Consider the following 112,814-nt stretch of genomic DNA (forward strand, 5'->3'; position numbering starts at 1 on the left):
GCACGGGCATAAACAAAAAGGGTGTCGCCGGTGGTGAGCTTGTTCTTCAGTGCCGGCGACAGCGCCACCTGTACCTGCAGCGCGGGACCTTCTGCAGTGGATGTCTGTGCCGGCTTGCCACCCGCGCGCGCATCAGCCACCGCGATCTGCTCGGCAACGGCCTGGGTGACGGTGGAGCCGGGTTCGAGCAGCGGTTGCAGCTTGCGCCAGGTGGCGGCGGCTTCTGCATAACGATCATGCTGGAAATCGCTGATGCCGAGCAGCCAGAGGCCGCGCTGATTGTCCGGTTCCTGTTTCACTGCGCGTTCGAGCAGCTCCAGCGCGCGGCCGTCGATGCGGTGATCCGGGCGCACCATCGAATCGGTCTCGGCCCAGCCAACCATCGCGGCAGTGCTGTTGGCATCAAGGCGTAATACCTGGTCGTAGGCGTCGCGGGCTTCGCCGGGCTTGCGCATGGCGCTGTAAGTTTGCGCGAGCAGCAGCCAGCCCTGGATGTCATCCGGTTTCTGTTCGAGGTGCGTGCGCAACTCGGCGACGGCCTGGTCGATATTGACGGGTTGCTCGGTCTGCGCGGCGACGCCATTCAATGCGACTGGCGTGCCTATCAGCAGATAGATGCCTACCGCGCCTAGCGGCAACACAAACGCAACGGCCAGCGCCAGCGCGAAGATACCGCGCGGCCGTCCCATGCGCCGCCCCTGGCGGATCAGCGGCAGCAATAGCAGGGCCAGCGCCACAGCAATCATCGCCGCGGCGGCCAGGTAGAAAGCGAGCTTCACCAATCGTCCCCTTCATCATTCGCACCGTTGTTTGCCGATGCGGGCACCGGGTTATTGCGGGTGCGCTTGCGTACAGTCGCTATCACCACGCCGGCACCGGTCAGCAGGATCAGCAGCGGACCGAACCACAGCAGCAAGGTGCTGCGTTCCACCGGTGGGTCGTACAACACGAACTTGGAATAGCGGTCGACCAGATACTGCTTGATCTCCTCGTCGCTCCTGCCTGACTGCATCAGCTGAAACACCTCGTGGCGAAGGTCGCGCGCGAGGTCGGCGTTGGAGTCGGCGAGGTTTTCGTTCTGACAGACCAGGCAGCGCAACTGGCGGGTGAGCTCCTGAAAACGGACCTCCTCCGCGTGGCTCTTGAACGGCAACGGATCGATGGCCTGTGCGAACAGCGAAGTGCTGAGCAGCAGCAACAGAAACGCCGCACGCATGCGATGGAGAACACCACGAGGCTGTGTCATGGCGCCTCCTTCGCCAGCACGGCGATCGCCGGCTTCAGTTCCTTCTCGATCACTTCCGGCGTCAACGGTCCGATGCGCTTGTAGCGGATCACACCCTTGGCATCGACCAGGAAGCTCTCGGGCGCACCGTACACGCCGAAATCGATGGCGGTACGGCCTTCGCGATCGGCAATGATCAGGCTGTAAGGATTGCCGTGGCGCGCCAGCCATGCCTTCGCATCATCTGGCTCGTCCTTGTAGTTGTAGCCAATGAGCGGCACGCCGATGCGCTGAGCTTCGCTCATCAGTATCGGATGCTCCTCGCCACAGGCAATGCACCAGCTGGCAAAGACGTTGATCAGATACGGCTTGCCGAGCATCGATGCTCGGCTGACCGTTTGTGCGGGATCGTCCAGTTTTGGCAGCGCATACGCCGGAGCTGGCTTGTTGATCAGCGGGGAGGGAACCTCGCGCTGATCGTGTTGAGTGTTCCACCAGATGCCAAAACCGAATAACGCGACCAGCAGCAGAAACCCAAAGAAAGGAATCAGGCGGCTCATGCACGCGACTCCTGAGTCACCGCCGCAGCCACCGGCTCCGTGGCAGCGACGCGCTGCGTGCGGAAGCGGCGATCGGCCGCGCTAAAGAAACCACCCAGCATCATCAACAAGCCGCCGGCCCAGATCCAGCGCACAAACGGCTTGTGATAGAGGCGCAGCGCCCAGGCGCCTTCTGGGTCTTTGCGGTCCATCGGCTCACCCAGCGCAACGTACAAGTCGCGCGTGACACCCGGGTCAATGGCTGATTCGGTCTGCACCTGGCCGCGCGTATAGGTGCGTTTCTGTGGATGCATCACGGCGATCTCGCGACCGTTGCGCGATACCGTGACCACGCCCTGATCGCCATGCCAGTTGGGACCTTCGGTGACATGCACCCCGTCAAAGCGGAAGTCGTAACCACCGATGCTCTGCGACTGGCCGGGTGCCATACGCACGTCGCGCTCCACGCTCAGCGCTTCTGTCAGTAGTACGCCGGCAAGGAATACGCCGACGCCAAAGTGCGCTAGCAGCATGCCTGCCATTTCCGCCGGATAGCGGCGGCCAGCGGGCATCTCCCGCCAACGCTTGATCACATAAAGCAAAGTGCCGACACCACACCAGACAGCGGCAGCCGTACCTGCGATGGCCTTCATCTGCCAGCCGGTTACGAAGGCTGCAGCGATGGCGCACGCCACCGCTGCCAGGCCGGCGCGCCACAGCACCTGCTTCAGCAGCGTTGTCTCGCCTTTGCTACCCCAGCGCAGATAGGGGCCGAACGGCAACAGCAACACCACCGGCATCATCAACAGCGTGAACAGAAAACCGAAGTAGGGCGGTCCCACTGAAATCTTGCCGAGGTTCAGCGCATCGCCGATCAGCGGGAACAACGTACCAAGCAGCACCATCGCCGCCGCTACAGTGAGCATCAGGTTGCCGATGAGGATCGCGGTTTCGCGCGAGATCACACGGAAGGGTTTGCCGCCAGCCACCTTCGGCGCGCGCAGCGCATACAGCAACAGGGAGCCGCCAACGACCACGGCAAGGAAGCACAGGATGAACAGGCCACGCCTCGGATCGGACGCGAAAGCATGCACCGACGTGAGTACGCCCGAACGCACCAGGAAGGTACCGAGCAGCGACAGCGAGAACGCGAAGATCGACAGCAAGATGGTCCATGCGCGCAGCGAGCCGCGTTTCTCAGTCACCGCTTGCGCATGAATCAGCGCGGCACCGACCAGCCACGGCATGAAGCTGGCGTTCTCCACCGGGTCCCAGAACCACCAGCCACCCCAGCCCAATTCCGCATAAGCCCACCAGCTGCCCGCAACGATACCGGCAGAAAGAAAGCCCCAGGCAACGTTGGTCCATGGGCGCGCCCAGCGTACCCAGGCCTGCTCCAGCTCGCCGCCGAGCAGCGCGGCAATGGAGAACGCAAAAGCCACCGAGAAGCCCACATAGCCCATGTACAGCACGGGCGGATGGAAGGTCATGCCCGGATCCTGCAGCACCGGATTCAGATCGCCACCATCCGGCGGCATCGGCAGCAGGCGCTCGAACGGATTCGAGGTGAACAAGATGAAAGCGAGAAAGCCCACCGCGACCAGGCCGAGCACGCCCAGCACACGCGAGATGAATACTTCCGGGAGATTACGGCTCAGCGCCGCCAGCGCCACCGTCCACACGTTGAGGATGAAGATCCAAAGCAGCAGCGAACCTTCATGCGCACCCCACACCGCAGCGAGCCGGTAGTACCAAGGCAAGGCGAGGTTGGAATTGTCGGCGACGTAACGCACCGAGAAATCGAAATGCAGAAAGGCCCAGCTCAGTACGCCGAAAGCCAGCGCCACGAACACCGCCTGGCCGGCTGCCGCCGGGCGCGCCACGGCCATCAATGCACGATTGCCACGCCACGCGCCGATCAACGGAAGAACGCCCTGCGCCAACGCCAGCAACAGGGCCAGGATCAGTGCGAGTTGGCCTAGCTCAGGTGTCATTGCGGCTTGTCCTGCATGGCGGCCCCATCGACCTTCTTGCCTTCGTGTGCCTTGGCCATCGCATCCTTCAGCTCCTTCGGCATGTAGGTCTCGTCGTGCTTGGCGAGTACTTCGGTGGCGATGAAGCGTGCGTTGTCCATGTGACCGGTGGCAATCACCGATTGGTTGTCGCGGAATAGGTCCGGAAGGATGCCGGTGTACTCCACCGGCATCGCGCCGCTGGCGTCGATCACTGTGAATGTCACTTTGAGCGAATCACTGCCGCGCTGGATCGAACCCGCCTTGACCATGCCGCCGAGGCGGAAGGTTTTGTAGGTGGTGGCTTCGCCGGACTGCACCTGGCTCGGGGTGAACAGATAGTTCATGTTTTGCTGCAACGCGAACACGGTGAGGCCGATCGCTACGGTAGCGGCCGCGATGACCAGAAGGACGATGGTGAGCCGGCGTTTGCGGGTTGGATTCATGAAGTCACTCAGCAGCGGTTACTTACGGCGCAGGGCTGCGCTGTTGCCGCGCGCTCTGGCGCGCGAGGCGGGCGCGAAGTTCGCGCAGGTTGCGGCGGCGGCGTAGGCCGGGGGCTAGGTAGTCGGCGATCAGTACGATGAAGAACACTGCGTAGGCTGGCCATACATAGGCGCCGTAACCGCCCATGGCGAAGAATGCGCTCATGACTTCGCCTCCTCTTCGGCGATCTGGCGCACCCAGTCCTTGCCGCTTTCCATGGCCAGCAGATCGGTGCGCACGCGACCGAACAGGCTGGCGATGTAATAAAACTTGGTGGCCGCCATCATCGTCAGCAGCGGCCACAGCATGTCGCCGCTCATCTTGGAAGGGCCGAGGATGCGCACGGTGGAACCCTGGTGCAGCGTGTTCCACCAGTTCACCGAGAAATGCACGATCGGCACATTGATGATGCCGATGATGGCGAGGAAGGCCGCCGCGCGCGCACCCTGGCGACGATCCTCGAAGGAGTGGTACAGGCCGATCACACCCAGGTACAGGAACAGCAGCACCAGTTCGGAAGTCAGGCGCGCATCCCAGGTCCACCAGGTGCCCCACATCGGCTTGCCCCACAGCGAGCCGGTGACCAGTGTGATGAAGGTGAAGGCTGCACCGATCGGCGCCGATTCCATCGCCACGACCTCGGCCAGCTTGATGCGCCACACCAGGGCGATGAACGAAGCGACCGCCATCACGCCATAGACGAACAGGCTCATCCACGCGCTGGGCACATGGATGAAAATGATGCGGTAGGCATCGCCTTGCTGATAGTCGGCCGGAGCGAGCACCAGGCCGCCGTACAAGGCCGCCGCGCCGAGCAGCAGCGCCAGCGCCAGCGCCCAGGGCCGCAATGTGCCGGCGAAGCGGTAGAAGATCGGCGGCGAGCCGAGCTTGTGCAACCAGAGCGGGATCCAGTTCGCCATATCGAGTGTTCAGGCATCCAGGGCAATGCGAAGAGCGGCGGCGCAGGCCAGCGGCGCCAGTACCAGAGCCAGAGCCAGAGCCGCGCCCAGCCAGGCGATGGGCGCGAGCCAGGGCAACCCCTGTTGAGCCGCAGCCACCGCGCCAGCGGCAAAGATGACCACTGGGACGCAAAGCGGCAGCAGCATCAAGGCCAAGAGCATACCAGAGCGCCGGGTACCGGCCGTCAGCGCCACCAGGATGGCGCCCAGCAAACTGAGCAGCGGTGTCGCAAGCAGCAAGGCCAGCAGCATCACCGGCATGACGGCCGCTGGCAGGTGCAGCATGCCGGCGAGCAACGGCGCGATGACGATCAGCGGCAGTGCGGTAGTCAGCCAATGCGCGAGGATCTTCATGCCCAGCATCAGCGCCAGCGGCTGCGGGGCCAGCACCAGTTGCTCCAGCGAGCCGTCCTCGATATCGCTGCGGAACATGGCATCCAGCGCCAGCAACATGGCGAGAAGTACGGTGACCAGCACGACACCGCCGGCGATCCGCTGCAGCAAGGCGTCCTCCGGTCCGAGCGCGAACGGGAATAGGGTGACCACGATCAGCGCATACAGCACCGGCATGGCTATATCGCCGCGGCGGCGCCAGGCCAGGGTGAGATCGCGTCGCAGCAGCGCGGCGCAAGCGGGGGCGAGTGGCGCCTGGCTCATGCGTGCATCCGGATGCGTCTTGGCTCGCCGCTCAGGAAGCTCACGGCGCCATGGCTGGTAACCAGCGCGGCACCGCCACGCGTGGCGTGCTGTTCGAGCAGGCGGTTGACCAGTTCGATGCCGGTGCGGTCGAGGTTGGCGTAGGGCTCATCCAGCAACCAGAGCGTGGCAGGCAGCAACAACAGCCGAGCCAGGGCGGCGCGCTTTTTCTGGCCGGCCGAGAGACGGCGGACCGGTTCGTCTTCGTAGCCGGGCAGGCCGACATCGGCCAACACCTGGTTCGCGTTGACGCCATCGCGAGTGCCATACAGGCCACCGGCAATGGCGAGGTTCTCGCGGGCACTGAGATCGGCCTTCAGGCCAAGGTGGTGTCCCAGGAACAAAGTGTCACCGAGGTACGCATCGCGCAGCCAGCGCCCACCGCGCCACAGCAGCTCACCTTCGTCGATATGCAGCAAGCCCGCCAGAACGCGCAGCAGGGTGGTCTTGCCGCTGCCGTTGTCGCCTTCCACCAGCACCACCTCGCCCTCGTGCAGGCGAAAGTCCAACGGACCGAACACAGGTTCGTCCTGGCGATAAAAGGACAAGGCCCGCGCTTCCAACAGAAGCGGGGACTGGGCGGACGGGGCAGTCATCCGGGCGATTGTCCGCAAACGCCAGCGGGCTTGTCTATGCGACGCAGCGCCGCCGCATGCTCTACAGCCGCCGCAGCCGGGCGATGCCGCCGCCGCAACCATGCACATAGGCGTTTTGTTCGAAGTTCCTGGCTACTGTGTCCAGACTCGCAGTATCCGGTCCGATCACGAACAGGCTTGCCTCTGCCCAGCCCCCGCCAATCCCTACGCCAGCACACACCCTTTTAGCGGCGGGGAGATCGCGCAGGGCGATCAGTAATCGGCGCTGAGCCTCGCGGTTAAATGCGAGGCTACGCATCTGCGAACGGGATTTCACGCCGTGACAAAGCCCCAGGGATGCTCTCCAACGATGGTCGCCAACGCCGTTGGCAGTGGTGCATCGATCCGGATCGTGGCCCAGCCGCCTTGCCGCAGGCGCACCCGATAAGCGGTGGCGCGGTAGGCGGCTAGCAGGCTTTCATCCATGCCGCAGGCTGGGTAGCGGGGGCAAGGTCGCTTTTAGGGCGGTTACCGCGGCATCCAGATTGACGCTTTCCGCATCGGTCGAGCCACGCAGCAACTGCTGCAGAAGCTGATCCTGCGCGCGTCCGCGTTCGAACACGTAGGCATACGGCAGGTGGGTGAAGGTGACCATGCGATAGCGCGCCATGAAATGCCCGGGCGCACGTTCCGCCAGCAATGCACCGAGTTCGCGCTTGGCCAGGTAGTGTGGATCGGCCACCGAGTCACGCATCTCGATGTAATTCTCCAGTGCCATTGCGGCGATCGCGTTGGCATTAGGTTGGCGGATGCGTTGGAATTCGGCGAAGACCTCGGCAGTATCTTCCGGCGATTCGGCCAGCAATGCGGCGAGGACGACTGTGTCCTCGAAACCGCAGTTCATGCCCTGGCCGTGGAACGGCACGATGGCGTGTGCGGCGTCGCCGATCAGCAGCGCGCGGCCATCCAGGTGCCAGCGATCCAGATAAAGCGTGGACAGCGTGCCGACCGGGTGGCTGTCGTAGTCCTGCGCAAAATCGGGAATCAGCGGCAGCAGGTCGGGGAAATCTTCGCGGAAGAATGTTTGCGCCGCGGCTGTATCCGGCAGCGTGGCGAAACTGGGGTGCGGCCCCTGGCCGGGCAGGAACAGCGTCACCGTAAAGCTGCCTTCAGTGTTTGGCAGCGCGATACACATATAGCCGCCGCGCGGCCAGATATGCAGTGCATGCGGCTCCAGCGCGAACTGGTCGTGGCCGCCGCTTTCGCCGAGCAGGCTGGCTGGCAGTGCGCCGGCTGGCGGAATTTCCAGTTCTTTGTAGGCATGCCCGAGTGGTTCGATGCGTTCGCCCAAGGGGGCGTAGGTGTGCATCGCTACCCGTAGCGCCGAGCCGGCGCCGTCGGCGCCGATCAACACCCCGGCGTCGATGCTGCGCTCGTTGCCTTGCTCATCCGCAAGCCGGATGCGGCGCGCGTCGAAATCCGCCGCGACCAGCGACTGGCCGAAATGAAAACGCACACCGGCGGTTTCGGCCGCATCCAGCAGCAACATGTTCAACGCGCCGCGCGACACCGACCAAATCACTTCACTGTCGTCGACGCCATAGCGCTGCAAGCCGGAACGGCCGTCGCGCGTGTGCACCATGCGTCCGCGCATCATCACCGCACGTTGCAGCACATCCTCGGCGAGTCCGGCGGTACGCAGCGCCTGCAGGCCGCGTTCGGCCAGGGCGAGGTTGATCGAGCGGCCGCCCATGAAGCCTGCACGGCGTGGATCGGGGCGTTTTTCGTAGACATCGACGGCAAATCCTCTCCGGGCAAGCTGCTTGGCGAGCAGGGTGCCAACCAGGCCGCCGCCGATGAGAGTGATCGATTGCTGCGCCATAAAACTCCACGGGAACGTCGGCCGCCGAGCGACCGGTGAATGGGAAAGTCGGCTACTGCGTGATCCCCAAGCGTAGCGACTTCCCGTGATTCCCGCGATGCTTGCCGCTGGCGCTTTAGAAGCTCATGAAATACCCGCCGTTCACTGGCAGGTTGGCACCGGTGATATAGCCGGCGTCGTCCGAGCTCAGAAAGCGCACGGCACGCGCGATATCGGCTGGCGAGCCGAGGCGGCCCACCGGGATGTCCGCGATGATCTGGGTGCGGATATCTTCCGGCACGGCGGCCACCAGTGCCGTATCGCAATAGCCGGGCGAAACCGTATTGACGGTAATGCCTTTGCGCGCTGTTTCGCGTGCCAGCGCCATGCCGAAGCCATGCACGCCGGCTTTGGCCGCGGAGTAGTTGGTCTGGCCGAACTGACCGGTCTGCCCATTCACCGAGCTGAGATTGACGATGCGGCCGAAGCTGCGCGTGCTCATGCCTTCGACCACGTTGCGGCACATATTGAACACGCCATCCAGATTGACCCGCATCAGCTCATGCCACTGCTGTGGACTCATCTTGCGCAGGCTGGTATCGCGGGTAATGCCGGCGGCGTTGACCAGGATATCGACGCTGCCGTGCCCGGCTTCGACGCGCGTGATCAGATCCGCGCAGCTGTTGTAGTCGCTCACGTCGGCCGGCTCGAAGCAGATGGCGTCGCCGAGATCGGCCAGTTCCGTGCGGAAGGCGTCCAGCCGGTCGGCCCGCGCGGGCAGGTCGGAGGCGATCACCTGGCGGCCGGCCAGGGCCAGCTGCCGGCAGATTTCGGTGCCAAGGCCGCCGATGCCGCCGGTAACGATCGCAACGCGCTTCTTCATAGCTACAGGCTCAATCATGCCGCACGGCAGCACGTGTTGTGCTGCAGCGGGTAGTCCACAGGAAAACCCGGCGATCGAAGGCCGCCGGCCGAAGGCAGGGCGCTGCCTTACTTCTTGGTGCCGCGATTGGCCGGGTTGGCTGGATTGGCCTGGGTGGCGGCATCGACCAGTCCGCGCTGCATGGATTTCCACGCTTCCATGTTGCGCTCGGTCAGTTCGTTGAGCATCGACCACGGCGTCTGGCCGAGCAGGCTGTTGAGCTGGGTGCGGAACTGCTGCTGCTGGTCTAGGAACACCTGCAGGCTGCGCTCCAGATAGGGGCCCATGAAGCCCTGCAGCGAGTCGCCGTAGAACCGGATGATCTGGCTCAGCAACTGCGGCGAGAGCATCGGCTGACCCTTCTCCTCGTGCTCGGAGATGATCTGCAGCAGCACGGAGCGGGTCAGATCCTCGCCGCTCTTGGCGTCGCGGACCTCGAAGGTTTCGCTGTCGAGTACGAGCTGACGGACCTCTTCCAGCGTGATGTAGCTGGAGATTTCCGTGTCGTAGAGCCGACGGTTCGGATACTTCTTGATGGTGCGGATCGTTTGTGCCATGCGGCGGAAACTAGCAGATCGTATTGCGCCGCACCAGTCGCCAGGGGCACTTTTTTGCTGCACCGGAAAGTGCAGCAAAAATTTGAATCGATCTTTTTTATCAATGGCCTACCGCACCGCCTGCGCTGCCGAAGGGTGGTTTGGCGAACCACAGCAGGGGAATCATGGCCAGGAACAGCATCGCGCACAGCCAGAACACGTCGTTCACAGCCAGGGTCAGTGCCTCGCGGGTCAGCAGTTGATCGACTAGCGTCAGGCCCTTGGTGCCGGTCAGGCCGACATGATTCAGACCCTGCAGGAACTGGGTGGTCGCAGGGTGATCCGGGGCCACGCTTTCGGTCAGCACCGCGTGGTGAAATTCGCCACGGTGCTGCCATAGCGTCACGGTCACGGCGGTGGATACGCTCGATCCCATGGTGCGGCAAAAATTGGCGAGCCCCGAAGCGCTGGCGATTTCCTCGCCCGGCAAGCCCGACAGATACACCTGGTTCAACGGAATGAAGAAGCAGGCAATGCCCGCGCCCATGATGAAGCGGGGCAGCACCAGGGTAGAGAACGACGCGGAACTGTCGAAGCTGGCAAACCAGAACGAGGTGCCGGCGAAGATCAGAAAGGCCGCGGTGACCACGGCACGCAGATCCAGCCTATTGATGTTCGCTCCGATCACCGGTGCCATCAGAAAGGCCAGTATGCCGACCGGTGCCGTCGCCAGGCCAGCCCAAGTGGCGGTGTAGCCCAGGGTGGTCTGCAACCACAGCGGGAACACCACGTTGATGCCGAAGAAAGCCATCATGCCTAGCGACAGTGCGGTGACGCCCACGGTGAAGTTGCGCCGCTTGAACAGCGACAGATCCACCACCGGATGCTTGGCGTGCAACTCCCACACGATCAGGACCGTGATGCACACCAGGGCCGTGATGCCCAGCACCGTGATCATCGGCGAGGAGAACCAGTCGTTATCGTTGCCGTTGTCCAGCATGAACTGCAGCGCGCCCACCCCGACGACCAGCAAGACCAGGCCGACGATGTCGATCGGAGTCTGATAGATCTTGGTCTCGCGCTTGTGCAGCAGGGCCCAGGTGATGACCGCCGCGAGCGCTCCCACCGGTACGTTGATATAGAAAATCCATGGCCAGGAGAAATTGTCGGTAAGCCAGCCACCGAGGATTGGGCCGAAGATCGGCGCTACCACCACCGTCATCGCCCATAGCGCGAGCGCGATACCTTGTTTGGTCTTGGGATAGCTGGACAGCAATAAGGTCAGCGACAGAGCCACCATCGGGCCCGAGCCAGCGCCCTGCAGCAGACGGCAGATCACCAGCATCGGCATGCTGTTGGCGAGGCCACACAGCATCGAGAACACAACAAAAAGCCCCACCGAGGCGATGAAAGTTTTGACCTCGCCGAAACGTCGCGCCAGCCAGCCGGTCAGTGGCTGCATGATCGCGCTGGCCAATGCGTAAGAGCTGATGGTCCAGGTGCCTTCGCTGGAGCTGACGCCGAGGCTACCCGCGATATGGGGCACCGCGACGTTCACGATGGTCATGTCCAGCACCTCCATGAAGGTGCTGAACGCGACTGCGATGGTCAGCAGGACCAGGGCGCCGCCTTGTAGCGGCTTGAGTGGTGCGGTGTCGTTGGGCGTGGCGGCCATGATCGACTCGGGCTCAGTTGGCGTCGCGACGGCTCAGGTTGTCACGGATGATCTTGTCGGCTTCCGCGTCCGCCTTGCTCGCCATCTGCTCGTACACATTGGTTTCGGCGGCTGGTTGCTGTGCCACCTGTGCCAGCACGGGACCCTTGTCGTCGGTGATGTCTACTGTGGTTTCGGTGGACAGGCCGATGCGCAGCGGATGCTGATCCAGATCTTTGTTATCGATGGCGATGCGCACGGGTACGCGCTGCACCACTTTGATCCAGTTGCCGGTGGCGTTCTGGGCTGGCAGCAGGGAAAACACGCTGCCGGTGCCGGCACCCAGGCCGATCACCTTGCCGTGGTATTCCACGCCGCTGCCGTACACATCGGCGACGATCTTGGTCGGCTGGCCAATGCGGATGTGGCGCAGTTGGCTTTCCTTGAAGTTGGCGTCGATCCACAGATCGTGCAGTGGCACCACGGTCATCAGCTGCTGGCCGGGCTGCACGCTGTTGCCAAGCTGCACGCTGCGTTGTGCGACGTAGCCCGAGACCGGGGCGAAAATCGCGTTGCGCTGAGCGGCGACCCATGCCGCACGGAAATTGGCGCGTGCTTGTTCCACTGCCGGGTTCTGCGCGACTTCGGTGCCTTCAATCGAGGCATGCGCGGCATTCGCCTGCGCTACTGCGGCATCCAGCGCCGCCTGAGCTTGCTCCACACCATCGCGCAGGTGCTGCACGGTCTCCGGCGCTTCGGCTTGCTCGGCGATCAACGGCAGGCGGCGCTTGAGATCGGCCTGGGCTTTCTTCAGATCGATGCGCCGGGCGGCAACGGCGGCATCGGCACCGGTCGCCGAATCGGTTTGCTGGCGTACTTGGCGTACAGCCTGGGCGAGCGCACTGCTGGCCTGGCGCAGGCGCACATCGGCATCGGTGCTATCCAGCTTCACCAGCACCTGACCTGCGTCGACATGTTGCGTGTCATCCGCAAGGATGGCTACGACGGTGCCCGACACCTGTGCGGAGATGGCGACCTGATTGCCACCTACATAGGCGTTGTCGGTGCTCTCGCGCGTAGAGAACACGAACAGCCACAGCAGGAACCAGCCCACACCGAGCGCGACGAAGATAAGCAGGACGATCAGCAAGGCGCGGCGGCGCTTGCCCGGATCCTTGGCGGCCAAGCCGCTGTCGTTATCGTCCTTGCGCGTGGCGGATTCAGTGGCGCTCATGATCGGCGGCTCCGGAAGAAGAAGGCGAAGAAGTGGAAGAGGCGGGGGCGTCGCTGCTGGTCGTGGCGACGCTATCGGGCATGCGATAGCCGCCGCCGAGCGCCTTGATCAGCGAGAGATCGGTCGACAGCGCTTGTGCTTGCAGCGTGAGCGCGTCATCGCGTTGTTGCAGCAGTTGGCCCTTGGCGCCGAGGCTTTCGCGGATATCGCGTACGCCTTGCCGTGCGCGCGCTTGTGCATTGGTCAGTAGACGTTCGTTGGCAGCGATCTGTACCGCCTGCTCTTTGCTGCGCGCCGCCAGCTGTTGGGCCGTCAGGCTTTGCACGGACACGTCACGGGCGGCGGACAGCACGGTGCTGTTGTATTGAGCGACAGCGGCATCCAGCTGCGCTTTGCTGGCACGGAAATTCGCTTGCAGCAGGCCGCTGTTGAAGATCGGCAGATGCAGGGCCGGGGTCAGCGCGAAAACGCGGCTCGAGGCATTGAACAGCTTGTCCAGATCGATGCTCGAAAGGCCTGCCATGGCCGAGATACTGATATCGGGGAAGAACTGTGCACGCGCCAGATCGGTCTGTTTCAGTGCGGCCTCGATCTGCCAGCGGCTGGCGGCGATATCAGGGCGGCGCGCGATCAGATCGACACCAACGTTGCTCGGCAGGCCGCCGTCGATGGCGGGCAGGGGGCGTGGTTGCAGCGCGGGCATGTCGGCGGGCGCGATACCGAGCAGGCTGGCGAGCGCAGCCTGGCGGATCTTGGCCGAACTCTCCAGTGCGACCAGCATCTCGCGCGCAGCGGCCTGCTGGGCGCGCGCTTTTTGCGCGTCATCCGGCAAGTCGACGCCTTGCCGCACGCGCAGGTCAGTCACGCGTGTGAACTGATTCTGTGTTTCGACTTGTTGGCGCGCCAGGTCGATACGGGCCTGATCGGCCAGCCAACCGAAGTAGGTATCGGCTACCGCGTTCTGGATAGTCAGTGCGGCCGCGCTGCGTTGGGCTTCAGCGGCATGCGCCTGATCGATCGCTGATTCAATGGCCGAGCGCTTCTTGCCCCACCAGTCGAAATCGTAATCCGCCTGGATGCCGAGGTCGGCCTGGTTGTACCAGGTGAAGCCCAGGAAGCGGGTGGGAATCAGGCCGTGCTCGCTCATTCGCTGGCGATTGACCTGCGCACTGCCGTTGACGCTAAGGCCGGCCTGCGCCGCAGCGACGCGAATTGACTGCTGTGCGGAGGCCACGCGTGACATGGCCTGGGCCAGATCGGGCGAGCCCTTCATCGCGCGGGCGATCAAATCGTCGAGCTGCGGATCGTTGTACTGGCGCCACCATTCGGCGTCGGGCCAGCCGGCGCGGGCGGGAGCTTCGAGACCGGCCAGCGGTACGTCGTCACGCAGAGTGGGGTGCTGCAGTTTCGCGGGAATCGCGCAGCCGGCGAGTGCCACGGCCACGGCCGCGACGATGGCTACACGACGCCCGAAAGAACGGCGTTGCGGGGGAAGGGCGGTCATGGACGGGAGTCCGTGGCAGTGAGGTGATCGATATTGGTGGCCACCCGGCGCAGCAGGTGGTCCAGCGTTTTTTTCTCGGCGGCGCTGAGGCTGGCGAAGGCGCCGTGCACGCGCGGGAACAGCGAGGGAAGAAGCTTGCGCGCGAAGCGCTTGCCGGCCGGCGTGATACTTAGTTCGACGCGCCGGCGATCTTCGACGCTGGCGGCGCGCGTGACGAAGCCCAGCTTGACCAGCACGTTGGCGATGCGGGTCATATTGGTGGCGCCCTGCTGCGCGGCGTTGCACAGTTCGCCGGGCGAGGCGCGGCCGTTGGGCGCGCTGTAGATCATCATCAGCGTGCGGAAATCGCTGTCACTCATGCCATAGGGCTTGAGGTTGCGCTCGATTTCCTCGAGTACCGAAGAGCCCGTCATCAGCAGCAGGCGAAGCAGCACCACCTCGCGCACCGGGAGGCCGGGTACGGTTTCGCTGGCGCGTGCGATACCTGCGTCCAGATGCGCGATGGCTTCTTGCAGTCGAGTCATTTCACCAAGAAATAGTTCGCCAGTGAACTATCACAGTAACAGTCGATTTATTGCAGCTGCAAGTGCTTAGTCGAATCGAAAGAGTTTTCGGGCGTTGGCCGTGGTGGCAGTCGCAATGTCCTGTTCACTGGCGCCGCGTAGCTGCGCCACGACTGCCAGCACTTCGGTCAGCCTCGCGGGTTCGTTGCGTTGACCTCGGTGCGCGGCGCCGGGCTGGTCCGGTGCATCGGTTTCCAGCAGCAGATGGTCGATGGGCATGTTGGCGACGATGCGGCGTAGTCGCTGGGCACGCTCGTACGTGACCGGGCCGCCGATGCCGATGCAGAAGCCGAGCTGCCACAGTTGCTCGGCCTGCTGCTCGCTCCCCGAGAAGCTGTGCACGACACCGCGCAGGCCGCCGATGCGACGCAGAATCGAGGTCACTTCATCCATCGCCTTGCGGGCATGCACCACGACAGGCAGGTCGAAGTTGCGCGCGATATGGAGCTGCCGCTGGAAGTAGCTGCGTTGACGCTCGGGATCCAGATCCTCGAGAAAGAAGTCCAGGCCGATCTCCCCGACGGCGACAGCGCGATGCTCATTCAGCCAGCGGACCAGATCGTCCAGGTGTTCCGGCCGGTGCTGTTCCAGATAGATCGGGTGCAGACCGTAGGCCGGATGTGTCTCCGGATGGGCCTGGCATAGCGCGTCGATGACCGGCCAGGAGGCCCGGTGAATGGCCGGGACCACGATATTTTGTATGCCTGCCTTACGTGCGCGCCGCAGCACGGCGGCGCGATCGCCGTCGAATCCGGCGTCGTCGAGGTGGGCGTGGCTATCGGTTAGCTCGATCACAGGATGAGAAGAATCAAAGCGCTAGGATAAGTCGGCTCGATCTAAGCCAGCATTCAGTTGATCGAGGGTTCAATGAATTCACTACGGATCGCTTTGAATGGTGCGGGGTGCGCCAGTGATCCATACAGGAGAGCATTATGAGCAGGTTGGTCATTTCCGCGCTGAATTTGGGTCTCGGCGCCGTGCTTGCGGTCGGCCTGACGGCCTGTAACCGTGACGCGAACGCTGACGGTGGCGTGGGCGGGATGGCTTCGCAGTCGGCGCCGGCCGGTGCCAAGTTCGCCCGCGTGGTCAGTGTGACGCCCGTGCGTGACACGGCTAGTGCGGCGCACCAGGAGTGCCGCGATGAGGTGGTGACGCACCGCGCGCCGGTGAAGGATCAGCATCAGATCGCTGGTACCGCCATCGGTGCCGTAGCCGGCGGTCTCTTGGGTAACCAGATCGGCGGCGGCAAAGGACGCACGCTGGCCACCGTGGCCGGTGCTGTCGGTGGTGGCTATGCCGGTCACGAAATCCAGAAGAACCGCCAGGAGAACAATATGGTCTCCAGCACCCAGCGCCGTTGCACGACGGTGCAGGGCAAGGGGGGCGACAAGGTGGTTGCCTATGACGTGGCGTACGAATACAACGGTGTGACCCGTACGGTGCGCATGGATCATGATCCGGGCGACCGCGTGCAGGTGCAGGAAGGTGTAGTGGCTGTTTCCGACGCGCATTGACCCAATTCGAGGATCACGCCATGAAGATATTGCTTAACAAACGTCTGGCCACCGTCGCTTTGGCCGCCTGCTTCGCGCTGCTGTCGGCCTGCGCTACGCCGCCGCCGCGCAACTATGGCGGCAGCTACGGCGGCGGTTACGACAACGGCGGTTACGGTTCCAGCCGTTGCGGGCAGTGTGGCGTGGTCAACGATGTGCAGGTGATCAACGTCGATAAGAGCGCTTCACCGCTGGGTATGGTCATCGGTGCTGTGGCGGGTGGTCTGCTCGGCAATACCGTAGGTAAGGGCAACGGCCGCACCGCAGCCACTGTGGTAGGTGCCGTGGCCGGTGGTGCCGTGGGTAACGAAGTGGGTAAGCGCAACAGCGGTCCGGATACGGCGTACCAGATCAGCATTCGCCTCGATGACGGTCGCATTGCGACCGTTACTCAGGCGGACGATCCGCAGGTGCGTCGTGGCGATTATGTCGAGGTTCGCGGAAATCGCGTTTATCGTCGTTGACATAATGGACGTCTAGACGTCTATTTGTGAAATAAAAAAAGGCCCTCGAAAGAGGGCCTTTTCTTTTGCTTTTGATGTGTGATCAGTTGACTGCGTAGAACGCGTGCTCGCCGATGGTGCGCACGACACGACTGGTGCTCCAGGAGGGCGAAACCGACGTGGTGGCGAAGTGGTCGGCGCGCGGTACATAGACCAGGCGCTCGTTCGTCGGCAGGCTCCAGTTGACGATGGAGTCGCCGGCCACCTTCCACGCCTTAGTCCAGGCAGTGAGATCGGTGATCTCGAAACTGCTTGCAGTGGTGCCGGTAGCGAACTGGCGCGGTGCTGTGACGACTTCGCACACGTTCTTGCCCCAGGTGCCGCGATCGCGGCGACGTAGAGCAACTTCGGCCACGGCAAATTGGCCGATGGTCGACTCGCTGCGGGCCTCGAGGTACACCGTCGTCGCCAGGCAGGTCTGGTCAGCAACGGGTTGGGGCAGCACGGACGCAAGCCACAACAGCATGGAAAGTTTCATTGTCTGCCTCCAACGTGCTGTACGCGCCAGGTCGTTACTGCTGAACTGAGTGCGCCATTGCGATGGACGGGCGGGCAGGCCGTTCCATCTGGATTGAACACATCGCGACCGAAACTTGTGGCCGAGACGGTTTGCCACGGGATTGTGGCGTTCGAACGGCTGATCCGATGCCGTTCGTTACTGCTGCTTAGGCGTGGCTTGAATCGTCATCGATCCAATGGCCTGCAACGCTGTTCCGCATCTTTGGCGGTTGTTTCTCCGGCGTTTCTGCCGGGTCGCGCCGATCCGGACCCCTCCGGTTCGTCGCGTACTTCGGCACCCACGGGCAAGGGGGTGCCACTGAATTTGATCGGCGGAGCCTAGTGGCGGGTTTTGCTTCTGGCAAGTGCCGGGTGATCAAAGTTCACCCGATGATCGCAATCGCGTGAACGTGTTGTGAGTTTGTATGAACGCTTGTTCATCAAGCAGGCCATCGTTGTTGTAATCGCAATTCGATGTTGTCGTCAGCAATGTGCAAAACATCACGATTCGCCTGTTCTTCCATCGCATCACTGATGATGGCGAGCGCTTCGCAGTGCGCATCGACAGCAACTGCATCGAGAACATGTGCGATTTCTTGCGCGCCATCGCGCAGCACACTGCCAGCGCTCACTGGTTGCGACAATACGACGCAATGCATATGTCGCTTGTGTCCGCCGCGATAGTGCAATCGCGCCACGATTTCCTGGCCGGGATAACAGCCTTTATCGAAAGCCACGCCTTGCAGACGTTCCAGCGAAAGCGCTGGTGGCAGCAATGCATTCAATGCTGACTCGGGTAGCCATGGCCAGCCCGCGCGAATTTGCGACAAGCGCCATGCGTCATCTTCATGCGCGCCGATTACCAGACTGTGCGTATCGCAACCGAACGACAGTACGGGTGTCTCGCTGACGGCGTGCGTCTTCATCGCATCGCCGGTTCCAAGTGTGCGAGGTGGCAAAGCTTGCACGATCACTTTCGAACGAAATACAAAACGACGCAGCGCATCCGCCAACGATGCGGCGTCACCGCCACGCAGTAACAACAGCAGCCGATCTTCTGCCAGTCGCGCCAGATGAAATAGTGCGCGTACGCGACCTTGCGCATCGAGCCAGGCGCTGAATTGCCACTGCCCGTCGGCGAGTGCGGTGACCTGGCTGCTGAATTGGGATTGCGCGAACGCGATAGCGTCCGGGCCTTCAAGCGAGAGTGTTTCGGCGGCGTAATGTCGGGGCATGGAGCGCGGGATGGGGGCGGTCGGGGCGGTCTGCAAGTCGAGCGGGGAGGTGGCTTGGGTCAAACGATGCGGCAGTCGTCAAGGTTGTGCCGTCTTAACGCAAGTATTAACCTTCGGCGGCTTACTAAAACCATGTCCGATACGTCCTCCCAAACCGAATCCAAGCCTGCTTCCGCTCCAGCGGAGCATGTTGGCGTGCCTGCCGACAAGGTGGCCGACAAGGTACCGGCGGAACGACCGGCGCCTGATCCCACCCGCTACGGCGATTGGGAGAAGAACGGGCGCTGTATCGACTTCTGATCCGTCGCGTCGGCGCATGCGTCGGCTCAGGCGGTGACAGGGGACGGTTCGGGCATCAGCGATTCCACACAGGATAGCCGCCATGGCAGACACGCGACGACCGCTCTCTCCGCATCTACAGGTATATAAGTGGCAAGTGCAGATGGTGACCTCCATCCTGCATCGCGCCACCGGCATCGCCCTCGCGGTCGGCACCTTGCTGGTGCTGTGGGGCGTGCTTTCCCTCGCAGGCGGCGAGGCAAGCTTCAGCCAGTTCAAGACCTGCGTCGGCAGCCCGATCGGGCTGGTGCTGCTGTTCGGCTGGAGCTGGGCACTTTTCTATCACCTGTGCAATGGCATCCGTCATCTGATCCAGGATGCCGGCGCCGGTTATGCCATCCCGCAGTTTGTGCGCTCCAGCTGGCTGTCGGTGATCGGCAGCATCGTGTTGACCGTGATCGTCTGGGCCTATGTGCTGACGACGGGAGGTGCGGCATGAGCGCTCACGAGAAGGGGCTGCGCAATCCCCTCAAGCGCGCCCTCGGCCTGGGTTCGGCCCAGTCGGGTGTCGGCCACTGGTGGACCCAGCGCCTGACGGCGGCTGCCCTGGTTGCCCTCGGCCTGTGGTTCGTGATCACCGTGCTGTGCCTGATGCATGCAGATTACGCCACCGCCAGGGCCACCGTGGCCAAGCCGTGGAATGCCATTCTGCTGATCGCCTTCCTGGTCACCGCGTTCTGGCATGCCGTGCTCGGTCTGCAGGTGGTTATCGAGGATTACGTCCACACCCGCTGGAAAGAAGTGGTGTCGATGGCATTGATCAAGTTTCTCGCGGTGCTGGGCGCGCTGGCGAGCGTGCTGGCCGTATTGCGCGTGGCGCTGACCTGATAAACGCGGGAGCGTGAGTTCGATGGAAAGCTACAAGATCCAACAGCATAAGTACGACGTGATCGTGGTCGGCGCCGGTGGCGCGGGCCTGCGCGCTACCTTCGGTCTGGCCGAGAAGGGCCTCAAGGCCGCGTGCATCACCAAGGTGTTCCCGACCCGCTCGCACACCGTGGCGGCGCAGGGCGGTATCTCCGCCGCGCTCGGCAACATGGGCGAGGACGATTGGCGCTTCCACTTCTACGACACCGTCAAGGGTTCCGACTGGCTCGGCGACCAGGACGCGATCGAATACATGTGCCGCGAGGCCATTCCTTCGATCATTGAGCTGGAACACTACGGTGTGCCGTTCTCGCGTACTGAGGAAGGCAAGATCTATCAGCGCCCGTTCGGCGGCATGACCACGCATTACGGCAAGGGCACCGCGCAGCGCACCTGCGCCGCAGCCGACCGCACCGGTCACGCGATCCTACATACCCTGTATCAGCAGGCGCTGGCGCATGACGCCACGTTCTTTATCGAATACTTCGCGATCGACCTGATCTTCGACGCCGAAGGTGTCTGCCGTGGCGTGCTCGCGCTCGACATGAACGAGGGCACCCTGCATTTCTTCCGCGGCCATGCCGTGGTGATGGCCACCGGTGGCTACGGCCGCGCTTATTTCAGCGCCACCTCGGCGCATACCTGCACCGGTGACGGTGGCGGCATGGTGCTGCGCGCGGGCCTCGCGTTGCAGGACATGGAGTTCGTGCAGTTCCATCCAACCGGTATCTACGGCGCCGGCTGCCTGATCACTGAAGGTGTGCGCGGCGAGGGTGGTTACCTGACCAACTCGAACGGCGAGCGCTTCATGGAGCGCTACGCGCCGAACGCGAAGGATCTGGCCTCGCGCGACGTGGTCAGCCGCGCGATGACCATGGAAATCCGCGAAGGCCGTGGCGTCGGCGAACACAAGGACCACATCCACATCAATCTGATGCACCTCGGCGCGGACGTGATCCACGAGCGTTTGCCGGGCATCGCCGAGTCGGCGCGCATCTTTGCCGGTGTGGACGTGACCAAGGAGCCCATCCCGGTCATTCCGACCGTGCACTACAACATGGGCGGTATCCCCACCAACTATCACGGCGAAGTCGTGCAGAAGAAGGGTGATGACGTCGATGCGATCGTGCCGGGCTTGTTCGCTATCGGCGAAGCGGCCTGCGTATCGGTGCACGGCGCGAATCGCCTCGGCTCCAACTCGCTGCTCGATCTGGTGGTGTTCGGTCGCGCGGTTTCGCATCGCTGCGCCGAACTGATCAAACCGGACACGGCGCACAAGGATCTGCCAGCGAACATCCTCGACAAGGCGCTGGCCCGTTTCGATGGTTTGCGTAACGCCAAGGGCAGCAAGCCGACTGCGCAGATCCGCCTCGAAATGCAGCGCATCATGCAGAGCGACGCGGCGGTATTCCGCACCGGCAGCACGCTGAAGGAAGGCTCGGAGAAGATCTCGGCCGCACGCGAATCGTTCAAGGATGTCCACGTCAGTGACCGCTCGATGGTGTGGAACTCCGACCTGATCGAAACGTTGGAGCTGGCCAATCTGCTGGATCAGGCCGTCGCCACCATGCATTCGGCCGAACAGCGCGAGGAGAGCCGCGGCGGTCATGCGCGCGAGGATTTCCCGGACCGCAACGACGCCGAGTGGATGAAGCACACCCTGGTGAAGGTCGACGAAGCCGGCAAGACCAGCTTCGATTTCCGTCCGGTGCACATGTACACCTTGACCGATGAGGTCGAAGTGGTGCCGCCGAAGAAGCGCGTTTACTGAGAACCCGGACCGGAGACACGACTGTGGCAGAGTTTTCGCTACCCAAAAATTCCAAGGTCCAGCCGGGCAAGCACTTTCCGGCCAAGGACGCGAAGAAGCCGCGCACGTTCCGCGTCTATCGCTGGACGCCGGACGACGGCAAGAACCCGCGCATCGACACCTACGAAGTCGATATGGCCGCATGCGGCCCGATGGTTCTGGACGCGCTGCTGAAGATCAAAAACGAAATCGATCCGACGCTCACGCTGCGCCGCTCGTGTCGTGAAGGCATCTGCGGTTCCTGCGCGATGAACATCGACGGCACCAACACGCTGGCCTGCACCAAGGCAATCAGCGACTGCGCGTCGGGCGACGTCAAGATCTACCCGTTGCCGCACATGCCGGTGGTGAAAGATCTGGTGCCGGATCTCACGCATTTCTACGCCCAGTTCGCCTCGATCAAGCCCTGGCTGCGTACGCTGAGTCCGGCTCCGGCCGACAAGGAGCGCCTGCAGTCGCCGGAAGATCGCAAGAAGCTCGATGGCCTGTACGAGTGCATTCTGTGCGCCTGCTGCTCCACCAGCTGCCCGAGCTACTGGTGGAATGGCGACAAGTACCTTGGCCCGGCCATCCTGCTGCAGGCCTACCGCTGGATTGTCGACACGCGCGACGAAGCTACCGGTGAGCGTCTGGACGATCTGGAAGATCCGTTCAAACTGTATCGCTGCCACACCATCATGAACTGCGCGCGCACCTGTCCGAAAGGCCTGAACCCTGCCAAAGCGATCGCGGAGATCAAGAAGCTGATCGTCGAGCGCCGCGCGCTCTGATCGATGGATGGAAGAGGCCGGCATCAAGCCGGCCTCTTGGTTTTCACCCGTCGTAGGGGTGAGGGCGCAGGAAACTCGAGGTTCGGTGGATCACGTGGAAGAAGCCCGCATCAAACGCCTGCGCTGGCGCACCCGTCGCGGCACCCGCGAACTGGACGCTCTGTTCGGCGGCTGGCTGGATGAGCGCTTTGTGGCCGCTGACGAAGCGCAACGCCAGGCTTTTGACGAGCTGCTCGACGTGCAGGACCCCGACCTGTGGGATTGGGTGATGGGTCACGCGCAGCCGCCGCGCGCGGACTGGCAGGCGATCATCGATGACATCCGCACCCGCCATCGGCTTTGAGTACCGGCCCTCCCGCCTGTTCGGCCGATGCCTGGTGGCAATGGCCGGCCTAGCGGGGCTGGCCGTAGTCCTGGCGGGCGTGGGTCTTTGGTTGAAAGCCTTGCTACTCGCTGGCGTTGGTATCGCTCTATTCCGCGTATTGGCGGCGCAGGCGCAACAGCCGGTACGGGCTGCCGGATGGGCGGCCGATGGCAACTGGGGCTTGCGTCTGCACCAGGGGCAGGATGTGGTGGCTGTGCTGCTGTCGTTCCGGGTACTTGGCATGTTCTTGCTGTTGCGGCTGCGGTCGACCGAAGGGCGTGAGGCGGCGTTGCTGCTGGCGCCGGACAATAGCGATGCCGATCTGCGCCGGCGTCTGCGCATGCGTCTGGCCACGGTGAAATCTGAAGAAGCCACGCCTCGTTTCTGAGCCCCAACTTGCCGAACCGCAAGGCTTGGGGCACTCTGCCGCGGCGCCGCGGTCCCAAGACGCGATGTCCGGGCGGCCCGCCCACGAACCCATAAGCGACCCGTCCATGTTCCGACCGCTAGAGCTTTTCGTTGGCCTGCGCTACACGCGCGCCAAGCGACGCAATCAATTCATCTCGTTTATTTCCACCGTTTCCATCGTGTGCATCGCGATCAGTGTGACCGCCTTGATCACGGTGATGTCGGTGATGAACGGCTTCGATAACGAACTGCGTACGCGCATTCTCGGCGCCATTTCGCACGCAACAGTTTCTGGTCTGCCGGGCGAGAGCGTGCAGAACTGGTCGAAGGCGGTGCAGGTCGCGGAAGCTAACCCTCACGTACTGGGCGCGGCACCCTATGTGGAAACGCAGGCCTTTCTACAGGCGCGTCGTCCCAGTGGCGCGCTGGTGCGCGGCATCGAGCCGGCGCAGGAGCCCAAGGTTTCCGACATCGACAAGCATATGGTCGAGGGCAAGCTCACCGACTTGGCGCCGAACGCATGGAACATCGTGCTTGGCCGCGAATTGGCGCTGACCCTGGGCGTGAATGTGGGCGACAAGGTCACGATGGCGGTGCCGGAGTTTCGCGCTACGCCGATGGGTAGCGTGCCGCGCTTGCGTGGCTTCAAGGTGGTCGGGATTTTCGAACTGGGCATGCAGGAGTTCGATTCCAACCTGGCCCTGATCAATATGAGCGACGCCGAGAAGCTCAACGGGCTCGATGGTCCGACCGGTATCCGGCTGCGGCTGGACGACATGTTCAACGCGCGGCCGGTGGCGCAGGAACTGGTCAATCAGCTGGGCCAGGTCTATCGGGTGGAAACCTGGATGGACAGCCACGCCAACTTCTTCTCCGCCATTTCGATGGAGAAGAAGGTCATGGGCATCATTCTTTCCCTGATCATCCTGGTGGCGGTGATCAACTTGATCTCGATGCTGATGATGCTGGTGACCGACAAGCAGGCGGATATCGCCATTCTGCGTACCCTGGGTTCCACCCCGCTCAGCATCATGGGCATGTTCATGGTGCAGGGTTTGTTGGTCGGTTTTGTGGGTATCGGGTTCGGTGTGGGCCTGGGCTCGCTGCTGTCCTGGCGCCTGCCGCAAGTGGTCAAGTGGATCGAGCACGCCTTCGGCGTGACTTTCCTGTCGCCCGACGTCTATTACATCAGTGAGCTGCCCAGCAAACTGCAGGCGGCCGATGTGGGTTGGGTGGCGCTGGTGACTTTCCTGTTCTCGCTGCTGGCGACCCTCTATCCCGCGTGGCGCGCATCGCGCACGCAGCCGGCCCAGGCGCTGCGCTATGAGTAATGTGATGACTGCGGACAACAACATCGTGCTGCGCGCCAGCCATATCGCCAAGACCTATGAAGAGGGCGGCCTGCACACCGATGTGCTGAGCGATGTCAGCTTCATGCTGAAACGCGGCGAGACGCTGGCCATCGTGGGTGCGTCCGGCTCGGGCAAGAGCACGCTCCTGCATATCATTGGCGGGCTGGACACGTTGACCCGCGGCGAAGTGGAAGTGGAAGGGCGAATGCTTTCGCAGCTTTCCGATGCAGAGCGTGGCCGCGTACGCAATCGTTCGCTGGGTTTCATCTATCAGTTTCATCATCTGCTGCCCGAGTTCACCGCATTGGAAAACGTGTGCATGCCGTTGCTGATCCGCGGCACGCCGATTGCAGAAGCGCAGAAGCAGGCGAGTGAGCTGCTGGGCCGTGTAGGTCTGGGCAAACGTCTGGAGCACAAGCCGGCGGAGCTTTCCGGTGGCGAGCGCCAGCGCTGTGCGGTAGCGCGTGCGCTGGTGACGCGCCCGGCCTGTGTGCTGGGTGACGAACCGACAGGCAATCTCGATGAGGGGAATGCCGAGCAGGTCTATCAGCTGATGCTGGAGTTGAATCGCGAGATCGGCACCAGCTTCATCCTGGTGACGCACGATAGCCGTCTGGCGGCCCGCATGGATCGCACGCTGGAGCTGCATAACGGCCTGTTGCAGGAACGGCCGCACCGCTGAGCCGTTGCATCACGACGAGGTCTCCCTTCGTGTTTTGGCCGACAGACTTGCCGGCCTTCACCTACCGATAATTCATCTCCCGCGCCGAAGCCGGCGCGATAGGCTGGCCGCATCCTCAGGGAAGGGATGCGCCGGTGCGAAGTCACCCCATCGTGTTGACCGCCGTGGCGTTGTTGTTTGGTGTGCTTGCCATGCAATGGCTGCCTATCCTGCCGCCACGCTGGATATCGGTAACCGCCGGTTCGATTGCCATCGTCTGTCTGTGGCTACGGCCACGCTTTCGATGGTTGGCGTGGATAGCGCTTGGCGCGGCCTGGGCCAGCTGGTGCGGCAGCACGGCGATGCAGGCGCGACTGCCGCGCGATCTGGAAGGGCGCGATTTCGTAGTGACCGGTGCGATTAGCGATCTGCCGCAGGTGCGCAAAGACGCAACCCGATTTGTGCTGACCGCCGAGCAAGTGTCGCTGGATGGCCGGCGCGTGATGCTTCATGGCCGACTGCGCGTTGCCTGGTACGTTACCCGGGGCAATACCGTGCCAGTGATGGCGTCATGCTCGCGATGGCGCCTTAGCCTGCGCTTGAAACGCCCGCGTGGCCTGGTCAATCCGGGTGGCGGCGACAGTGAACGCACCGCACTGGAACGCGGCATCGTGGCGACGGGCTATGTGCGCGAGGACGCCGCCAATGCCCCGATCGGAGCGCCTGGCCTGTGTATCAATGCCGTCCGCGACGGTATCGCCCGCGATATCGCCAGCCGAGTGAGCGACGTGCACGCCGCCGCCTTGCTCAAGGCGTTCGCTGTGGGCGATACGCGCGATCTCAATCAGCGCGACTGGGAAGTGGCCCGCGCCAATGGCGTCTCGCATCTCATCGCAATTTCAGGATTCCACGTTGGCGTAGCGGCGATAGCGGGTATCTGGTTGCTGCAAGGCGTGTACTGGGTATGGCCAGGATTCGGCTTGCGCATGCCGTGCGCGCAGGCCCAGGCCTTGGCTGCGTTATGGGTGGCCGCGTTGTATAGCGCGCTGGCCGGATTCGGATTGCCGACGGTGCGCACGCTGCTGATGATTGCCGTGGTGGCACTCATGCGTTGCCTGCGGCGACAGGGTGGCGGCGCGCAATCGCTCGCCCTCGCATTGATCGTCATCCTCGCAATGGATCCGCTGGCGGTGCTTTCCGCCGGCTTCTGGCTTTCATTTGTCGGCGTGGCGTTCCTGATGCTCTGCCTCAGTGCGCAAGGTAAAGGGCTCAAGGGTTTTCTGGGCGAGCTCTCAATGGGACAGCTAGTGATGACCTTGTCCTTGCTGCCACTGACACTGTGGTTTTTTGGTGAGGCTTCGCTGGTCGGCGCCTTGTCCAATCTGATCGCGGTGCCCTTCGTCAGCTTTGTGATCGTGCCGCTCGCTTTGTTGGGCATGCTCATGCTCGGTCTGTGTCCGCCTTTGGCTGCGCCGGTGTTCTGGCTGGCTGCCGCTCTTGCGCATGGGCAATGGTGGCTGCTCGAACGGATGGCTGGCTGGCCCGGCGCGCATTGGTACTTGCCGGAGGTGAGGCCATGGGCACTAGTGCTGGCGACACTGGGAGCCTGGTGGCTGTTTCTGCCGCGTGGTGTTCCGCTGCGCGGGCTGGGTGGACTGATGTTTCTTCCGCTGCTGTGGCCGCCTCTTGAACGGCCTTTAAATGGGGGATTCCAGTTGTGGATGCTGGACGTGGGCCAGGGGCTTTCGGTGATCCTGCGGACGCGTCATCACGCGCTGGTGTATGACACCGGCGCGCGCTATCCGTCGGAGTTCGATCTGGGTGAAGCGGCGGTACTTCCTTCGTTGCGTGCGCTGGGCATGGATCGTCTGGATGTGCTGATGGTCAGTCACGCCGACAACGATCATGCCGGTGGTACCCAGGCCGTGGCTGCGGCGTTTCCTGCGGCCGAGCGTCTTGCCGGCGAGCCGGCGCGGATGCCTTTGCCGATGCTTGCTTGCGAGGTCGGGCAGGCCTGGGACTGGGATGGCGTGCGTTTTCGTGTGTTGAGTCCATCTGCGGATCAGCCTAACGGCAAGAGCAACGACCGCTCCTGCGTCTTGTTGGTGGAAGGAACTGGCGGACGTGTATTGCTTACTGGCGATATCGACAGTCAAGTCGAGTCCCGTTTGGCCAAGGAGGTGTCGCAGGGGCCGCCGCTGGTCCTGCAGGTTCCGCACCATGGCAGCCGCCACTCTTCCAGTGTTGCCTTCATTAGCGGACTGAAGCCGCAATGGGCGCTGGTTTCCGCTGGCTGGCGCAACCGTTTCGGCCATCCACATCCGGCCGTGGTGGCGCGTTACACCGGACTCCGCGTGCCCTTGCTGAACACGGCTGATCAAGGTGCGATTCAGATCAATATGCCCTCAGCCGGACCGCCGCTGGTAGCCGCCACCTGGCGCGTTTATCGGGCGCGTTATTGGCGTGAATAAATGCGGCTCCCGCCAGTACGCAGGCCGCTTTGCGCAATTGCCACCGGTGCCGCGGAACCGCTGGGCGGGACTGCTATGATGCGCCCCTGCATGTGATCGCATGGGTGGGTGTAGTCGTGCTGGAAATCCTGATGGCTGGCGGTTGGGCGATGCTGCCCATCCTGATCTGTTCTGCGGTCGCTCTGGCGATCGTGCTCGAGCGTTGCTGGACCCTGCGCCGCAAGTCGGTGCTACCGCCCGGTCTGGGCGACGAAGTGCGCACCTGGGCGCGCTCGGGCCAGCTTGATCCCGCCCATCTCGCCACCCTGGCAAACGGTTCGCCGCTGGGTGAACTGTTGGCTTCGGCGGTGGCGGTGCGCAACCGTCCACGCGAACTGATCAAGGAGCGCATCGAGGACACCGGCCGCCATGTGGTGCACAACATGGAGCGCTACCTCAATACGCTCGGCACCATCGCATTGATCGGCCCGCTGCTCGGCCTGCTGGGTACGGTGATCGGCCTGATCCGCATGTTTCTCGACGTGATGAAGGGCGGCGTAGGCGACCCGATGAAGATGGCGGGTGGTATCGGCGAGGCGCTGATCTGCACCGCCACCGGTCTGGTGGTGGCGATCCCGGCTTATGTGCTGCATCGCTACTTCCGCTCCAGGGTGGCCGGTTACTGCGTGGAGATGGAGAAGCAGGCCACCGCGCTACTGGACGAACTGACTGTCACCGCGCCGGCCACGCCGCGCCCGCGCCGTACGGCTGCTGCCGCCACCACTGAGCAGAGCGCAGGCTGATCCCGCATGCGTATCGGCAACGACCGTCGGCACGACGATTTCGAGATCAACGTAATCTCGCTGATCGACGTGCTGCTTACCCTGCTGATGTTCTTTGTACTCACCACTACCTTCATCCAGCACACGCGGATGCAGGTGACCCTGCCAAAGGCCAGCGCCGACGAGCGTGACATGCAGGCGCCGGCGCTCACCGTGGTGGTGGACCGCGAAGGACACTATTACGTGGGCAGCGATGAAGTGCTGGGGCAGGGCATCGAGCCGCTCAAGCAGGCCATCGCCAACATCGCCGGCGACGATCGCGAGCGCCAGGTGACCATCCGCGCTGACGCCATGACGCCGCATCAGAATGTAGTGACGGCGATGGACGCGCTGGGGCAGCTGGGCTTTACCAAGCTTTCCATCGCGACCACGCCCAGCCAGGCGGACGCCGGCAAGTGAGCAAAAAGAAAGTCAACGTCTGGGACGCCGAAACCTGGCGCATCTATAGGCGCCTGCTCGGTTACAGCGGCCGCTATTGGCCGATCGGCCTGATCGCGGTGGTGGGCATGGCGTTGGAAAGCGGCTGCCTTGCCGCCTTTACCAAGCTGCTGCGACCGCTGATCGACGACCTGTTCGCGAAGAAAGACGCCTATCTGATTTTCTGGATGCCGATCTGGATCATCGGGCTGTTCGTGCTGCGTGGCATCGGCATCTTCCTCAGCGATTACGGCATCGCGTATATCGGCCGTAACGTCGTGCAAACAATGCGGCGCGATGTGTTCAGCTCCTACCTGCGCCTGCCGGCTGCCTTCTTCGGGACCGAGCACTCGGGGCAGCAAGTCTCCCGCATCACCTATACCAGCGAGCAGGTGGCGCAAGCTTCCACCGATGCGGTGAAGGTGGCGGTGACCGAAGGCGTCATGATCATCGGCATGATGTGGGTGATGCTGACGACCAGCGCTTACCTGACCATGGCGTTGTTGATCATGGTGCCGGCGGTGGTGTTGATCGTGACGGTGGTCAGCCGGCGCTATCGGCAAATCAGCAAGCGCATTCAGGGCACCATGGGTTCGGTGACCGGCACGGTCGAGGAATCGGTTGGAGCCCATCGGGAAGTCCGCATTTATGGCGGACAAGAGCATGAGGCGGAGCGCTTCGAAGAAGTCACCGAGCGCTCAAAGCGTCTGAATCTCAAAGTATCCATTACCAGCTCGATGTCGAGCGCGACGATCCAGACCGCCGCGGCGTTTGCACTGGCGCTGTTGGTCTATCTCGGCACGCGGCCGGGCGTGATCGACAGCATTTCGCCCGGTGTTTTCATCACGGTGCTGACCTCGATGGGCGCCATGCTGCCTTCGCTGAAGCGCCTGACCGGTGTGCAGGCGGGCATCCAGCGCGGCGTGGCCGCGTGCGAGGATCTGTTCGCGATCATCGACATGCCGCCGGAAATCGATCATGGCAAGCATGTGCTGGAAAAGACGCGCGGCGACCTCGTCTTCAAGGATGTGCGCCTGACCTATGCGAGCAATGCCTTCGAAGCCCTGCGCGGTGTTGATCTGCATTGCCAGTCGGGCACGGTTACCGCGCTAGTGGGGCGGTCGGGCAGCGGCAAGAGCAGCCTGGTAAGTTTGTTGCCGCGTTTCTATGAGCCGAGCGAAGGTCATATCGACCTTGATGGCCTGGACTACTCCACCTACACGCTGGCGTCTTTGCGCAAGCAGATTGCCTGGGTGGGTCAGAGCGTGGTGTTGTTCGACGGCACCGTGGCCGACAACATCGCCTATGGCGAACTGGCCGACGCCAAGGAGAAGGACATCATCGCGGCGGCCGAGGCTGCCAATGCGATGGAGTTCATCAAGCGTCTGCCCAAGGGAATTCACAGCCAAATCGGCCAGGGTGGCAACATGCTGTCCGGCGGCCAGCGCCAGCGCATCGCCATTGCGCGCGCGATCCTGAAGAATGCGCCGATCCTGGTATTGGACGAAGCCACCAGCGCGCTCGATACCGAATCGGAGCGGCTGATCCAGCAAGCCTTACAGCGTCTGATGCGCGATCGCACCACCCTGGTCATCGCCCATCGCCTGTCCACTATCGAGCATGCCGATCAGATCGCGGTGATGGAGCAGGGGCGTATTGTCGAGCGCGGCACGCATGCGGAACTGCTCGCGCTGGGCGGTCATTACGCGGTGCTGCATCGCATGCAGTTTCACGACAAGGCTACCGACTGAGGTCTCCTATGGCGCTGGCCGACACGCTCCAGGCCGCCTGGTACGGCAAGGGAAAACGGCCGTGGTGGACCTTGCCTCTGGCGGTGCTGTACGGCGGTGTGAGCCGCTTGCGCCGGACCCTGTATCGGCACGGCTGGCTGCGCAGCGAACGTCTGTCGGTGCCAGTCATCGTGATCGGGAATATCAGCGTCGGCGGCACCGGCAAGACCCCGCTTGCCATGGCGCTCGCCGAGGCGCTGCGCCGCCACGGCTATCGCCCGGGAGTGGTCAGTCGCGGCTATGGCGGCACCGAACAGGGACCGCTGTTGCTGGATGAATTGCCCGATCCGGCTCGCGTGGGTGACGAACCTTGTTTGATCCGTGCGTCCGGCACGCCGGTGGCGGTGGGGCGCGACCGTCCAGCGGCGGCACAGTTGCTGATCGATGATGCGGGCTGCGATGTGGTGATGGCCGATGACGGTCTGCAGCACTATCGCCTGCGACGGGATATCGAGATTTGCGTGATCGACGGTGCGCGCCGGTTTGGCAATGGTGCACTGTTGCCGGCGGGGCCATTGCGTGAACCGGTAACGCGCCTGGCGCAGACGGACTTCCGTGTCTGCAATGGCGGTGAAACGCAGCCCGGCGAAGTACTCATGTCACTGCAGGGTGACATGGCAAGGTCCATGGCGGATGACCATCTGCAACCTCTGGACGCCTTCCGCGGGCGGCGCGTGCACGCGGTGGCGGGCATTGGTCACCCGCAGCGCTTCTTCGACAGCTTGCGGGCGCGAGGGCTGGAGGTGGTCGAGCATCCGTTTCCCGATCATCACGCTTATCGGGCGGACGACCTGGCCTTTGGCGACAGCGCGCCAGTGCTGATGACGGAGAAGGATGCGGTGAAATGTCGCCCGCTGGCCTTGCCCCAAGGGTGGGTGGTACCCGTGCGCGCCGTATTGCCCGAAGCGTTCCTTGAGGAAGTCTGCGCACGGGTAGCGAAAGTCCGTGCGGCAATAGGCTGATACAACAACGGCCGGCTTGCGCCGGCCGTTGTGTGGAGAGCGTCGCCAGATGACTGGCGGCTCGCTTACTGGATGCGCGTTACGTTGCCGTCGCCGTCGACCTGCACCATATCGCCTTCGCGAATGGCGCTGGCATCCGGTACGGTGACGTTGCTATAGCTGCCATTGCCCATGCGCAGGCGCAGCGTCCAGCTCTCGCTGCCGCCGCCGGTGCCGATCTTGTTGCCGGCAAAGCCGCCGCCGACCGCACCCGCGACCGTCGCCAGTTTGCGGCCGTTGCCCCTGCCGACCTGGTTGCCCAGCACGCCGCCGGCGACAGCGCCGATGATCGCGCCGGCCGTGCCGTGGTCGCGGCCCTGGGTCATGTTGTGTTCGATCGACTCCACCGTGCCGCACTGGCTGCAGCGCAGAAAGATACCGTCGTTGCGGATCAATACGTTGCCGTTGAGCGTGCCGGCATCCACCACCGGACGGTTCGGTGCTGCTGGTCGGTTGGCGCCGGTCGCGGCCGTTGCCGACAGGCTGACGAAGGCGAGGGCGGCAGACGCGGTCAGGGCGAGAAAACGCTTGGTACTCATGGGTTCTCCAGGTGGATGGGCGAGCCGAGTCTAATCGGCTCGGCTGAACGGCAGGCGAGACATTTCTTTATCATGGGCATCCCGCGGAGCGTCTGTCGACACTCTGCCTGTTTAGCCCCTGGAGTTTCCATGAGCCTGATCCAAGTTCCGGTGTCCTACGGCGAGTTGATCGACAAGATCACGATCCTGGAGATCAAGTCGCGTCAGATCACCGACCCGGCCAAGCTGGCCAATGTGCGCAACGAGCTGGACATGCTCAATGCCACCTGGGCCAACGCCGACGCTTCGAAGACCGATATCGCCGCCGAGCGCGCTCGCCTGCTGGCGGTGAACGAAGCGCTATGGGATATCGAAGATCGCATCCGCCTGAAAGAGAAAGCGCAGGCGTTCGACCAGGAGTTCATTGAGCTGGCCCGCGCGGTGTATTTCCAGAACGACGACCGCGCGGCGGTGAAGCGCGAGATCAACCTCAAACTCGGCTCGCAGCTGGTCGAAGAGAAGTCGTACCAGGATTACAAGAGCAAGTAAGCACACGTGTAGGAGCGCACCCTGTGCGCTATAGGCGCTTGGTTAAGTGCGAATCGCGCACAGGGTGCACTCCTACAGGATGGCCGCGCTCGCTGCTTCAAACCGTTCGATGACCTCGTTGACCTCAATGAGGTCCATCACGCCCGGTTTCTCGATCTTGCTACCCCACGGAATCTCATTGGCCGGCTTGCCCAAATATTTTCGTGAAGCTTGATCGTATTTGTTGACGCACCAGCGCCGGTCGGAATAAGGACCGGAGCGATCCGGATTGCTGGCCGCGTGCAGACCCAGCACCTTGCAGCCGACCGCATTGGCCATGTGCATCGGGCCGGAGTCGGGCGTCAGTAGTAGTGGTGCACGGCTGAGCATGGCCAGCAGACGCTTGAGGGTGTCTTTGCCGGTGAGGTCGAGCGGCGCATGGCGACACACGGCGAGTATCGCGTCAGCCATGCTGCGTTCGTCCTGCGACGGTCCGCCGATCAAGGCGACGCGCCAGCCGCGCTGGGCGGCGTGGTCCATCACGGCGGCATAGCGTTCCGGACGCCAGTTGCGCAGGGTGTGGCTGGAGGTGGGGCTGACCAGCAAGGTCGGCGTGTCGCCTGGCAGCTGTTCGGCCGCCCAGGCATGGGCCTCTTCGGGGATGGGAATATCCCAGCTCACCTGGGTCTGCTTCAGCCCCAGCGGTTCGCAGAAACTGCCGATCGCGTCGAGTACGTGTTCGCCTGTGCGCGCAGGGATGCGTTCGTTGATCACCAGCCCGTGCAGGTCTTTCGCCCGCGCCGGGTCGTAACCGATCCGGCGGCGGGCCTTGATGCCCAGGCTAAGCAGGTTGGAGCGCATGGCCACCTGCATCTGCAGCAGGGCATCGAAGCTTTGCCCGCGTAGCGCGTCCCGCACGGCGCGCATACCCGCCCAGCCGGCAGTCTTGTCGAAGGTGACGAAATCCACGCCGGGCAGGTCGCCGACCAGACGCCGTTCCAGCTTGCCCACGATCCAGGTAAGCCGGGTCTGCGGCCAGGCCCGCTGCAGTGTGCGCACCAGAGGCACGACGTGGGTGACGTCGCCGATGGCGGAGGTGCGCAGCAGGCAGATAGAGGCGGGAGCAGGCATGGGGCTTGGGCTAGAATCGCGGGTCATTGGGCGAAACAGGGTGTTGTGAAGCCGGACATGATGATGCAAGAGCAAGTCCGTGAGGGCACTGCCGGAGCGATTCTGTTCGACGCGGCGGCATCGCCACAAGTCGATGACGACTGGTTCGCACCGGATTACTGGCGCGAACGCGGTGCTTTGCGCACACAGGCGGGCGGGCGCGGTGGTGTTGCCATCGTCGATACGCCGACCGGCGAATGTGTGCTTCGCCACTACCGCCGGGGTGGTCTGGTGGCGAAGTGGATGGGGGATCGTTACCTATGGATAGGCGCGGAACGTAGCCGCGGTTTTGCGGAGTTCCGATTGCTGGCCGACATGATCCGGCAAGGGCTGCCTGTGCCTGGTGTGGTCGCCGCGCGTTATCGCCGGCACGGCCTGTTCTATACCGCCGACCTGATGACTCGCCGCGTTCCCGATGCCTCCACCTTGGCCGAATGTCTCGCCGCCGGGAAGTTTGACGGCGAACTCGCCGAACTGGTCGGTGCCCTGGTGGCGCGTTTCCATCGCGTCGGCATCTGGCACGCGGACCTCAATGCACACAACATTCTGGTGACCGCCACCGAGCTGTATCTGATCGACTTCGATCGCGGCAAGCTGCGGCGGCCGGCCGAAGGCTGGCGGCTGGCCAATCTGCAGCGCCTGCGCCGTTCGCTGATCAAGCTCGGTGCCGCAACGCAGGGCGAGACAGTGTTTGAAGAGCAGCTATGGAAGCCCTTGCTCTATCGCTACGAGCTAAGCTTCGGCACCAGCGATGGCGGCTTGCTGTGAGTGTCATTGCTTGCCCCCGACCTTGAACCGATTGCGAAGCCTATGACTTGGTCCCTGCATTTTCTCGGCGTAGGCGCGGCGCATGCCGTGGAGCTGGGTTCGTCTTCCGCGGTACTGGAGCGCGACGGCAAACCGATGCTGCTGATCGACTGCGGCCCCGATACGCTGGATCGTTATCAGGCCGCCTATGGCGAGCCGCCGCGAGCGCTTTACATCACGCACACGCATATGGATCACGTGGGCGGGCTGGAGCGCTTGTTCTTCCGCTTGTGGTTCGATGAGCACCTGCGCGGACAGACCAAGCTGTTCCTGCAGGCGGGGCTGATGCCCTGGTTGCAGGGCCGGGTGGCCGACTACCCCAATGTGTTGGCCGAGGGCGGCGTCAACTTCTGGGAAGCTTTCCGTTTGCTGCCTTGCAGTCGCGGATTTTGGCTCGACGGCTGCTGGTTCGACGTATTTGCCACTCGTCACCATATGCCAGGCACCTCGTTCGGTATCGCGCTGGCTGGCAGTTTTGCCTATACCGGCGATACCAGGCCGGTGCCCGAAATGCTGGAACGGTATGCGGGCAGCACCGAGGTGATCGCGCACGATTGCGGGCTGGCCGGCAATCCTTCGCATACCGGTATCGACGATATCGAGCGCGAATACCCGGAACACCTGTGCTCGCGTCTGCGGCTGTATCACTACGGCAGCGTGGAGGATGGCGAAGCCCTGGCGGCGCGCGGCTATACCATCGCCGCAGCCGGTGCGCGGATTGCGTTGGCAGCGCCTATGCCGCCCAGGGCCGATGCCGGCTGATCCGTCGCGCCGGCTTGTCTGAATTCCGGCCTGCCGGTATTATTCCGCTTCTTTGCCGGGCCTTGATGACCGGCAAGGCGATTTCACCATCGCGGAGAGGTGTCCGAGTGGTTGAAGGAGCACGCCTGGAAAGTGTGTATACGGCTTATCCCCGTATCGCGGGTTCGAATCCCGCCCTCTCCGCCAGTGAGTGAAATCGCGTAACGGTCTTGACGACCGTTCATGGGCAAGAGCCCAACGTCTATGGTGGCCCCGTCGGTCCCCCCGCGACGATAGTTCGTAAACTCCGCCAGGCCCGGAAGGGAGCAACGGTAGCGAATGATTCGGGTGCCGGGGTGTGGCTGGCGGGGCCGCCGCCTTTCTGGGGTATGCGAATCGCCATCGGTCGTCCTGACTTAGCTGACTTGCCGCAAGCGACTTGGCACAATCGAACTTCGCCCCAAGGTAAACCGGCATGTCCTATCAGGTACTCGCGCGCAAATGGCGCCCCCGCAAGTTCGCCGAACTCGTCGGGCAGGAGCATGTGGTCCGCGCGCTCACCAATGCGCTCGATACCGGGCGCATGCATCACGCTTATCTGTTCACCGGTACGCGCGGCGTGGGCAAGACCACCATCGCGCGCATCTTCGCCAAGTCGCTGAACTGCGAACGCGGCGAGTCGGCTGATCCCTGTGGTGAATGCGCCGTTTGCACCGCCGTCGATGCCGGCCGTTTTGTCGACCTGCTCGAGATCGACGCAGCCAGCAACACCGGCGTGGACGATGTGCGCGAGGTGATCGAGAACGCGCAGTACGCACCGGCGCGCGGCCGCTTCAAGGTGTATCTGGTCGACGAGGTGCACATGCTGTCCAAGCCGGCCTTCAATGCGTTGCTGAAGACGTTGGAAGAGCCGCCGCCGCATGTGAAGTTCCTGCTTGCCACCACCGATCCGCAGAAGCTGCCGGTGACGGTGCTGTCGCGTTGCCTGAAGTTCAATCTCAAGCGTTTGTTGCCGGAGCAGATTTCCGGCCAGATGCGTCACATCCTCGGCGCCGAAAACATCGCGTATGAAGACGCCGCAATCGGCGAGCTCGCGCGTGCAGCCGACGGCTCGCTGCGTGACGGCTTGTCGCTGCTCGACCAGGCCATCGCCTATGGCGGCGGCTCGCTGCAGGTCGATGACGTGCGCGCCATGCTGGGCAGTGTCGCGCGCGGGCAGGTGCTTGGCGTGCTCGAGGCACTTGCAGCGGGCGACGGCGATCAGTTGATGGCCGAGTGCGCGCGCATCGCCTCCTTCTCGCCGGATTTCGGCGGTGTGCTGGACGATCTTGCCAGCGTGTTGCACCGCATCCAGCTGATCCAGTTGGTACCCGGTTATCGCCCGGAAGGCGACGCCGGTGACGAACAAGCGCTGGCTTCGCTGGCAGAGCGTGTCGGCGCGGAAGACGTGCAACTCTATTACCAGATTGCCACCGGTGGACGCCGCGATCTCTCGTTGGCGCCGGATGCGCGTACCGGTTTTGAAATGGCTTTGTTGCGCATGCTGGCTTTCCGGCCCGCGGATGGCGGTGACGGTTCGCGCGCCGAGCGGCCTGCCGCCAGTGCGGCACCGCGTACGCCAGCCGCCGCTCCGACACGCGTCGCGCCACCAGCTCCAGCCGCGGTTGAACGGCCGGCCGCGCGCGCAGCGGAACCCGCACCAGTGCGCACGGAACCGGCTCCCGTCGCCCCCCCCGCAGCGCCGCGCGCCGCGCTAGTGTTGGACGCGAATGGCCTGCCGCACTGGGATTCGATGATTGAACAAGCCGGCCTGCGCGGGCCGCTAGGACAGCTGGCGCAGAACGCCGCCTTGCGCGAGCGCGAGGGGCAAACTCTGGTGCTGGCGCTGCAACCCATCCATATGCATCTCGCTGTCGAACCGATGGTGAGCCAGATGGAAGAGCGCATCAGCCAGGCCATGGGCGAGCGCATCCGCCTCCGTTTCGTCGGCGATCACGCCAGTGGCGTGGAAACACCGGCCGCGCGTGCAGCCACGGCGCGCTCAGTAGCACAGTCCGCGGCGGAACAATCGATCGAGGAAGACCCCTTGGTGCAATCGTTGCGACGCGAATTCGGCGCGCGCGTGCTGCCACAGTCGGTCAAGCCCTTCGAGCCGTAAACCTTACTACCAGACCATTCGGAGTCAGAATCATGAGAGGACAAATCGGCCAGCTGATGCAGCAAGCGCAGCGCATGCAGGACGAAATGAAGCGCGCGCAGGAAGAGATCGCCAAGCTTGAAGTCACCGGCAGTTCGGGTGGCGGCCTGGTGACCGTGGTCATGAGCGGCACGCACGAAGTGCGCCGCGTGCAGATCGACCGCAAGCTGTTCGCCGACGATCCGGAGATGGCTGAGGATCTGGTGGCTGCCGCCATCAACGATGCGGTCAATAAGGTAGCCGAGGTCAGCAAGAACAAGCTCGGTGGCGTCACCTCAGGCATGAACTTGCCGCCCGGTTTCAAGATGCCATTCTGATGTGAAAGTAGGAGCCCACCCTGTGGGCGACCGCTGCGTTATCGGTACGCCAATCGCGCACAGAGTGCGCTCCTACATCCCAAATACGATTCATGAGCAAACTCCTCACCGACTTGATTGAAGCCTTGCGTTGCCTGCCCGGCGTAGGCGGCAAGAGCGCGCAGCGGATGGCCTTCCATCTGCTGGAGCGCGAACGCGAGCGGGGGCTGCGACTTGCCGGCGCGCTAGAGCAAGCCATGCAACGCATCGGCAATTGCACACGCTGCCGCAACTTCAGCGAAGAGCCGGTCTGCTCGATCTGCGCCAGCAGTAGCCGCGACCGCCACGTGCTTTGCGTGGTGGAGTCGCCGACAGAGCTGGCAGTGATCGAGCAGGCCACCGGGTATCGCGGGCAGTATTTTGTGTTGCTCGGTCGCCTGTCGCCGCTGGATGGGCTGGGGCCGGAAGAGCTCGGTCTCGGCTTGCTCACCGAGCGGCTGGGGGAAGGTGAGATCGAAGAGATGATCATTGCCACCAATCCCACCGTGGAAGGCGAGGCGACGGCGCACTATCTCGCGCAGCTGGCGCGTGCCGCCGGTGTCAAACCGACCCGGCTGGCGCACGGTGTGCCGCTGGGCGGGGAGCTTGAGTACGTCGATCGCGGCACGCTGGCGCACGCCTTCGGCAGCCGGCAGAGTTTGTGACCTGAGGGAACCTTGATATGGCCGACACGATTTTTGGAAAGATCATCCGCCGTGAAATTCCCGCCGACATCGTTTACGAAGACGATGATGTGCTGGCTTTCAGCGATCTGAATCCGCAGGCGCCGGTGCACGTGCTGTTCGTGCCCAAGCGTGCCATCGCCAGCCTCGACGAAGCGAAGGCATCCGATGCGGAGCTGCTCGGCAAGTTATTGCTGGCGGCTGCGGCTTATGCCCGACAGCTGGGTCTGGCCGAGCAGGGCTATCGCACGGTGATCAACTGCAACGAGCACGGTGGGCAGACGGTGTTCCATCTGCACGTGCATTTGCTGGCCGGGCGCCGAATGCACTGGCCGCCGGGCTGATCCGGGGGCTTTCACCGATACGAAAACGCCGGCGCGAGGCCGGCGTTTTCTTTGATGCTCTATGTGCTTATCGCGGACGGGGCGGCGGTACCGGACGCGGCACCACGATCACGCGCGGCTGGTACCAGAACGGGTCGCCCCACGGGCCCCAGTACGGACCCCAGCCCGGGCCCCAGAACGGGTCGTAGTAGCCCGGCGGGTAGCGCACGGCGACGCGCTTCGGCCACAGATAGACCACATCGGCTTCCACGCGCGGGTAGGCGTAGTCGTATTCGCCAACCTTCTGCGAGACCGTGCCATGTAGGGTGCCGGTGACGGTCACTTCGCGGCCGCGCGCGAACACTTCCGGATCGTAGAAGCCGGAGCGGCAGGCGACGAAGCGGCCCTGGGTGTCATTGCTGCTGTCTGCCTTCGGACGAGCTTGGTCGTCGAGCGGGCGCGAAAGCATGTAGAAGCAGGTTTCCTGCGGGCCGGGTTCGGTCTTGATGATCTCGCCGCCCCAGCGCACCTTGGCGCCACCAGCGCCGCCTTGCTGCGCCGCGGCCGTGCTGAGGTCGGTGTAAGTGCCTTGCAGCGGCTGGGGTACCGTCGCGCAGGCGGCCAGCGAGGCCGTGACGGCCGCAAGGGCCAGGGTTTTATAGGTGGACATGACCGCTTTCTCCATCGTTAGGCGGATGATCCTATATCCGCAAATCTACTGATTCGGTTCATTTGACCACGTGTCGTGGCCGGAAATCCCGCACTGCCTGCGTAAAGCCGCGAACGGATTCGGGCGGCGGTACGGCGTAGGCATAGCGCAGGTCGAGGTAGCTCCTCATCAATAGGTCGAGCTCCGCGCGCTGGGCGGGCAGGGCCCTCGCCGCGCGCAACAGGTAATGCTGCGGGCCTTCACTGCTCCGTCGTGCAATGCCGGCACGTGCCAGTTTCCGTTCGAGTGTCTGCATGGCTGCCCGCATGGGGTCGGCGTCGTGTCTGCGCCAAAGCGCCCAGGCTAGCCCGAGCGCGGCGAACAACACGCTGCCGATGGTCAGCAGCACACTCAAGGTGGTTGTGTCGGTATCGCGGACGCCGAATGGCGTGAGGAGCCCGCGTTGCCTTAGTGCGTCAAAGCCGATAACGCCTTCACTCCACCAGCGGTTGACGACATCCCAGCGATTGCGAAGGTCCTGCAACCAGTTAAGACCCTGCCATCCCGACTGGCTGGCGGCGACCGCGGCGGCGCCCAGGCTGACGCGTTCGGGGCGCACGGCGGCAGTAGGGTCGACGCGCACCCAGCCGCGTCCGGCCAGCCACACCTCACTCCATGCATGCGCATCGGATTGCCGCACCAGCAGGTACTGGCCTAGCTTGTTCCAGTAGCCGCCCTGGTAACCCGTGACCACCCGCGCCGGAACGCCAGCCGCGCGCATCAGCACGGTGAACGCGGAGGAATAGTGCTCGCAAAAACCTTCATGCGTGGCGAACAGGAAATCGTCCACGGCGTCGCGGCCCAGCGGTGCCGGCGCCAGCGTGTAGTTGAAGCCGCCATCGTGGAATAGCGACAGCGCGGCCTGCACGATGGCGTCGTCGCGATCGCCGTAGCGCTCGCGCCACTGCGCGGCCAGCGCCAGGCTGCGAGGATTGAAGCCGGCCGGCAGTAACAGGCTGCGCCGGCGCGTGGCGTCATCCAGCGCGGGCTGGAAACGATAGTGCAGTGCGGAACGCAGCGAATAGGTCAGAGGATCCTGCACCGGTTTGCCGCCGATCACTTCGCGGTTCGCGCCCAGTCTCGCCTGTGGCGGCGCTTCCAGCGGCACGTCGAGGGCAGGCAGCACTTGCTGGCCGTTGGGTTCGAGAGTGATGCGGTAGCTCTGGCTCTCGGTCGCTTCAAGCGGCGCCGGTGGTTGCCCGGTCGGCATCGTGGTCCAGCGGCGGCCGTCGTAGTGCGTCATTACGTAGGCGCGGAAATAGCGTTGGTCTGGCGCCGGCAAAGTCTGGTCGAAACTCACGCGCATCGCAGGATGATCGTCGGTGAGCAGATCGACGAAGTCGCCTGGCGACATGCGATCGCTGAGGCCGGTGCGCGCCTGCGCTGAAGGCGGCGCGCCCCACAGCGGTGAATCCAGCCGTGGCACCAGCACAAAGCCGAGCAGCGAAAGCGGAACCGCGGCGGCGAGCAGGCTCAGGCCAGGCAGCAGTTCGCGTGGCAGGCTGGTCGCGACACGTGCGGGCTGCAAGGCGCGCAGGGTGGCCAGCGCCGGTACCAGACCAAGCCCCACGATAAAGGTGGCAACCATGCCCTGATCGGATAGCAGCGCCGCCATCAGCGTGAAGCAGGCAAAGCCGACCGCGACCTTGGCGTCGCGTGGTGTTTCGGTTTCCAGCAGCTTGAGTACCAGCAGACCCACTGCCAACGCTGAGCCCGGTTCGCGTCCGAAGATGTTGCCGTAGTGGAAGATCACGGTGGCCGCCAGCAGCGCGACCAGTGGCAACTTCAGGTAAATCGGCGCTCGGCCCGGCTGACGTCGCCGCTGCCACCAGCGCAGACCCAGCACCGCGGCCAGGGCGGCGCTCAGCCATAGCGGTAGATGGGACGCGTGCAAACCCAGCACGACCGCAGTGGTGATGCAGAGTAAGTCGAAGGCGCGGCCGTCGAGAGGTGCTTCGTTGCGTGACGTCCGGCGCAGGCGAATCACGGCAGTCGCGCCAGTGCGCTCATGCAGCGCGCGTAGTGGGCGGGGCCAGAGCCATGACCGATGTCCTCTTCCGGCAACCACAGGCTGCTTGGCCGGCCCTGCGCTTCCGCTTCGCCCAGCCAGCGAGCGAGACGGGCGATGCGCGCCTCGTGGTTGAGGCTCGGCATCTGGCGCCAATCCAGACGCCATTCCTGGCGTGGCTCGGGTTGTTCGAAATCCTTCACCAGCAGACTGTCGTGCCGGGCGCTGGCTTTCCATGCGATACGGCGTTGCGGATCGCCGGCGCGATAGTCGCGCAAGGCAGCCAGGTCTTCGCCGTGATGCAGGCGATGATGCAGCGGATCGTCGGCAGCGAGTTGCGGCGGCGGTCCGCCGGTTTCGGGGCAAGGCCATACCAGCGCGGATTGCTCCGGGTACAACCAGCTCCATGCGCGGAACAGACCCAGAGGCCAGCTGCTCCACAGCTGGATGCGCGGTAGCGCTTGCCAGCCACGTCGCGTGGTTGCCATCGACAGCGGCAGAACAAGCTGGCCACGGGAGGGGATCGCGAAGGCTTGGGTTTGGCCGTCCATATGGACGCGGATGGCCTGACGCACGCGTACGCCGGCATCGAAGTGAAGATGCAGGACAAGCGGTTGACCAGCAATTGCGTGGTCCGCCTGAATGGCTGCCAGGCGCAAGCCATCCAGGCTGCGAAAGGCGACCAGCATGCTCGCCGCGCAGGCGGCGCCGAGCAGGCAGGTCAGCAACAAGGCGGCGTTGTTCGCATAGTTCAGTGCGCCGGCCAGCATCACTAGCAGCAGGACACCAAAAGCCAGGCCCAGCCCGGTAGGCACGATATAGATACGCCGACGATGCAGCTCGATGGGCAGGCTTTCGGGGCGGCGATAGCGGGTCAGTGCCGGCAGGCGTCGCTCGGCCCGGTGTTGCAGACGGCGGATCGTCTCGGCCAGTGGCATGGCCATCAACCCACAGCGACCTCGGCAAGCAACTGGCGCGCGAGTGTGTCGCCGTTAGCGCCGCGTGCGGGGACCAGGCGGTGCGCAGCCAGCGGTACGAACAATGCCTGGATATCTTCCGGCAACACGTGAGTGCGACCGCTGAGCATCGCCCAGGTGCGCGCCGCATTGAGTAAGGCGAGGCCAGCGCGCGGCGACAAGCCCACACGTATCTCTGCATGACGCCGGCTCGCGCTGAGCAGCGCTTGCAGATAATCCAGCAGCGCCGGGCTAGCGGTGATCGTCTGGGACTGCCGATGCAGGGTGGTGAGTCCGGCGCCGTCGAGCTGAGGTACCAGCTGCGCGAGCAGGTCCCGGCGATCACTGCCGGTAAGCAAGGCTCGTTCGGCGGCGGCATCGGGATAGTCCAGCGACAGCCGCAGCATGAAGCGGTCCAGCTGCGAGTCCGGCAGCGGAAAAGTGCCAGCCAGATCCAGCGGATTCTGCGTGGCGACGACGAAGAACGGCTGCGGCAACATATGCGTCTGGCCGTCTACGGTGACCTGGCCCTCTGCCATTGCTTCGAGCAGCGCACTTTGAGTCTTTGGCGTGGCGCGATTGATTTCGTCGGCAAGCAACAAGCCGGTGAAGATCGGACCCGGATGAAAGCGGAACTGTCCAGTCTCGCGCTCATAAACGCTCACACCGATAATGTCCGACGGCAACAGGTCGCTGGTGAACTGCACGCGCTGGAAGTCCAGCGCAAAGCTCGCAGCCAGCGCATGGGCCAGTGTGGTCTTGCCCACGCCGGGCACGTCTTCCAGCAGCAGATGCCCGCCTGCGATCAGGCAAGTAAAAGCCAGTTTGATCTGGCGGGGCTTGCCCAACAGGACCTGGTTGACCTGCGCCATGGCGGCGTCGAGGCGTGAGCGCAGAACATCATCATGAAGCGGAGTGATGGCGGACATGGAATCTGGGCGGCAGGTGGGGGCGGTGCAGGGGGTGAACCGTGCATGACCGCAGTGTAGCCCTCGGCCTCGCGCGCTGGCGAGCCGCGTTTCTCATTGCCTTCGTTTTGTTGCTGCTCGGTCGTCTGGTGATCGCCGCCAGCCTGTCGCCGTTTGGTGACGAGGCGTTCTATTGGCAGGAGAGTCGCCACTTAGCCTGGGGTTACAGCGATCTGCCGCCTCTGACCGCATGGCTGATCCGGTTGGGCGAGAGTGTGGCTGGGCATGGCCTGCTGGGTATGCGCTGGCCGTTCCTGTTGTTGGGGAGTGCTTTGCCCTGGCTGGTGGTCGCGTTCGCGCGGCAGGCGTTCGATGCGCGTGACGGGTGGCAGGCGGGGCTGCTTTGTCTCGCGTTGCCGCTGGCCGGAAGTCTTGGGGTGCTGGCTTTGCCGGATGTCCCGCTGACGGTGGCTAGCATGCTCGCGCTGGTGGCTGTGTTGCGCGCGATGCAGAGTGACCGTCTCGGCGACTGGTTGATGCTCGGTGGCGCTTTGGCGATGTGCTGGCTGACGCACTATCGCGCGGTGATGCCGATGCTGGCTGGCCTGTTGTTATTTGTGCTGACACCACGCGGTCGCCAGCAATGGCGCCGTCGCGGTTTCTGGCTGGCGATGGTAGTAGCGGCGCTCGGTCTGATCCCTCTGCTCATTTCCAATTGGCAGCAGAGCGGCGCCGGGGTGGCATTTCAGGTGGTGGAGCGCAATCCCTGGCGCTTCCATGCTGATGCGCTGGTGCAGCCGCTGGAACAGGCCGTGGCATGCACGCCTTTGCTTTATCTGCTGCTGTTGTGGGCGGCTTATCGCAGTTGGCGAAGGCGTGGCGAAGGGGCTCCCTGGGATGTCATCGCCATCGTCTCGCTGTGCTTCTTCGTCATCTATTTTGTATTGGGCTTGTTCGCCGATGAGTTGCGTTTTCGCGCGCACTGGCCACTGCCGGGATATCTGCCTTTGCTCGGTGTGTTGCCGGTGCTGTTGCGTTCACGGTTGCAGATTCGCTGGGTGCGTTGGTTCACCTGCAGTGCCGTCGCACTGGCGATCGTCGGCCAGCTCAGTGGGTTCGCGTATCTCAGTCTTGCAGCGAGTGAAAGCGGGGCGCAGGTGCTGGCAAGCATGAAGGCGTTTCCGGCCCGCTTCGTTGGATGGCGCGAGAGCGGTGTCGCAGCGGGGGAGCTTCTGCGTGAACATCCTGCGGTATTGGTTGCGGACAATTTTATGCTGGCGGCCGAGATCGATTTTCAGTTGGACGGCGCCGCACCCATCTATGTGCTGGATAGCCCTCTCAACGCCAAGCATGGGCGGGCGCCGCAGTTGGCGATCTGGCATCGCGATGAGGCTTCGTTGCGCGAGGCGCATACGGGCGCGCCGATGTTGCTCGCTGTCGACGAAACGTCGCTGCGCGTGCGTGAGCGTTCCGACTGGCTGGGCACGCTCTGTCAGCGCATCGTCGAACCGCAGCCGCTACGACGGCTGGATTTGTTCGGTGGTCGCAAGCGCATCGCCTTTTATGCGGGCCGCGTTCCTGCACTGGGTGGTGTGCAGCCGCCGATAGCAGGAGCGGGTTGTTCGATCTGGCGTTTGGCGTCAGCGGCCTACGCTCAATAACGCGAGCTCAGGGCAATGCCACGCCGGCCTCGCGCAGCAGGCGGGCGAGGGCGATTAGCGGCAGGCCGATCAGTGCGCTGGGATCTTCGTTGTCGATGCGCTCGAACAGGCTGATGCCCAGGCCTTCGCACTTGAAGCTGCCGGCGCAGTCCAGCGGTTGCTCGCGCTCAACATAACGGGCGATCTCGTCATCACTCAGCGAGCGGAAACGCACGCGGGTGTGATCGACATAGGTATGACGTTTGCCGCTGCGCGTATCGAGCAGGCATAGCGCGGTATGGAAATGCACGGCGCGACCGGAGCTGGCGGCTAGTTGGGCTCGGGCGCGTTCGTCAGTACCGGGCTTGTCCAGCATGGTGCCGTCCAGTTCGGCGACCTGGTCGGAGCCGATCACCAAAGCGTTGTCCAGGCCGTCCGCGGCGGCTTCGGCCTTGGCCACGGCGAGCCGCAGGGCGCGATCCTGCGGTGCTTCGGCCGGCAGCGCGGTTTCATCCGTGCCCGGGGCACGCTGTTCGAATTCGGGATAGAGGCGTCGCAGCAGTTCGGCGCGATAGCGGGAAGTGGAGCCCAGGATCAGGCGGGGCAGGGTCATGCCTCTGGCCCCCGCTGGATGTGCTCGCGCATGGCATCGTCGAGGGCGTGCTGGGCCTGGTCGAGTGCTTCCAGCAGCGGTGCCAGGCGGCCACGCGTCTCGATCATGGTCGAGACGGCGCCGTCGAGTTGATCCTGGCTGGCGCGCGGCGCCTCGTCACGGATCCAGATGCGTTGCTGCAGTAGCGAGCGCAGGCCGGCCTCGATCGCGTGCCGGGCCTCCTGTTCGCTGGCTGCCGGCAGGTCGGGATTGAGTGACATCACGGCATGTGCTTGCTGCAGGCCGGCCCGGCAGGTTTTCAGGTCGCCTTCCAGGCGATCGGCCAGTTCCAGCAGTTGGTGCAGGCTGTGCGAGCGGCGGTCATTGCGCCGCCGATACCATAGGGTCACGGCGACGGCGGCGACCAGTACGAGAAACAGCGCAACCGAGCCAAGCGTCAGATAGGCATTCACGTGAGCGGTTCGGCTCGAGGGCGGCGGAGCCGGCAGTCTGCCGCATGAGTGCCGTTCAGGCAAAATGCGCTGGAGCGCGAAAAGTTAAGCGCGGTGTTTAGTCCGGTATAAACAATATGTTGACTTCAAACGCCAGCAAACCTAAGATTTCGCGATTATGTCCGTGACACTGCCAGAGTCCGTGGACGCTTGGCGCATGGTCTCGGCGCGGCGTTCGTTCCAGGGGTCGTTGCCCATTGCCGCCATGCAGCGTCTGGGTGGGGTCCTTGCGGATACCACGGGCGAGGCCCGATTCGAGCTGGATTTCGGTCGTGACGAATTCGGTACGGCGTACCTCGACGTTCGCGTCCAGGCTCCGCTCACGCTGATTTGCCAACGTTCGCTGGAGCCGTTTGTGCTTCCGGTAACGTTGGACAGTCGTCTGGGCCTGATCCGGGACGAGCGCGAGGAGTCAGCCCTGCCGCCCGGTAGCGAACCGCTGCTGGTCGCCGAGGACGGCAAGCTGAGCCTGGCGGACGTCATCGAAGACGAATTGTTGTTGGTGCTGCCGCTGGTCCCGGTCAACCCGGACAGCGCGCTGCCCGACGAAGTAGTAGCCCCGCCGCCGGAAGCCACTTCCGGCGAGGGTCGTTCCGATAACCCGTTCGCGATTCTGCGCGAACTTAAGAAATAACTGCCGATTTTCATAATCGCTTAGCTGGAGAGTCACCATGGCCGTTGCCAAGAGCCGCAAAACCCCGTCCACCCGCGGCATGCGTCGTTCGCACGATGCGCTGAAGACCGTGCAGCTGGCCACCGATCCGACCAGCGGCGAGGTGCATCTGCGCCACCACGTCACCAAGGACGGCTACTACCGTGGCAAGAAAGTCATCGAGACCAGCACCTCGGTGGTCGAAGAGGATTGATCGTTCCCGCAAGGGATACGGTTCCGCATGGCGGCGCGGCGACGCGCCGCTTTGCGTTTAGGCGCTCACGAACGTAACTTTGCTGTCTTGGTGCGGGCGGTCATCCCTGATGTGGATGAGGTGCCGTGTGCGCCGATTCGCTGATGGATAGCCCATGGCCCCGATCTACGCCCGCATCACTGGTACCGGCAGCGCACTGCCGGAGCGCGTCCTGACCAACGCCGACCTGGAGCAGTTCGTCGACACCAGTGACGAATGGATCCAGAGCCGCACCGGCATTCGTCAGCGTCACGTTGCCGTCGAAGGCCAGACGACTGGTGATTTCGCTTTCCTCGCCGCCCAGCGCGCGCTGGAAGCCGCGGGCGTGAAGGCGTCCGAGCTGGATCTGATCGTGCTGGGCACGACCACGCCCGACATCATTTTTCCCTCCACTGCGTGCCTGGTGCAGCATCGCCTGGGTGCCAACGGTTGCGCGGCTTTTGACGTCAACGCGGCCTGTTCCGGTTTTGTCTACGCCTTGGGCATCGCCGATAAGTTCATCCGCAGCGGGCAGTCCAAGAAAGTGCTGGTGATCGGTGCTGAGACGCTCACGCGCATGGTTGACTGGAGCGAGCGCGAAACCTGCGTGCTGTTCGGTGACGGCGCCGGTGCGGTGGTGCTTGAGGCTTCCAGCGAGCCGGGCATTTATGCCACTTGCCTGCATGCCGACGGTGGCTACAAAGAACTGCTGTGGAATCCGGTGGGCGTCTCCGTGGGCTTCAGGGACGAGCCGAACCACGGCGTGCGCATTAACATGAGCGGCCGTGAAGTATTCAAGGTGGCGGTGAAGACGCTGGACGCCCTGGTCGAAGAGACCTTGAAGGCAGCCGGCATGGAAGCGTCCCAGCTGGATTGGCTGATTCCGCATCAGGCCAACCTGCGCATTATCGAAGCCACCGCCAAGCGTCTGAACATGCCGATGGAGCAGGTGATCGTTACCGTCGACAAGCACGCCAACACCTCGGCCGGCTCGGTTCCGCTGGCGCTGGATTACGCCGTGCGTTCCGGTAAGGTGCAGCGCGGCCAGAACCTGCTGCTGGAAGCTTTCGGCGGCGGCTTTACCTGGGCTTCGGCGCTGCTGCGCTATTAAGTCGGCGCGCTTGCCGGTCAGCGGCCGGGAGCAGAGAAGTTAAAGAAAAGCCGGTGCCGTGGGCGTCGGCTTTTTTGTTGGGCGTCCTGCGCGAACTTTCACCGTTTAGCCCTTTGCTCGCCCCTCGAATCAGGCCATCCTGCTGCGTACGGCCGGCGTTGCTGGCACCATTCCGCTTTTCGTCGACGGAAATCTTTCTTTCATGAGCCAGAACGCATCGCTCGCTTTTGTCTTTCCCGGCCAGGGCTCCCAGTCTGTGGGCATGCTGGCGGAACTGGCCGCAGAGCACGCGGAAGTGAAGGCCGCCTTCGACGAGGCGTCGCAGGGCGCCAGGGTGGATCTGTGGGCGCTTAGCCAGCAGGGGCCGGAAGACCAACTCAACCGCACCGAGAACACGCAGCCAGCACTGCTGGCCGCGAGTGTGGCGGTGTGGCGGGTATGGCAAAAACTGGGCGGTGCGCAGCCGGCGCAGTTGTCCGGACACAGCCTGGGTGAGTACAGCGCGCTGGTGTGTGCTGGCGCCTTGTCGCTGCATGACGCTGCTGCACTGGTCGCCGAGCGCGGTCGCCTGATGCAGGCGGCGGTGCCGCCGGGCGTCGGGGCGATGGCGGCGATCCTGGGGGGTGACGATGCGCAGATCGCTGCGGTGTGTGAAGAAGTGGCGCAAGGGCAGGTGGTATCGCCGGCCAATTTCAATTCGCCGGGCCAGCTGGTGATTGCCGGCAACAGTGAAGCGGTGGATCGCGCGCTCGCGAAACTCGCCGAGCTCGGTATGAAGAAGGCGATCAAGCTGGCGGTCTCGGTGCCGTCGCATTGCGCGCTGATGCGTGGCGCCGCCGATAAGCTCGGCGAGCGCATGGCTGCACTGCAATGGCAGCAGCCATCGATCCCGGTGGTGCAGAACGCCGAGGCGCGCAGTTACGACAATCTCGACGACATCCGCGCGGCGCTGCAGCGTCAGCTTTATCTGCCGGTGCGCTGGACCGAATGCGTGCAGGCACTGGTCGCCGGTGGCGCCACGCGTGTGGCCGAATGTGGTCCGGGCAAGGTGCTGGCTGGTTTGATCAAGCGCATCGACAAGAGCGTCGACGCTCGCGCCATGGGTGCGCCGGCCGACCTTGACGCCACCCGCACTGAATGGACGTAAGCATCGCCCGCGCGATGCATGACTTTTTCCGTTGAGCCTCACTCAGGAAGCGATACAGATGAGCAAGACACTGCAAGGCGAAATCGCCCTCGTCACCGGCGCCAGCCGCGGCATCGGCGCGGCCATCGCCAACGAACTGGCGGCACTGGGTGCCACCGTGATCGGCACTGCCACCAGCGAGAGTGGCGCAGCAGCGATCGGTGAGCGCCTGGCGCCTCATGGCGGTCACGGCCGCGTACTCAATGTGGTGGATGGCGCTGCCGTCGACGCGTTGATCGGTGCGATCGGCAAGGAGTTTGGACCGGTCTCGATCCTCGTCAATAACGCCGGCATCACCCGCGATCAATTGTTGATGCGTATGCGCGACGAGGATTGGCAGGCCATTCTCGATACCAATCTCACCTCGGTGTATCGCACCTCCAAGGCGGTGATGCGCGGCATGATGAAGGCACGCAAAGGGCGCATTATTTCGATCGCGTCGGTGATCGGCCTCACCGGCAATCCGGGACAGTCCAATTACGCCGCGGCCAAGGCTGGCATCATCGCTTTCTCCAAGTCGCTGGCGCGCGAAATCGGCAGCCGCAACATCACCGTGAATGTGGTGGCGCCCGGCTTTATCGATACCGATATGACGCGCGCGCTGCCGGAGGAATCGAAGCAGGCTCTGCTCGGGCAGATCGCTCTAGGGCGTTTGGGCGAGGCGGACGATATCGCCAAGGCAGTGGCCTTCCTGGCGTCACCATCGGCGGCGTACATCACCGGCGAAACACTGCACGTCAACGGCGGCATGTACATGCCGTAATGATCGAAGGCCGGCCTGCATGGCCGGCCTTTTTTGTGAAGTGTTTCGTCACGTCTCGACGTCATCCTCCAGCGCTAAGATCGGCCTAAGTAGGGCCACGGAAACTGGATGGCATGAATGCTTTGGGACGTCTGCGAGCTAGCCTGGATGCCAACCCGTGGTTGGCGATGTTTTTGCTGCTGCCCTTCCTGGGTATCTTGCCGCCGGTGCCGATTGACGAAACACGCTATCTCAGCATCGCCTGGGAAATGCGCCAGTCCGGCGAGCTGATCACGCTGCACCTCAACGGCTTCCCGTATTTCGACAAGCCACCGCTGTTGTTCTGGCTGCTCAATCTCGACTGGAGCCTGTTTGGCGTATCGCTGTGGGGCGCGCGCGTATTGCCGGTGTTGTTCGCCGCCGGCTGCATTGCCGTGGTGCAAAAGCTTGAACGCGGGCTCGACCGCGATGCCGCGGGACAGGCGCCCTGGCTGATGCTGGGCTTTCTGTATTTTCAGCTGTTCGCCGGCGTGGTGATGTTCGACGTGCTGTTGTGTTTCTGTGTATTGCTGGCGTTTCTTGCCGTTATGCAATGGATGCGCGACGGATCACGCCATGCCCTGTGGCTGATGTTCCTCGGCAGTGCGCTGGGGATGCTGGCGAAGGGGCCTGTGGTGCTGTTGCATCTGCTGCCGCCGATCGTGCTGGCGCGCTGGTGGGTGCTGTCGGAAGCGTCGCGTCCTTCGTGGGGACGCATTGGCGTGGCGGTGTTGTTCGTGGTGCTGGGCGGTGTGCCGGTGCTGTTGTGGGCGCTGGCAGCCGTGAAGCATCTGGGTCTTGCGGACGCGAAGGAGTTACTGGTCACGCAGACGGCGGGGCGCGTGGTCGAGAGTTTCGCGCACAACCGCGCGTTATGGTGGTATCTGCAATGGCTGATTCCATTGCTGCTGCCGTGGCCGCTGGTATTGCGCTGGAGTCGTTTGAGGACGGCGCACGCAGTGACGATGTCCTCCATGGCCGCGCGTTTCGGCTTGTGCGCTACGCTGCCGGCCTTCATCGGTTTCAGTCTGGTGAGCGGCAAGCAGCTGCACTATCTGATTCCGCTGTTCCCCGGCTTGTGTTTGTGGCTGGGTGCCTTGTTGCGACACGATCCACGCTTGCTGGCTTCGCGACGGATGTTGGCATTTTCCGTGCTGGTGGCGGCGCTCTTGCTATGGGCATATCTGCGCCCTGGCGATATGACTCCAATGCCGGTTTCGCCCGGTGTAGTGAAAGCGTTGTTTACGCTGACCGCCACGCTGGTCGTGCTATCGATCCTGCTGTTGCTGCGGCCGAACGAGTTGATGCCGGAGCGACGGGTGGCCTGGGCGATGTTGTTTCTGACCATCGCACTGTTGCCGCTGATCCGTACTCAGGCGCTGGGTGTGATGGATCTGCGCGGACTCGCGCAGACGGTAGCGCAGATGCGCCAGGAGGGTGTGCCGTTGGTGCGTGCCGGCAATGAGCCGGGGCTGATTACGTTCCTGGCGCGTCTGCCCGAACCCTTGTCCACCACCGACGATCCACCGCAATGGGCGCGGCAGCATCCCGATGGCTTTTTGCTGGTGTGGTCGTCGCATGCGCTGCCGGCTGGAACGCAGCATTTGACCCGGGTGGCCAACGGCTGGGTCGGCCTGCGGCCCGCTTCAGCCTGGTCCGCCGCGCCGAGTGGGCAGGCCACTTCCCCGGCCGAGACGGCGGTCCGCTGACCGGTTTCGTCGGGACTGTCGCCAGCGGCCCTTTTTTAGGCGACAATTACCCTTTCGCGCCGGTCCCCAGGGCCTGCGCCTTACCAACGTTGGCGGACCATGGCGGGCTCTGAGCTTAGCCACTACAATCCGCCAGCTATTTTGTCCTTGGGAGGTATTGGCAACATGAGCACCATCGAAGAGCGCGTCAAGAAAATCGTCGTCGAGCAGCTGGGCGTGAAGGAAGATGAAGTCCAGGCGGGCTCGTCGTTCGTGGACGATCTGGGCGCGGATTCGCTGGACACCGTTGAACTGGTGATGGCTCTCGAGGAAGAGTTCGAGTGCGAGATTCCGGACGAAGAGGCCGAGAAGATCACCACGGTTCAGCAGGCCATCGATTACATCAAGGCCCACGAAGCCAAGTAATGATCAATTCGTGGCGGCCGGCGCGTTCGGCGCAGCCCACCCGCCCACGATGCGATACCGAAAGCTGCGCCACATTGGCGCAGTTTTCGTTTCTGCATTTTGCAACGTCCGATCCCGTATGGTGCGATGGATGCACGCCATACGGGCAAGACGACGTCTCCGCACTCGTCAGGTGCGGGACGGCTGCCTCCGCGGCAGATACACGGAACCATGAAGGAAGATCAGCATGAGCAAACGACGTGTGGTTGTCACCGGACTCGGCATCATCTCGCCGGTTGGCAACGATATCGCTACGGCTTGGGACAACATCCTCAAGGGCGTCAGCGGCATCGGTCAGGTTACCCATTTCGATGCCACGACCTATGCCACTCGCATCGCCGGTCAGGTGCGCGGTTTTGAGCCGTCGGACTGGATTGCCCCGAAAGAGATCAAGAAGATGGATCCGTTCATCCACTACGGCATCGCTGCGGGCACTCAGGCCCTCAAGGATTCCGGACTGGACGTGACCGAAGCCAACGCGCCGCGCATCGGCGTGGCAGTCGCTGCCGGCATCGGTGGCCTGCATACCATCGAGCACACCTCGATCGAGTTGCACGATAAGGGCCCGCGTCGCGTGTCGCCGTTCTTCGTGCCCAGCTCGATCATCAACATGGTCTCGGGCCACCTGTCGATCATGTACGGCCTGAAGGGTCCGAACATCGCCTGCGTCACCGCATGCACCACCGGTACGCACAACATCGGCCTCGCCGCGCGCATGATCCAGTACGGCGATGCCGACGTGATGGTCGCCGGTGGCGCCGAGTTCGCTACCACCGGCACGGCGATGGCGGGCTTCTGCTCGGCCAAAGCCATGTCGACCCGCAACGACGAGCCGACCAAGGCCAGCCGTCCGTGGGACAAGGACCGCGATGGCTTCGTGCTTTCCGATGGTGCTGGCGTGCTGGTGCTGGAAGAGTACGAACACGCCAAGGCGCGCGGCGCGAAGATCTACGCCGAACTGATTGGCTTCGGCATGAGCGGCGACGCTTATCACATCACTGCACCCAGCGAAGGTGGCGAAGGTGCCGCGCGTTGCATGGAAAGTGCGCTCAAGGATGGCGGCATCAATCCGTCCGAAGTGCAGTACGTCAATGCACACGGCACCTCGACGCCGCTGGGTGACCTGGGTGAAGTAATGGCGGCCAAGAAGGTGTTTGGCGATCACGCCTACAAACTGGCGATGAGTTCGACCAAATCCATCACCGGCCATCTGCTCGGTGCGGCCGGTGGCGTGGAGGCGATTTTCTCCATCCTCGCACTGCGCGATCAGGTGCTGCCGCCGACCATCAACCTGGACGAGCCGAGCGAAGGCTGCGATCTCGACTTCGTGCCGCACACGGCGCGCGATGCCAAGCTCGATGTGGTGATCTCCAACTCCTTCGGCTTTGGCGGCACCAACGGCACGCTGGCATTCCGTCGCGTCTGAGCGACGGGTGGCCAGTCTTCGTCGTACTTTGCACGGCCGGCGCGATCTGCTCGCGCCGGCCGCTGCATTTCCAGAGCGCTATCCCTGTCTGTTGCAAAGCGTAGTGCGCGGTACGCCGCAGGCGCGCTTCGACATCCTGTTTGCGTTTCCACAGGACAGCCTGACGCTGCATGCGGATGGCTGTCTGGTTGATGGGCAAGGCCAGGAGCGCCCTGGCAAATTTCTCGATGCGCTGGACCACGCCTGGCAGGCCGAGCGCCTGCCGCGCGAGACCGATGACGGCTTGCCGTTCCATGGTGGTTGGGTGCTGTTGCTCGCGTACGAGCTGGCCGGCGAAATTGAACCACGTCTGCATTTGCGCGATCCGCACGAATTGCCCGTTGCTCTCGCATTGCGCTGCCCGGTGGCGGCGATCGTGGATCATACGAACGAAAGCACGGTGCTGATCGCCGAGCCGGGCCACGAAGCACTGCTCGACCAGCTGGAAGTCGATCTCATCGCCGCAGAACCCGTCATCCCTGCCTTGCCTGCGGCAGTGCAGATAGGCGAGGACGACCCGCAACGCTTCCTCGATGGCGTGGCACGCATTCACGAGCATCTGCAGGCCGGCGATATCTTTCAGGTCAATTTGTCGCGCGCCTGGCGTGCGCGCTATGCGCAATCGCCGTCGCCGGCCTCGCTTTACGCTTCGCTGCGAGAGGCGAATCCGGCGCCGTTCGCTGGCTTGTTGCAGCAGCCAGCTTGGGCGGTAGTGAGTTCCTCGCCGGAGCGGCTGGTGGAGGTGCGCGATGGTGTGGCACAGACCCGGCCGATCGCCGGCACGCGCCCGCGTACGCCGTCGGACGACGAACTGGCCCGCATCCGCGAGCTGCGCACGCATCCCAAGGAGCGCGCTGAGCATGTGATGCTGATTGATCTGGAGCGCAACGATCTTGGCCGCGTCTGCGTGCCGGGTACGGTGCAAGTGGACGAGCTGATGGTGGTGGAGAGCTACGCTCACGTGCACCACATCGTTTCCAACGTGCGCGGCCGGCTGCGTGCGGGAGTGACGCCGGGGCAGGTGATCGCCGCGACCTTCCCGGGAGGCACCATCACCGGCTGCCCCAAGGTGCGTTGCATGGAGATCATCGCTGCGCTGGAGGACGCCCCGCGTGGCGCCTACACTGGCGCTCTGGGTTATCTCGATCGCAATGGCGACCTCGATTTGAACATCCTGATTCGCACCTTCACCCTTGCTGGTCAGGACGTGAGCCTGCGCGCTGGTGCGGGCATCGTGGCGGATTCGGTGGCGGAGAAGGAGTTGGACGAGACGCGCGCCAAGGCCCGTGGGCTGTTGCGCGCGCTTGGGGTGGCTGGTTGATGTCCGCACCGCAGGTGCGCATGCTGGTCAACGGCCAGGCAAGCGATGTATTGCCCGCGCTGGATCGCGGCCTTGCCTATGGCGATGGCCTGTTTGAAACCATTCGCTTCGTGGACGGAGTAGCGCCGTTATGGCCGCGGCACATGCAGCGGCTGAGCGACAGCTGTGTACGATTGCTACTGCCGGTTCCCGATGTGGAATCTCTATTGGCGGAAGCCTTGCAGGTCGCACAGGGGTGGGCGCAGGCAGTAGTGCGCATCACTGTCACGCGCGGTCTTGGCGAGCGCGGTTATGCGCTTCCGGTCGTCGTGCAACCTCATCGCGTTGTTGCCGGTTTCGTTGCCCCCGCATGGGCTGCAAATATCTACGCGCAGGGCGTGCGCCTGCGCGTTTGTAACATCCGGCTGGCCGAGCAACCCCGACTGGCGGGCATGAAACACCTCAATCGCCTGGAGCAGGTGTTGGCCCGGGCTGAGTGGAGCGACCCGGCCGTGGCCGACGGTCTGCTTTGCGATACGTCGGGCAGGGTGGTATCGACGACGATGGCCAACCTGTTCGCCGTGATCGATGGCGGCCTGGTCACCCCTTCGCTGGAACGCTGCGGTGTGGCCGGCGTTGCGCGCGCCGAGGTGTTGGCCACGCACGCGGTGCGGGTACGGGATATTGCTCTGGATGAGCTGCGTCACGCCAGCGAACTCTTCCTCAGTTCAAGCGTTCGCGGCATCCTGCCAGTTCAGGCCGTGGCCGATACCGTGTATGTTTCCGGGCCGGTCACCCGTGCCATGCAACGGCATTGGCGCGCCCTGGGTTTTCCGATGGAGCAGGCATGAGTCGACGCACGATGCATGGTCGCGCCTTGTGGCGTGGCGTGGTTCTCCTGGTGTTGCTGGCGATTGCCGGCGCATTGGCCTATGCGTGGCGGGACTACGCTCGTTTTAGTCAGTCCCCGCTCAACGTGGCTGCGTCGGGACAAAGTATCGACGTCGGGCGCGGCAGCAGCTTGAAGGACATCGTGGCGCAGTTGCGGCAGCAAGGCATCAGCACTGCGCAGCCCTTGTATTGGCGCCTGCTGGCCGAACAACTGCGCGTGGCCGGTCGGCTGCATGCAGGCGAATACGCGCTTAGTGCCGGCATGACGCCGCGCGACCTGCTTGCCGATATGGCGGCCGGCAAAGTGCTGCAGCGCAATTTCACTATCGTCGATGGCTGGACTTTCCGCGATCTGCGTCAGGCGCTGGCGAAAGCGGAAAAGCTACGCCAGGACGGCGCGGAACTGGACGATGTTGCGGTCATGCAGAAGATCGGGGCGGAAGGCGAGGTGCCGGAAGGCCGCTTCCTTCCGGAGACCTACGCCTATGTGAAGGGCGACAGCGATCTGGACATTCTCAAGCGCGCTCACACTGCCATGGGCAAGATGCTGGACGCTCTCTGGCCGCAGCGTGATCCGAAGCTGCCGCTGGCGACGCCCTATGACGCGCTGATCCTCGCTTCCATTGTGGAGAAGGAAACCGGTCGCGCCGACGAGCGGCCGCGCATTGCCGGTGTGTTCGTGCGGCGCCTCCAGACGCACATGCTGCTGCAGACCGATCCCACCGTGATCTACGGCATGGGCGAGAGCTACGCGGGCAATATCCACAAAAGCGATCTCACTACCGATACGCCTTACAACACCTATACCCGTTCCGGTCTGCCGCCGACGCCGATCGCCCTGCCGGGCAAGCCGGCGATCGAGGCGGCGCTGCATCCGGCCTCAGGCAGCGAGCTTTACTTCGTTGCGCGTGGCGATGGCAGCCATGTGTTCTCCAGCACGCTGGACGAACACAACCACAACGTTGCCTGCTATCAGTTGAAGCGGTGCCCATGAGCAACAAGCGCGGAAAATTCATCAGCTTGGAAGGCGGCGAAGGCGCCGGCAAGAGCACCTTGCTCGCCGGCCTGCGCGAGCACATCGTTGCGCACGGCATGGATCTGGTGCTGACCCGCGAGCCGGGCGGTACGGAGCTGGGCGAGGCCGTGCGCGCTATCGTGCTGGATCCCGCGCGCCACGGCATGGTGGCTGAGGCCGAGTTGCTGCTGATGTTCGCCTCGCGTGCGCAACTGGTGCGCGAAGTGATCGAGCCCGCGTTGGCGGCGGGGCGCTGGGTGTTGTGTGATCGCTTTACCGATGCGAGCTATGCGTATCAGGGTGGTGGCCGCGGGCAGCCGGTCGAGCGTATTGCCGAATTGGAGCGCTGGGCCACCGATGGGCTTTCGCCGGATCTCACTCTGTTGCTGGATTTGCCGGTAGCGACCGGACGTGCCCGCGCTGCTGGCCGCGGCGAGGCTGACCGCATCGAAGTGGAGGCGGATGCCTTCTTCGAGCGAGTGCGCGAAGCGTATCGCGCGCGCGCCGCCGCGGATCCGGTGCGCTTCCGGGTGATCGATGCTAGCCGAACGCCGACAGAGGTACTGCAGGCAGCCACTGCCGCGTTGGCACCTATGTTTGAGGTGGCGGCATGACGGCAATGCCGTGGCATGCCGAGCATTGGGCGCGCCTGCAAGCGCGGCGCCAGCGCGATGCAATGCCTCATGCACTCTTGCTTTGCGGTCCGGCCGGATTGGGCAAGCGCGATTTCATGCATCGTTTCGTGCGTGGCCTGCTATGCGCGCAGCCAGTGGATGGCGACGCTTGCGGCCATTGCCGCAGCTGCCAGCTGCTCCACGCGGGAACTCACCCCGATGTGGTCGCGTTGAGTTACGGCTTGCGCAAGGACGGTGTCCAGCGCAGTGAGCTCGTGGTGGACCAGATCCGCGGTCTGTCGGCGCGACTGGCCATGTCCAGCCAGTTCGGCGGCTGGCAGATAGCCAGCATCGATCCGGCGGATGCGATGAATGCGGCTGCCGCCAATGCGCTGCTGAAAACCCTGGAAGAGCCTTCGCCGAATACCTTGCTGCTGCTGGTCGCGGACGCGCCGTGGCGTCTGCCGCAGACCATCCGCAGTCGCTGCCAGCGCATCGAGTTCCAGTTGCCACCGCGCGAACAGGCCCTGGCCTGGCTGCAAGCCGGGGGTGTGAAGGATGCCGCTACAGCGCTCGATGCTGCGGGTGGCAATCCCGGCATGGCCAAGGCTTGGTCGGAAGAGGGGGCGCTCGCCCGCCGCCAGGAAGTGCGCGAGGATCTCGCGGCGCTGGCCGCCGGCCGCGGCGAAGCGATGGAAGTCGTGCGTCGCTGGCTGGACAACGAGCCAGGACAGCGCTTGTGGTTTGCCGCTCAAGCGGCGGCAGACGAGGCCAAGGCACAGGCCGGCACGGGGAGCGGTCCGCTTTCCAGCACGCTCGACGCCGAGGCGCTCGGTGATTGGTATATCGCCGCCAATCGGGCGCGCGATGCCTTGCGTGGCCCATTGCGCGGTGATCTGTTGTTGTTGGAGCTGCTCGCGCGCTGGCGCTGAGGCTGCGACTCAGTTGTTCGACTTTTAACAGCGATGCCCTGGGTGATCATTGGGAGTGTGGAGTGGGACCGCATCGTCTCGACGCGAACATCGGACAGCCGTTGATCCCGCTCCGCCGCCAGGCATGGGGGGGAGGCCGGCGGGCGACCTCCGGATTTGTCGCTGTCTCGCCATACCAGGCGGGGAGTACCTCCGCATGTCGTTGAGGCTGGACGCGCAGACGCGCCTGCTGGTGATAGCGCCCCATCCGGATGATGAGTCGATCGCCACCGGTGAGCTGATCCAGCACGTCCGTGCTGCGGGCGGTGCTGCGAACATCCTGTTGCTCACCGATGGCGACAACAACCCCTGGCCGCAGCGCTGGCTCGAGCGGCGCCTGCGCATCGGCGCGGCTGAACGCGAACGCTGGGGGCTGCGTCGGCGTGGCGAAGTGGAGCTGGCTCTGCGCCAGCTCGGCTTGCCGCAGGAGGCGATGCATGCCCTGGGTTTGCCGGACATGGGCGTCACCCGTACGCTGCGAAGCGATCTGCCGGGGATGTTGCGGCACTGGACGGCACGGCTGGATGCATTCCGTCCCAATCTCATCGTGTTTCCCGCGCTGGCCGACCGCCACCCGGATCACAGCGCCGCTCATGTGCTGACGCGACTGGCCGTGGCGCAATGGGAGGGCGGCAGCTCGCGGCTGCTGAGCTATCTCGTTCATGGTCATGCCGAGGATCAGGGCGCACTGGTCCAGCTGGAGACCTCGGCGGATATCCATGGGAACAAGTTGGATGCTTTGCGCCAGCATCACAGCCAGATGGCGCTCAGCGGTGCGCGCATGCACCGCTTGGCAGACCGGCCAGAGCACTACCGCGAGATGGGGATTGCGAGGCAAAGCCTGCCCTGGCAGCCTTCGTCAGTCCTGTGGCCCTGGCTCAAATTGACCGTCGCCGATCGAGGGGGAGTGCATAGTTGGTCCTTGGGTGACGCCCCATTGGAGCGGGACAGGGCGGGGCAGTACGTGCTCCGCTTGCCGGCGCCGGAAGGTCCGCGTTTTGCGAAATTGCACATGGATCTGCCGTCGCCCTGGATTTTTGACCGCTGGGGATGGTGCGAGCTATAGGCGGGCCGGTATGTGAGGCAGCTCCCACGCATCGCCTTTTTCGCTTTACGCCCGGCGCCGCCGCTCGTTACGATGCCGCGCATCGGGCCGTTTCCGCCCACGGCCCGCAGGAGCAGGCATGAATCCGGCCATTGCCGCCCGTCAGGGCATTATTTCGCTGAAGATCAAGGACACGGCCGCGCTCTATAACGCGTACATGCCGTTCCTGAAGCATGGCGGCCTGTTTGCGCCTACGGCGCAGAGTTATTCGCTGGGCGACGAAGTGGTATTGCTGGTGAACCTGGCCGATGAGGGCGAGCGCCTGTCGGTGGCGGGTAAGGTGGTCTGGGTCACGCCAGTGGGCGCCCAAGGCAACCGCACGGCGGGAATCGGGGTGCAATTCAATGACTCCTCCGATGGTGAGGTCGCAAGGGCCCGCATCGAGAACATCCTGGCCGGCATGACCGGCTCGGAGCGTGCCACGCACACCATGTAACGCGTTGTGTTGACGCGACCTTGTCGTGCCTTGCGCGACAAGGTCCATTCCCGTGGCTGCAATTTCGATGCCGGGACGCTGCGAAATAGCAGCCAAGGCTTGTTGTTGTTAAGCGCACTGATACAATGTCCCGATTCCCGAATTCGATCGTGGAAAGTCGGACGCTCGTGGCTTCATCGCGTGCGATCGTGGCTGGATAGCCCATGGCCCTTGTGGGCCTGCCGATCCCAGTTGCCGGACCGTTTACCCCGACGGTCACTGATGCGCCTCGATGGCGCGGAGGTACGTTACATCGTGCTTGCCGAATACTGGCCCATTCTGCTGTTTATCGGCGTCGCCACAGGTTTAGGTCTGGTCCTGCTGGCCATCGGCCTGCTCGCCGGTCCCAGCCGGCCCGATTCCGAGAAGCTCGCGCCCTATGAGTGCGGCTTTGAGGCTTTCGAGGATGCGCGCATGCGCTTCGACGTGCGCTATTACCTGCTGGCGATCCTCTTCATTATTTTCGACCTGGAAATTGCCTTCCTGTTTCCGTGGGCCGTGGTGTTCGACAAGATCGGCATCATCGCGCTCATCGAGATGGCGCTGTTCCTGCTGCTCCTGGTCGTCGGTTTTGCTTACGTGTGGAAGAAGGGAGCGCTGGAATGGGAGTGATCTCCTCTCTTGATCGGGTGATGCATAACCCGCAGCCGTTGAACCTGGTGGACGACATCCTGCGTCCCGCCGGCGACAACCCTGTCATCCAGCGCGGCTTCGCCACCACCAGCGTCGATGCGCTGATGAATTGGGCGCGTACCGGTTCGATGTGGCCGATGACCTTCGGTCTGGCCTGTTGCGCTGTCGAGATGATGCATGCCGGCGCCGCGCGCCTGGATCTGGATCGCTATGGCGTGATCTTCCGCCCGAGTCCGCGCCAGTCCGACGTGATGATCGTGGCCGGCACCCTGGTCAACAAAATGGCCCCGGCGCTGCGCAAGGTCTACGACCAGATGCCCGACCCGAAGTGGGTCATCTCCATGGGTAGCTGCGCCAACGGCGGCGGCTATTACCACTACTCCTATTCCGTGGTGCGCGGCTGCGATCGCATCGTGCCGGTGGACATCTACGTGCCGGGCTGCCCGCCCACGGCCGAAGCACTGATCCACGGCATTCTGCAGTTGCAGAAGAAGATCCGCCGCACCAGCACCATCGCGCGGTCCTGAGGCCCAGCCATGAGCGAAACGCAAATGAACTCGCTGGCCGAGCGCCTATCCGCGCGATTCGGCGACACGCTGAAAATCTCCACTGTCCGCAACGAAGTCACCGCCGAAGTGGCCGCTGCCGATCTGATCGCAGTAGCCAAGGCACTGCGTGACGAATCGGTTTTCAGCTTCGGCGAAATGGTCGATCTCTGCGGCATCGATTACCTTGGCTATGGCCAGACCGAGTGGGATACCGAGACTGTCTCCGGCACCGGCTTTTCGCGCGGTGTGGAAGGCGAGGCGATGGGCCGCTTCAAATGGGCCGACCGTCCGCGCGACGTCAATCAGCCGCGTCGTTTCGCGGCGGTGATCCATCTGCTGTCGATCGAGAACAATCATCGCCTGCGCCTGCGGGTCTTCTGCGAAGACGACTCGCTGCCGGTGGTGCCGTCGGTGACCGGTGTGTGGGCGGGTTCCAACTGGTTCGAGCGCGAGGCGTTCGACCTGTACGGCATTATTTTCGAAGGCCATCCGGACCTGCGCCGCATCCTGACCGACTACGGTTTCGTCGGCCATCCGTTCCGCAAAGACTTCCCGCTGATCGGCAACGTCGAAGTGCGCTACGACCCAGAGCAGAAACGCGTCGTCTACGAACCCGTGTCGATCGAGCCGCGCGTGCTGGTGCCGCGCGTGATCCGTGACGACGCCGACCTGGTGCAGGCCAAGGCCGAAGCCGCCGATAACTGGCGGGAGAATTGAGCATGCAGGAAATCCGCAATTACACGATGAACTTCGGGCCGCAGCATCCGGCCGCGCACGGTGTGCTGCGCCTGGTGCTGGAGATGGACGGCGAGACCATTGTCCGTGCCGATCCGCACGTCGGTCTGCTCCATCGCGGCACCGAGAAGCTGGCCGAGTCGAAGCCATTCAACCAATCCATCGGTTACATGGATCGTCTCGACTATGTGTCGATGATGTGCAACGAGCACGCTTATGTGAAAGCCATCGAAACCCTCATGGGTATCGAAGCGCCGGAGCGTGCGCAGTACATCCGCACCATGTTCGACGAGATCACCCGCATCCTGAATCACCTGATGTGGATTGGCTCGAACGCGCTCGATCTGGGTGCGATGGCGGTGTTCCTGTACGCCTTCCGCGAACGCGAAGAATTGATGGACGTCTACGAGGCGGTGTCGGGCGCGCGCATGCACGCGACGTACTACCGTCCGGGCGGCGTGTATCGCGATCTGCCGGGCAAGATGTCGCAGTACCGCGAGTCGCCGTGGCACAAGGGCAATGACCTCAAGCGCCTCAACAGCTGGCGCGAAGGTTCCATGCTCGACTACCTCGAGGCCTTCACCGCCGACTTCCCGTCGAAGGTGGACGAGTACGAGGAACTGCTCACCAACAACCGTATCTGGAAGCAGCGCACCGTCGGCATCGGCGTGATCTCGCCGGAGCTGGCGCAGCAGTGGGGTATGACCGGCGCGATGATCCGCGGCTCGGGTGTGGCCTGGGATCTGCGCAAGAAGCAGCCGTACGCCAAGTACGCCGAGATGGATTTCGACATCCCGGTGGGCGTCAACGGCGACTGCTACGACCGCTATCTGGTGCGCGTGGAAGAGATGCGCCAGTCCAACCGCATCATCCAGCAATGCGTGAAGTGGCTGAAAGCCAACCCGGGTCCGGTGATGGTGGAGAACTTCAAGGTCGCGCCGCCCAGGCGCGAGGCCATGAAGGAGGACATGGAAGCCCTCATCCATCACTTCAAACTGTTTACCGAAGGCTACGGCGTGCCGGCCGGCGAGACTTATGCTGCGGTCGAGGCGCCCAAGGGCGAGTTCGGCTGCTACCTCGTCTCCGACGGTGCCAACAAGCCGTTCCGCGTGCATCTGCGCGCGCCGGGCTTTGCCCATCTGTCGTCGATCGATCCCATCGTGAGTGGCCACATGCTGGCCGACGTGGTGGCGATGATCGGCACCTATGACCTCGTGTTCGGCGAAGTCGATCGCTGAGCCCGGAGGATAAGAACTCATGAAAGCCACCGGAAATTACGAGCAGGTCAAGAACGTCGACCCGCTTGCCGTACTCACCGAGCACACCCGCCATCACATCGATGAGTGGGTGGCCAAGTTTCCGCCGGATCGCAAGCGCTCGGCGCTGATCCAGGCGTTGTTCGCGGCGCAGGAGCAGAACCAGGGCTTCCTTACCGACGAGCTGATTACTGCCGTCTCGAAGTATCTCGACCTGCCGGCCGTGTGGGCCTATGAGGTCGCCAGCTTCTACTCGATGCTGGAGACCAAGCCGGTCGGCCGCAACAACGTGGCGATCTGCACCAATATCTCGTGCTGGCTCAACGGCGCCGAGGATCTGGTAAAGCATTGCGAGAAGAAGCTCGGCGTCAAGCTCGGCGAAAGTACGCCGGATGGCCGCGTCTATCTCAAGCGCGAAGAAGAATGCATCGCCGCCTGCGCCTGCGCGCCGGCGATGACCGTCAATGGTCACTACCACGAGCGTCTGTCGATCGAAAAGATCGACGAGATCCTCGACGGTCTCAAGTAAGGGCAGGGCGTCATGGCATACGGTCCGGCACCCCAGGAACATCAGGTCGTCTACACCACGCTGCATTTCGACAAGCCGTGGGCGATGGACAGCTACACCCAGGTCGGTGGCTATGAAGCGTGGAAGAAGATCCTCGCCGAGAAGCCCGATCCGAACACGCTGATCGAAGAAATCAAGAAGAGCAACCTGCGCGGCCGCGGCGGCGCAGGTTTCCCGACTGGCCTGAAGTGGTCCTTCATGCCGAAGGGCACCATGCAGAAGTACATCCTCTGCAACTCCGACGAGTCGGAGCCGGGTACCTGCAAGGATCGCGACATCCTGCGCTTCAACCCGCATTCGGTGATCGAGGGTATGGCCATCGCGTGCTACTGCACGGGTTCCACAGCGGCCTACAACTACCTGCGAGGCGAATTCCATCACGAGCCTTTCGAGCACTTCGAAGAGGCGCTGAAGGAAGCTTACGCGGCCGGCCTGCTGGGCAAGAACATCCAGGGCACCGGTATCGACGTCGATATCTACGGTGCGCTCGGCGCCGGTGCCTACATCTGCGGTGAAGAAACCGCGCTGATGGAGTCGCTGGAAGGCAAGAAGGGCCAGCCGCGCTTCAAGCCGCCGTTCCCGGCCAACTTCGGCCTGTACGGTAAGCCGTCGACCATCAACAACACCGAAACCTACGCCTCGGTGCCGGCCATTCTGCGCAAGGGCGCGGATTGGTTCCTGGCGCAGAGCAAGACCAAGAACGGTGGCCCGAAGATTTTCTCGGTCTCCGGTTGCGTGCAGAAGGGCGGCAATTTCGAAGTGCCGCTCGGCACCACCTTTGACGAACTGCTGGAAATGGCCGGTGGCCTGCGTCCGGGTCGCACCCTGAAGGGCGCGGTTCCGGGTGGCGTATCCATGCCGGTGCTGCGCGCCGAGCAGCTGAAGGGCCTGCCTTTCGATTACGACACCTTGCGCGATCTCAAGACGGGTCTCGGCTCCGGCGCCATCGTGGTGCTGGACGACACCGTCTGCACGGTGCGCTTCACCCGCCGCATCTCGCAGTTCTTCCATAAAGAATCCTGCGGACAGTGCACGCCGTGCCGCGAAGGCACCGGCTGGATGCACCGCGTGCTGGACCGCATCGTGGAAGGCAAGGGCACGATGGACGACCTGCATCGCCTGAAGGCCATCGCCGGCCAGATCGAAGGCCACACCATCTGCGCGTTCGGCGAAGCCGCCGCGTGGCCGGTGCAGGGCTTCCTGCGCCAGTTCTGGGATGAATTCGAGTACTACATCGTCAACGGTCGCTCCATCGTCGACGACAAGCTGGGAGCCGCTGCATGAGTGCGCAGCCCGTCAACACCACCGCCCCCGATCTGCTGAACATCGAGATCGACGGCAAGCCGACGCAGATCCGCAAGGGCGCGATGATCATCGAAGCCGCCGATGCGATCGGCGTGTCGATTCCGCGCTTCTGCTATCACCGCAAGCTTCCCATCGCCGCCAACTGCCGCATGTGCCTGGTGGAAGTGGAAATGGGCGGCAAGCCGATGCCCAAGCCGCAGCCAGCTTGCGCCACGCCGGTCGCCGAAGGCATGAAGGTGCAGACCCGCACGGGCACCGCGTTGAAGTATCAGCGCGACGTGATGGAGTTCCTGCTGATCAACCATCCACTCGACTGCCCGATCTGCGATCAGGGCGGCGAGTGCGAGTTGCAGGACGTGGCCTTGGGCTACGGCCGCAGCGTGTCGCGCTACACCGAGCGCAAACGCACCATCGCTGATGAAAATCTCGGCCCGCTGGTCGCTACCGAAATGACCCGCTGCATCCAGTGCACGCGCTGCGTGCGCTTCACCAGCGAGATCGCCGGTACCTACGAGCTGGGTGGCATGAGCCGTGGCGACAACCTGCAGATCGGCACCTACATCGGCAAGACGATCGAGACGGAACTGTCGGGCAACATCATCGACGTTTGTCCGGTCGGTGCGCTCACCAACAAGCCGTTCCAGTTCCAGGCGCGCGCCTGGGAACTGATCGCCAAGCCGTCCATCGGCTATCACGACGCGCTGGGCTCCAATCTGTGGCTGCATACGCGCCGCGGTGAAGTGCTGCGCGCCGTTCCGCGCGACAACGAATCGATCAACGAGTGCTGGCTGTCCGACCGTGACCGCTACAGCCATCAGGGCTTGTATGCCGCAGATCGTGTCAGCGCGCCGCAGGTCAAGCGCAATGGCCAGTGGCAGACGACCACTTGGGAAGACGCTCTTGCCGTCGCCGGCGAAGCGCTGACCAAGGCCCCGGGTAGCGAACTGGGTGTGCTGGTGCATCCGGCCACGTCGAATGAAGAGGGCGACCTGCTGGTGCGCCTGGCCCGCGGCCTGGGTAGCGCGCATGTTGATCATCGCGTGCGCCAGCTCGACTTCGCCGACAACGCGTCCGCGCAAGCCTTTGGCCTGCCGGTGGCCGAGCTGGACCAGGTGAAGGCCGCGCTGCTGGTCGGCTCCGACCTGCGTCACGAGCTGCCGCTGCTGAACCACCGCGTGCATCAGGCGGTGAAGAAGGGCGCCAAGGTTTACGCCGTCAATCCGGCGAGCTTCAACTTCAACTACAAGCTGGCGGGCGAAGAGATCGTCGCGCCGCATGCCATGGTCGATGCGCTGCTGGCGCTGGCCAAGGCGGCGGTCGAAGCCGGTGCCATTGCACCTGCTGCGCTGGCTGCCGCGATCAACAGTGCGAATGCCGATGCCGGTGACCGCGACGCCATCGCCGCGCTCAAGGCGGGCAAAGCAGCGGTGATCATGGGCGAGGCGGCAGTCACGCATCCGCAGGCTTCCTGGCTGCGTGCTGTGGCCCGGTTCATCGCTGAAGCGACGGGTGCTGGTTACAACGAGCTGCCGGTCGGCGCAAATGCGCTGGGCTTGGCTCGCGTCGGCGTGCTGCCGGGCAACGGTGGCCTCGATGCGCAGGCCATGCTGGCTCAGCCGCGCAAGGCCTATGTGTTGTATGGCGTGGAATTGCCGCACGACGTCGCCGATGGTGCCGCTGCCATCAATGCGCTTCATGCCGCTGAGCGCGTAGTGGCGTTCACTGCCTACGCCAGCTCTGCGCTGCGTGAGGTGGCCGATGTGATCCTGCCGATCGCACTGCTGCCGGAAATCGACGGAACCCTGGTCAACGTCGATGGCCTCGCGCAGAGCGTGGCTGCTGGCGCCAAGGCGCCGGGTGATGCACGTCCGGGCTGGAAGGTGCTGCGTGCCCTGGGTGGCGCGCTGAAGCTGGCTGGTTTCGAGTTCGACGATCTGGCTGGTTTGCGCGAAGGCATCGTCGACCGCGCTTCCACGTCGCGCGGAGGTTTGGCTGAGCGTGTCGCGGTTGCCGGTCTCAGCCGCTTGGCTACCTGGCCGATCTATCGCACCGACGCGGTGCTGCGTCGCGCTTCGGCACTCAGCGCACATCCGTTGAACCGTGCGCCAGCCGTGCGCCTCAACACTGCCGAAGCGCAGCGTCAGGGCCTGGCCGATGGCGCCTCGGTGCGCGTCGGCAATATCTCGCTGCCGCTGGTGGTCGATGCTTCGGTGCCGGATGGCGCCGTGTGGATCGAGGCTGCGCACGATCTCACCGCCACGCTGCCGCCTTACGGCGCGGCCATCACTCTGAGCAAGGCGTAAGCACATGGGCGAACAGATCTGGACTCAGATTGTCCTGCCGGTCCTCTACATCGTAGCCATTGTGCTGCCGCTGATCATTGCAGTGGCGATGTTTGTGTACTGGGAGCGCAAAGTCATCGGCTGGATGCACGTGCGCCTGGGGCCGAACAAAATCGGTCCTTTGGGCTTGCTGCAAGCCTTCGCCGACGTGGTCAAGTTGCTGCTCAAGGAAGTGATCCTTCCGACCAACGCGAACAAGTTCCTGTACTACCTTGCGCCGTTGCTCGCACTGATTCCCGCGTTGGCTGCCTGGGCGGTCCTTCCGTTCAGCGAGAAAATGGTGCTGTCGAACGCCAATGCTGGCGTGCTGTATCTGTTGGCGATGACCTCGCTCGGCGTCTACGGCATCATCCTCGCCGGCTGGGCTTCCAACTCGCGTTACGCTTTGCTGGGTGCCATGCGCTCGGCGGCGCAGGTGATCTCGTACGAGTTGGCAATGGGCTTGTGCCTGGTTTGCGTGCTGGTGCTGGCGGGTTCGTTGAACCTTACCGACATCGTGCATGCCCAGGTGGGCCATAAGGGCATCTTCGACTGGTTCATGTGGCCGCTACTGCCGGTGTTCGTGATCTATTTCATCTCCGGCGTGGCCGAAACCAACCGAGCACCATTCGACGTGGCGGAAGGCGAGTCGGAGATTGTGGCCGGCTTCCACGTGGAGTACTCCGGTTCGGCGTTCGCGATCTTCTTCTTGGCCGAATACGCCAACATGATCCTGATCAGCTTCCTGGCCTCGGTGCTGTTCATGGGTGGCTGGATGAGTCCGCTACAGGGTGTGATCACCGCCGATGTGTCGCCATGGATTAACTGGATCTGGACCGGCGGTTTCATCTGGCTGTTCATCAAGGCCTTCATCTTTGCCTTCATGTTCCTTTGGTTCCGCGCCAGCTTCCCGCGCTATCGCTATGACCAGATCATGCGTCTCGGCTGGAAGGTATTTATCCCCATCACCATCGTCTGGGTCCTCGTCGCCGGCTGCATGAAGTATTTCGGCTGGGTCAGCATCGGCACGGGAGGCTGAAGAAAATCATGTCCGGTATTAGCAACTATTTCAAAAGCCTGCTGCTCATCGAGCTGTTCAAAGGCATGGGCCTGACCATGCGTTACATGTTCAGCCCGAAGTACACGATGCGCTACCCGATGGAGCACATCCCCAAGTCCAACCGCTTCCGCGGCCTGCATGCCCTGCGCCGTTACGCCAACGGCGAAGAGCGTTGCATCGCGTGCAAGCTGTGCGAGGCGGTGTGCCCGGCGCTGGCGATCACCATCGATTCGGCTCCGCGCGAGAGTGACGGCCAGCGCCGCACCACGCGGTATGACATTGATCTGTTCAAGTGCATCTTCTGCGGCTTCTGCGAAGAAAGCTGCCCGGTCGATTCGATCGTGGAGACGCACGTGCACGAATACCACTTCGAAAAGCGTGGCGAAAACGTGGTGACCAAGACGCAGCTGCTCGCCATCGGCGACCGCTTCGAGCATGAGATCGCCGCCGCTCGCTCGCAAGACGCCGCGTATCGCTGAGGCAGGGACATCATGATCGATCCTCAAATGTTCCAACTCGTCTGCTTCTACGCCTTCGCGGCAGTCACCGTGGGTGCCGCGCTGGGTGTGATCACCTTGCGCAATACGGTGCACGCCGTGCTGTCGCTGGTGCTTACCTTCTTCAGCACAGCCTGCATTTGGCTGCTGGCGGAGGCCGAGTTTCTCGCTATTGCCCTGATCGTGGTCTACGTCGGCGCCGTGATGGTGCTGTTCCTGTTCGTGGTGATGATGCTCGACATCAAGCAAGAGCATGTCCGCGAAGGGTTCATCCGGTATCTGCCGGTGGGCATCATCGTCGCCCTGGTCATGCTGGGTGAAATGCTTGCGCTGATTGGCGTGCGCGCCATGCACATGGCGGTGATGGGGCCCAATCCAGCCACAGTGGCTGGCGTGTCCAATACCGAATGGCTGGGCCATGCGCTCTACACGCAGTTCCTGCTGCCGTTCGAAATTGCCGCACTGATCCTGACCGTAGGCGTGGTGGCGGCGGTTGCACTGACCCTGCGCCATCGCAAGGGCCCGCGTCACCAGACCGCGGCACAGCAGGTCAGCATCAAGCCTGCCGATCGCATCCGTATCGTGAAAATGGCGGCCGAGCGTCCGGCCCCGAACCAGGAGACCACGCCGTGATCACGCTTTCGCACTTCATCGTGCTCGGCGCGGTGCTGTTCTGCATCGCGGTGGCCAGCCTGTTCATCAACCGCAAGAACGTCATCGTGCTGCTGATGTCGATCGAGCTGATGCTGCTGGCAGTGAACATCAACTTCGTGGCCTTCTCGCGTTTCCTCGGCGACGTGGCGGGGCAGGTGTTCGTGTTCTTCATTCTCACAGTGGCTGCGGCGGAAACCGCTATCGGCCTGGCGATCCTGGTGTTGCTGTTCCGCAATCGCAGCACGATCAATATCGCCGAAATTGACAGCATGAAGGGCTGAGCCGATGGAACTGTCTACCTCCATACTGCTGACCATCGCGCTGGCACCGCTCGTCGGCTGCCTGCTGGCCGGCTTCCTGGGCAAGGTCATCGGCCGCGCCGGCTCGCACACCGCAACCATCCTGGGCGTGGCGATCTCCTGCGGCCTGTCGATGTATGTGCTGTATCTGCTGTGCACCGGCGCGGCTCAGATCTACAACCACAACATCTACACCTGGTTCGAGATCGGCAAGTACACGGCCAGCGTCGGTTTCCTGATCGACAAGCTCACCGCCATGATGATGGTGGTGGTGACCTTCGTGTCGCTGCTGGTGCATATCTACACCATCGGCTACATGCACGAGGATGCGGGCTACCAGCGCTTCTTCAGCTACATCTCGCTGTTCACCTTCTCGATGTTGATGCTCGTGATGAGCAACAACTTCATGCAGCTGTTCTTCGGCTGGGAAGCCGTGGGCCTGGTGTCGTACCTGCTGATTGGCTTCTGGTACAAGCGCCCGACCGCGATCTTCGCCAACCTCAAGGCCTTTCTGGTCAATCGCGTGGGTGACTTCGGCTTTCTGCTGGGTATTGCGGCGGTGCTGTATTTCCTGGGTACGCTGGACTACGCCACGGCCTTCGGCAGTGCGGACAGCCTGGTTGGCAAGACCCTGCAGATCACCCAGAACACGCATTGGGATGCCGCTACGGTGATCTGCGTATTGCTGTTCATTGGCGCGATGGGCAAGTCGGCGCAGGTGCCGCTGCATGTGTGGCTGCCTGATTCGATGGAAGGCCCCACCCCGATCTCCGCGCTGATTCATGCAGCCACTATGGTGACCGCGGGCATCTTCATGGTCGCCCGCATGTCGCCGATCTTCGAGCTGTCGGAGTCCGCGCTCAGCTTCGTGATGATCATCGGTGCCACCGGCGCGCTGTTCACCGGCCTGATCGGCATCGTGCAGAACGACATCAAGCGCGTGGTGGCGTATTCAACGCTGTCGCAGCTCGGTTACATGACGGTGGCGCTGGGCGTGTCGGCTTACGCCGGTGCGGTGTTCCATCTGATGACCCACGCCTTCTTCAAGGCGCTGCTGTTCCTGGGCGCGGGCTCGGTGATCATCGCCATGCACCATGAGCAGGACATGCGCTACATGGGCGGCCTGCGCAAGTACATGCCGATTACCTGGATCACCATGTGGATCGGCTCGCTGGCCCTGTGCGGTGTGCCGTTTTTCGCGGGCTTCTACTCGAAGGACGCGATCATCGAAGCGGTGGGCGAGTCGCATCGCTGGGGTGCCGATTACGCTTATTTCTGCGTGCTGGCGGGTGCTTTCGTGACGGCGCTGTATACCTTCCGTCAGATGTACCTGACCTTCCATGGCAAGGAGCGCTTCACGGTGGTCCATGACGACCATGGCCACGGTCATCATGTGGAGCACAAGGACGATCACGGTCATCACGAAGCCGGCATCATGCACGAGACTCCGAAGGAGTCGCCGTGGGTGGTGACCCTGCCGCTGGTGCTGCTGGCGATTCCGTCGTTGGTGATCGGTTTCTTTGCAATCAAGCCACTGCTGTTCGGCGGCTGGTTCGGCGGTGCCATCCAGGTGCACGAAGCCAACGATGTATTGGGCGAGTTGAGCCACGAGTTCCATGGTGCGATGGCGATGGCGCTGCACGGCTTCACGCAGCTGCCGTTCTGGCTGGTGCTGGCGGCTTTCGTGATCACAACCTACATCTATCTGTTTAACCCAAGCGTGGCCGACCGCATCAAGAACGCGCTCAAGCCGATCTACAACGTTCTCAACCACAAGTACTGGTTCGACGCGGTGTACTACATCGTGTTCGCACGCGGCAGCATCGCGCTGGGTCGTGCCTTGTGGAAGGGTGGTGACGCTGCGGTGATCGATGGTGTGCTGGTGGACGGCTCGGCCTCGCTGGTCCAGCGCGTCGCGCGCGGGTTCCGCGCGCTGCAGTCCGGCTACCTCTATCACTACGCCTTCGCAATGATTCTCGGCCTGATCCTGCTGCTCGGCGGGTACTGGCTGGTCGGGCAATAAGGGAACCCAGATCCATGTTCAATCACTTGCTCAGCCTGCTGATCTGGCTACCCATCGTCGGCGCCATTCCGGTGCTGTTGGCCGGCTCCGGCCGACCGAACACTGCGCGGTGGATCTCGCTGCTGGTCGCCGTACTTACCTTCGTGCTCAGCCTCTACCTGCTGTCGCAATACAACGCGGCTGATAGCACCAAGCAACTGGCCGAGGATCATCTGTGGATCGCCTCGCTCGGTGTGCACTACAGCCTCGCGGTGGACGGTATCTCGATCGCGCTGATCCTGCTGACCACCTTTGTCGGCATCCTGGTGATCGTCGGCGCCTGGGAAGTCATCCAGAACAAGCCGCATCAGTACATGGCCGCCATGCTGGTGCTCGAGGGCCTGATGATTGGCGTGTTCTGCGCCACCGACGCCTTGCTGTTCTACGTGTTCTTCGAGGCCATGCTGATCCCGATGTTCATCCTCATCGGTATCTGGGGTGGTCCGCGCCGCGTGTATGCGACGCTGAAGTTTTTCATCTACACCTTCCTCGGCTCCATCTTCATGCTGGTGGGCCTGATCTACCTGTATCTGAAGGCGGGTACGTTCGATCTGCAGACGCTGGCCGCGCTGCCGCTGGACATGAAGGAGCAGACCTGGCTGTTCTTCGCGTTCCTCGCCGCTTTCGCGGTGAAGGTGCCGATGGTGCCGGTGCACACCTGGTTGCCGGATGCTCACGTGGAGGCGCCGACTGGTGGTTCGGTGGTGCTGGCCGCGGTGATGCTGAAGATCGGTGGCTACGGTTTCCTGCGCTTCTCGCTGCCGATTGTGCCGGATGCTTCCGAGGCCTATGCCTGGGTGGTGATCGGCCTGAGCCTGATCGCGGTGGTCTATATCGGCTATATCGCCCTGGTGCAGGACGATATGAAGAAGCTGGTGGCGTACTCGTCTGTGGCCCACATGGGCTTCGTCACCCTGGGCATCTTCATCGCCTTCATGCTGGTGCGTGGCGCCGGCAATCTGGATGCGGCCAAGCTCGGCATGCAGGGCGCGATGGTGCAGATGATTTCGCACGGCTTCGTGTCGGGCGCGATGTTCTCCTGCATCGGTGTGCTGTATGACCGCCTGCATACGCGTCAGATCAAGGATTACGGCGGCGTCATCAACGTGATGCCTTGGTTCGGCTTCTTCTACGTGCTGTTCGCCATGGCCAACAGCGGCCTGCCGGGCACCAGCGGTTTCGTGGGCGAGTTCCAGGTGGTGCTGGCCAGTTTCCAGGCCAACCCGTGGATCGCGCTGTTCGCGGCGTTCACCCTGATCATTGGCGCGGCCTACACGCTGTACATGGTCAAGCGTGTGCTGTGGGGCGACATCACCAACCCGCACGTGGCCGAGATGAAGGACATCAACGGCCGTGAACTGTTCGTGCTCGGCGCCTTTGCCGCCGCCGTGCTGGCCCTGGGCATCTGGCCGCAGCCGCTGATCCATTTGATGGACAGTTCGGTGACGCAGCTCGTGCAGCAGCTTGGCAACCACAAGATCTGAGAATGACCATGCCGAATATCAATGACATTCTGATCATGCTGCCAGAGTTGTACCTGGTAGTGGCGGCGTGCCTTCTGCTGTTGCTGGATGCTTTCATGAAGCCGGAGCAGCGCGGTGTGCTGCATTGGCTCTCAGTGGCGGTGCTGCTGGTCGGTATTTATCTGGTGGTGGCGGGGCAGCCGCCGCAACCGGTAGTGGCTTTCGGTGGCATGTTCGTGCGCGATGGTGTGGCGGAGATTCTTAAGGTCTTCGCGCTGCTCTGCACGGCACTGGTCTTCATCTACGCGCGCCCGTACCTGATCGATCGCAAGCTTTTCATCGGTGAGTTCTACACGCTGACGATCTTTGCGGTGATCGGCATCATGTTGCTGGTGTCTGCCGGCAGCCTGGTTACCGTGTATTTGGGTCTTGAGTTGCTGACGCTGTCTTCGTACGCGTTGGTTGCCCTGAATCGCGATTCGCCGCTGTCGTCGGAAGCAGCGATCAAGTACTTCGTGCTGGGTGCGCTGGCCTCGGGCATGCTGCTGTACGGCATGTCGATGGTCTACGGCGCCACCGCTACGCTGGATCTGGCCAGTCTGCATACGGCAGCGGCCCATACCGGCATGCCGAACCTGCTGCTGTTCGGCCTGATCTTCATGATCGTGGGTATCGGTTTCAAGCTCGGCGCGGCGCCGTTCCACATGTGGATTCCGGACGTGTACCAGGGCTCGCCGACGGCGGTGACCATCTTCATCGGTTCCGCACCGAAGCTGGCTGCGTTCGGCATGGCTTACCGCCTGCTGGAGTCGGGTCTGGGTGACCTGTCGCAGCATTGGCAGCAGATGCTGGCGGTGCTGGCGGTGCTGTCGCTGGCGATCGGTAACTTGGTTGCCATCGTGCAGACCAACCTGAAGCGCCTGCTGGCGTATTCGACCATCTCGCACATGGGCTACCTGCTGCTCGGCCTGGTCAATGCCGGTCCGGAGGGTTACGCCTCGGCGCTGTTCTATGCGATCAGTTATGCGCTGATGGGCACCGCCGCCTTCGGCGTGATCCTGGCGCTGGCTCGTGCCGGCTTCGAGTGCGAAGAGATCGACGATCTCAAGGGCCTCAACCAGCGTTCGCCGTGGATGGCGTTTCTGATGATGCTGGTGATGTTCTCGCTGGCTGGTGTGCCGCCGCTGTTCGGCTTCTTCGCCAAGCTGCTGGTGCTCCAGGCCGCCATCCATGCCGGCATGTTGTGGCTGGCCATCGTGGGTGCGGTATTCGCCATCATCGGCCTGTACTACTACCTGCGCGTGGTCAAGGTGATGTACTTCGACCAGCCGAACGAGGGCGCCGAGCTGAAGATGCAGCAGGATCCATCGGTGCGTGTAGTGCTGTCCCTCAATGCGCTGAGTCTGCTGGTGCTGGGTTTTGCGTGGGGCCCGCTGCTGGGCTGGTGCCGCAGCGTGTTCCCGGGCTGATCCGTGTGGCGGTTTTTTACCGCCACCACAGGATTTGTCATCACTTCTTCAAAAATAGTCTTAGAAATTTCACGATAACGCTTGCAAGAAATCGGCCATATCGTTAAACTTTTCAAACTCTGATGCGGGGTGGAGCAGTCTGGCAGCTCGTCGGGCTCATAACCCGAAGGTCGCAGGTTCGAATCCTGCCCCCGCTACCAGATCTTTCTTAGAACAAGAAAGCCTCCTCGTGAGGCTTTTTTGTTGGGCGCAAGGATGCGTCGCACGATCGTCACACAACGCTTGATACTGGTTGCTGTGGCGCTCTGCCGGGAAGAGCCTGGAGGGGTCGGGACATCGGCGAGGACGCTCTCGGAAGAGAGCATGGAATGGGCCGCTTGAGCCCATTTTTTGTTTCTGGCGACGGTAGACGGACTTATGGATACACAGGCACTGGCACAACGCTTCACTGAGGTTCTGGCTGATCTAGGCCTGGAATGCATCGGCGTGGAGTTCTCCCCATCGCAAGGGCAGAGTACCCTGCGTGTTTACCTGGACGTGGATGGTCGCGAGGTGACCCTCGACGATTGCGAGGCGGCCAGTCGCGAACTGTCGGCCATGCTCGACGTGGAAGATCCGATTCCAGGGCATTACCTGCTTGAGGTTTCCTCCCCAGGAGTGGATCGCCCCTTGTTCACGGCGGCCCAGTTCGCCAAGGTCAGCGGCCAGGAAGTGAAGGTGCTGCTGAAGGCGCCGATCGAAGGTCGTCGTCGTTTGCGCGGCAAAGTGGTTGCGGTGGAAGGCGAGCGTATCTCGCTGGAGGCCGAGGGGAAGATGTTTGAGTTTGAACACGATGCGGTGGAAAGCGCGCGTGTAGTGCCGGATTGGGCAGCGCTCGGTTATGTGCCGCAGCCCAAGCCGGGCAAGAAGCCGGTCAAGAAGGCCACGAAATAATTTATCTGAGCGATCGGGCGCCGGACGGCGTCTACGGAGTTGCTGCAATGAGCAAAGAACTACTGCTAGTCGTCGACGCGGTTGCCAACGAGAAGGGTGTGCCGCGCGAAGTGATCTTCCTGGCGATGGAGGCCGCGCTGGCCTCGGCGGCGAAGAAGCGCTATCCGGACGAAGATCCGGATATCCGCGTCTCCATCGACCGTCATAGCGGCGAATACGAAACCTTCCGTCGCTGGGAAGTGATTGCCGACGACGGCGAGATGGAATCCCCGTTCCGCCAGCTGCGCCTGATGGATGCGCTGGATGAGCGCGATGACTCGCAAGTGGGCGAGTACATCGAGCAGCAGATCGAAAACGCCGAGTTCGGCCGTATCGCTGCCCAGGCTGCCAAGCAGGTCATCGTGCAGCGCGTGCGCGAAGCCGAGCGCCAGCAGGTGGTGGACGCGTTCAAGGATCGCGTGGGCGAGCTGATTACCGGCATCGTCAAGCGCGTTGAGCGCGGCAACGTCTACCTGGATCTGGGCAGCAACGCCGAGGCCTTCATTCCTCGTGACAAGACCATCCCGCGCGAGTCGGCCCGCGTCGGCGACCGTGTACGTGGTTACCTGTTTGAGGTGCGCTCCGAAGTCCGTGGTCCGCAGCTGTTTGTGTCGCGCGCGGCGCCGGAATTCATGATCGAGCTGTTCAAGCTCGAGGTGCCGGAAGTCGGCCAGGGTCTGGTCGAAATCAAGGGCTGCGCCCGCGATCCGGGCGACCGAGCCAAGATCGCTGTGGTGGCCCACGACAGCCGCACCGATCCTATCGGTGCTTGCATCGGCATGCGTGGTTCGCGCGTGCAGGCAGTGTCGAACGAGCTCAACGGCGAGCGCGTGGACATCATCCTGTGGCATGAGAACCAGGCCCAGTATGTGATCAATGCGATGGCGCCGGCGGAAGTGCAGTCCATCATCATGGACGAAGAGAAGCACTCCATGGACATCGCTGTGGCGGAGGACAAACTGTCCCAGGCCATCGGCCGCGGCGGTCAGAACGTGCGCCTCGCCAGCAAGCTCACTGGCTGGCAGCTCAACGTGATGACGCAGGACCAGGTCACCGCCAAGAGCGAGGCCGAGCAGGAAACCGCGCGTCAGCTGTTCATGGACAAGCTCGAAGTGGATCAGGAGATCGCCAACATCCTGGTGCAGGAAGGCTTCTCCAGCGTCGAAGAAATCGCCTACGTGCCCAGCGCCGAGCTGTTGGCTGTCGAGGGCTTCGACGAGGACATCGTCGAAGAACTGCGCGCCCGTGCCCGCGACGCGCTGCTCACCGAGGCTTTGGCCGTGGAAGAGGGTATCGACGAGCATCAGCCGTCGGAAGAGCTGCTCGAGCTGCCGGGTATGGACGAGTCCACTGCCTATGCGCTCGCCTCGCGCGGCGTGGTGACGGTGGACGATCTGGCCGACCAGGCCATCGACGATGTGATCGATATTGAAGGCATGGATGAAGATCGTGCCAAGGCACTGATCATGGCCGCACGTGCGCCGATGATCGCGCGACTGGAGAAGGGTGGCTAACCGCGGGCGGTAGCGCCCTGGATGGGCGCGCCGAGGAGGACCTTGCGGGGTCTTCCACCAGGGATGGAGGTAGCTGTGCAGGTTCAACCGCACAGACGATAAGCGCGGGAACGGCGGAGAAAGAACACGATGTCGGACGTAACGATCAAACAACTCGCCAAGGTACTTGGCATGCCGGTGGACAAGCTCCTCGGGCAGCTGGCCGAGGCTGGCATGAAATTCTCCGATCCGGAGCAGGTCATCAGCAGCACCGAAAAGGTGAAGCTGCTCGGCTTTCTGCGCCGTACCCATGGCAAAAGCGAAGAAACGGCCGAGGCTGATGACAGCGCGCCACGCCAGATCACGCTCAAGCGCCGCAAGGTCAGCGAGCTGAAAGTGGCCACGCCGGGTGCGCGTGGCGCAACCGGCGCAAAGACAGTGAACGTGGAAGTGCGCGCCAAGCGCACCTACGTGAAGCGCAGCGTCATTGCCGAAGAAGCCGGCTCGGATGTCGAGCGCGAAGACGCCGTGCGCAAGCTGCAGGAATCCCAGCAGCAGCGCGAGCATGAAGAAAACGAGCGCCTCGAGACCGAGCGCCGCCGCCAGGACGAGGCGCAGCAACGCGTCGAGGCCGAGCAGCGCAAGCAGGCGGAGGCTGAGCAGCGTCGCCTGCAGGCTGAGGCCGATGCAGCGGCCCGGGCCGAAGCGGAAGCTACAGTGGTTGAGCCCACACAGGAAGCGTCGGCGGTGGTTAAAAATGTTGCCGAAGTTGAAGTGGTCGCGCCACGCGAAAAGGCCGCACCAGTTCAGCAGACTGTCCAGAAAATCGATCCTAAAGCGCTCGGCATGATCCTGCCGCGCATTCACGAGCCGCGCCGCCGCGAAAAGCTGGTAGTAGCTCCGCCCGCTGCAGCGCCGGCACCTGCACCGGCACCGGCCGCCCCAGCGCCAGCCGCTGCTGCTACAGCGGCCCCTGCTGCGTCGGCAGATGCGAACCGCAACAAGCCGCCGCGCTTTGGCGGCCGCGATCGTGACGAAGGCCCGGGTGGCAAGCGTTTCGCCGCAGGCGAACTGCACTTGTCCGACGCCGATCGCGCACGTCGCTCCAACAAGCGCGGCAAGCCCGGCAGGGGCGGTCAGCGTGACGCTGTGCGTGGTGGCTCGAGTGCCTCCGCCGGCGGTGCGCATGGCTTCTCCCGTCCGACCGCGCCGGTCGTGCGTGAAGTCATGGTGGGTGACGCCAACGTGGTTGCCGAATTGGCCCAGAAAATGGCGGTCAAGGGCTCAGAGGTGGTCAAGGCGCTCTTCAAGATGGGCGTGATGGCCACCATTAACCAGACCATCGACCATGACACTGCGGTGCTGGTGGTTGAGGAGCTGGGCCATACGGCCGTTGCTGTCAGCAATGACAACGCCGAGGCTGCGCTCGCCGCACATACACAGAACGCTGAGCTGGAAGGCGAGAAGAAGCCGCGTCCGCCAGTGGTCACCATCATGGGCCACGTCGACCACGGCAAGACCTCGCTACTGGACTACATCCGTCGCACCAAGGTCGCCTCGGGCGAAGCGGGTGGCATCACCCAGCACATCGGTGCCTATCATGTGGAAACGCCGAAGGGCGTGATTACCTTCCTCGACACCCCGGGCCATGCTGCGTTTACCTCGATGCGTGCCCGTGGTGCGCAATCGACCGACATCGTAGTGCTGGTAGTCGCCGCTGACGACGGTGTGATGCCGCAGACGGCGGAAGCCGTGCAGCATGCACGCGCCGCCAAGGTGCCGCTGATTGTGGCGGTTAACAAAATGGACAAGTCGGACGCCAATCCGGACCACGTCAAGCAGGGCCTAGGCGTTCTTGAAGTTATTCCGGAAGAGTGGGGTGGCGACACGCCGTTCGTACCGGTATCGGCCAAGACCGGCATGGGCATCGACGACTTACTCGAAGCCATTTCGGTGCAGGCCGAAGTGATGGAGCTGACGGCGGTCGAAGACGGCCCCGCTTCCGGCGTGGTGATCGAATCCAGCCTGGATCGCGGTCGCGGCCCGGTGGCTACGGTGCTGGTGCAGCAGGGCACGCTCAAGCGCGGCGACTTTGTCGTTTGCGGCATCGAGTACGGCCGTATGCGTGCACTGGTCGACGAAAACGGCAAGACCGTACAGGAAGCTGGCCCGTCGATTCCGGTGCAGGTACTTGGTTTGTCGGGCGTGCCGGAATCGGGTGACGACTTCGTGGTGGTTGCCGACGAGCGACTGGCTCGCGAAGTGGCTGCCGAGCGTCAGCTTAAGCGTCGCGAAACGCGCATGGTCAGCAAGGCCAACCGCCTTGAGGACATCATGGCTCTGATGAGTCAGGGGGCTGAGCAGCAAACGCTCAACATTCTGGTCAAGGCCGACGTGCAAGGTTCGGTGCAGGCTTTGCGCGAGTCGCTGAGCCAGATCGGCAACGAGAACGTGAAGGTCAATGTGATCGCGGCCGGCGTCGGCGGCATCACTGAGTCCGATGCGACCCTCGCTGCGGCGTCCAAGGCGTTGGTCATCGGCTTCAACGTGCGTGCTGACGCTTCGGCCCGCAAGGTGATCGATACCGCCGGCCTCGACGTGCGCTACTTCTCGATCATCTATGACGTGATCGACCAGGTGAAGCAGGCGGCCTCCGGTCTTCTCGGCAAGGAAGTGCGCGAAGAGATCATCGGCGTGGCCCAGGTGCGCGAAGTGTTCCGCAGCTCCAAGTTTGGCGCGGTCGCCGGCTGCATGGTGGTGGAAGGCACGGTCAAGCGCAGCAAGCCGATCCGAGTGCTGCGCGACAACACGGTGGTCTTCCAGGGCGAACTGGAATCGCTGCGCCGCTTCAAGGATCTGGTCGACGAAGTGCGCAACGGCATGGAATGCGGTATCGCCGTGAAGCAGTACAACGACGTCAAGGTCGGCGATCAGATCGAATGCTTCGAGCGCATCGAGGTGGCTCGCACGCTGTAACACCGGGATGAGGGATGAGTAGCGAGGGCGCGAAAATCCCGCATCCACGATCATGGAAAGCCCGGACGGCAAGCTGGTCCGGGCTTTTCCGCTTGTTGTAGTCCGCGATGCAGGCGCCCTCGCTGCTCGCCCTTTGGCCCGATGGGTCGAGGAGTTCCCCATGCCCTCACGCGATTTCAAACGTACCGACCGCGTCGGCGCCGAGCTGCGCCGCGAGATCGGCCTGCTGGTCCATGCTGCCGTGCGCGACCATGGTCTGCCGTCCGTCAGCGTGTCGGACGTGGAAGTTACCCGCGATCTGGATTGGGCCTCGGTGTGGGTCACGGCCTTGCTGCCTGACCAATCCGTCATGGCGGTGAAAGCGCTGAATGAACTGGCTGGCGAATTCCGCCGCTCGCTGTCGCGCAGCATGCGCCTTCGCCGCGTGCCGGAGCTGCGCTTCAAGTACGACGACTCGGTGGACAAGGGCGAGCGCATCGACACCTTGCTGCGAGAGCAGGCGCGCGATCTTGCGCCTCGCGAGGAAAGCGACGAGAACTGATGGGCCGTATCCGCTTCCGCGACCTGCACGGCATCCTGTTGCTGGACAAGCCGTTGGGTCTCAGTTCCAACCAGGCTTTGCAGGCGGCTCGCCGCCTGCTTCGGGCCGAAAAGGGCGGCCATACCGGTGCCCTCGATCCGCTCGCTACCGGCTTGCTGCCGCTCTGCTTCGGTGAGGCGACCAAGATCGCTGGCAACCTGCTCGGCTCGCGCAAGGCTTATGTCGCCGAATGCCGACTGGGTGCGACCACCACCACCGCCGATCTCGAGGGTGAGGTGTTGCATGAGCGTCCGGTGCCACCATTGGATGACGCAACCATTGAGGCTGCGCTGGCCAGACTGCGCGGGCGCATCGTTCAGGTGCCGCCGGTGTATTCCGCACTCAAGCAGGATGGCGAGCCGCTCTATGTGAAGGCCCGCCGCGGCGAGTCGGTACAGGTGCCGCCGCGTGAGGTCGAGGTTTATCGGCTGGACATGCTTTCGCGTACGCCGGACAGCCTGCGCCTTCATGTGGAGTGCGGTTCCGGCACTTACGTGCGGAGCCTAGCGGTCGACCTGGGCGAGAGCCTTGACTGCGGAGCGCACCTGACGTCACTGCGCCGCCTGTGGGTCGAACCCTTCCGCGAGCCGGTCATGGTCACCCTGGAGCAGCTGCAGCAGGCTGCGGAGCAGGGCGATCCGGCCATGGATGCCCTGGTGCTGCCCTTGGCGGCCGGTCTGGCCGACTGGTCGGCCCTGCATCTGGACGACGCCCAGAGTCTCGGTGTCTCACAGGGACGCCAGATTCAGCTTCCCGGGGTAGTGGCGGGGCGATATGCCGCCTTTGCCCTCGACGGTCGTCCGCTGGCCCTGTGCGAAATCGATGGCGAGGGGAAGTTGCGCATCCAGCGTGGCTTCAATCTGCCTTCCGCCGTGCCTGACACGCCAAAGATGGGCTAACGGCGTGATTGTCATGGTCTTGTTGTAGTGCGCTCCGGCTCGCTACAATACACCGCTTGTTTCAGAGCTTTCATTCATCCAGACGAAGCTTGCGCAACGTCATCGCCCGGTGACGTTGCGCAAGCTTCGCTCCCGTTTTTAAGGAAGAGATACTCATGTCCCTCACTGCAGAACAGACCGGCAAGATCATTGCTGATTTCGGCCGCGTGCCGAACGACACCGGTTCGCCGGAAGTCCAGGTGGCCTTGCTGTCGGCCCGCATCGAGCACCTGACCGACCATTTCAAGACCCACAAGCAGGATCACCATTCCCGCCGCGGCCTGCTCAAGCTGGTCAATCAGCGCAAGAGCCTGCTGGGTTATCTGAAGAAGAATGACCAGGCCCGTTATCAGGCCCTGATCGAACGCCTCGGCCTACGCCGTTAAGGGTTGCTTTTGCGTTCTTCATTGAACGCAAACGTCAAAAAGCGGCCAATTACGGCCGCACTTCCAAATTCAGGAAAAGACAGTGGCGAAAGTAACCAAGTCATTCCAGTACGGTAATTACGAAGTCACACTGGAGACGGGCGAAATCGCCCGGCAGGCATCCGGTGCGGTCATGGTCAGCATGGGTGGCACCGTGGTGCTGGTCACCGCTGTGGCAGCCGCCAAGCCGCGCGAGGGGCAGGACTTCTTCCCGCTCACCGTCGACTACGTGGAAAAGTTCTACTCCGCCGGCCGTATCCCGGGCGGCTTCTTCAAGCGCGAAGGCCGTCCGACCGAGAAGGAGACGCTGACTTCGCGTCTGATCGATCGTCCGGTGCGCCCGCTGTTCCCGGAAGAGTTTAAGAACGAAGTGCAGGTCATCGCCCAGGTGATTTCGCTCAACCCCGAGGTTGACGGCGACATCCCGGCGCTGCTCGGCGCTTCCGCTGCCTTGAGCCTGGCTGGTATCCCGTTCAAGGGTCCGGTCGGCGCTGCCCGCGTTGGCTACGCCAACGGCAAGTACCTGCTCAACCCGAGCGTCACCGAGCTGAAGACCTCCGAGCTGGATCTGGTCGTCGCCGGTACCTCCAATGCGGTGTTGATGGTCGAGTCCGAAGCCAAGCTGCTCAGCGAAGAAGTGATGCTGGGCGCCGTGGTGTTCGGTCACCAGCAGATGCAGTCGGCCATCCGCGCAATTGCCGAGCTGGCCACCGAAGCCGCCAAGCCGTCGTGGGACTGGCAGCCGCCGTCGCGTGACGAGGTGCTGGTCGCCGCCGTCAAGGGCGCCGTCGGCAACAAGCTGGAAGAGGCGTTCCAGGTCCGCGACAAGCTGCAGCGCCGCGACGCGATCGCTGCGATCAAGTCGGACGTGCTGGAGTCGCTCAAGTCGCAGGCTGAAGAGAAGGCCTGGCCGACGGCCGAGCTGGCGAAGGAATTTGCCGAACTCGAATACCGCACCATGCGCGACAGCGTGCTGAAGACCAAGATCCGTATCGACGGCCGCAAGCTGGACGACGTGCGCGCGATCTCTGTGCGTGTCGGCGTGTTGCCGCGTACCCATGGCTCGGCCTTGTTCACCCGCGGCGAGACGCAGGCGCTGGTCGTGGCCACGCTGGGCACTACGCGTGATGCGCAGATCATCGACGCGCCGGAAGGCGAATCGAAGGATCCGTTCCTGTTCCACTACAACTTCCCGCCCTTCTCGGTGGGCGAAGCCGGTCGCTTCGGTGCGCCGAAGCGTCGCGAGATCGGTCACGGCCGTCTCGCCAAACGCGGCGTGCAGGCCGTCAAGCCGAGCATCGAAGAATTTCCGTATGTGCTGCGCGTGGTCTCCGAGATCACCGAGTCGAACGGCTCCTCGTCGATGGCTTCGGTCTGCGGTTCCTCGCTGGCCATGATGGACGCCGGTGTACCGCTCAAGTCGCCGGTGGCCGGTATTGCCATGGGCCTGGTGAAGGAAGGCGACGACTTCGTCGTGCTGTCCGACATCCTGGGCGACGAAGATCACCTCGGCGACATGGACTTCAAGGTGGCCGGTAGCGCCGACGGTATCTCCGCGCTGCAGATGGACATCAAGATCGACGGCATCACCGAAGAGATCATGAAGGTGGCGCTGGAGCAGGCCAAGCGTGGTCGTCTGCACATCCTGGGCGAGATGGCCAAGGTCATCAGCACGCCGCGTTCGGAGATGAGCGAGTACGCCCCGCGACTGCTCACCATCAAGATCCATCCGGACAAGATCCGCGAAGTCATCGGTAAGGGCGGCGCCACCATCCGCTCGATCACCGAAGAGACTGGCACCACCATCGACATCAGCGACGACGGCACTGTGGTCATCGCTTCGGTGAATCGCGAGGCGGCCAATGCGGCCAAGGCGCGCATCGAGCAGATCGTCTCCGACGTCGAGCCGGGCCGCATCTACGAGGGCAAGGTCGCCAAGCTGATGGACTTCGGTGCGTTCGTCACCATCATGCCGGGCAAGGACGGCCTGGTTCACGTCTCGCAGATCTCCAGCGAGCGCGTGGAGAAGGTCTCCGACAAGCTGAAGGAAGGCGATATCGTCAAGGTCAAGGTGCTCGAAGTGGACAAGCAGGGCCGTATCCGCCTGTCCATGAAGGCCGTGACCGAGGACGAGGGCGCCAGCGTCTGATCGCTTGCACAAGGTCTTGTTTCAAGCAAAAGCCCGGCTTGCGCCGGGCTTTTGCGTTTGTGCGTGTGCGGGACTCATCCACGCATGCTTTTGCTAGGATGTCCGAGCGCAAGACGAGGATGCAGGCATGAGCGACCACGGCACTGATTTCATGAAGCAATACCAGGCATGGGCACAGCAATCCTGGGACGGCTGGATGCAATCGCTGCAGGGAGGTGCGCCGAATTCATTCAGACCCGTGGCCTCCTCGCCGGCCGACGACTTGCTGTCACGCGCCTTGGGCGGTTTGAAGGGTTATGCCGATTGGCTGCAGGCGGCCGCCACCAGTGGCATCGTCGGACAGGCGCAAGAGGATTGGCAGCAATCGCTGCGTAATCTGTTCACTGGCGGTAGCCAGCCATTCGCGCAGGCCTTCGCTGGCATCGATAACGCAGCAGCGCAGGGTTTCACACAACAGTGGCAAGCCTGGCTGCAAGCCATGCAGCCGCATGGTTTTGGTGATCTGCCAGGCTTCGGTGAAATGCCTGCGTTTGGCTATACGCGAGAGCGGCAAATGCAGCAGCAGGCGCTTGCTGAGGCGATGCGCGCATACACGGAAACCTCTGCGCACTATCAAACGCTGATCCTGCGTGCCAATGCGCAAGGGTTCGAGCAGTTGCAGGCAAAACTCGCGCAACACATGGAGCCGGGCCGGCAGGTCGAATCGCTCAAGGCGCTTTACGATCTGTGGGTGGATGCCGCCGAAGAGGCATATGCGGAGATCGCGCTCTCCGATGAATTCCGCGAAGCCTATGGCGCGATGGTCAACGCGCAGATGCAGGTGCGTCAATTGCAGCAACAGCAGCTAGAAGCGCTTTGCCGCGAATTGGGCATGCCCACTCGTAGCGAGGTCTCCGCCTTGGGCAAGCGCCTGCAAGAATTACGGCGCGAGATGCGCGCCAATGCCACTGCGCCGATTGTCGCGAACGATGAAGTCACCACTTTGCGTGCCGAAGTGGCGGCGCTCAAGCGTAAGCTGGCTGACCGTTCCGCTGCCGCGACCGTAGCGGTAAAGAAAACAGCCTCCGCGCCGCTGGATGTGGATGCGGCCCGCGTCCGCAAGTCCGCCTCAGCCCGTCGCGCCACCACCGGACCCGCGGCACGTAGCACCACGCGCAAGCGCAAGTAAGGACTCTCATGTTTACGCCTCTACGCATCGATCCGGCCAAGGTCCTCGGCGAAATCACTGCTTTCCAGCGCAAACTCGCCGCTGGTATGGAAAGCCTGCGCGGCCTGCATGAGCCGGACTACGCCAATACGCCGCGCGAAGTCGTCTATCGCGAAGACAAACTCACCATCTGGCATTTCAAGGGTACGGGCAAGCCGACCTCCAAGACGCCACTGCTGATCGTCTATGCACTGGTCAATACGGTGTGGATGACCGACCTGCAGGCCGATCGCTCGCTGGTGCGCAATCTGCTGGAGCAGGGCGAGGATGTGTATCTGATCGACTGGGGTTATCCGGATGGCGCCGACCGCTGGCTGACGCTGGACGATTATCTCAACGGCTATCTCGATCGCTGCGTTGATGTGGTGCGCGAGCGCCATAGTCTGGAAGCCATCAATCTGCTTGGCATCTGCCAGGGCGGCGCGTTCTCGCTGTGCTACACGGCGATGCATCCGGAAAAGGTAAAGAACCTGATCACCATGGTGACACCGGTGGATTTCCACACGCCGGACAACATGCTCTCGCACTGGGTGCAGGGTCTGGACGTGGATCTGTTCGTCGACACGCTGGGCAACATTCCAGCTGAGCTGATGAACTGGGTTTACCTCACACTCAAACCGGTACGGCTCAATCAGCAGAAATACATAAGCTTGGTCGACATCTTCGACAACCGGAAGGAGCTGGAGAATTTTCTGCGCATGGAGCGCTGGATTTTCGATTCACCGGATCAGGCGGGTGAAGCGTTCCGTGAATTCATCAAAGACTTCTACCAGGGCAACAAGCTGGTGAAGGGCACGCTCACCATCGGCGGTAAGCCGGTGGATCTGGGCATGGTGACCCAGCCGGTGCTGAACATTTTTGCCGAGCAGGATCATCTGGTGCCGCCGGACGCCTCGCGGGTGCTGGGCAAGCACGTCGGTACTACCGATTACACCCAGCTGGCTTTCAAGGGCGGGCATATCGGCATCTATGTATCCGGCCGCGCCCAGCGCGAAGTGCCGCCGGCCATCCATCAGTGGTTGCGGTCGCGCGATTGACATTCATCAGCGGAGTCTGCATGAGCAACGAGAAACGACTGTGCCGTTCCAGCAGCCAGCGCATGCTGGCCGGGGTATGTGGTGGTATCGCCGAGCATTACGGCTGGGACCCCACCATCGTGCGCGTGGCGTGGATCATCCTGACCCTGCTTGGCGGCTCCGGTATCTTGCTCTATATCATCCTGTGGCTGGTGATGCCGGAAGCGACCTGAAAGCATCTTCGTCCGGCGATACGCTGCATCCAGCCGCCTGCGGACATTGCACTCCGCAGGCCTTTGTTTTTTGTACGAGTGAATGACCCGCATGACCATGGACTACGACCGTTACGACCGCATCCGCGCGGTGCAATGGCAGGGTGATCACCTGCGCCTGCTTGATCAGCGCCTGTTGCCGCGCGAGGAGCGCTGGATCGATTGCCGTGACGCCGGGCAAGTGACCCAGGCCATCCGTGATCTGGCCGTGCGCGGCGCGCCCGCGATCGGTATCGCGGCTGCATGGGGCGTGGTGCTGGCGGCAAAGCAGGGTGCTTCGCTGGAGCAGGCGCTGGCCCAGTTGCGCGCCGCGCGACCGACCGCGGTGAATCTGATGTGGGCGCTGGATCGCATGAAAGTGCGTATCGCTGCCGGCGCCGATGCGGCGGCACTGGAGCGCGAAGCGCAGGCGATCCAGGACGAGGATCTGGCCGCCAACCGACACATGGGCGAACTGGGCGCCGGTTTGATCGCACCGCACTCGGGCGTGCTGACCCACTGCAATACGGGCTCCCTCGCTACGGCCGGTTTTGGTACCGCCTTGGGCGTGATCCGCGCCGGTGTCAGCGCCGGCCGCATCGATCAGGTCTACGCGGGCGAAACGCGCCCGTGGCAGCAGGGCGCCCGCCTCACCATGTGGGAGCTGGTACGCGATGGCATTCCGGCCAAGCTGATCGCCGACTCCGCAGCTTCTCATTTGATGCGCTCGGGCACCGTGCAATGGGTGATCGTGGGGGCGGACCGCATCGCCGCGAATGGCGATACCGCCAACAAGATCGGCACCTATCAGCTCGCCATCGCCGCCCGCCATCACGGCGTGAAGTTCATGGTGGTGGCGCCGTCGTCCACGGTCGACATGGCGACGGCATCGGGCGAGGATATCGAGATCGAGTTGCGCGATCCCACCGAGCTGCTGGCCGTCGCCGGACAGCGCACAGTGGTGGAAGGGGCTGAAGCCTGGAATCCGGTGTTCGACGTGACGCCGGCGGAATTGATTGACGCCATTGTCACCGAACGCGGCGTGATCGAGCATCCAACCAGCCTAGCTATGCAGGCGCTGTTCGGGTCATGAAGCTGCAGCGCGAGGCTGGCCTGTTCTTTGTAGGCGGCGTCATCGGCCTGGTGGTCGATGCCGGCGTTGTACAGGCGCTGGTTGGTCTGGCTGGCTGGAACCCTTATCTGGCGCGCATCGTTTCGTTCCTCTTGGCGGCAACGGCTACGTGGTGGTGGAACCGGCAGTACACCTTTGCGCACCGCCAGAGCGGTCGCTCGCTGCTCGTGGAATGGTTGCACTGGATGGGGTTGATGACCGCGGGCGCGCTGATCAATTACGCCGCCTACGCCTTGATGTTGATGGTCTTTCCGCAGTTGCGGCCCTGGCCGGCGATCGCCGTGGCGGTGGGCTCGCTGGTGGCTGCGCTGGTCAATTTTTCGACAGCGCGCGGGGTGCTTTTCAAAGGCTCCAAAAGCACCGTTTAAGCCTTTGATTTTACTGAAATAAATACTGTCGTTTTGACGTCGTTCGTGTTACACTCCGGGCGTTGTCTGCGGGTCGTTTGCGCACGCGACTAAAGCGCGTGTGTTGCGACCTTTTTTCTTCACCAGGGAAGCCGATTGATGGCAGAACTCGCCAAAGAAGTCATCCGCGTCAATATCGAAGACGAGATGCGTCAGAGCTACCTCGATTACGCCATGAGCGTGATCGTAGGCCGCGCCCTCCCGGATGTTCGCGATGGCCTGAAGCCAGTACATCGTCGCGTGTTGTTCGCGATGAACGAACTGAGCAACTCCTGGAATAAGCCGTATAAGAAATCGGCCCGTGTGGTCGGTGACGTCATCGGTAAATACCATCCGCATGGTGACGCGTCGGTCTACGACGCCATCGTCCGCATGGCCCAGCCGTTCTCGCTGCGTTATATGTTGGTCGATGGCCAGGGTAACTTCGGTTCGGTCGACGGCGACAACGCCGCGGCCATGCGTTACACCGAGGTGCGCATGGCGCGCCTTACCCAAGAGCTGCTGGCTGATATCGACAAGGAAACTGTCGACTTCGGGCCGAACTACGACGAAAGCGAGCACGAACCGCTGGTGCTGCCGACGCGCGTGCCGAACCTGTTGATCAATGGTTCTGCCGGTATCGCCGTGGGTATGGCGACCAACGTACCGCCGCACAATCTCACCGAAGTGGTCTCGGCGACGATCGGGCTGATCGACGATCCGTCGCTGTCGATCGACGACCTGATGCAGTTCATCCCGGGTCCGGACTTCCCAACGGCAGGCATCATCAACGGTTCCTCCGGCATCATCGAGGCTTACCGCACTGGCCGTGGCCGCATCCTCGTGCGCGCCCGGGCCGAGATTGAAACCGAGTCGAACGGCCGCGAGACGATCATCGTCCACGAGCTGCCGTATCAGGTGAACAAGGCGCGGTTGATCGAGAAGATCGCCGAGCTGGTAAAGGAAAAGAAGCTCGAAGGCATCAGCGAACTGCGTGATGAGTCCGACAAGGACGGCATGCGCGTGGTGATCGAGATCCGTCGCGATTCGATGGGCGATGTGGTGCTGAACAACCTGTTCCAGCAGACGCAGTTGCAGGTCACTTTCGGCATCAACATGGTTGCGCTGCTAGATGGCCAGCCGCGGCTGTTGAACCTCAAGGAAATCCTTGAGGCATTCATTCGACATCGTCGTGAAGTCGTCACGCGCCGCACCATCTTCGAACTGCGCAAGGCTCGCGCCCGCGCGCATATCCTGGAAGGTCTCACCGTCGCGCTGGCCAATATCGAGGAGATGATCGAGCTGATCCGCACGTCGGCGTCGCCGCAGGAAGCGCGCGAGCGCATGCTGGCGCGCAAATGGCAGCCGGGCATGGTTTCCAACTTGCTCGCTGCCGCCGGCGCCGAAGCGTCGCGTCCGGAAGATATGGATCCGCGCGATGGCTTGAAGGGCGATGGCTATCAGCTCTCGGACGTCCAAGCGCAGGAAATCCTGGCGATGCGCCTGCACCGCCTGACCGGCCTGGAGCAGGAAAAGCTTTCCGACGAATATCGTCAGATCCTGGAGGTCATTCGCGGCCTGATCGAAATTCTCGAAGATCCGGAGCGTCTGCTTTCGGTGATCCGTGGCGAGCTGGAAGCCATCAAGGAAGAGTTCGGCGATGCACGCCGCACCGAAATCCAGCATTCGCAGGAAGACCTCAACGTTCTCGACCTGATCGCGCCGGAAGATGTCGTAGTCACGCTGTCGCATACCGGCTACGTGAAGCGTCAGCCGGCCAGCACTTACCGTGCGCAGCGTCGCGGCGGCAAGGGCCGTTCGGCTTCTGCCTTGAAGGACGAGGATTTCGTCGAGCAGCTGTGGGTGGTCAATACCCACGACACGCTGCTCACCTTCACCAGCACCGGTCGCGTCTATTGGCTCAAGGTCTATCAGATGCCGGAGTCGGGTCCGAATGCGCGCGGCAAGCCGATGATCAACCTGCTGCCGCTCGGCCAGGGCGAGAAGGTGCAGGCTGTGCTGCCAGTACGCGAGTACACCGACGATCGTTTCGTGTTCTTCGCCACCAAGCATGGCACCGTGAAGAAGACGCCGCTCACCGAGTTCGCGTTCCAGCTGCAGAAGGGCAAGATCGCGATCAACCTCGATGAAGGCGATGCGCTGATTGGCGTCGAACTCACCGATGGCAACAGCGACGTGCTGCTGTTCGCCTCCAACGGCAAGACGGTGCGTTTCGACGAAGGCGAAGTACGTTCCATGGGCCGTACGGCCACGGGCGTTCGCGGCATGAAGCTGGGTGACAAGGCGGAAGTGGTGTCGCTGATCGTCGCCGCCGAAGGTGACATTCTCACCGCCACCGAGCGTGGCTACGGCAAGCGCACCGTGCTGGACGAGTTCCCGAAGAAGGGCCGCGGCACCCAGGGCGTGATCGGCATCCAGTGCTCGGAACGCAATGGTCCGCTGGTCTCGGCTGTGCAGGTCACCGAGGCGCATGAGCTGATGCTGATCTCCAACCAAGGCACGCTGGTACGTACCCGTGTGGCGGAGGTTTCGCAGCTGAGTCGCAACACGCAGGGCGTAACGTTGATCCGCCTGCCGGCCGACGAATCGCTGGTCAGCGTGGTGCGCCTGGACGCGGATGAAGAAAACGGCGAAGAAGGTGAAGCAACGGAGGCCTTGCCGCCGGAAAGCTCAGCTCCAGCCGAGGCTAGCGACAACGAGGCCTGATCCGCTTCAGCTACGACAAAGAAACCCGGCTTCGGCCGGGTTTCTTTTTGGGAACGACGTTAGTTGTACCGCGCCGTTACTACGGACGCTGTGGGGCTCGCATAACCGGCGAAGTAATCCAGCAAGTCCAGCGACATCCGCGCACGCGACGCTCTCAATTCTTGTGTGTCGACGTGAGGGGGCACTTCATTGGCAGAGTACGATGTTTGCGCAAAGCTTCGGGCAGCCGAAGCGGGTGTGTAGATCAGGCCATGAAACTGGATGACGCCGGACGAGGCGGCCGCGTTGGCGGGCAGCAAAACCATTAGCGTGAGCAATGCGAAGAATGTCAGTGTGGTGTAGTGCGATTTCATAAGTAACCCCTTGGTGATGAATTCGCCGGGGTTCAGATGTACGCGCTTGAATAAGACTATTCAATTAGACATTTCTTACCCGATGTCAATCAGGGTTTCGCGGAAAACTCGACCACATTCAGCGGTGCGGGCAATGTCGCTCGCCGCGCACGGTTGTCCTCGTCGGACGAGGCTTGCCACGGCTCGCTTTTGCCGAAGCTATCGATAGATGGATACGCGCCGAGCACATGAAACTGTTCAAACGCGTAAGGAATGCCTTCTGCGTTCAATGGCGAGTTCGCATCAGCCACATGCATGTGCAAATGCGGTCCGGTCGATTCCCCGGTGTAACCCAGCTGTCCGATGACCTGACCGCGGCGAACATGGTCTCCCACTTTCACTCGTACGCTGCCGGGCTTGAGATGCTCGTAGAACACGTGGTGCCCATCACCCAGATCGATAGCAACGTAATTGCCGCTGGCCTGTTCCAGCGGCACCTTGTTGCGGGCATTGGCCAGGACCGAAGAGTTCTCCCGCATATCGTCACGAGCAGAGGCGATCACGCCGTCCGTCACGGCGAGTATGTCCGCGCCGTAGCCCAGCCAATCCTTTGCTTTGTCAGCGTCGCCGTGGACGTAGCTTCCCTGGCGATCGACCTTGATCCAGTCGATAGCGAAGCGACCGGGAACGTGAACCGCGCCATCGACCGCGTAGAGCACGCGGCGATGCCCTCGCGGCCAAGAGGCATCGTAGATCGCTGCCCACATGCCGTCGCGGAACGGAGGACCCAACAGCAGCGGTCGTGCTGGTTGGTGTACGACCACCGTGGCACCTTCGATGCTTGCATGGCGAAGCTGCGCACCATCACCGGCATCGAAGTCGACGATATGCGCGAGAGTGTCTGCGTCCTTTGAGGCGAACGGCAGCGACAGATAGATCACCGCCTGGCTGCCGGGCGGAAGCTGTTGCTGGTCCTTGGTCACCTGGTCAGGCCGGCCGATGGCGTCCCGCAAGGCCTCGCCTTGCAAGTCACCCAACGTGGCGCCGGTAGTGCGGTCGATAATCCGCAATCGCTTCAAGGTCAGCACTTCCCGCGCAAAGCTGCGCAGGTGCAACTCATAAATCAGTTGCTGCTTACCATTGATGTTGGTCGGTTCGGGATGCCAGGGCACCTGCAAATCGAACGATTGCAGTACCGGTTCGCGTTGTTGAGCGATGGCCGGTGCCAAAAGGCAGAGCAGTAGTGCGCAGGCCAGATACCGGACAGCTTTCGGCAGATGAAGCATGGTTCCATCTCCCATGCGCGAGGCCGCATGTTCTGCCGCTTACCCTGGTTTGGTTGTACCCATGCCACCAGTGCTGAAGGTCAGGCGGCGTCGGCCTGGCGTCTCGCCATGCCGGGCGGCATACCGATATAGCGTTTGAACGCGCGGTTGAAAGCCGCTTCGGATTGGTAGCCCAGCTGACTGGCCAGGTCGGCAATGGTGGTCTGGCTTTCTTTCAGCCGGGTCAGCGCCATATGCATGCGCCAACGCCCGATGTAATGCATCGCTGGTGTGCCAACCAAGTCGGTGAAGCGCGCCGCAAAAGCCGAGCGCGACATCGCGACTTCGGAAGCGAGCGTGGCCAGCGTCCAGGCGCGTGCAGGATCGCGATGGATAAGCTGCAAGGCGCGGCCGACCTGCCTGTCCTGCAAGGCACCGAGCCATCCGCTTTGTGCGGCGGGATCATGCTCGATCCAGGCACGGATCGCCTGGATCACCAGGATATCCGCAAGCCGCGTGATCACCGTTTCACCGCCCGGGCGCAAGGTTTTCGCCTCGGCCGCCATGAAGCGCAAGGTGTCCCTGATCCAGTCCGACTGCGGCGAAGGGCGGGGCTGGATGCGGATGACCTTGGGCAACAGCTGGATCAGTTGATGAGCTGCCGGATGGTCGAACCGCACTGCGCCACAGATCAGGTGGGTACTGGTGCCGCCACCGCCCTGGCGAAGCACTTCATAGCGCTCGCTGATCATCTCGCGCGGCAAATCGAACAGCGGCGCGGCGGTCGCGCCAGGTGAGCTGACCAGACGATGCCCTTCGCCACGCGAGACCAGCGCCAGATCACCGGGCTGCAATAACTGAGGCGCTTCGCCCTCAACCTCCAGCCAGCACTGGCCGGTGGTGATGACGTGGAACATCAGGCATTGCGGCATCGGCGGCAGATCGAGCCCCCACGGCGCGGTGAACTCGGAACGGCAATAGAAGGTGCCGCTCATGCGAAGAAAATGCAGTGCCTCGCCCAATGGGTCGATGGGCGTCCAGACGTCCGGGCTATTCATGGCAGGCATATCCTCCCAACTGGCGTCGCGAGAACGTTGATTGTGGACGAACGGACAAAAAACGGCGACTCGCCATCATGGTGGTCTCCGCACCCTCCACACAGACTGGCAATCGTGCAAAGGCAGCCGCTTTTGCCGTCATCCACTTTGCGAGGAGAGCCACATGATTACCGTAATGGGAGCCACCGGACATACCGGTACCCGACTGGTCGAGCGACTGCTGCAGGCAGGCCAGTCCGTCCGCGCCCTCGGGCGCTCAAAACAGCGGTTGGAGGCACTGACCCAGGCCGGCGCGGAGATGCTTGCCGGTGAGCCTGACGATGCGGGCTTTCTGGCGGAAGCGTTCAATGGTGCCACTGCGGTCTACACCTTGCTCGCCTATGACATGCAGACACCCGACTATCACGCCATGCAGAACGCGCAGGGCGGGGCGATCGTGCAGGCGTTGCGCAAGGCCGCTGTCAGCCATGTCGTTTTCCACAGCAGCGTCGGTGCCGATCTGCCCTCCGGCAATGGCCCCATCGCAAGCCTGCATACGCATGAAGCGCGGCTGCGCGAGATGGGAAACATCAACGCTCTGATCCTGCGCAGCGGTGCCTTGTTCGAGAACTTCAATGCAGCGCCAGAAACGATCAGGCAGCTTGGTATGTATGGCGACGCCATGGCCCCCGATGCGGCGATTCCGATGATTGCCACCCGCGACATCGCTGACGTCGCGGCCAAAGCCTTGGTGGCGCGGGACTGGAATGGCGTTGTCGTGCGCGAATTGCTCGGCCCGCGCGACCTCAGTTATGCGGAAGCAACACGTTTGATCGGCGAACGCATGGGCATGCCGGATCTCGCCTACGTGCAATTACCTTACGAGGAGATGATCGGTGTCCTGTGTCAGGCAGGCTTCTCCGAAAATCTCGCGCATCTATATGTAGAACTGGCGCAGGCGATCAATGAAGGCCGCATCCGTTCACTGGAAGGTCGTAGCGCCGCCAACATCACGCCGACGGGTTTCGAAACATTTGCCGACGAACTGGTCTCAACTACAGCAGCCGCGTCATGAATACGCTGTTGGGATCGTCGATGTAATCCGCAAATGGCCCACATGCCTCGAAACCGAAACTGGCGTAGAGGCGATGGGCCGGAGCGAACGCCTCCATAGCGCCGGTTTCCAGGCTCAGGCGGCGATAGAAGCGTCGCCCGGCTTCGTCCAGCAAATGCTTCAACAACAGGCTGGCGACACCTTTGCGTAGATGGCTGGTTGCCGTGCGCATCGATTTGAGTTCACCGTGCGTGGCATCGAGTTGCTTGAGCGCACCGCAACCCAGGAGCTCTTGGTGTTGCCATACCGACCAGAAGCTGATGCCTGGCTTGCGCAAGGTATCGAGATCGAGCGCGTGAATGCTTTCCGGTGGCGAATGCAGATGCATGCTCTGCAGGTGTTCCTGCAGCAAGCGGATGACCGCGGGGTGATCCAGTTCGCCTTCGCGTATCTCCACTGCATCGTGCATGTCGATCAGCTCCCGATCGCGGCAAGCATGGCTTCGGCACTGGAGACGCGGAATTCGCCGGGCGCCTCTATGTGCAATTGCTCGACCACGCCATCCACGACATACAACGCGAAGCGCCGCGAACGCAGGCCCATGCCATAAGCCGTGCCGTCGAGTTCCAGGCCAAGCGCGCGGGTAAAACTGCCATTGCCATCGGCGAGCATCACCATGCCCGAAGGCACCTGCTGGCTTTGCGCCCAGGCCTGCATGACGTAGGCGTCATTCACGGCCAGGCACATCACCTCGATGCCGCGTTCGCGGAAATCCTGAAAGTGCTGCACATAGCCGGGCAGATGTTTGTTGGAACAGGTGGGCGTGAACGCGCCGGGCACGGCAAACAGCACGGTCTTGCGTCCCGCGAACAGTTCGGCGGTGTGGCGTGGATGGGTTCCACCATCAACGACGGTCTTGATCTCGACGTCGGGGAGGGGCTGGCCGATCTGGATCGTCATGGCGGGGACTCTTAAGGGAAGGTAAGCGCACTGATGCTAGCGCCTGCGCCGCCTGTCTGTCGTCTTGAATCGCCACGGGCCGCACCTATCTAGCACTCAGGCGGTGATGGCACCGCACCCTATTGAGACGAGGAGCTATTCCATGAACCTGAGTCGCAATTTTTCCTGGAGCAGTAACCACCTGGGCGACATCCGCGAGGCCTTTGATCGCCTGTTGAATCCCGATGAAATCGGCCCGGCCAGCGCGGCAAGCCACTGGGCGCCACGCGTGGACATCAAGGAAGACGACAAGCGTTTTGTCATTCTCGCGGACATCCCCGGCGTCGACCCGGCCGATATCGAAGTGAGCATGGACAAGGGCGTGCTGATCATTAAGGGCGAGCGCAAGCAGGAAAGCGAGGAGCAAGGTCCGCGCCTTACCCGCCAGGAACGCAATTACGGCGCATTCTTCCGTCGCTTCGCGCTGCCGGATAGCGCGGATGCCGAAGGCATCACCGCCAACGGCAAGCATGGCGTGCTGGAAGTGGTGATACCCAAGCGCGCGGAGACCGCGCCGCGCCGCATTACCATCAACACGACGCACTGAGCTTCGGCTTTTTGTTGCGATGCGGCCTGCTGCGGACGATGATCCGCAGCGGGCCGCTCGCGTTGATTGGGTCAGTAGCCGGGGAGAGGCTGTGGAATTCAAAGACTATTACGACATCCTGGGCGTAAAGCCCGAGGCCAGCGAAGCCGAGATCAAGACGGCTTATCGCAAGCTGGCCCGCAAATACCATCCGGATAAGAACAAGGACGCGGGCGCCGAAGAGAAGTTCAAGGCCGTCAACGAGGCCAACGAAGTCCTGCGCGATGCCGAGAAGCGCCGCGCCTACGATCAGGTGCGCGCCGGCGGCTACCGCGGCGGCGAACAGTTCCGGCCGCCGCCGGGCTGGGGGCAAGGCCAGGGACAGGGTTTCGATTTCGGCGACGCCGGCAACGGCGAATTCAGTGATTTCTTCGAAAGTCTGTTCGGCGGCCGCCCCGCCGGCGGTCCACGCGGTGCGCCGCGCGCCCAGCGCGGCGGCGATGTGCAGGCGCAGGTGCAGATCGATCTGCAGACCGCCTTCGACGGTGGTCGCACGCGGCTGGCCCTGCACGATGGCAACGGCAACGAGCGGGTGCTGGAAGTGAAGATTCCGGCTGGCATCCAGCCGGGGCAGGTGATCCGCCTGTCCGGCCAGGGGCACCCCGGCCGTAACGGTGGGCCTAATGGCGATCTGCTGCTGGAAGTCGGCATCCGCGACGATGCCCGTTTCCGCCTGGACGGCCGCAATGTGGTTCACGTCCTGCCGGTCGCGCCGTGGGAAGCGGCGCTGGGTGCCTCGGTACCGGTGCCGACCCTCGCCGGCACGGTGGATCTGCGCATTCCGGCCGGTTCGCAATCCGGGCGCAAGCTGCGCCTGAAAGGGCGGGGCATGCCTGGCGCGCATCCTGGCGATCAGCTGGTGGAGCTCTCCATCCGCGCGCCAGCTGCTGAGGGCGATGCGCAGCGCGAAGCCTACGAGGCGTTGCAGAAGGCGTTTGCTGGCTACAACCCGCGCCACTGAATCGGCAGCGGCATGAAACGAAAACGGCGCACGAGGGCGCCGTTTTCGTAATCGCGCTGTCCTACGCCGCTCAGGCCGGCAACAGGCCCTTGAGCGTCTCGACCAGCTCTTCTTCCTTGATCGGCTTGGTCACATAGGCCTTGGCGCCCTGGCGCAGGCCCCAGACCTTGTCGGTCTCCTGGTCCTTGGTGGTCACCAGGATCACCGGGATATGAGCGGTCGCCGGATCCTTGCTGATGGTGCGGGTAGCCTGGAAACCGTTGAGGTTGGGCATGACCACGTCCATCAGGATCAGATCGGGCAGCTCTCGCTTGGCGACTTCGACACCGGCGGCACCGTCTTCAGCTGTCAGGGTCTCATGCCCGAGCTTTTCGACGATGCGCTTGATGCCCAGCAACTGCGACGGCGAATCGTCGACGATCAGGATGCGTGCCATAAGGTGGGGGTCCCCTTGTTGTTTCTATGGATTCTATGCCGCGACAGCGGCGCTTCCAAGTCGGTTCACATTTAGTGGGAGGTATCCAGCCGCACCACCGTGCGGCCGAACGAGTCGCCGGCCAGCATGCGTCCGAAAACGTCTGGCAACTGGTCTAGGCTGACTTCGCGGGTGGCGATGCGCTCGAGATGCCGGGGCTTCCAGTCCCCGCCCAAGTGCTCCCATACGCGATCCCGGATGTCGCGGGCGGTACCGGCCGAGGCAATGCCCAGCAGGCTGGCGCCGCGGATGATGAAGGGCATCACCGTGCTTTCGAAGCCGATGCCGCCGGCATTGCCGCAGATGGCCACGTTACCGTACGGCTCGATCAGCGGGAGCAGGCCAGCCAGCATCGGCCCGCCGACGTTGTCCAGGGCGCCGCCAAAGCGCGCCGAATCCATCGGCTTGCCGCTGAAGGCGAGTTGGTGACGGTCGATGCATTGCACCGCGCCCAGGTCGCGCAGGAAATCAAAGTGCGCCGCCTTGCCGCTGATCGCATGCACCTCGTAACCGGCACGGCTGAAGATGTCGATCGCCAGCATGCCCACGCCACCGCTGGCGCCGCTGACGGCGATCGGACCGAGCGCAGGTGTCTGCCGGTTGTCCTGCATGCGCAGCAGCGCCAGTGCGGCGGTGAAGCCGGCGGTGCCGATGATCATGCTCTCGCGTAGGCTCAGGTCCTTCGGCAACGGGATGGTCCACTGCGCGAGCAGGCGGATGTATTGGCCGTAGCCGCCATCGCGCGTTTCGGACAGGCCACTGCCGGTGCACAGCACCTTGTCGCCTTCCTTGAACGCTGGGTCGGTTGAAGCGACCACCACGCCAGCAGCATCGATACCGCCATTGAGCGGATAGTGGCGAAGGATCTTGCCTTTGCCGGTGCCGGCCAGCGCGTCTTTGTAGTTGACCGACGAGTAGGCGACCTTCACCAGCACCTCGCCTGCGCTCAGCGCCTGTGTGTTCATGGTCTCGATGCCGCCGCGGTAGCCGGCGTCGTCGTTATGAATGCGAAAGGCGCGGAAGTCGGTAGGGATCGTGTCGATGGCATCGGTCATGGCTGTTCCCGGTACGGCGGAAAGTAAAGTCGCTCAGGCTTCGACGCTGCTGCGATCGATCCACTTCGGCGTGTACTCGCCCTGGTAGTGCTCCATCCAGTGGAACAGCTTTTCCATGCTGTCGCCGAACCATACGCCATCGCGTTGCTCGGGACGCACGAAGCGCTCGTCCACCATGTGATCCATCATGCCGCGCAGTTGCCGGTAGTAGCCGCGCACGTCGAGAAACGCGCAAGGATATTGGTGCAGGCCTAGCTGTGCCCAGGTCAGCATTTCGAACATCTCGTCCATGGTGCCGAAGCCGCCGGGCAGGGCGACAAAGGCATCGGAGAGTTCATACATGCGTGTCTTGCGCTGGTGCATGGTCTCGACCACATGCATCTCGGTGAGATTCGGATGCGCTACTTCGCGCTCGACCAATTGGCGCGGAATGACGCCGATCACCTTGCCGCCACCCGCGAGCACCGCATCGGCAACTGTGCCCATCAATCCGACCTTGCCGCCGCCATAGATCAGCGTAATGCCACGCTTGGCCATTTCCGTGCCGAAGGCGCGTGCCTGTTCGACGTATTCGGGATGGCCGCCGGGGCTGGAGCCGCAGTAGACGCAAAGTGCGGTGGGAATAGGCATGGCTTCACTCGTTGCTGAAACAAAACGGCCCGCCCATGTCGCCACGAGCGGGCCGTCGATGGCCTGATCCTGAGATCAGTTGCCCTTGTGAATCGCGCGCTTGTCGACCGACAGGGCGGCTTCGTGCACGGCTTCCGACAGGGTCGGATGCGCGTGGACGATGCGCGCCAGATCTTCGGCGGAGCCCTTGAACTCCATCGTCACCACGGCTTCGGCGATCAGCTCGGACACGCCCGGGCCAACCATGTGCGCACCGAGCAGGCGATCGGTTTCGGCGTGGGCGATGATCTTCACCTGGCCGATGGCCTCGTTCATCGCTACGGCACGGCCGATGGCGGCGAACGGGAAGGTGCCGACCTTGTACGGGATACCGGCGTCCTTCAGCTCCTTCTCGGTCTTGCCGGCCCAGGCGATTTCCGGCTCGGTGTAGATCACCCACGGCACGGTGTCGAGATTGATATGTCCCGCCTTGCCGGCGATCCACTCGGCCACGGCCACGCCTTCCTCGGAACCCTTGTGCGCGAGCATCGGGCCGCGCACGGCGTCACCGATCGCCCACACACCGTCGACGCCGGTGTGGTTGTGCGCGTCGACCACAATGCGGCCGCGCTCGTCCAGCTTCACGCCGGTGTCGTCAGCCAGCAGGCCAGCGGTGTAGGCGCGGCGGCCCACGGCGACCAGCAGCTTGTCGACCACCAGCTCGTGCGCACCGTCCTTGTCTTCATAGGTGAGCGCGACTTCGTTCTTCTTGACCTCGGCCTTGGTCAGCTTGGCGCCGAGCTTGATAGCCAGGCCCTGCTTGGCGAATTCCTTGGCGGCGATCTTGGCCACGTCGGCGTCGGCCACCGAAAGGAAATCCGGCAGCGCTTCGAGAATGGTGACGTCCGAACCCAGGCGCTTCCAGACGCTGCCCAGCTCGAGACCGATCACACCGGCACCAATCACGCCCAGGCGCTTCGGCACTTCAGTGAAGTCGAGCGCTCCAGCGTTGTCGACGATCATCTTGCCGTCGAACTTGGCGAACGGCAGCTCGATCGGCACCGAGCCGGAAGCGAGGATCACGTTGGTGGCGCTGATGGTCTGCTTGCTGCCGTCAGCGGCGGTGATCTCGACGTTGTTGCCTTTCAGCAGCTTGCCGGTGCCGTAATACGGTGTGATCTTGTTGGCCTTGAACAGCTGACCGATACCGCCGGTGAACTGCTTGACGATCTTGTCCTTGCGGCCGATGAAGGTGGCCACGTCGATCTTCGGGTTATCGGCAGTGATGCCATGCACTGCGAAGTTGTGCGTCAGGTTGTGGAACTGCTTGGAGGAATCCAGCAGCGCCTTGGACGGAATGCAGCCCACATTGAGGCAGGTGCCGCCGAGCGCCTGCTTGCCGTCCTTGCCGGTGAAGGCGTCCACGCAGGCAGTCTTCAGGCCCAGCTGTGCGGCGCGGATCGCGGCCACATAACCGGCAGGGCCGGCGCCGATGACGATGACGTCGAATTTGTCGCTCATGGTTTTTCCTTGCTGCGTGACTCGCTTGGGAAGCGCGTCACATGTAAAGCGGGGGAGGTATGCGGCGAGTGTTGATGAAATCTCAACACTCGCCGCCAGAGCTTTCGTTACCTATTTGGTATTGAGTGGGGCGCTCAAATACCGAGCAGCATGCGCTGCGGATTCTCGAGCTGATTCTTGATATCCACCAGGAACAGCACCGCGTCCTTGCCGTCGATGATGCGATGGTCGTAGCTCAGAGCGATGTACATCATCGGGGCGGCGATGACCTGGCCGTTCTCGACGATGGCGCGCTCCTTGATGGCGTGCATGCCGAGAATCGCGCTCTGCGGCGGGTTCACGATCGGGGTCGACAGCAGCGAGCCGAAGGTGCCGCCGTTGGTGATGGTGAAGGTGCCGCCCTGCAGGTCGTCCAGGCCCAGCTTGCCGTCGCGCGCCTTCTTGGCGTAGTCGAGGATGCCCTTCTCGACATCGGCGAAACTCTTGTCCTGCACGTCGCGCAGCACCGGCGTCACCAGACCCTTATCAGTCGACACGGCGATCGAGATGTCCTGGTAGCCGTGATAGACGATGTCGTTACCGTCGACCGAGGCATTGACCACCGGATGGCGCTTCAGCGCCTCGGCGGCCGCCTTGACGAAGAAGCTCATGAAGCCGAGCTTCACGCCGTTCGACTTCTCGAACTGCTCGCCCAGCGTCTTGCGCATCTTCACCACCTCGGCCAGGTTCACTTCGTTGAACGAGGTGAGCATGGCGATGGAGTTCTTCGACTGCATCAGGCGCTCGGCGATGCGGGCGCGGATGCGGGTCATCGGCACGCGCTCTTCCGGACGCGAACCCGGCGTCGGCTTGACGGCAGGTGCGGCAGCGGCCGGAGCGGCGGCGCCACCCTTGCCGTAGTTGACCAGGTCTTCCTTGGTCACGCGGCCATCGCGGCCGGTGCCGGCGACTTTGGACGGGTCGATGTTCTGCTCGGTGGCCACACGCAGGCCGGCGGGCGACAGATCTTCGCTGCCCTTGGTGGCAGCGGCGGGAGCCGGGGCTGCAGCAGCGGGAGCGGCGGCCGGAGCAGCCGCGGCCGGAGCCGGAGCGGCGGCAACAGCGCCTTCCTCGATCACCGCAATCACCTGCTGGCTGGTCACGGTGTCGCCGGTCTGGAACTTCAGTTCCTTGATCACGCCGTCAACCGGTGCCGGCACTTCCAGCACCACCTTGTCGGTTTCGAGGTCGACCAGGTTCTCGTCGCGCTTCACCGCATCGCCGGCTTTCTTGTGCCAGGTTGCGATGGTGGCGTCGGAGACAGACTCGGGCAGGACGGGGACTTTGACTTCGATAGACATAGATTTTCCTTCGATCTCTTATTCTGCCGCGTGGTCGGTGCCGATCGGCGCGACCAGCGCCTGTTCGACGAGCGCCGCCTGTTCGGCGACGTGGGTATTGAGGTGCCCTGCAGCCGGTGCCGGCGAGCGTGCGCGCCCCGCGTAGGAGAGGCTTTGCTTGCTGTTGATGCAGGCCTGCAGGTGATGACGGATCTGGAACCAGGCGCCCTGGTTCATCGGTTCTTCCTGGCACCAGATCACTTCCTTGACGGAAGGGAACTTCTCCAGTTCGGCCGTGACTTCCGGACGCGGGAACGGATACAGCTGCTCGACGCGCACGATGGCGACATCGGTCAGGCCACGCTTCTCGGCGGCCTCCAGCAGGTCGTAGTAAACCTTGCCCGAACACAACACCACGCGCTTGACCTTCTTGGCCGCCAGTTCGCGATGCTCCGGGATCACCAACTGGAAGCTGCCGGTGGCGAGCTCGTCCAGCGTGGAGGTGGCCAGCTTGTGGCGCAGCAGCGACTTCGGCGTCATCACGATCAGCGGCTTGCGCGTCGGGCGCACCATCTGGCGGCGGATCATGTGGAAAGCCTGGGCCGGCGTGGTCGGCACGCAGACCTGCATGTTGTCCAGCGCGCACAGCTGCAGGAAGCGCTCGAGGCGGGCGGAGGAATGCTCCGGCCCCTGGCCTTCATAACCGTGCGGCAGGAACAGCGCGAGACCGCACAGGCGGTTCCACTTCGCTTCGCCCGAGCTGATGAACTGGTCGATCACCACCTGCGCGCCGTTGGCGAAGTCGCCGAACTGGCCTTCCCAGATATGCAGGGTGTACGGGTCGGTGGTGGAGTGGCCGTACTCGAATGCCATCACCGCTTCTTCGCTGAGCAGCGAGTCGATAACTTCGACGTCGGCATTGGCGCGCACGTTGGCGAGCGGCATGTAGGTGCGGCCGTCCTTCTGGTCATGCAGTACGGCATGACGATGGAAGAACGTGCCGCGGCCGCAGTCCTGGCCGACCAGACGCAGGTTGTAGTCCTGATCGATGAGCGTGGCGTAGGCCAGGTTTTCGGCGAAGCCCCAGTCACCCGGCAGCTCGCCCGCCGCCATCTTGCGGCGGTCGTCATAGATCTTGGCCACGCGCGACTGCAGCGTGATGTCCTTGGGCACATCGAGCAACTGGTTGGCCAGCTCCACCAGCCGTGCCTTCGGCACGCCGGTGTCGGTCTGGGTGGACAACTTGCCGCCGATGAACTGGTTCCAGTCAACCTCGATGTCCTTGACCAGCGCACTGGTCAGCTCGGTCATCGGATTGCCGGCCTCGAGACGCTGGCGATAGTCGTCGACCATCTTCTGGCCGTCGCCGTCGGCGATCACGCCTTCCTTCACCAGCTGCTGCGCGTACAGGTCGCGGGTGGTGGGACGGGCGCGGATGATCTGATACATCACCGGCTGGGTCGCGGCCGGCTCGTCGGCTTCGTTATGGCCGTGGCGGCGATAGCAGACCAGGTCGATCACCACGTCCTTGCGGAACTGCTTGCGGAAGTCATAAGCCAGGCGGGTGGCCTGGATCACCGCTTCCGGATCATCGCCATTTACATGGAACACCGGCGCATTGACCATCTTGGCCAGGTCGGTGCAGTACAGCGTGGAGCGGGCGTCCTGCGGATTGGACGTGGTGAAGCCCACCTGGTTGTTCACCACGATGTGCAGGCTGCCGCCGGTCTTGAAACCGCGCGCCTGCGACATGTTGAACAGCTCCATGTTCACGCCCTGGCCGGCCAGCGCGGCATCGCCGTGCACAATCACAGCCATCGACTGCTGGCGCTCGGTGTCGCGGCGGCGGATTTGTCGCGCATGCACCGAGCCGGCGACCACCGGGTTGACGATTTCCAGATGCGACGGGTTGAAGGCCAGCGCGACGTGGGTGCCGCCGTTCGGCGTCTTGACGTCGGCGGAGAAGCCCATGTGGTACTTCACGTCGCCCGAGTGCGCCGGATCGTCCGGATGCTCGAACTTGCCTTCGAATTCGTTGAACAGCGTTTTCGGCGGCTTGCCCAGGATGTTGACCAGCACATTGAGGCGGCCACGGTGGGCCATGCCGATCACCACTTCCTTGATGCCGTTGTCGCCAGCGAAGCGAACCACGTCATCGACCATCGGGATCAGGCTGTCGCCGCCTTCCAGCGAGAAGCGCTTCTGGCCGACGTACTTGGTGTGCAGGTAGCGCTCCAGGCCCTCGGCGGAGGTCAGCTCGGCAAGCACGCGCTGCTTGCCGGCCTTGTCCAGCCCGGCGCTGCCGTTGGCTTTTTCGAGGCGCGAGTACAGCCAGTTGCGCTGCTCATGGTTGCTGATGTGCATGAACTCGACGCCAAGGGTGTTGGTGTACACCTTCTTGAGTCGGGCCAGCAGCTCGCGCAGCTTCAGGCGCTGGCCACCGCCGGCGTAGTTGCCGCAGTCGAACTCGGTATCGAGGTCGGACTCGCTCAGGCCATGGAAGGCCAGGCCGAGGTCCGGCGCCGGCAGCTTCTCACTCAGGCCCAGCGGATCAAGGTCTGCGGCCAGGTGGCCGCGCGAACGGTAGGCGGTAAGGATGCGCAGCACCGCGGCCTGCTTGCGGGCGTGGGCATCGTCCACGGGAGCACCAGCGGCGGGGCCGCGCTGCTTCTGGGCGGCCTCAATACGCGCAATGGCCGCAGAGTGGGGAACGTCCCCCGACTCGCGGCCCTTGAAGGTCTCGAAGTACTTGCTCCATTCGGTGGGAACCGACGAAGTGTCGGCCAACCAGGATTCATACAGTTGCTCGACGTAATCGGCATTGCCGCCGGCGAGTTGGGACGAATCAAAGAACTCGCGAATCAGATTTGTGCTCACGTCACCACCGGTGAGGGAAGGTAGGCCTGCAGCTATCTACCAGGGCAGTGTCGACCCAGGCGGATAGCGGGGAAAAATCCCGTTAATTATAGCCCCGGGGTGCTGCGACGCGGCAACCCAGGAAACGCGATTGAAGTGGGGTTGATGCGCAATATTTCGAGAGTCGGGGTACCGACCATCGTCGTAGAGGCTTCATTCGCAGGGTTTGTCCGGGGATTTCGCAGCGGCTCACCGGTGTGCGCCGACCGATCCGGCGTTCAGCCGCCTCTTAGATATCGAGCGGCTGCAAGGCGGTCGCACGCTCGGCGCGCTCCCATACCTCATTGAAATGCTGTTGCAGCGGTGCCTGCCCGGCGCGGTCATGGGCGGATGCGCGCCCCTGAGGCCGTCCCGCGTCCGGCTGAAACAGATAGCCGCCGCTATCCGTAAGCAGGTAGGCCGATCCATAAGCCAGGTCGAGTTCTTCCAGCGGGGTGCGGACCAGTACCCCGCTGGGCAGCCGCTGCGCCAGCGCCACCAGCCGATGGCTGTCGCGCAGCGCGGCGGCTGGGTCGTGCAGCAGTACGCGGATTTCCGCACCGCGGCCGGAGGTGGCGATGCGCCGCAACTGGTCCAGCTCGGCGGCAGAGCTATACATGTCAGAAGGCAGAGTTGGCTGGTAGATCATCAGCCGGTACCTGGCCTCGCGCAGCAGGGCGAGGCGGGTATCGGCCTGCTCGCTACGATTGCTGGCGGGCAAGCTTTCCGTCACGGGTTGGGCAGGGCGCTCGGCAGCGGCGAGCGCCAGGGTCATGTGCCGATGCGGAATGCCCGCATCGTCGAACACCTCGCCGTGCGCCACAAAGCCTTCGCGCTCATAGAAACCGATGGCGGTCACCTGCGCATCGAGCGAAACCTCGGTCCAGCCCAGCGCGCGGGCGCGACCGACCAGTTCGCGCAACAGCGCGACGCCCACGCCAGTGCCGCGCCAGGGTTGCCGCACCGCCATGCGTCCGATCTTGTGCAGCGGGGTCAGCCGGCCGCAGCCGATCGGCTGGCCTGAGGCATCGCGGGCCAGTACGTGGGAGGAAGGCTCGTCCAGCTCATCCCATTCCAGCGCTTCAGGGACGCGTTGCTCGTGCACAAAGACTTCCAGCCGGATCTCGCGCAAAGCCTCGCGGTCCCGCTCACGGGTCCAGTCGGCGCGTTCCAGGTGGAAGTCCTGCAGGTTCATCGGCGGCGGGCCTTCTGCGGCAGCCAGTGACCGTCGTTGACCAGCGACAGCAGCAAGGCCAGTTCAGTGGCGGCGGGAAGCTTGGCGAAACTGACGACGCGCTGCTCGCACAACTGCTCAGCCAGCGCGGCAGGCGCGGGATAGGCATGGCCGCTGACAAACAGCGTGGCGCCCGCCTTGGTCTTGGCCCAAGCCAGTCGCGCCCAGGGATGGCGCAGCAGTTGGGCGCCGCCGTCAAGCAGCTTGCGCAGGGCGGCCTCGGTCATCGGCTTTTCGGGATGCGCGGGTACCTGCGCATTGCGGTAGCGGGTGATGAAGCGGCCGAACCAGTCAGTGAGCAGGGCGTCGTCCAGGGCGGCGGCGAACGGCAGCGCCTGCTTGAGACGGGCCACGGCGGCGCGATCGATCTCGCCAGCGGACTTGGCCGGCTTGAGATCGGCATCGTCATAGCGCAACTCATCCGGCAGGCGTTCGGCCAGGTAATCGGCCAGGTCGCCGGTCAGCTCGGCGCGCGAGGGTGCGCGCATGCCCACCGAGAAGGTCATGCAGGGACCACCGAAGGCGGTGCCGTCATGTGGCACGCCGGGCGGCAGGTACAGCATGTCGCCGGGTTCCAGCAGCCATTCGTGGGTGGGCTCGAAGTGCTTGAGCTGCTTCAGCTCCACGTCGTCACGGAAATCCTTCGGCGCGGCCGGATCGTCGCTGATCCCCCAGTGCCGCTGGCCCAGGCCCTGCAGCAGGAACACGTCGTACTGGTCCACATGGGCGCCGACGCCACCACCGGGTTCGGCGTAGGAAATCATGATGTCGTCCACGCGCCAGCTGGGCAGGAAGCGGAAGGCTTCGAGCAGGGCGGCCACGTCGGCATCCCACTTGTCCACGTCCTGCACCAGCAAGGTCCAGTTGCTGTCGGGGGTTTTGGTGAAGTCGTCCTCGCTCAGCGGGCCGGTCTTCACCTGCCAGCGGTCTCGCTTCTCGTCATGGACGATCAGGCGCGACAGGGCCGCTTCCTCGCAGGCCAGGCCAGCCAGGTCGTTTGGCTCGATCGGGGGGATGAAGCCCGGGAAGGCGTTACGGATCAGCAACGGGCGTTTCTGCCAGTAGTCGCTGAGGAACTGTGCCGGGCTCATGCCCAGGGGCTGCCGGGCCGAGCCGCGGACTTCGATGGGGAGGGGGCGAGTTTTGGTCATCCGGCCATTGTAAGCGCAGCCGCCGCCTGGGGCGGTTCGGGGCCATATCGCAAGCCCGGCGAAGGGTGGGCGCTTAACCTGGAAATAATGGATCGGACATGTGCATATGGCGATACATCCTTTCATAAGCATGGAGCGATAAACGTATCTTTGGGCGTATAGGCGGATAGACGTCCAAAGGAAGCATCGGTGAACGCAGTCGTTTCCCCCGCGCCGGCCCCCGTGCCGCTGCCGGAAGATAAGGCCCGGCAACTGGACCGGCTGCTCGACGGGCTGGCGCCCCATCAGTTGTACTGGGTCGCGGCGCACAGCGCGGCGTTGGCCGCGCGCCTGCCGCTGGCTACCGCGCCGAAAGCCGAGACCGCTGCCAGTGAGCGGGTCACCGTGCTCTACGGCAGCCAGACCGGCAATGCCCGACGCATCGCCGAACAGCTGGGCAAGCGCCTCGAAGCCGCCGGCCTGGCCGTGCGCCTGGTGCGCGCCGACGCCTACCCACAGCGCGAGCTGGCGCAGGAGCGCTACCTGGCGGTGGTGATCAGTACGCAGGGCGAGGGTGAGCCGCCGGACGACGCGCGCGGCCTGGTCGAATTCATCGCCGGACGGCGCGCGCCGCGCCTGCCGTCATTGCAGTTCACCGTGCTCGGCCTGGGCGATTCCAGTTACCCGCAGTTCTGCGCCATCGGCCGCCAACTCGACGAGCGCCTGGCGGAACTGGGCGGCACCCGCCTCGTCGCGCTGGGCGAGGCCGACGTGGACATCGATGCGGTCGCTGCGCCGTGGACAAATAAAGTGCTGGAGCGTGCGGGCGAGGTGGTGGCAAAGGCGCCATCCCCAGCTGTGCGCGTGCCCAACCTGCAGGCGGTGCCCAGCCGCATCCTCCATTCGCGCGAGCAGCCCTTCGAAGCCACGGTACTGGCCAACCAGCGCATCGTGTCGCGCGACAGCGAGCGGGAAGTGCGACATCTGGAGCTGTCGCTCGAAGGCTCCGGTTTGGATTACGCGCCGGGCGACGCACTGGGCGTTTGGCCGCAGAACCCGTCCGCCCTGGTGCGGCAATGGCTGGAGGTGCTGCGACTGGATGGCGACACGGAAGTAAGCCACGAGGGACGCAGCCTGCCTTTAACACGCTGGCTGGGCAGTGAGCGCGAGCTGACCCGCCCGACCCGTAGCTTCGTCGCCGCCCACGCCGCGACCAGCGGCAGCGACGATCTGACTCACGTGCTGCAACCGGAGCGCGCAGCGGAGTTCGCCCGTCTGCTCGCCGAGTACCAACCGATCGACTTGCTGCGCCGTTATCGCGGCGCGTGGACGGCCGATGCACTGGTGGCGGCGCTGCGTCCGCTTACACCACGTCTGTATTCCATCGCGTCGAGTACCAAGGTGGTAGGCGAGGAAGTGCATCTCACGGTTGCCACGGTGGACTACCGCGCGCACGGCGAGCCGCACTGGGGTGCCGCTTCTTCTTTCCTGGCCGCCAGCGATGAAGACACTCGCGTTCCCGTCTTTATCGAACCGAACGAGCGCTTCCGGCTGCCCGCGGATCCTTCGCGCGACATCATCATGATCGGCCCCGGCACCGGCGTGGCGCCGTTTCGCGCCTTCGTCCAGGAGCGTCGCGAGATCGCGGCGAGCGGGCGCAACTGGCTGCTCTTCGGCAATCGCCATTTCAATCTGGATTTTCTCTACCAGCTCGAGTGGCAGGACGCGATCAAACAGGGCGCCTTGCATCGACTGGATCTGGCCTTCTCCCGCGACGAGGCCGACAAGGTCTACGTGCAACACCGTCTGCGCGAACACGGTCGCGAGCTCTATGCATGGCTCAAGGATGGCGCACATCTCTACGTTTGCGGCGACGCCACCCACATGGCCAAGGACGTGCATGCCGCGCTGATCGACGTTGCCGTCACCCACGGCGGCCAATCCCCGGAAGACGCCAAAGCCTGGCTCGCCGACCTTCTGCAACAAGGGCGTTACGCCCGAGACGTGTACTGATATGAGCAGCCCGCTTTCCGATTTCGAACGCATCAAGGCCGACAGCCGCTTTCTGCGCGGCACGATTGCCGAAGGCCTGCGTGACCCGGTTACTGGTGCGATCAGCGACGACGACGGCAAGCTGCTCAAGTTTCACGGCAGCTATCAGCAGGACGACCGCGACCTGCGCGACGAGCGGCGCCGCCAGAAACTGGAGCCGGCTTACTCCTTCATGCTGCGCGCACGTCTGCCCGGCGGTGTGGTGACACCTGCGCAATGGCTGGTATTCGATCGCCTGGCGCGTGAGTACGCCAACGGCACGCTGCGCATCACCACGCGGCAGACCTTCCAGTGGCACGGCATCATCAAGCGCAAGCTCAAGCCGACTATCGCCGCCATCCACGAGGCCTTGGCCAGCACCATCGCCGCCTGCGGAGACGTGGTGCGCAACGTGGTTAGCACGCCGAACCCGGTGGAGACCGGCGCCCATGCGGCTGCCTTCGCATGGGCGGCCAGGCTTTCCGACGGGCTGGCGCCGACCACGCGTGCTTACCACGAGATCTGGCTGGACGGCGAAGCCCTGGTCGGTGAGCCTGAGCACGAGCCGCTGTACGGCGCTACGTATCTGCCGCGCAAATTCAAGATCGGCCTGGCCATTCCGCCACTCAACGATGTAGATGTATTCGCGCAGGATCTCGGTCTGATCGCGATCATCGAGCATGGTGAGTTGCTCGGTTTCAATGTCGCCGTGGGCGGCGGCATGGGTGCGACGCATGGCGATCCCACGACGTATCCGCGCCTGGCTACAGTGATCGGTTTCGTGCCGCCGGAGCGCCTGTTCGCCACGGCAGAGGCTATCGTTGCCGTGCAGCGCGACTGGGGCAATCGCAGCGAGCGCAAGCATGCGCGCCTGAAGTACACGCTCGACCATCGCGGCGTGGATGCTTTCAAGGCTGAGCTGGAAACGCGACTTGGTTTCGCGCTGGAAGCCGAGCGCCCGTACCGCTTCGACCATAACGGCGATCGCTACGGCTGGACCGAGGGCCATGACGGTCGCTGGCACCTGACCTTGCAGATCGAGTCCGGTCGGTTGGCCGATGTCGGCGAGCGCCGCTGGCTGACCGGTTTGCGCGAGCTGGCCACGGTACATCAGGGCGACTTCCGCCTTACCTGCAACCAGAACGTGATCGTGGCTAACGTGCGCGACGAAGAACGCGCGCGCATCGACGAGATCGTGCGCACACATGGCCTCGATGGTTACCGCCAGCACAGCGGCATCCGTCGCCACGCCGTGGCTTGCGTCGCCTTGCCGACCTGTGGCCTTGCGATGGCCGAGGCCGAGCGCTATCTGCCGCATTTGCTGGATAAGGTAGAGGCGCTGCTCGGCGAGTACGGTTTGTCCGATGCACCGATCCTGCTGCGCATCTCCGGTTGCCCGAACGGCTGCTCGCGCCCCTATCTCGGCGAGATCGCCTTGGTCGGTCGCGGACCGGGCCGCTACGACCTGCGCCTGGCCGCGGACTTTATCGGCCAGCGGCTCAATCAGGTTTATCGGGAAAACGTGGACGAGGACACCATCCTAGCCACGCTCGATCAGCTGTTCGCCCGTTACGCCAGCGAGCGCGGGCAGGGCGAGCACTTCGGCGATTTCCTGTTGCGTACCGGTGTCGTCGCACCCGTTGCGTCGCGGCGCATTCCGGCCGAGGTGACCGTATGAGCGACGTCACGCTGGAGGAAGCGAAGCATGAGCCGAAGGCGCTGGCCGCGTTGAACGCTTGGCTAGGTGAGCAAAGCACGGAGCAGCGTGTGGCCTGGGTGCTGGAACACACGCCGGGCAATCACATGTTGTCTTCCAGCTTCGGTGCGCAGTCCGCCGTATCGCTACATCTGGTGACGCAGCAGCGTCCAGATATACCGGTGGTGCTGATTGATACCGGCTATCTGTTTTCGGAGACCTATCAGTTCATCGACGAATTGGCCACGCGGCTGTCGCTCAATCTCAAGGTCTACCGCGCTTCCCTGAGCCGGGCATGGATGGAATCACGTCACGGACGACTGTGGGAGCAGGGCGTAGACGGCCTCGATCGCTACAACCAGTTGCGCAAGGTCGAGCCGATGCAGCGCGCGCTGACCGAGCTCGGCGTCGGCAGCTGGTTCGCCGGCCTGCGCCGCCAGCAATCGCGCAGCCGCGAAAGCATCGGTTTCATCGAGCGCCGCGGCGAGCGCTGGAAATGCCACCCCATCGCGGACTGGACCGATCGCGACGTGGGCCAGTACCTGCAACGGCATGGCCTGCCGTACCACCCGCTATGGGAGCAGGGCTACATCTCCATCGGCGATACCCATACCACCCGTCGCTGGGAGCCCGGCATGGATGCCGAGGACACCCGTTTCTTCGGTCTCAAACGCGAGTGCGGACTGCACAGCCTCGCGTAAGCCGCCCTTGTCGCTATCACCCCGATCACAAAGAAACCATCATGAGCCAGAGTGCACTCGCCCCGATCCAACCTGCGTTTGAAGAAGACGTATTGATCCCGCCTCACGGCGGCACGCTCAAAGACCTCTACCTGCCGCAAACCGAAGCCGACGCGCTGAAGCAGCGCAGCGCGAACCTGCCGGCACTCGATCTCAACACCCGCCAGCTATGCGATCTGGAGCTGTTGCTCAACGGCGCGTTTTCACCGTTGGAGGGTTTTCTTGGCGAGGCCGATTACCGTCGCGTCGTCGACGAACTACGGCTGTCCGATGGCACGCTATGGCCCATCCCGATCACGCTTGATGTGAGCGAGGAGTTCGCCGCGTCGTTGTCGGCCGGCAGTGAAATCGCTCTGCGCGACGTACAGGGTGTGCCGTTGGCGGTGTTGGAAGTGCAGGACATCTACCGTCCCGATCTTGCCCATGAGGCGCAGCAGGTCTTCGGCACGCTCGACCACACGCATCCCGGCGTGGCCGAGTTGCTGGAGCGCACGCGGCCGGTCTATCTCGGTGGCCGCCTGCGCGGCATCCAGCCGCCGGTGCATTACG

Annotated in this window: 115 protein-coding genes, 2 tRNA genes and 1 other RNA gene (2 of these 118 cut by a window edge); 76 read left to right on the forward strand and 42 right to left on the reverse strand. The window is 63.3% G+C overall.

The features are described 5' to 3' along the window. The 19 genes from BM338_RS13140 to BM338_RS13225 all read right to left on the reverse strand — a co-directional run. On the reverse strand, window positions 1-779 hold the 5' portion of the coding sequence (locus BM338_RS13140; RefSeq protein WP_090452513.1) for a tetratricopeptide repeat protein. Its footprint begins 256 nt before the window's first position; only the first 779 of its 1,035 coding nucleotides appear in the window; its start codon is at window positions 777-779; its stop codon lies off the left edge, out of view. Continuing rightward, a complete protein-coding gene (locus BM338_RS13145) occupies window positions 776-1,246 on the reverse strand; it encodes a cytochrome c-type biogenesis protein (RefSeq protein ID WP_255367302.1) in 471 nt (156 codons plus the stop codon). The genes BM338_RS13140 and BM338_RS13145 overlap by 4 nt, the downstream gene beginning before the upstream one ends. Then, window positions 1,243-1,785, reverse strand: coding sequence for a DsbE family thiol:disulfide interchange protein (locus tag BM338_RS13150; protein ID WP_090451382.1), 543 nt, complete (start codon window positions 1,783-1,785; stop codon window positions 1,243-1,245). Before BM338_RS13150 ends, BM338_RS13145 begins: the two co-directional genes overlap by 4 nt. Beyond that, window positions 1,782-3,758 (reverse strand): heme lyase CcmF/NrfE family subunit, encoded by a 1,977-nt coding sequence (locus BM338_RS13155; protein ID WP_090451383.1) that lies wholly within the window; start codon window positions 3,756-3,758, stop codon window positions 1,782-1,784. Before BM338_RS13155 ends, BM338_RS13150 begins: the two co-directional genes overlap by 4 nt. Then, entirely contained in the window at window positions 3,755-4,222 is a 468-nt protein-coding gene (gene ccmE / locus BM338_RS13160) for a cytochrome c maturation protein CcmE (protein ID WP_090451384.1), read from the reverse strand. Before ccmE ends, BM338_RS13155 begins: the two co-directional genes overlap by 4 nt. Before the next feature lie 22 nt (window positions 4,223-4,244). Then, window positions 4,245-4,427, reverse strand: coding sequence for a heme exporter protein CcmD (ccmD, locus tag BM338_RS13165; RefSeq protein WP_090451385.1), 183 nt, complete (start codon window positions 4,425-4,427; stop codon window positions 4,245-4,247). Further along, entirely contained in the window at window positions 4,424-5,182 is a 759-nt protein-coding gene (locus BM338_RS13170; RefSeq protein WP_090451386.1) for a heme ABC transporter permease, read from the reverse strand. The genes ccmD and BM338_RS13170 overlap by 4 nt, the downstream gene beginning before the upstream one ends. A gap of 9 nt (window positions 5,183-5,191) precedes the next feature. Further along, a complete protein-coding gene (ccmB, locus tag BM338_RS13175; protein ID WP_090451387.1) occupies window positions 5,192-5,878 on the reverse strand; it encodes a heme exporter protein CcmB in 687 nt (228 codons plus the stop codon). After that, complete coding sequence (gene ccmA, locus BM338_RS13180) at window positions 5,875-6,513, reverse strand: cytochrome c biogenesis heme-transporting ATPase CcmA (RefSeq protein ID WP_090451388.1); 639 nt, start codon at window positions 6,511-6,513, stop codon at window positions 5,875-5,877. The genes ccmB and ccmA overlap by 4 nt, the downstream gene beginning before the upstream one ends. 61 nt (window positions 6,514-6,574) lie before the next feature. Then, a complete protein-coding gene (locus BM338_RS21805; protein ID WP_255367338.1) occupies window positions 6,575-6,811 on the reverse strand; it encodes a DUF3293 domain-containing protein in 237 nt (78 codons plus the stop codon). 14 nt (window positions 6,812-6,825) lie between these two features. Beyond that, the gene (locus BM338_RS21810; RefSeq protein ID WP_255367303.1) at window positions 6,826-6,978 is read right to left on the reverse strand and encodes a hypothetical protein; all 153 of its coding nucleotides are present in this window, start codon (window positions 6,976-6,978) and stop codon (window positions 6,826-6,828) included. Continuing rightward, complete coding sequence (locus BM338_RS13190; protein ID WP_090451389.1) at window positions 6,971-8,374, reverse strand: FAD-dependent oxidoreductase; 1,404 nt, start codon at window positions 8,372-8,374, stop codon at window positions 6,971-6,973. Before BM338_RS13190 ends, BM338_RS21810 begins: the two co-directional genes overlap by 8 nt. Before the next feature lie 115 nt (window positions 8,375-8,489). After that, on the reverse strand, window positions 8,490-9,236 hold the full coding sequence (phbB, locus tag BM338_RS13195; protein WP_177229342.1) for an acetoacetyl-CoA reductase: 747 nt from the start codon (window positions 9,234-9,236) through the stop codon (window positions 8,490-8,492). Between the two features lie 107 nt (window positions 9,237-9,343). After that, a complete protein-coding gene (gene phaR, locus BM338_RS13200) occupies window positions 9,344-9,832 on the reverse strand; it encodes a polyhydroxyalkanoate synthesis repressor PhaR (protein ID WP_090451390.1) in 489 nt (162 codons plus the stop codon). A 100-nt stretch (window positions 9,833-9,932) separates the two neighbouring features. Continuing rightward, on the reverse strand, window positions 9,933-11,486 hold the full coding sequence (locus tag BM338_RS13205) for a DHA2 family efflux MFS transporter permease subunit (protein WP_090451391.1): 1,554 nt from the start codon (window positions 11,484-11,486) through the stop codon (window positions 9,933-9,935). A gap of 13 nt (window positions 11,487-11,499) precedes the next feature. After that, window positions 11,500-12,699: an HlyD/EmrA/EmrK family protein gene (locus BM338_RS13210; RefSeq protein WP_090451392.1), complete on the reverse strand. Its 1,200-nt coding sequence runs from the start codon at window positions 12,697-12,699 to the stop codon at window positions 11,500-11,502. Further along, window positions 12,686-14,203: an efflux transporter outer membrane subunit gene (locus tag BM338_RS13215; RefSeq protein ID WP_090451393.1), complete on the reverse strand. Its 1,518-nt coding sequence runs from the start codon at window positions 14,201-14,203 to the stop codon at window positions 12,686-12,688. Before BM338_RS13215 ends, BM338_RS13210 begins: the two co-directional genes overlap by 14 nt. After that, on the reverse strand, window positions 14,200-14,727 hold the full coding sequence (locus BM338_RS13220) for a MarR family winged helix-turn-helix transcriptional regulator (protein ID WP_090451394.1): 528 nt from the start codon (window positions 14,725-14,727) through the stop codon (window positions 14,200-14,202). Before BM338_RS13220 ends, BM338_RS13215 begins: the two co-directional genes overlap by 4 nt. Window positions 14,728-14,793: 66 nt before the next feature. Beyond that, a complete protein-coding gene (locus tag BM338_RS13225) occupies window positions 14,794-15,561 on the reverse strand; it encodes a TatD family hydrolase (RefSeq protein WP_090451395.1) in 768 nt (255 codons plus the stop codon). Between the two features lie 137 nt (window positions 15,562-15,698). On the opposite strand from BM338_RS13225, the gene BM338_RS13230 reads away from it, so the two are divergent. Continuing rightward, window positions 15,699-16,280 carry a glycine zipper 2TM domain-containing protein gene (locus BM338_RS13230; protein ID WP_090451396.1) on the forward strand — a complete coding sequence of 194 codons (582 nt, stop codon included), beginning with the start codon at window positions 15,699-15,701 and terminating at the stop codon, window positions 16,278-16,280. 20 nt (window positions 16,281-16,300) lie between these two features. Next, window positions 16,301-16,783 carry an outer membrane lipoprotein gene (locus BM338_RS13235; protein WP_090451397.1) on the forward strand — a complete coding sequence of 161 codons (483 nt, stop codon included), beginning with the start codon at window positions 16,301-16,303 and terminating at the stop codon, window positions 16,781-16,783. Between the two features lie 82 nt (window positions 16,784-16,865). On the opposite strand, the gene BM338_RS13240 is transcribed toward BM338_RS13235, so the two are convergent. Beyond that, entirely contained in the window at window positions 16,866-17,300 is a 435-nt protein-coding gene (locus BM338_RS13240) for a cell wall hydrolase (protein ID WP_177229343.1), read from the reverse strand. Between the two features lie 460 nt (window positions 17,301-17,760). Further along, a complete protein-coding gene (locus BM338_RS13245; protein ID WP_090451399.1) occupies window positions 17,761-18,555 on the reverse strand; it encodes a CAF17-like 4Fe-4S cluster assembly/insertion protein YgfZ in 795 nt (264 codons plus the stop codon). A gap of 195 nt (window positions 18,556-18,750) precedes the next feature. On the opposite strand from BM338_RS13245, the gene BM338_RS21815 reads away from it, so the two are divergent. The 14 genes from BM338_RS21815 to lpxK all read left to right on the forward strand — a co-directional run bounded on the left by BM338_RS21815 (window position 18,751) and on the right by lpxK (window position 31,587). After that, on the forward strand, window positions 18,751-18,855 hold the full coding sequence (locus tag BM338_RS21815; protein ID WP_255367304.1) for a DUF1674 domain-containing protein: 105 nt from the start codon (window positions 18,751-18,753) through the stop codon (window positions 18,853-18,855). An 82-nt stretch (window positions 18,856-18,937) separates the two neighbouring features. After that, window positions 18,938-19,333, forward strand: coding sequence for a succinate dehydrogenase, cytochrome b556 subunit (gene sdhC, locus BM338_RS13255; RefSeq protein WP_090451401.1), 396 nt, complete (start codon window positions 18,938-18,940; stop codon window positions 19,331-19,333). Then, a complete protein-coding gene (gene sdhD / locus BM338_RS13260) occupies window positions 19,330-19,722 on the forward strand; it encodes a succinate dehydrogenase, hydrophobic membrane anchor protein (protein ID WP_090451402.1) in 393 nt (130 codons plus the stop codon). The genes sdhC and sdhD overlap by 4 nt, the downstream gene beginning before the upstream one ends. A gap of 22 nt (window positions 19,723-19,744) precedes the next feature. Then, complete coding sequence (gene sdhA, locus BM338_RS13265; RefSeq protein WP_090451403.1) at window positions 19,745-21,532, forward strand: succinate dehydrogenase flavoprotein subunit; 1,788 nt, start codon at window positions 19,745-19,747, stop codon at window positions 21,530-21,532. Window positions 21,533-21,555: 23 nt separating this feature from the next. Continuing rightward, window positions 21,556-22,341: a succinate dehydrogenase iron-sulfur subunit gene (locus tag BM338_RS13270; protein ID WP_090451404.1), complete on the forward strand. Its 786-nt coding sequence runs from the start codon at window positions 21,556-21,558 to the stop codon at window positions 22,339-22,341. Between the two features lie 94 nt (window positions 22,342-22,435). After that, the gene (locus tag BM338_RS13275) at window positions 22,436-22,684 is read left to right on the forward strand and encodes an FAD assembly factor SdhE (RefSeq protein ID WP_090452518.1); all 249 of its coding nucleotides are present in this window, start codon (window positions 22,436-22,438) and stop codon (window positions 22,682-22,684) included. Next, window positions 22,656-23,093, forward strand: a complete 438-nt coding sequence (locus BM338_RS13280) for a protein YgfX (RefSeq protein WP_090451405.1) — start codon at window positions 22,656-22,658, stop codon at window positions 23,091-23,093. Before BM338_RS13275 ends, BM338_RS13280 begins: the two co-directional genes overlap by 29 nt. Window positions 23,094-23,199: 106 nt before the next feature. Continuing rightward, complete coding sequence (locus tag BM338_RS13285) at window positions 23,200-24,444, forward strand: lipoprotein-releasing ABC transporter permease subunit (protein ID WP_090451406.1); 1,245 nt, start codon at window positions 23,200-23,202, stop codon at window positions 24,442-24,444. Then, window positions 24,437-25,147, forward strand: coding sequence for a lipoprotein-releasing ABC transporter ATP-binding protein LolD (gene lolD, locus BM338_RS13290; RefSeq protein ID WP_255367305.1), 711 nt, complete (start codon window positions 24,437-24,439; stop codon window positions 25,145-25,147). Before BM338_RS13285 ends, lolD begins: the two co-directional genes overlap by 8 nt. A 191-nt stretch (window positions 25,148-25,338) precedes the next feature. After that, window positions 25,339-27,597 (forward strand): DNA internalization-related competence protein ComEC/Rec2, encoded by a 2,259-nt coding sequence (locus BM338_RS13295; RefSeq protein WP_090452520.1) that lies wholly within the window; start codon window positions 25,339-25,341, stop codon window positions 27,595-27,597. A 131-nt stretch (window positions 27,598-27,728) separates the two neighbouring features. After that, on the forward strand, window positions 27,729-28,379 hold the full coding sequence (locus tag BM338_RS13300) for a MotA/TolQ/ExbB proton channel family protein (RefSeq protein ID WP_090451408.1): 651 nt from the start codon (window positions 27,729-27,731) through the stop codon (window positions 28,377-28,379). A gap of 6 nt (window positions 28,380-28,385) precedes the next feature. Continuing rightward, window positions 28,386-28,817, forward strand: coding sequence for an ExbD/TolR family protein (locus BM338_RS13305; RefSeq protein ID WP_090451409.1), 432 nt, complete (start codon window positions 28,386-28,388; stop codon window positions 28,815-28,817). Beyond that, window positions 28,814-30,586 carry a lipid A export permease/ATP-binding protein MsbA gene (gene msbA, locus BM338_RS13310; RefSeq protein ID WP_090451410.1) on the forward strand — a complete coding sequence of 591 codons (1,773 nt, stop codon included), beginning with the start codon at window positions 28,814-28,816 and terminating at the stop codon, window positions 30,584-30,586. The genes BM338_RS13305 and msbA overlap by 4 nt, the downstream gene beginning before the upstream one ends. Window positions 30,587-30,594: 8 nt before the next feature. Next, a complete protein-coding gene (gene lpxK / locus BM338_RS13315; RefSeq protein WP_090451411.1) occupies window positions 30,595-31,587 on the forward strand; it encodes a tetraacyldisaccharide 4'-kinase in 993 nt (330 codons plus the stop codon). Between the two features lie 65 nt (window positions 31,588-31,652). Here the strand turns inward: lpxK and BM338_RS21870 are convergent, their stop codons facing one another. Next, window positions 31,653-32,165, reverse strand: coding sequence for a glycine zipper 2TM domain-containing protein (locus tag BM338_RS21870; RefSeq protein ID WP_090451412.1), 513 nt, complete (start codon window positions 32,163-32,165; stop codon window positions 31,653-31,655). 129 nt (window positions 32,166-32,294) lie between these two features. Here BM338_RS21870 and BM338_RS13325 point away from each other — a divergent pair, with 129 nt between their 5' ends. Next, window positions 32,295-32,693 carry a DUF6165 family protein gene (locus tag BM338_RS13325; protein ID WP_090451413.1) on the forward strand — a complete coding sequence of 133 codons (399 nt, stop codon included), beginning with the start codon at window positions 32,295-32,297 and terminating at the stop codon, window positions 32,691-32,693. Window positions 32,694-32,765: 72 nt separating this feature from the next. On the opposite strand, the gene BM338_RS13330 is transcribed toward BM338_RS13325, so the two are convergent. Then, window positions 32,766-33,803, reverse strand: a complete 1,038-nt coding sequence (locus BM338_RS13330) for a glycosyltransferase family 9 protein (RefSeq protein ID WP_090451414.1) — start codon at window positions 33,801-33,803, stop codon at window positions 32,766-32,768. 57 nt (window positions 33,804-33,860) lie between these two features. Between BM338_RS13330 and BM338_RS13335 the strand changes: the two genes are divergently transcribed. The 8 genes from BM338_RS13335 to BM338_RS13370 all read left to right on the forward strand — a co-directional run bounded on the left by BM338_RS13335 (window position 33,861) and on the right by BM338_RS13370 (window position 38,949). Then, window positions 33,861-34,610, forward strand: a complete 750-nt coding sequence (locus BM338_RS13335; protein ID WP_090451415.1) for a 3-deoxy-D-manno-octulosonic acid kinase — start codon at window positions 33,861-33,863, stop codon at window positions 34,608-34,610. 42 nt (window positions 34,611-34,652) lie between these two features. Further along, window positions 34,653-35,411: an MBL fold metallo-hydrolase gene (locus BM338_RS13340; protein WP_090451416.1), complete on the forward strand. Its 759-nt coding sequence runs from the start codon at window positions 34,653-34,655 to the stop codon at window positions 35,409-35,411. Window positions 35,412-35,504: 93 nt separating this feature from the next. Beyond that, window positions 35,505-35,597 (forward strand) — tRNA-Ser (locus tag BM338_RS13345). Between the two features lie 67 nt (window positions 35,598-35,664). After that, window positions 35,665-35,761, forward strand: an RNA gene (gene ffs / locus BM338_RS13350) — signal recognition particle sRNA small type. Between the two features lie 104 nt (window positions 35,762-35,865). Continuing rightward, the gene (dnaX, locus tag BM338_RS13355) at window positions 35,866-37,548 is read left to right on the forward strand and encodes a DNA polymerase III subunit gamma/tau (RefSeq protein WP_090451418.1); all 1,683 of its coding nucleotides are present in this window, start codon (window positions 35,866-35,868) and stop codon (window positions 37,546-37,548) included. A gap of 32 nt (window positions 37,549-37,580) precedes the next feature. Then, window positions 37,581-37,904, forward strand: coding sequence for a YbaB/EbfC family nucleoid-associated protein (locus BM338_RS13360; RefSeq protein ID WP_090451420.1), 324 nt, complete (start codon window positions 37,581-37,583; stop codon window positions 37,902-37,904). A gap of 92 nt (window positions 37,905-37,996) precedes the next feature. Continuing rightward, complete coding sequence (gene recR, locus BM338_RS13365; protein ID WP_090451422.1) at window positions 37,997-38,587, forward strand: recombination mediator RecR; 591 nt, start codon at window positions 37,997-37,999, stop codon at window positions 38,585-38,587. A 17-nt stretch (window positions 38,588-38,604) separates the two neighbouring features. Then, window positions 38,605-38,949, forward strand: coding sequence for a histidine triad nucleotide-binding protein (locus BM338_RS13370; protein WP_090451425.1), 345 nt, complete (start codon window positions 38,605-38,607; stop codon window positions 38,947-38,949). Between the two features lie 67 nt (window positions 38,950-39,016). Here the strand turns inward: BM338_RS13370 and BM338_RS13375 are convergent, their stop codons facing one another. Genes BM338_RS13375 through BM338_RS13390 form a run of 4 tightly spaced genes read right to left on the reverse strand, consistent with a single transcriptional unit; the run spans window position 39,017 to window position 43,530 of the window. Beyond that, window positions 39,017-39,598 carry a Slp family lipoprotein gene (locus BM338_RS13375; protein ID WP_090451427.1) on the reverse strand — a complete coding sequence of 194 codons (582 nt, stop codon included), beginning with the start codon at window positions 39,596-39,598 and terminating at the stop codon, window positions 39,017-39,019. Between the two features lie 58 nt (window positions 39,599-39,656). Further along, window positions 39,657-41,624 carry a transglutaminase TgpA family protein gene (locus BM338_RS13380; RefSeq protein WP_090451429.1) on the reverse strand — a complete coding sequence of 656 codons (1,968 nt, stop codon included), beginning with the start codon at window positions 41,622-41,624 and terminating at the stop codon, window positions 39,657-39,659. Next, complete coding sequence (locus BM338_RS13385) at window positions 41,621-42,577, reverse strand: DUF58 domain-containing protein (RefSeq protein WP_090452523.1); 957 nt, start codon at window positions 42,575-42,577, stop codon at window positions 41,621-41,623. Before BM338_RS13385 ends, BM338_RS13380 begins: the two co-directional genes overlap by 4 nt. 11 nt (window positions 42,578-42,588) lie before the next feature. Then, the gene (locus BM338_RS13390; RefSeq protein WP_090451431.1) at window positions 42,589-43,530 is read right to left on the reverse strand and encodes an AAA family ATPase; all 942 of its coding nucleotides are present in this window, start codon (window positions 43,528-43,530) and stop codon (window positions 42,589-42,591) included. Window positions 43,531-43,571: 41 nt separating this feature from the next. On the opposite strand from BM338_RS13390, the gene BM338_RS13395 reads away from it, so the two are divergent. Then, on the forward strand, window positions 43,572-45,170 hold the full coding sequence (locus BM338_RS13395) for an ArnT family glycosyltransferase (protein WP_090451433.1): 1,599 nt from the start codon (window positions 43,572-43,574) through the stop codon (window positions 45,168-45,170). A 7-nt stretch (window positions 45,171-45,177) separates the two neighbouring features. Here the strand turns inward: BM338_RS13395 and BM338_RS13400 are convergent, their stop codons facing one another. Beyond that, the gene (locus BM338_RS13400; RefSeq protein ID WP_090451435.1) at window positions 45,178-45,762 is read right to left on the reverse strand and encodes a Maf family protein; all 585 of its coding nucleotides are present in this window, start codon (window positions 45,760-45,762) and stop codon (window positions 45,178-45,180) included. Further along, on the reverse strand, window positions 45,759-46,214 hold the full coding sequence (locus tag BM338_RS13405; RefSeq protein ID WP_090451437.1) for a hypothetical protein: 456 nt from the start codon (window positions 46,212-46,214) through the stop codon (window positions 45,759-45,761). Before BM338_RS13405 ends, BM338_RS13400 begins: the two co-directional genes overlap by 4 nt. Before the next feature lie 157 nt (window positions 46,215-46,371). On the opposite strand from BM338_RS13405, the gene BM338_RS13410 reads away from it, so the two are divergent. The 43 genes from BM338_RS13410 to gyrA all read left to right on the forward strand — a co-directional run bounded on the left by BM338_RS13410 (window position 46,372) and on the right by gyrA (window position 91,326). Further along, window positions 46,372-46,887, forward strand: a complete 516-nt coding sequence (locus BM338_RS13410; RefSeq protein WP_255367306.1) for a YceD family protein — start codon at window positions 46,372-46,374, stop codon at window positions 46,885-46,887. Window positions 46,888-46,924: 37 nt separating this feature from the next. Then, complete coding sequence (rpmF, locus tag BM338_RS13415) at window positions 46,925-47,119, forward strand: 50S ribosomal protein L32 (RefSeq protein ID WP_090451442.1); 195 nt, start codon at window positions 46,925-46,927, stop codon at window positions 47,117-47,119. A gap of 154 nt (window positions 47,120-47,273) precedes the next feature. Next, complete coding sequence (locus tag BM338_RS13420; RefSeq protein ID WP_090451444.1) at window positions 47,274-48,248, forward strand: beta-ketoacyl-ACP synthase III; 975 nt, start codon at window positions 47,274-47,276, stop codon at window positions 48,246-48,248. 202 nt (window positions 48,249-48,450) lie between these two features. Next, window positions 48,451-49,395 carry an ACP S-malonyltransferase gene (fabD, locus tag BM338_RS13425; RefSeq protein ID WP_090451446.1) on the forward strand — a complete coding sequence of 315 codons (945 nt, stop codon included), beginning with the start codon at window positions 48,451-48,453 and terminating at the stop codon, window positions 49,393-49,395. 58 nt (window positions 49,396-49,453) lie between these two features. Then, entirely contained in the window at window positions 49,454-50,197 is a 744-nt protein-coding gene (fabG, locus tag BM338_RS13430) for a 3-oxoacyl-ACP reductase FabG (protein WP_090451448.1), read from the forward strand. A 113-nt stretch (window positions 50,198-50,310) separates the two neighbouring features. Beyond that, window positions 50,311-51,924: an ArnT family glycosyltransferase gene (locus tag BM338_RS13435; protein WP_090451451.1), complete on the forward strand. Its 1,614-nt coding sequence runs from the start codon at window positions 50,311-50,313 to the stop codon at window positions 51,922-51,924. 165 nt (window positions 51,925-52,089) lie between these two features. After that, window positions 52,090-52,329, forward strand: a complete 240-nt coding sequence (gene acpP, locus BM338_RS13440) for an acyl carrier protein (protein WP_090451453.1) — start codon at window positions 52,090-52,092, stop codon at window positions 52,327-52,329. Between the two features lie 226 nt (window positions 52,330-52,555). Further along, window positions 52,556-53,794, forward strand: a complete 1,239-nt coding sequence (gene fabF / locus BM338_RS13445; RefSeq protein ID WP_090451456.1) for a beta-ketoacyl-ACP synthase II — start codon at window positions 52,556-52,558, stop codon at window positions 53,792-53,794. A gap of 7 nt (window positions 53,795-53,801) precedes the next feature. After that, window positions 53,802-55,154, forward strand: coding sequence for an aminodeoxychorismate synthase component I (locus tag BM338_RS13450; protein WP_090451458.1), 1,353 nt, complete (start codon window positions 53,802-53,804; stop codon window positions 55,152-55,154). After that, on the forward strand, window positions 55,154-55,984 hold the full coding sequence (pabC, locus tag BM338_RS13455; RefSeq protein ID WP_255367307.1) for an aminodeoxychorismate lyase: 831 nt from the start codon (window positions 55,154-55,156) through the stop codon (window positions 55,982-55,984). The genes BM338_RS13450 and pabC overlap by 1 nt, the downstream gene beginning before the upstream one ends. After that, a complete protein-coding gene (mltG, locus tag BM338_RS13460; RefSeq protein ID WP_090451460.1) occupies window positions 55,981-57,018 on the forward strand; it encodes an endolytic transglycosylase MltG in 1,038 nt (345 codons plus the stop codon). Before pabC ends, mltG begins: the two co-directional genes overlap by 4 nt. Beyond that, window positions 57,015-57,653 (forward strand): dTMP kinase, encoded by a 639-nt coding sequence (gene tmk, locus BM338_RS13465; protein ID WP_090451462.1) that lies wholly within the window; start codon window positions 57,015-57,017, stop codon window positions 57,651-57,653. The genes mltG and tmk overlap by 4 nt, the downstream gene beginning before the upstream one ends. Further along, window positions 57,650-58,585, forward strand: coding sequence for a DNA polymerase III subunit delta' (gene holB, locus BM338_RS13470; RefSeq protein ID WP_090451464.1), 936 nt, complete (start codon window positions 57,650-57,652; stop codon window positions 58,583-58,585). The genes tmk and holB overlap by 4 nt, the downstream gene beginning before the upstream one ends. Window positions 58,586-58,781: 196 nt before the next feature. Further along, window positions 58,782-59,690: a PIG-L deacetylase family protein gene (locus BM338_RS13475; RefSeq protein WP_177229344.1), complete on the forward strand. Its 909-nt coding sequence runs from the start codon at window positions 58,782-58,784 to the stop codon at window positions 59,688-59,690. A 118-nt stretch (window positions 59,691-59,808) separates the two neighbouring features. Then, on the forward strand, window positions 59,809-60,165 hold the full coding sequence (locus BM338_RS13480) for a PilZ domain-containing protein (RefSeq protein ID WP_090451466.1): 357 nt from the start codon (window positions 59,809-59,811) through the stop codon (window positions 60,163-60,165). A gap of 294 nt (window positions 60,166-60,459) precedes the next feature. Then, complete coding sequence (locus BM338_RS13485; RefSeq protein ID WP_090452529.1) at window positions 60,460-60,816, forward strand: NADH-quinone oxidoreductase subunit A; 357 nt, start codon at window positions 60,460-60,462, stop codon at window positions 60,814-60,816. Next, window positions 60,807-61,364: a NuoB/complex I 20 kDa subunit family protein gene (locus BM338_RS13490; protein WP_090451468.1), complete on the forward strand. Its 558-nt coding sequence runs from the start codon at window positions 60,807-60,809 to the stop codon at window positions 61,362-61,364. The genes BM338_RS13485 and BM338_RS13490 overlap by 10 nt, the downstream gene beginning before the upstream one ends. Before the next feature lie 9 nt (window positions 61,365-61,373). Then, entirely contained in the window at window positions 61,374-62,102 is a 729-nt protein-coding gene (locus BM338_RS13495) for an NADH-quinone oxidoreductase subunit C (protein ID WP_090451470.1), read from the forward strand. A gap of 2 nt (window positions 62,103-62,104) precedes the next feature. Next, the gene (locus tag BM338_RS13500) at window positions 62,105-63,358 is read left to right on the forward strand and encodes an NADH-quinone oxidoreductase subunit D (RefSeq protein WP_090451472.1); all 1,254 of its coding nucleotides are present in this window, start codon (window positions 62,105-62,107) and stop codon (window positions 63,356-63,358) included. A gap of 19 nt (window positions 63,359-63,377) precedes the next feature. Continuing rightward, window positions 63,378-63,905 carry an NADH-quinone oxidoreductase subunit NuoE gene (gene nuoE / locus BM338_RS13505; protein WP_090451474.1) on the forward strand — a complete coding sequence of 176 codons (528 nt, stop codon included), beginning with the start codon at window positions 63,378-63,380 and terminating at the stop codon, window positions 63,903-63,905. Window positions 63,906-63,917: 12 nt separating this feature from the next. Next, window positions 63,918-65,228: an NADH-quinone oxidoreductase subunit NuoF gene (nuoF, locus tag BM338_RS13510; protein ID WP_090451476.1), complete on the forward strand. Its 1,311-nt coding sequence runs from the start codon at window positions 63,918-63,920 to the stop codon at window positions 65,226-65,228. Further along, window positions 65,225-67,552 carry an NADH-quinone oxidoreductase subunit NuoG gene (nuoG, locus tag BM338_RS13515; protein WP_090451478.1) on the forward strand — a complete coding sequence of 776 codons (2,328 nt, stop codon included), beginning with the start codon at window positions 65,225-65,227 and terminating at the stop codon, window positions 67,550-67,552. The genes nuoF and nuoG overlap by 4 nt, the downstream gene beginning before the upstream one ends. 4 nt (window positions 67,553-67,556) lie before the next feature. Continuing rightward, on the forward strand, window positions 67,557-68,609 hold the full coding sequence (gene nuoH / locus BM338_RS13520) for an NADH-quinone oxidoreductase subunit NuoH (protein ID WP_090451480.1): 1,053 nt from the start codon (window positions 67,557-67,559) through the stop codon (window positions 68,607-68,609). Between the two features lie 8 nt (window positions 68,610-68,617). Continuing rightward, window positions 68,618-69,109, forward strand: a complete 492-nt coding sequence (gene nuoI / locus BM338_RS13525; RefSeq protein WP_090451482.1) for an NADH-quinone oxidoreductase subunit NuoI — start codon at window positions 68,618-68,620, stop codon at window positions 69,107-69,109. A 12-nt stretch (window positions 69,110-69,121) separates the two neighbouring features. Beyond that, complete coding sequence (locus BM338_RS13530) at window positions 69,122-69,760, forward strand: NADH-quinone oxidoreductase subunit J (protein WP_177229345.1); 639 nt, start codon at window positions 69,122-69,124, stop codon at window positions 69,758-69,760. Further along, a complete protein-coding gene (gene nuoK / locus BM338_RS13535) occupies window positions 69,757-70,062 on the forward strand; it encodes an NADH-quinone oxidoreductase subunit NuoK (protein ID WP_026634431.1) in 306 nt (101 codons plus the stop codon). The genes BM338_RS13530 and nuoK overlap by 4 nt, the downstream gene beginning before the upstream one ends. A 4-nt stretch (window positions 70,063-70,066) precedes the next feature. After that, window positions 70,067-72,103, forward strand: a complete 2,037-nt coding sequence (nuoL, locus tag BM338_RS13540) for an NADH-quinone oxidoreductase subunit L (protein ID WP_090451484.1) — start codon at window positions 70,067-70,069, stop codon at window positions 72,101-72,103. A 14-nt stretch (window positions 72,104-72,117) separates the two neighbouring features. Further along, the gene (locus BM338_RS13545; RefSeq protein ID WP_090451486.1) at window positions 72,118-73,626 is read left to right on the forward strand and encodes an NADH-quinone oxidoreductase subunit M; all 1,509 of its coding nucleotides are present in this window, start codon (window positions 72,118-72,120) and stop codon (window positions 73,624-73,626) included. Between the two features lie 8 nt (window positions 73,627-73,634). Beyond that, window positions 73,635-75,074, forward strand: coding sequence for an NADH-quinone oxidoreductase subunit NuoN (gene nuoN / locus BM338_RS13550; RefSeq protein ID WP_090452534.1), 1,440 nt, complete (start codon window positions 73,635-73,637; stop codon window positions 75,072-75,074). A gap of 123 nt (window positions 75,075-75,197) precedes the next feature. Beyond that, window positions 75,198-75,274, forward strand: a tRNA-Met gene (locus tag BM338_RS13555). 217 nt (window positions 75,275-75,491) lie between these two features. Next, window positions 75,492-76,007 carry a ribosome maturation factor RimP gene (gene rimP, locus BM338_RS13560; protein ID WP_090451490.1) on the forward strand — a complete coding sequence of 172 codons (516 nt, stop codon included), beginning with the start codon at window positions 75,492-75,494 and terminating at the stop codon, window positions 76,005-76,007. A 47-nt stretch (window positions 76,008-76,054) separates the two neighbouring features. After that, complete coding sequence (gene nusA, locus BM338_RS13565) at window positions 76,055-77,560, forward strand: transcription termination factor NusA (RefSeq protein ID WP_090451492.1); 1,506 nt, start codon at window positions 76,055-76,057, stop codon at window positions 77,558-77,560. A gap of 129 nt (window positions 77,561-77,689) precedes the next feature. After that, window positions 77,690-80,515, forward strand: a complete 2,826-nt coding sequence (gene infB, locus BM338_RS13570) for a translation initiation factor IF-2 (protein WP_090451494.1) — start codon at window positions 77,690-77,692, stop codon at window positions 80,513-80,515. Between the two features lie 160 nt (window positions 80,516-80,675). Beyond that, on the forward strand, window positions 80,676-81,056 hold the full coding sequence (gene rbfA / locus BM338_RS13575) for a 30S ribosome-binding factor RbfA (RefSeq protein ID WP_090451496.1): 381 nt from the start codon (window positions 80,676-80,678) through the stop codon (window positions 81,054-81,056). Continuing rightward, the gene (gene truB, locus BM338_RS13580; RefSeq protein WP_090451498.1) at window positions 81,056-81,994 is read left to right on the forward strand and encodes a tRNA pseudouridine(55) synthase TruB; all 939 of its coding nucleotides are present in this window, start codon (window positions 81,056-81,058) and stop codon (window positions 81,992-81,994) included. Before rbfA ends, truB begins: the two co-directional genes overlap by 1 nt. 155 nt (window positions 81,995-82,149) lie before the next feature. Continuing rightward, window positions 82,150-82,419 carry a 30S ribosomal protein S15 gene (gene rpsO, locus BM338_RS13585; protein ID WP_090451501.1) on the forward strand — a complete coding sequence of 90 codons (270 nt, stop codon included), beginning with the start codon at window positions 82,150-82,152 and terminating at the stop codon, window positions 82,417-82,419. 82 nt (window positions 82,420-82,501) lie between these two features. Continuing rightward, on the forward strand, window positions 82,502-84,607 hold the full coding sequence (pnp, locus tag BM338_RS13590) for a polyribonucleotide nucleotidyltransferase (RefSeq protein WP_090451503.1): 2,106 nt from the start codon (window positions 82,502-82,504) through the stop codon (window positions 84,605-84,607). Window positions 84,608-84,734: 127 nt separating this feature from the next. Continuing rightward, window positions 84,735-85,775: a poly(R)-hydroxyalkanoic acid synthase subunit PhaE gene (locus BM338_RS13595; protein ID WP_090451505.1), complete on the forward strand. Its 1,041-nt coding sequence runs from the start codon at window positions 84,735-84,737 to the stop codon at window positions 85,773-85,775. An 8-nt stretch (window positions 85,776-85,783) separates the two neighbouring features. After that, window positions 85,784-86,851: a class III poly(R)-hydroxyalkanoic acid synthase subunit PhaC gene (locus BM338_RS13600; protein WP_090451507.1), complete on the forward strand. Its 1,068-nt coding sequence runs from the start codon at window positions 85,784-85,786 to the stop codon at window positions 86,849-86,851. 20 nt (window positions 86,852-86,871) lie between these two features. After that, window positions 86,872-87,063 (forward strand): PspC domain-containing protein, encoded by a 192-nt coding sequence (locus BM338_RS13605; RefSeq protein ID WP_090451509.1) that lies wholly within the window; start codon window positions 86,872-86,874, stop codon window positions 87,061-87,063. Window positions 87,064-87,160: 97 nt separating this feature from the next. Next, entirely contained in the window at window positions 87,161-88,174 is a 1,014-nt protein-coding gene (gene mtnA / locus BM338_RS13610; RefSeq protein WP_090452536.1) for an S-methyl-5-thioribose-1-phosphate isomerase, read from the forward strand. Continuing rightward, a complete protein-coding gene (locus tag BM338_RS13615) occupies window positions 88,171-88,581 on the forward strand; it encodes a GtrA family protein (RefSeq protein WP_090451511.1) in 411 nt (136 codons plus the stop codon). The genes mtnA and BM338_RS13615 overlap by 4 nt, the downstream gene beginning before the upstream one ends. Window positions 88,582-88,719: 138 nt before the next feature. Then, complete coding sequence (gene gyrA, locus BM338_RS13620) at window positions 88,720-91,326, forward strand: DNA gyrase subunit A (RefSeq protein WP_090451513.1); 2,607 nt, start codon at window positions 88,720-88,722, stop codon at window positions 91,324-91,326. 59 nt (window positions 91,327-91,385) lie between these two features. Here gyrA and BM338_RS21390 read toward each other — a convergent pair whose 3' ends face one another. The 3 genes from BM338_RS21390 to BM338_RS13630 form a co-directional block, all read right to left on the reverse strand. After that, window positions 91,386-91,679 carry a hypothetical protein gene (locus BM338_RS21390; protein ID WP_143109300.1) on the reverse strand — a complete coding sequence of 98 codons (294 nt, stop codon included), beginning with the start codon at window positions 91,677-91,679 and terminating at the stop codon, window positions 91,386-91,388. A gap of 89 nt (window positions 91,680-91,768) precedes the next feature. Then, a complete protein-coding gene (locus BM338_RS13625) occupies window positions 91,769-92,944 on the reverse strand; it encodes a M23 family metallopeptidase (protein ID WP_177229346.1) in 1,176 nt (391 codons plus the stop codon). A gap of 80 nt (window positions 92,945-93,024) precedes the next feature. Continuing rightward, entirely contained in the window at window positions 93,025-93,981 is a 957-nt protein-coding gene (locus BM338_RS13630; protein WP_090451517.1) for an AraC family transcriptional regulator, read from the reverse strand. A gap of 163 nt (window positions 93,982-94,144) precedes the next feature. Here BM338_RS13630 and BM338_RS13635 point away from each other — a divergent pair, with 163 nt between their 5' ends. Continuing rightward, complete coding sequence (locus BM338_RS13635; RefSeq protein ID WP_090451519.1) at window positions 94,145-95,035, forward strand: NmrA family NAD(P)-binding protein; 891 nt, start codon at window positions 94,145-94,147, stop codon at window positions 95,033-95,035. Here the strand turns inward: BM338_RS13635 and BM338_RS13640 are convergent. Both BM338_RS13640 and BM338_RS13645 read right to left on the reverse strand, forming a co-directional pair. Further along, complete coding sequence (locus BM338_RS13640; protein WP_090451521.1) at window positions 95,016-95,483, reverse strand: GNAT family N-acetyltransferase; 468 nt, start codon at window positions 95,481-95,483, stop codon at window positions 95,016-95,018. The genes BM338_RS13635 and BM338_RS13640 overlap by 20 nt on opposite strands. 5 nt (window positions 95,484-95,488) lie before the next feature. Next, window positions 95,489-95,974, reverse strand: coding sequence for a peroxiredoxin (locus BM338_RS13645; protein ID WP_090451523.1), 486 nt, complete (start codon window positions 95,972-95,974; stop codon window positions 95,489-95,491). Window positions 95,975-96,116: 142 nt separating this feature from the next. Here BM338_RS13645 and BM338_RS13650 point away from each other — a divergent pair, with 142 nt between their 5' ends. Next, the gene (locus BM338_RS13650; protein ID WP_090451525.1) at window positions 96,117-96,560 is read left to right on the forward strand and encodes an Hsp20/alpha crystallin family protein; all 444 of its coding nucleotides are present in this window, start codon (window positions 96,117-96,119) and stop codon (window positions 96,558-96,560) included. A gap of 91 nt (window positions 96,561-96,651) precedes the next feature. Then, window positions 96,652-97,560 (forward strand): DnaJ C-terminal domain-containing protein, encoded by a 909-nt coding sequence (locus BM338_RS13655; protein ID WP_090451527.1) that lies wholly within the window; start codon window positions 96,652-96,654, stop codon window positions 97,558-97,560. Between the two features lie 70 nt (window positions 97,561-97,630). Here BM338_RS13655 and pilH read toward each other — a convergent pair whose 3' ends face one another. The 8 genes from pilH to BM338_RS13695 form a co-directional block, all read right to left on the reverse strand. Next, window positions 97,631-97,996, reverse strand: a complete 366-nt coding sequence (gene pilH, locus BM338_RS13660; protein WP_090451529.1) for a twitching motility response regulator PilH — start codon at window positions 97,994-97,996, stop codon at window positions 97,631-97,633. Window positions 97,997-98,067: 71 nt separating this feature from the next. Then, window positions 98,068-99,090 carry an oxidoreductase gene (locus BM338_RS13665; RefSeq protein WP_090451532.1) on the reverse strand — a complete coding sequence of 341 codons (1,023 nt, stop codon included), beginning with the start codon at window positions 99,088-99,090 and terminating at the stop codon, window positions 98,068-98,070. Between the two features lie 33 nt (window positions 99,091-99,123). Continuing rightward, the gene (locus BM338_RS13670; RefSeq protein WP_090451534.1) at window positions 99,124-99,720 is read right to left on the reverse strand and encodes an LOG family protein; all 597 of its coding nucleotides are present in this window, start codon (window positions 99,718-99,720) and stop codon (window positions 99,124-99,126) included. Window positions 99,721-99,795: 75 nt separating this feature from the next. Then, complete coding sequence (gene lpdA / locus BM338_RS13675; protein ID WP_090451536.1) at window positions 99,796-101,220, reverse strand: dihydrolipoyl dehydrogenase; 1,425 nt, start codon at window positions 101,218-101,220, stop codon at window positions 99,796-99,798. Between the two features lie 134 nt (window positions 101,221-101,354). Beyond that, window positions 101,355-102,560, reverse strand: coding sequence for a 2-oxoglutarate dehydrogenase complex dihydrolipoyllysine-residue succinyltransferase (gene odhB, locus BM338_RS13680; protein WP_090451538.1), 1,206 nt, complete (start codon window positions 102,558-102,560; stop codon window positions 101,355-101,357). Between the two features lie 18 nt (window positions 102,561-102,578). Further along, entirely contained in the window at window positions 102,579-105,416 is a 2,838-nt protein-coding gene (locus BM338_RS13685; RefSeq protein ID WP_090451540.1) for a 2-oxoglutarate dehydrogenase E1 component, read from the reverse strand. A gap of 268 nt (window positions 105,417-105,684) precedes the next feature. Further along, entirely contained in the window at window positions 105,685-106,629 is a 945-nt protein-coding gene (locus BM338_RS13690) for a GNAT family N-acetyltransferase (protein ID WP_090451542.1), read from the reverse strand. Then, window positions 106,626-107,819: a ribosomal protein uL16 3-hydroxylase gene (locus BM338_RS13695; protein ID WP_090451544.1), complete on the reverse strand. Its 1,194-nt coding sequence runs from the start codon at window positions 107,817-107,819 to the stop codon at window positions 106,626-106,628. Before BM338_RS13695 ends, BM338_RS13690 begins: the two co-directional genes overlap by 4 nt. A 189-nt stretch (window positions 107,820-108,008) precedes the next feature. Between BM338_RS13695 and BM338_RS13700 the strand changes: the two genes are divergently transcribed. The 4 genes in view from BM338_RS13700 to BM338_RS13715 are tightly spaced (at most 41 nt apart) and all read left to right on the forward strand, a layout consistent with a single transcriptional unit that may run on beyond the window. Next, window positions 108,009-109,811: an assimilatory sulfite reductase (NADPH) flavoprotein subunit gene (locus tag BM338_RS13700; protein ID WP_090451546.1), complete on the forward strand. Its 1,803-nt coding sequence runs from the start codon at window positions 108,009-108,011 to the stop codon at window positions 109,809-109,811. A gap of 1 nt (window position 109,812) precedes the next feature. Continuing rightward, window positions 109,813-111,507 carry an assimilatory sulfite reductase (NADPH) hemoprotein subunit gene (cysI, locus tag BM338_RS13705; protein WP_090451549.1) on the forward strand — a complete coding sequence of 565 codons (1,695 nt, stop codon included), beginning with the start codon at window positions 109,813-109,815 and terminating at the stop codon, window positions 111,505-111,507. Further along, window positions 111,504-112,226 carry a phosphoadenylyl-sulfate reductase gene (locus BM338_RS13710; RefSeq protein WP_090451552.1) on the forward strand — a complete coding sequence of 241 codons (723 nt, stop codon included), beginning with the start codon at window positions 111,504-111,506 and terminating at the stop codon, window positions 112,224-112,226. Before cysI ends, BM338_RS13710 begins: the two co-directional genes overlap by 4 nt. A gap of 41 nt (window positions 112,227-112,267) precedes the next feature. Beyond that, window positions 112,268-112,814, forward strand: partial view of a bifunctional sulfate adenylyltransferase/adenylylsulfate kinase gene (locus BM338_RS13715; RefSeq protein ID WP_090451554.1) — the 5' end (the start) only. Its footprint extends 1,211 nt past the window's final position; the window shows 547 of its 1,758 coding nt (coding positions 1-547); it begins with the start codon at window positions 112,268-112,270; its stop codon lies off the right edge, out of view.

The organism is Dyella sp. OK004, from assembly GCF_900114495.1.
Lineage (GTDB): Bacteria > Pseudomonadota > Gammaproteobacteria > Xanthomonadales > Rhodanobacteraceae > Dyella_D.

Bases quoted from the DNA above. Each gene is read 5' to 3' on its own strand.
- BM338_RS13145 (WP_255367302.1), bottom strand. From the start codon at position 1,246: ATGACACAGCCTCGTGGTGTTCTCCATCGCATGCGTGCGGCGTTTCTG.
- BM338_RS13150 (WP_090451382.1), bottom strand. From the start codon at position 1,785: ATGAGCCGCCTGATTCCTTTCTTTGGGTTTCTGCTGCTGGTCGCGTTA.
- BM338_RS13155 (WP_090451383.1), bottom strand. From the start codon at position 3,758: ATGACACCTGAGCTAGGCCAACTCGCACTGATCCTGGCCCTGTTGCTG.
- ccmE (WP_090451384.1), bottom strand. From the start codon at position 4,222: ATGAATCCAACCCGCAAACGCCGGCTCACCATCGTCCTTCTGGTCATC.
- ccmD (WP_090451385.1), bottom strand. From the start codon at position 4,427: ATGAGCGCATTCTTCGCCATGGGCGGTTACGGCGCCTATGTATGGCCA.
- BM338_RS13170 (WP_090451386.1), bottom strand. From the start codon at position 5,182: ATGGCGAACTGGATCCCGCTCTGGTTGCACAAGCTCGGCTCGCCGCCG.
- ccmB (WP_090451387.1), bottom strand. From the start codon at position 5,878: ATGAGCCAGGCGCCACTCGCCCCCGCTTGCGCCGCGCTGCTGCGACGC.
- ccmA (WP_090451388.1), bottom strand. From the start codon at position 6,513: ATGACTGCCCCGTCCGCCCAGTCCCCGCTTCTGTTGGAAGCGCGGGCC.
- BM338_RS21805 (WP_255367338.1), bottom strand. From the start codon at position 6,811: ATGCGTAGCCTCGCATTTAACCGCGAGGCTCAGCGCCGATTACTGATC.
- BM338_RS21810 (WP_255367303.1), bottom strand. From the start codon at position 6,978: ATGGATGAAAGCCTGCTAGCCGCCTACCGCGCCACCGCTTATCGGGTG.
- BM338_RS13190 (WP_090451389.1), bottom strand. From the start codon at position 8,374: ATGGCGCAGCAATCGATCACTCTCATCGGCGGCGGCCTGGTTGGCACC.
- phbB (WP_177229342.1), bottom strand. From the start codon at position 9,236: ATGAAGAAGCGCGTTGCGATCGTTACCGGCGGCATCGGCGGCCTTGGC.
- phaR (WP_090451390.1), bottom strand. From the start codon at position 9,832: ATGGCACAAACGATCCGCACCATCAAGAAGTATCCGAACCGTCGGCTC.
- BM338_RS13205 (WP_090451391.1), bottom strand. From the start codon at position 11,486: ATGGCCGCCACGCCCAACGACACCGCACCACTCAAGCCGCTACAAGGC.
- BM338_RS13210 (WP_090451392.1), bottom strand. From the start codon at position 12,699: ATGAGCGCCACTGAATCCGCCACGCGCAAGGACGATAACGACAGCGGC.
- BM338_RS13215 (WP_090451393.1), bottom strand. From the start codon at position 14,203: ATGACCGCCCTTCCCCCGCAACGCCGTTCTTTCGGGCGTCGTGTAGCC.
- BM338_RS13220 (WP_090451394.1), bottom strand. From the start codon at position 14,727: ATGACTCGACTGCAAGAAGCCATCGCGCATCTGGACGCAGGTATCGCA.
- BM338_RS13230 (WP_090451396.1), top strand. From the start codon at position 15,699: ATGAGCAGGTTGGTCATTTCCGCGCTGAATTTGGGTCTCGGCGCCGTG.
- BM338_RS13235 (WP_090451397.1), top strand. From the start codon at position 16,301: ATGAAGATATTGCTTAACAAACGTCTGGCCACCGTCGCTTTGGCCGCC.
- BM338_RS13240 (WP_177229343.1), bottom strand. From the start codon at position 17,300: ATGAAACTTTCCATGCTGTTGTGGCTTGCGTCCGTGCTGCCCCAACCC.
- BM338_RS13245 (WP_090451399.1), bottom strand. From the start codon at position 18,555: ATGCCCCGACATTACGCCGCCGAAACACTCTCGCTTGAAGGCCCGGAC.
- sdhC (WP_090451401.1), top strand. From the start codon at position 18,938: ATGGCAGACACGCGACGACCGCTCTCTCCGCATCTACAGGTATATAAG.
- sdhD (WP_090451402.1), top strand. From the start codon at position 19,330: ATGAGCGCTCACGAGAAGGGGCTGCGCAATCCCCTCAAGCGCGCCCTC.
- sdhA (WP_090451403.1), top strand. From the start codon at position 19,745: ATGGAAAGCTACAAGATCCAACAGCATAAGTACGACGTGATCGTGGTC.
- BM338_RS13280 (WP_090451405.1), top strand. From the start codon at position 22,656: ATGACATCCGCACCCGCCATCGGCTTTGAGTACCGGCCCTCCCGCCTG.
- BM338_RS13285 (WP_090451406.1), top strand. From the start codon at position 23,200: ATGTTCCGACCGCTAGAGCTTTTCGTTGGCCTGCGCTACACGCGCGCC.
- lolD (WP_255367305.1), top strand. From the start codon at position 24,437: ATGAGTAATGTGATGACTGCGGACAACAACATCGTGCTGCGCGCCAGC.
- BM338_RS13295 (WP_090452520.1), top strand. From the start codon at position 25,339: ATGCAATGGCTGCCTATCCTGCCGCCACGCTGGATATCGGTAACCGCC.
- BM338_RS13300 (WP_090451408.1), top strand. From the start codon at position 27,729: ATGGCTGGCGGTTGGGCGATGCTGCCCATCCTGATCTGTTCTGCGGTC.
- BM338_RS13305 (WP_090451409.1), top strand. From the start codon at position 28,386: ATGCGTATCGGCAACGACCGTCGGCACGACGATTTCGAGATCAACGTA.
- lpxK (WP_090451411.1), top strand. From the start codon at position 30,595: ATGGCGCTGGCCGACACGCTCCAGGCCGCCTGGTACGGCAAGGGAAAA.
- BM338_RS21870 (WP_090451412.1), bottom strand. From the start codon at position 32,165: ATGAGTACCAAGCGTTTTCTCGCCCTGACCGCGTCTGCCGCCCTCGCC.
- BM338_RS13325 (WP_090451413.1), top strand. From the start codon at position 32,295: ATGAGCCTGATCCAAGTTCCGGTGTCCTACGGCGAGTTGATCGACAAG.
- BM338_RS13330 (WP_090451414.1), bottom strand. From the start codon at position 33,803: ATGCCTGCTCCCGCCTCTATCTGCCTGCTGCGCACCTCCGCCATCGGC.
- BM338_RS13335 (WP_090451415.1), top strand. From the start codon at position 33,861: ATGATGATGCAAGAGCAAGTCCGTGAGGGCACTGCCGGAGCGATTCTG.
- BM338_RS13340 (WP_090451416.1), top strand. From the start codon at position 34,653: ATGACTTGGTCCCTGCATTTTCTCGGCGTAGGCGCGGCGCATGCCGTG.
- dnaX (WP_090451418.1), top strand. From the start codon at position 35,866: ATGTCCTATCAGGTACTCGCGCGCAAATGGCGCCCCCGCAAGTTCGCC.
- BM338_RS13360 (WP_090451420.1), top strand. From the start codon at position 37,581: ATGAGAGGACAAATCGGCCAGCTGATGCAGCAAGCGCAGCGCATGCAG.
- recR (WP_090451422.1), top strand. From the start codon at position 37,997: ATGAGCAAACTCCTCACCGACTTGATTGAAGCCTTGCGTTGCCTGCCC.
- BM338_RS13370 (WP_090451425.1), top strand. From the start codon at position 38,605: ATGGCCGACACGATTTTTGGAAAGATCATCCGCCGTGAAATTCCCGCC.
- BM338_RS13375 (WP_090451427.1), bottom strand. From the start codon at position 39,598: ATGTCCACCTATAAAACCCTGGCCCTTGCGGCCGTCACGGCCTCGCTG.
- BM338_RS13390 (WP_090451431.1), bottom strand. From the start codon at position 43,530: ATGTCCGCCATCACTCCGCTTCATGATGATGTTCTGCGCTCACGCCTC.
- BM338_RS13400 (WP_090451435.1), bottom strand. From the start codon at position 45,762: ATGACCCTGCCCCGCCTGATCCTGGGCTCCACTTCCCGCTATCGCGCC.
- BM338_RS13410 (WP_255367306.1), top strand. From the start codon at position 46,372: ATGTCCGTGACACTGCCAGAGTCCGTGGACGCTTGGCGCATGGTCTCG.
- rpmF (WP_090451442.1), top strand. From the start codon at position 46,925: ATGGCCGTTGCCAAGAGCCGCAAAACCCCGTCCACCCGCGGCATGCGT.
- BM338_RS13420 (WP_090451444.1), top strand. From the start codon at position 47,274: ATGGCCCCGATCTACGCCCGCATCACTGGTACCGGCAGCGCACTGCCG.
- fabD (WP_090451446.1), top strand. From the start codon at position 48,451: ATGAGCCAGAACGCATCGCTCGCTTTTGTCTTTCCCGGCCAGGGCTCC.
- fabG (WP_090451448.1), top strand. From the start codon at position 49,454: ATGAGCAAGACACTGCAAGGCGAAATCGCCCTCGTCACCGGCGCCAGC.
- BM338_RS13435 (WP_090451451.1), top strand. From the start codon at position 50,311: ATGAATGCTTTGGGACGTCTGCGAGCTAGCCTGGATGCCAACCCGTGG.
- acpP (WP_090451453.1), top strand. From the start codon at position 52,090: ATGAGCACCATCGAAGAGCGCGTCAAGAAAATCGTCGTCGAGCAGCTG.
- fabF (WP_090451456.1), top strand. From the start codon at position 52,556: ATGAGCAAACGACGTGTGGTTGTCACCGGACTCGGCATCATCTCGCCG.
- pabC (WP_255367307.1), top strand. From the start codon at position 55,154: ATGTCCGCACCGCAGGTGCGCATGCTGGTCAACGGCCAGGCAAGCGAT.
- mltG (WP_090451460.1), top strand. From the start codon at position 55,981: ATGAGTCGACGCACGATGCATGGTCGCGCCTTGTGGCGTGGCGTGGTT.
- tmk (WP_090451462.1), top strand. From the start codon at position 57,015: ATGAGCAACAAGCGCGGAAAATTCATCAGCTTGGAAGGCGGCGAAGGC.
- holB (WP_090451464.1), top strand. From the start codon at position 57,650: ATGACGGCAATGCCGTGGCATGCCGAGCATTGGGCGCGCCTGCAAGCG.
- BM338_RS13475 (WP_177229344.1), top strand. From the start codon at position 58,782: ATGTCGTTGAGGCTGGACGCGCAGACGCGCCTGCTGGTGATAGCGCCC.
- BM338_RS13480 (WP_090451466.1), top strand. From the start codon at position 59,809: ATGAATCCGGCCATTGCCGCCCGTCAGGGCATTATTTCGCTGAAGATC.
- BM338_RS13490 (WP_090451468.1), top strand. From the start codon at position 60,807: ATGGGAGTGATCTCCTCTCTTGATCGGGTGATGCATAACCCGCAGCCG.
- BM338_RS13495 (WP_090451470.1), top strand. From the start codon at position 61,374: ATGAGCGAAACGCAAATGAACTCGCTGGCCGAGCGCCTATCCGCGCGA.
- BM338_RS13500 (WP_090451472.1), top strand. From the start codon at position 62,105: ATGCAGGAAATCCGCAATTACACGATGAACTTCGGGCCGCAGCATCCG.
- nuoE (WP_090451474.1), top strand. From the start codon at position 63,378: ATGAAAGCCACCGGAAATTACGAGCAGGTCAAGAACGTCGACCCGCTT.
- nuoF (WP_090451476.1), top strand. From the start codon at position 63,918: ATGGCATACGGTCCGGCACCCCAGGAACATCAGGTCGTCTACACCACG.
- nuoG (WP_090451478.1), top strand. From the start codon at position 65,225: ATGAGTGCGCAGCCCGTCAACACCACCGCCCCCGATCTGCTGAACATC.
- nuoH (WP_090451480.1), top strand. From the start codon at position 67,557: ATGGGCGAACAGATCTGGACTCAGATTGTCCTGCCGGTCCTCTACATC.
- nuoI (WP_090451482.1), top strand. From the start codon at position 68,618: ATGTCCGGTATTAGCAACTATTTCAAAAGCCTGCTGCTCATCGAGCTG.
- BM338_RS13530 (WP_177229345.1), top strand. From the start codon at position 69,122: ATGATCGATCCTCAAATGTTCCAACTCGTCTGCTTCTACGCCTTCGCG.
- nuoL (WP_090451484.1), top strand. From the start codon at position 70,067: ATGGAACTGTCTACCTCCATACTGCTGACCATCGCGCTGGCACCGCTC.
- BM338_RS13545 (WP_090451486.1), top strand. From the start codon at position 72,118: ATGTTCAATCACTTGCTCAGCCTGCTGATCTGGCTACCCATCGTCGGC.
- nuoN (WP_090452534.1), top strand. From the start codon at position 73,635: ATGCCGAATATCAATGACATTCTGATCATGCTGCCAGAGTTGTACCTG.
- rimP (WP_090451490.1), top strand. From the start codon at position 75,492: ATGGATACACAGGCACTGGCACAACGCTTCACTGAGGTTCTGGCTGAT.
- nusA (WP_090451492.1), top strand. From the start codon at position 76,055: ATGAGCAAAGAACTACTGCTAGTCGTCGACGCGGTTGCCAACGAGAAG.
- infB (WP_090451494.1), top strand. From the start codon at position 77,690: ATGTCGGACGTAACGATCAAACAACTCGCCAAGGTACTTGGCATGCCG.
- rbfA (WP_090451496.1), top strand. From the start codon at position 80,676: ATGCCCTCACGCGATTTCAAACGTACCGACCGCGTCGGCGCCGAGCTG.
- truB (WP_090451498.1), top strand. From the start codon at position 81,056: ATGGGCCGTATCCGCTTCCGCGACCTGCACGGCATCCTGTTGCTGGAC.
- rpsO (WP_090451501.1), top strand. From the start codon at position 82,150: ATGTCCCTCACTGCAGAACAGACCGGCAAGATCATTGCTGATTTCGGC.
- BM338_RS13595 (WP_090451505.1), top strand. From the start codon at position 84,735: ATGAGCGACCACGGCACTGATTTCATGAAGCAATACCAGGCATGGGCA.
- BM338_RS13600 (WP_090451507.1), top strand. From the start codon at position 85,784: ATGTTTACGCCTCTACGCATCGATCCGGCCAAGGTCCTCGGCGAAATC.
- BM338_RS13605 (WP_090451509.1), top strand. From the start codon at position 86,872: ATGAGCAACGAGAAACGACTGTGCCGTTCCAGCAGCCAGCGCATGCTG.
- mtnA (WP_090452536.1), top strand. From the start codon at position 87,161: ATGGACTACGACCGTTACGACCGCATCCGCGCGGTGCAATGGCAGGGT.
- BM338_RS13615 (WP_090451511.1), top strand. From the start codon at position 88,171: ATGAAGCTGCAGCGCGAGGCTGGCCTGTTCTTTGTAGGCGGCGTCATC.
- gyrA (WP_090451513.1), top strand. From the start codon at position 88,720: ATGGCAGAACTCGCCAAAGAAGTCATCCGCGTCAATATCGAAGACGAG.
- BM338_RS21390 (WP_143109300.1), bottom strand. From the start codon at position 91,679: ATGAAATCGCACTACACCACACTGACATTCTTCGCATTGCTCACGCTA.
- BM338_RS13625 (WP_177229346.1), bottom strand. From the start codon at position 92,944: ATGCTTCATCTGCCGAAAGCTGTCCGGTATCTGGCCTGCGCACTACTG.
- BM338_RS13630 (WP_090451517.1), bottom strand. From the start codon at position 93,981: ATGAATAGCCCGGACGTCTGGACGCCCATCGACCCATTGGGCGAGGCA.
- BM338_RS13635 (WP_090451519.1), top strand. From the start codon at position 94,145: ATGATTACCGTAATGGGAGCCACCGGACATACCGGTACCCGACTGGTC.
- BM338_RS13640 (WP_090451521.1), bottom strand. From the start codon at position 95,483: ATGCACGATGCAGTGGAGATACGCGAAGGCGAACTGGATCACCCCGCG.
- BM338_RS13645 (WP_090451523.1), bottom strand. From the start codon at position 95,974: ATGACGATCCAGATCGGCCAGCCCCTCCCCGACGTCGAGATCAAGACC.
- BM338_RS13650 (WP_090451525.1), top strand. From the start codon at position 96,117: ATGAACCTGAGTCGCAATTTTTCCTGGAGCAGTAACCACCTGGGCGAC.
- pilH (WP_090451529.1), bottom strand. From the start codon at position 97,996: ATGGCACGCATCCTGATCGTCGACGATTCGCCGTCGCAGTTGCTGGGC.
- BM338_RS13665 (WP_090451532.1), bottom strand. From the start codon at position 99,090: ATGACCGATGCCATCGACACGATCCCTACCGACTTCCGCGCCTTTCGC.
- BM338_RS13670 (WP_090451534.1), bottom strand. From the start codon at position 99,720: ATGCCTATTCCCACCGCACTTTGCGTCTACTGCGGCTCCAGCCCCGGC.
- lpdA (WP_090451536.1), bottom strand. From the start codon at position 101,220: ATGAGCGACAAATTCGACGTCATCGTCATCGGCGCCGGCCCTGCCGGT.
- odhB (WP_090451538.1), bottom strand. From the start codon at position 102,560: ATGTCTATCGAAGTCAAAGTCCCCGTCCTGCCCGAGTCTGTCTCCGAC.
- BM338_RS13690 (WP_090451542.1), bottom strand. From the start codon at position 106,629: ATGAACCTGCAGGACTTCCACCTGGAACGCGCCGACTGGACCCGTGAG.
- BM338_RS13695 (WP_090451544.1), bottom strand. From the start codon at position 107,819: ATGACCAAAACTCGCCCCCTCCCCATCGAAGTCCGCGGCTCGGCCCGG.
- cysI (WP_090451549.1), top strand. From the start codon at position 109,813: ATGAGCAGCCCGCTTTCCGATTTCGAACGCATCAAGGCCGACAGCCGC.
- BM338_RS13710 (WP_090451552.1), top strand. From the start codon at position 111,504: ATGAGCGACGTCACGCTGGAGGAAGCGAAGCATGAGCCGAAGGCGCTG.